General features: G+C 44.7%; 92 protein-coding genes and 2 riboswitches (2 of these 94 running past the window's edge). Of the genes, 15 read left to right on the forward strand and 77 right to left on the reverse strand.

The features are described 5' to 3' along the window. Positions 1-198, reverse strand: partial view of an orotidine-5'-phosphate decarboxylase gene (gene pyrF / locus INP51_RS08235; protein WP_193734408.1) — the 5' end (the start) only. It extends 735 nt beyond the left edge of the window; 198 of the gene's 933 nt are visible here — the first part of the coding sequence; it begins with the start codon at positions 196-198; the stop codon falls past the left edge of the window. Positions 199-220: 22 nt separating this feature from the next. Beyond that, entirely contained in the window at positions 221-1,525 is a 1,305-nt protein-coding gene (locus tag INP51_RS08240; RefSeq protein ID WP_193734409.1) for a dihydroorotase, read from the reverse strand. Between the two features lie 304 nt (positions 1,526-1,829). On the opposite strand from INP51_RS08240, the gene INP51_RS08245 reads away from it, so the two are divergent. Continuing rightward, entirely contained in the window at positions 1,830-2,027 is a 198-nt protein-coding gene (locus tag INP51_RS08245; protein ID WP_193734410.1) for a cold-shock protein, read from the forward strand. A gap of 51 nt (positions 2,028-2,078) precedes the next feature. Here the strand turns inward: INP51_RS08245 and INP51_RS08250 are convergent, their stop codons facing one another. After that, positions 2,079-2,321 carry a hypothetical protein gene (locus INP51_RS08250; protein WP_193734411.1) on the reverse strand — a complete coding sequence of 81 codons (243 nt, stop codon included), beginning with the start codon at positions 2,319-2,321 and terminating at the stop codon, positions 2,079-2,081. Between the two features lie 50 nt (positions 2,322-2,371). Further along, positions 2,372-3,211: a DegV family protein gene (locus tag INP51_RS08255; RefSeq protein WP_193734412.1), complete on the reverse strand. Its 840-nt coding sequence runs from the start codon at positions 3,209-3,211 to the stop codon at positions 2,372-2,374. A 254-nt stretch (positions 3,212-3,465) separates the two neighbouring features. Here INP51_RS08255 and INP51_RS08260 point away from each other — a divergent pair, with 254 nt between their 5' ends. Together INP51_RS08260 and INP51_RS08265 are read left to right on the forward strand one after the other, a co-directional pair. Then, positions 3,466-4,386: a magnesium transporter CorA family protein gene (locus INP51_RS08260; RefSeq protein ID WP_193734413.1), complete on the forward strand. Its 921-nt coding sequence runs from the start codon at positions 3,466-3,468 to the stop codon at positions 4,384-4,386. Between the two features lies 1 nt (position 4,387). Then, positions 4,388-4,891, forward strand: a complete 504-nt coding sequence (locus INP51_RS08265; protein ID WP_193734414.1) for a DUF5721 family protein — start codon at positions 4,388-4,390, stop codon at positions 4,889-4,891. 76 nt (positions 4,892-4,967) lie between these two features. On the opposite strand, the gene htpG is transcribed toward INP51_RS08265, so the two are convergent. From htpG to INP51_RS08285, 4 genes are all read right to left on the reverse strand, one after another. Continuing rightward, complete coding sequence (htpG, locus tag INP51_RS08270) at positions 4,968-7,079, reverse strand: molecular chaperone HtpG (RefSeq protein WP_193734415.1); 2,112 nt, start codon at positions 7,077-7,079, stop codon at positions 4,968-4,970. Positions 7,080-7,278: 199 nt separating this feature from the next. Next, a complete protein-coding gene (locus INP51_RS08275) occupies positions 7,279-8,646 on the reverse strand; it encodes an aldehyde dehydrogenase (RefSeq protein WP_193734416.1) in 1,368 nt (455 codons plus the stop codon). A 37-nt stretch (positions 8,647-8,683) separates the two neighbouring features. After that, positions 8,684-8,947, reverse strand: a complete 264-nt coding sequence (locus INP51_RS08280; protein WP_193734417.1) for a glyoxalase — start codon at positions 8,945-8,947, stop codon at positions 8,684-8,686. Between the two features lie 28 nt (positions 8,948-8,975). Beyond that, positions 8,976-9,629 (reverse strand): HAD family hydrolase, encoded by a 654-nt coding sequence (locus tag INP51_RS08285; protein ID WP_193734418.1) that lies wholly within the window; start codon positions 9,627-9,629, stop codon positions 8,976-8,978. 168 nt (positions 9,630-9,797) lie between these two features. Here INP51_RS08285 and INP51_RS08290 point away from each other — a divergent pair, with 168 nt between their 5' ends. After that, positions 9,798-10,613 carry a Cof-type HAD-IIB family hydrolase gene (locus tag INP51_RS08290; RefSeq protein WP_193734419.1) on the forward strand — a complete coding sequence of 272 codons (816 nt, stop codon included), beginning with the start codon at positions 9,798-9,800 and terminating at the stop codon, positions 10,611-10,613. Between the two features lie 354 nt (positions 10,614-10,967). After that, positions 10,968-11,417 (forward strand): hypothetical protein, encoded by a 450-nt coding sequence (locus INP51_RS08295; protein WP_193734420.1) that lies wholly within the window; start codon positions 10,968-10,970, stop codon positions 11,415-11,417. A gap of 69 nt (positions 11,418-11,486) precedes the next feature. Here INP51_RS08295 and INP51_RS08300 read toward each other — a convergent pair whose 3' ends face one another. After that, positions 11,487-13,157 carry a glutamine--tRNA ligase/YqeY domain fusion protein gene (locus tag INP51_RS08300; RefSeq protein WP_193734421.1) on the reverse strand — a complete coding sequence of 557 codons (1,671 nt, stop codon included), beginning with the start codon at positions 13,155-13,157 and terminating at the stop codon, positions 11,487-11,489. Between the two features lie 185 nt (positions 13,158-13,342). On the opposite strand from INP51_RS08300, the gene INP51_RS08305 reads away from it, so the two are divergent. After that, the gene (locus tag INP51_RS08305; protein WP_193734422.1) at positions 13,343-14,827 is read left to right on the forward strand and encodes a DEAD/DEAH box helicase; all 1,485 of its coding nucleotides are present in this window, start codon (positions 13,343-13,345) and stop codon (positions 14,825-14,827) included. Positions 14,828-14,929: 102 nt separating this feature from the next. Here INP51_RS08305 and INP51_RS08310 read toward each other — a convergent pair whose 3' ends face one another. From INP51_RS08310 to moaA, 14 genes are all read right to left on the reverse strand, one after another. Further along, on the reverse strand, positions 14,930-17,170 hold the full coding sequence (locus tag INP51_RS08310; protein ID WP_230406748.1) for a xanthine dehydrogenase family protein molybdopterin-binding subunit: 2,241 nt from the start codon (positions 17,168-17,170) through the stop codon (positions 14,930-14,932). After that, positions 17,148-17,630 carry a (2Fe-2S)-binding protein gene (locus INP51_RS08315; RefSeq protein WP_193734423.1) on the reverse strand — a complete coding sequence of 161 codons (483 nt, stop codon included), beginning with the start codon at positions 17,628-17,630 and terminating at the stop codon, positions 17,148-17,150. The genes INP51_RS08310 and INP51_RS08315 overlap by 23 nt, the downstream gene beginning before the upstream one ends. Then, positions 17,624-18,436, reverse strand: coding sequence for an FAD binding domain-containing protein (locus INP51_RS08320; RefSeq protein WP_193734424.1), 813 nt, complete (start codon positions 18,434-18,436; stop codon positions 17,624-17,626). The genes INP51_RS08315 and INP51_RS08320 overlap by 7 nt, the downstream gene beginning before the upstream one ends. Before the next feature lie 151 nt (positions 18,437-18,587). Then, on the reverse strand, positions 18,588-18,971 hold the full coding sequence (locus INP51_RS08325; protein WP_193734425.1) for a VOC family protein: 384 nt from the start codon (positions 18,969-18,971) through the stop codon (positions 18,588-18,590). A gap of 95 nt (positions 18,972-19,066) precedes the next feature. After that, positions 19,067-20,473 (reverse strand): alanine/glycine:cation symporter family protein, encoded by a 1,407-nt coding sequence (locus INP51_RS08330; RefSeq protein WP_193734426.1) that lies wholly within the window; start codon positions 20,471-20,473, stop codon positions 19,067-19,069. Positions 20,474-20,517: 44 nt separating this feature from the next. Further along, a complete protein-coding gene (add, locus tag INP51_RS08335) occupies positions 20,518-21,483 on the reverse strand; it encodes an adenosine deaminase (protein ID WP_193734427.1) in 966 nt (321 codons plus the stop codon). Continuing rightward, positions 21,480-22,313 (reverse strand): purine-nucleoside phosphorylase, encoded by an 834-nt coding sequence (locus tag INP51_RS08340; protein WP_193734428.1) that lies wholly within the window; start codon positions 22,311-22,313, stop codon positions 21,480-21,482. The genes add and INP51_RS08340 overlap by 4 nt, the downstream gene beginning before the upstream one ends. A gap of 23 nt (positions 22,314-22,336) precedes the next feature. Further along, a complete protein-coding gene (locus tag INP51_RS08345) occupies positions 22,337-23,530 on the reverse strand; it encodes a phosphopentomutase (RefSeq protein WP_193734429.1) in 1,194 nt (397 codons plus the stop codon). A 31-nt stretch (positions 23,531-23,561) separates the two neighbouring features. Beyond that, a complete protein-coding gene (locus INP51_RS08350; RefSeq protein ID WP_193734430.1) occupies positions 23,562-23,999 on the reverse strand; it encodes a cytidine deaminase in 438 nt (145 codons plus the stop codon). Beyond that, positions 23,996-24,790, reverse strand: a complete 795-nt coding sequence (gene udp / locus INP51_RS08355; protein ID WP_193734431.1) for a uridine phosphorylase — start codon at positions 24,788-24,790, stop codon at positions 23,996-23,998. The genes INP51_RS08350 and udp overlap by 4 nt, the downstream gene beginning before the upstream one ends. A 79-nt stretch (positions 24,791-24,869) precedes the next feature. Next, positions 24,870-25,622: a hypothetical protein gene (locus INP51_RS08360; protein WP_193734432.1), complete on the reverse strand. Its 753-nt coding sequence runs from the start codon at positions 25,620-25,622 to the stop codon at positions 24,870-24,872. Between the two features lie 15 nt (positions 25,623-25,637). Beyond that, entirely contained in the window at positions 25,638-26,624 is a 987-nt protein-coding gene (locus INP51_RS08365) for a diaminopimelate dehydrogenase (protein ID WP_193734433.1), read from the reverse strand. A 103-nt stretch (positions 26,625-26,727) separates the two neighbouring features. Beyond that, positions 26,728-27,234, reverse strand: coding sequence for a hypothetical protein (locus INP51_RS08370; RefSeq protein WP_193734434.1), 507 nt, complete (start codon positions 27,232-27,234; stop codon positions 26,728-26,730). Positions 27,235-27,363: 129 nt separating this feature from the next. Further along, entirely contained in the window at positions 27,364-28,314 is a 951-nt protein-coding gene (gene moaA, locus INP51_RS08375; RefSeq protein ID WP_193734435.1) for a GTP 3',8-cyclase MoaA, read from the reverse strand. A 218-nt stretch (positions 28,315-28,532) separates the two neighbouring features. Here moaA and larE point away from each other — a divergent pair, with 218 nt between their 5' ends. Then, the gene (gene larE, locus INP51_RS08380; RefSeq protein ID WP_193734436.1) at positions 28,533-29,276 is read left to right on the forward strand and encodes an ATP-dependent sacrificial sulfur transferase LarE; all 744 of its coding nucleotides are present in this window, start codon (positions 28,533-28,535) and stop codon (positions 29,274-29,276) included. Positions 29,277-29,301: 25 nt separating this feature from the next. Here the strand turns inward: larE and INP51_RS08385 are convergent, their stop codons facing one another. Together INP51_RS08385 and INP51_RS08390 are read right to left on the reverse strand one after the other, a co-directional pair. Next, entirely contained in the window at positions 29,302-29,646 is a 345-nt protein-coding gene (locus INP51_RS08385; protein ID WP_193734437.1) for a hydrogenase maturation nickel metallochaperone HypA, read from the reverse strand. A gap of 60 nt (positions 29,647-29,706) precedes the next feature. Beyond that, complete coding sequence (locus INP51_RS08390) at positions 29,707-32,418, reverse strand: FAD-dependent oxidoreductase (RefSeq protein WP_193734438.1); 2,712 nt, start codon at positions 32,416-32,418, stop codon at positions 29,707-29,709. 223 nt (positions 32,419-32,641) lie between these two features. Between INP51_RS08390 and INP51_RS08395 the strand changes: the two genes are divergently transcribed. Then, on the forward strand, positions 32,642-33,331 hold the full coding sequence (locus INP51_RS08395) for a FadR/GntR family transcriptional regulator (protein WP_193734439.1): 690 nt from the start codon (positions 32,642-32,644) through the stop codon (positions 33,329-33,331). 13 nt (positions 33,332-33,344) lie between these two features. Here INP51_RS08395 and INP51_RS08400 read toward each other — a convergent pair whose 3' ends face one another. The 20 genes from INP51_RS08400 to INP51_RS08495 all read right to left on the reverse strand — a co-directional run bounded on the left by INP51_RS08400 (position 33,345) and on the right by INP51_RS08495 (position 63,088). After that, a complete protein-coding gene (locus tag INP51_RS08400; protein ID WP_193734440.1) occupies positions 33,345-34,754 on the reverse strand; it encodes a sensor histidine kinase in 1,410 nt (469 codons plus the stop codon). Continuing rightward, the gene (locus tag INP51_RS08405; protein WP_193734441.1) at positions 34,744-35,445 is read right to left on the reverse strand and encodes a response regulator transcription factor; all 702 of its coding nucleotides are present in this window, start codon (positions 35,443-35,445) and stop codon (positions 34,744-34,746) included. The genes INP51_RS08400 and INP51_RS08405 overlap by 11 nt, the downstream gene beginning before the upstream one ends. Positions 35,446-35,509: 64 nt before the next feature. Next, complete coding sequence (locus tag INP51_RS08410) at positions 35,510-37,363, reverse strand: urease accessory protein UreH domain-containing protein (protein WP_193734442.1); 1,854 nt, start codon at positions 37,361-37,363, stop codon at positions 35,510-35,512. 140 nt (positions 37,364-37,503) lie between these two features. Then, entirely contained in the window at positions 37,504-39,891 is a 2,388-nt protein-coding gene (locus tag INP51_RS08415; protein ID WP_193737304.1) for a ribonucleoside triphosphate reductase, read from the reverse strand. 550 nt (positions 39,892-40,441) lie between these two features. Next, positions 40,442-41,251, reverse strand: coding sequence for an anaerobic ribonucleoside-triphosphate reductase activating protein (locus tag INP51_RS08420; RefSeq protein WP_329602292.1), 810 nt, complete (start codon positions 41,249-41,251; stop codon positions 40,442-40,444). Further along, positions 41,169-42,155, reverse strand: coding sequence for a TIM barrel protein (locus INP51_RS08425; RefSeq protein WP_193734444.1), 987 nt, complete (start codon positions 42,153-42,155; stop codon positions 41,169-41,171). Before INP51_RS08425 ends, INP51_RS08420 begins: the two co-directional genes overlap by 83 nt. 15 nt (positions 42,156-42,170) lie before the next feature. Next, the gene (gene srtB / locus INP51_RS08430; RefSeq protein ID WP_193734445.1) at positions 42,171-42,743 is read right to left on the reverse strand and encodes a class B sortase; all 573 of its coding nucleotides are present in this window, start codon (positions 42,741-42,743) and stop codon (positions 42,171-42,173) included. After that, positions 42,713-43,006: a hypothetical protein gene (locus INP51_RS08435; RefSeq protein WP_193734446.1), complete on the reverse strand. Its 294-nt coding sequence runs from the start codon at positions 43,004-43,006 to the stop codon at positions 42,713-42,715. Before INP51_RS08435 ends, srtB (INP51_RS08430) begins: the two co-directional genes overlap by 31 nt. A gap of 6 nt (positions 43,007-43,012) precedes the next feature. Beyond that, positions 43,013-43,885: an ECF transporter S component gene (locus tag INP51_RS08440; protein WP_193734447.1), complete on the reverse strand. Its 873-nt coding sequence runs from the start codon at positions 43,883-43,885 to the stop codon at positions 43,013-43,015. Next, positions 43,860-45,632 carry an ABC transporter ATP-binding protein gene (locus INP51_RS08445; RefSeq protein WP_331463420.1) on the reverse strand — a complete coding sequence of 591 codons (1,773 nt, stop codon included), beginning with the start codon at positions 45,630-45,632 and terminating at the stop codon, positions 43,860-43,862. Before INP51_RS08445 ends, INP51_RS08440 begins: the two co-directional genes overlap by 26 nt. Before the next feature lie 3 nt (positions 45,633-45,635). Beyond that, positions 45,636-46,601, reverse strand: a complete 966-nt coding sequence (locus INP51_RS08450; protein WP_193734448.1) for an energy-coupling factor transporter transmembrane component T — start codon at positions 46,599-46,601, stop codon at positions 45,636-45,638. A 2-nt stretch (positions 46,602-46,603) separates the two neighbouring features. Next, complete coding sequence (locus tag INP51_RS16130) at positions 46,604-47,803, reverse strand: DUF4430 domain-containing protein (protein WP_230406749.1); 1,200 nt, start codon at positions 47,801-47,803, stop codon at positions 46,604-46,606. A 31-nt stretch (positions 47,804-47,834) separates the two neighbouring features. Beyond that, the gene (locus tag INP51_RS08460; RefSeq protein WP_193734449.1) at positions 47,835-51,899 is read right to left on the reverse strand and encodes an Ig-like domain-containing protein; all 4,065 of its coding nucleotides are present in this window, start codon (positions 51,897-51,899) and stop codon (positions 47,835-47,837) included. Between the two features lie 16 nt (positions 51,900-51,915). Then, entirely contained in the window at positions 51,916-57,123 is a 5,208-nt protein-coding gene (locus INP51_RS08465; RefSeq protein ID WP_193734450.1) for a coiled-coil domain-containing protein, read from the reverse strand. A gap of 100 nt (positions 57,124-57,223) precedes the next feature. Beyond that, complete coding sequence (locus tag INP51_RS08470; RefSeq protein ID WP_193734451.1) at positions 57,224-57,829, reverse strand: hypothetical protein; 606 nt, start codon at positions 57,827-57,829, stop codon at positions 57,224-57,226. Between the two features lie 146 nt (positions 57,830-57,975). Continuing rightward, positions 57,976-58,161: riboswitch (cobalamin riboswitch) on the reverse strand. An 82-nt stretch (positions 58,162-58,243) separates the two neighbouring features. Beyond that, the gene (locus tag INP51_RS08475) at positions 58,244-59,083 is read right to left on the reverse strand and encodes a leucine-rich repeat domain-containing protein (RefSeq protein ID WP_193734452.1); all 840 of its coding nucleotides are present in this window, start codon (positions 59,081-59,083) and stop codon (positions 58,244-58,246) included. Positions 59,084-59,336: 253 nt separating this feature from the next. Further along, positions 59,337-59,544, reverse strand: a riboswitch (cobalamin riboswitch). Positions 59,545-59,742: 198 nt separating this feature from the next. Next, entirely contained in the window at positions 59,743-61,416 is a 1,674-nt protein-coding gene (locus INP51_RS08480) for an NlpC/P60 family protein (protein WP_193734453.1), read from the reverse strand. Between the two features lie 232 nt (positions 61,417-61,648). Then, positions 61,649-61,975 (reverse strand): bifunctional adenosylcobinamide kinase/adenosylcobinamide-phosphate guanylyltransferase, encoded by a 327-nt coding sequence (locus INP51_RS08485; protein ID WP_193734454.1) that lies wholly within the window; start codon positions 61,973-61,975, stop codon positions 61,649-61,651. Beyond that, a complete protein-coding gene (locus INP51_RS08490; protein WP_193734455.1) occupies positions 61,935-62,519 on the reverse strand; it encodes a bifunctional adenosylcobinamide kinase/adenosylcobinamide-phosphate guanylyltransferase in 585 nt (194 codons plus the stop codon). Before INP51_RS08490 ends, INP51_RS08485 begins: the two co-directional genes overlap by 41 nt. Beyond that, positions 62,516-63,088 carry a DUF2284 domain-containing protein gene (locus tag INP51_RS08495; protein ID WP_193734456.1) on the reverse strand — a complete coding sequence of 191 codons (573 nt, stop codon included), beginning with the start codon at positions 63,086-63,088 and terminating at the stop codon, positions 62,516-62,518. Before INP51_RS08495 ends, INP51_RS08490 begins: the two co-directional genes overlap by 4 nt. 144 nt (positions 63,089-63,232) lie before the next feature. On the opposite strand from INP51_RS08495, the gene INP51_RS08500 reads away from it, so the two are divergent. From INP51_RS08500 to INP51_RS08515, 4 genes are all read left to right on the forward strand, one after another. Further along, positions 63,233-63,466 (forward strand): type II toxin-antitoxin system Phd/YefM family antitoxin, encoded by a 234-nt coding sequence (locus INP51_RS08500; protein WP_193734457.1) that lies wholly within the window; start codon positions 63,233-63,235, stop codon positions 63,464-63,466. Continuing rightward, a complete protein-coding gene (locus INP51_RS08505; RefSeq protein ID WP_193734458.1) occupies positions 63,450-63,869 on the forward strand; it encodes a PIN domain-containing protein in 420 nt (139 codons plus the stop codon). Before INP51_RS08500 ends, INP51_RS08505 begins: the two co-directional genes overlap by 17 nt. An 86-nt stretch (positions 63,870-63,955) precedes the next feature. Continuing rightward, positions 63,956-64,138 (forward strand): ferredoxin, encoded by a 183-nt coding sequence (locus INP51_RS08510; protein WP_193734459.1) that lies wholly within the window; start codon positions 63,956-63,958, stop codon positions 64,136-64,138. 106 nt (positions 64,139-64,244) lie between these two features. Then, the gene (locus INP51_RS08515; RefSeq protein WP_193734460.1) at positions 64,245-65,570 is read left to right on the forward strand and encodes a glycoside hydrolase family 27 protein; all 1,326 of its coding nucleotides are present in this window, start codon (positions 64,245-64,247) and stop codon (positions 65,568-65,570) included. A gap of 89 nt (positions 65,571-65,659) precedes the next feature. Here the strand turns inward: INP51_RS08515 and INP51_RS08520 are convergent, their stop codons facing one another. From INP51_RS08520 to INP51_RS08590, 15 genes are all read right to left on the reverse strand, one after another. Next, positions 65,660-67,009 carry a uracil-xanthine permease family protein gene (locus INP51_RS08520; protein WP_193734461.1) on the reverse strand — a complete coding sequence of 450 codons (1,350 nt, stop codon included), beginning with the start codon at positions 67,007-67,009 and terminating at the stop codon, positions 65,660-65,662. 228 nt (positions 67,010-67,237) lie between these two features. After that, entirely contained in the window at positions 67,238-68,056 is an 819-nt protein-coding gene (locus INP51_RS08525; protein ID WP_193734462.1) for an FAD binding domain-containing protein, read from the reverse strand. Beyond that, a complete protein-coding gene (locus INP51_RS08530; RefSeq protein ID WP_193734463.1) occupies positions 68,050-68,517 on the reverse strand; it encodes a (2Fe-2S)-binding protein in 468 nt (155 codons plus the stop codon). Before INP51_RS08530 ends, INP51_RS08525 begins: the two co-directional genes overlap by 7 nt. Further along, the gene (locus INP51_RS08535) at positions 68,510-70,630 is read right to left on the reverse strand and encodes a xanthine dehydrogenase family protein molybdopterin-binding subunit (RefSeq protein WP_193734464.1); all 2,121 of its coding nucleotides are present in this window, start codon (positions 70,628-70,630) and stop codon (positions 68,510-68,512) included. The genes INP51_RS08530 and INP51_RS08535 overlap by 8 nt, the downstream gene beginning before the upstream one ends. Before the next feature lie 162 nt (positions 70,631-70,792). Further along, positions 70,793-71,719 carry an NTP transferase domain-containing protein gene (locus INP51_RS08540; RefSeq protein WP_193734465.1) on the reverse strand — a complete coding sequence of 309 codons (927 nt, stop codon included), beginning with the start codon at positions 71,717-71,719 and terminating at the stop codon, positions 70,793-70,795. Positions 71,720-71,793: 74 nt separating this feature from the next. Beyond that, positions 71,794-72,675, reverse strand: coding sequence for a DegV family protein (locus INP51_RS08545; protein ID WP_193734466.1), 882 nt, complete (start codon positions 72,673-72,675; stop codon positions 71,794-71,796). Between the two features lie 161 nt (positions 72,676-72,836). After that, complete coding sequence (locus INP51_RS08550) at positions 72,837-73,196, reverse strand: YccF domain-containing protein (protein ID WP_193734467.1); 360 nt, start codon at positions 73,194-73,196, stop codon at positions 72,837-72,839. 123 nt (positions 73,197-73,319) lie between these two features. Next, the gene (gene tsf / locus INP51_RS08555) at positions 73,320-74,252 is read right to left on the reverse strand and encodes a translation elongation factor Ts (protein ID WP_193734468.1); all 933 of its coding nucleotides are present in this window, start codon (positions 74,250-74,252) and stop codon (positions 73,320-73,322) included. A gap of 23 nt (positions 74,253-74,275) precedes the next feature. After that, positions 74,276-75,025 carry a 30S ribosomal protein S2 gene (gene rpsB / locus INP51_RS08560; protein WP_193734469.1) on the reverse strand — a complete coding sequence of 250 codons (750 nt, stop codon included), beginning with the start codon at positions 75,023-75,025 and terminating at the stop codon, positions 74,276-74,278. A gap of 174 nt (positions 75,026-75,199) precedes the next feature. Then, positions 75,200-76,825 carry an HAD hydrolase-like protein gene (locus tag INP51_RS16365; protein ID WP_193734470.1) on the reverse strand — a complete coding sequence of 542 codons (1,626 nt, stop codon included), beginning with the start codon at positions 76,823-76,825 and terminating at the stop codon, positions 75,200-75,202. 97 nt (positions 76,826-76,922) lie between these two features. Further along, complete coding sequence (locus INP51_RS08570) at positions 76,923-78,335, reverse strand: hypothetical protein (RefSeq protein ID WP_193734471.1); 1,413 nt, start codon at positions 78,333-78,335, stop codon at positions 76,923-76,925. Beyond that, the gene (locus INP51_RS08575; RefSeq protein WP_193734472.1) at positions 78,332-80,206 is read right to left on the reverse strand and encodes a serine/threonine protein kinase; all 1,875 of its coding nucleotides are present in this window, start codon (positions 80,204-80,206) and stop codon (positions 78,332-78,334) included. Before INP51_RS08575 ends, INP51_RS08570 begins: the two co-directional genes overlap by 4 nt. A 264-nt stretch (positions 80,207-80,470) precedes the next feature. Next, a complete protein-coding gene (gene argS, locus INP51_RS08580) occupies positions 80,471-82,237 on the reverse strand; it encodes an arginine--tRNA ligase (RefSeq protein ID WP_193734473.1) in 1,767 nt (588 codons plus the stop codon). Between the two features lie 101 nt (positions 82,238-82,338). Then, positions 82,339-82,782 carry a CBS domain-containing protein gene (locus tag INP51_RS08585; RefSeq protein ID WP_193734474.1) on the reverse strand — a complete coding sequence of 148 codons (444 nt, stop codon included), beginning with the start codon at positions 82,780-82,782 and terminating at the stop codon, positions 82,339-82,341. 123 nt (positions 82,783-82,905) lie between these two features. Next, positions 82,906-84,240, reverse strand: coding sequence for a replication-associated recombination protein A (locus INP51_RS08590; RefSeq protein WP_230406750.1), 1,335 nt, complete (start codon positions 84,238-84,240; stop codon positions 82,906-82,908). Between the two features lie 128 nt (positions 84,241-84,368). Here INP51_RS08590 and INP51_RS08595 point away from each other — a divergent pair, with 128 nt between their 5' ends. Next, on the forward strand, positions 84,369-84,539 hold the full coding sequence (locus INP51_RS08595; protein WP_193734475.1) for a hypothetical protein: 171 nt from the start codon (positions 84,369-84,371) through the stop codon (positions 84,537-84,539). 50 nt (positions 84,540-84,589) lie between these two features. Here INP51_RS08595 and INP51_RS08600 read toward each other — a convergent pair whose 3' ends face one another. From INP51_RS08600 to INP51_RS08615, 4 genes are all read right to left on the reverse strand, one after another. Next, complete coding sequence (locus INP51_RS08600; protein WP_193734476.1) at positions 84,590-86,293, reverse strand: ABC-ATPase domain-containing protein; 1,704 nt, start codon at positions 86,291-86,293, stop codon at positions 84,590-84,592. 77 nt (positions 86,294-86,370) lie between these two features. Continuing rightward, entirely contained in the window at positions 86,371-87,363 is a 993-nt protein-coding gene (locus INP51_RS08605) for a sigma-70 family RNA polymerase sigma factor (protein WP_230406751.1), read from the reverse strand. Between the two features lie 76 nt (positions 87,364-87,439). Continuing rightward, positions 87,440-87,964, reverse strand: a complete 525-nt coding sequence (locus INP51_RS08610; protein WP_193734478.1) for a CarD family transcriptional regulator — start codon at positions 87,962-87,964, stop codon at positions 87,440-87,442. 248 nt (positions 87,965-88,212) lie between these two features. Then, positions 88,213-90,756 carry a LuxR C-terminal-related transcriptional regulator gene (locus tag INP51_RS08615; protein WP_193734479.1) on the reverse strand — a complete coding sequence of 848 codons (2,544 nt, stop codon included), beginning with the start codon at positions 90,754-90,756 and terminating at the stop codon, positions 88,213-88,215. Positions 90,757-90,949: 193 nt separating this feature from the next. On the opposite strand from INP51_RS08615, the gene INP51_RS08620 reads away from it, so the two are divergent. Further along, positions 90,950-95,851 carry an InlB B-repeat-containing protein gene (locus tag INP51_RS08620; RefSeq protein WP_193734480.1) on the forward strand — a complete coding sequence of 1,634 codons (4,902 nt, stop codon included), beginning with the start codon at positions 90,950-90,952 and terminating at the stop codon, positions 95,849-95,851. Continuing rightward, the gene (locus INP51_RS08625) at positions 95,844-96,287 is read left to right on the forward strand and encodes a hypothetical protein (protein WP_193734481.1); all 444 of its coding nucleotides are present in this window, start codon (positions 95,844-95,846) and stop codon (positions 96,285-96,287) included. Before INP51_RS08620 ends, INP51_RS08625 begins: the two co-directional genes overlap by 8 nt. Before the next feature lie 93 nt (positions 96,288-96,380). Here the strand turns inward: INP51_RS08625 and INP51_RS08630 are convergent, their stop codons facing one another. The 13 genes from INP51_RS08630 to INP51_RS08690 all read right to left on the reverse strand — a co-directional run. Continuing rightward, positions 96,381-96,866 (reverse strand): VOC family protein, encoded by a 486-nt coding sequence (locus INP51_RS08630; protein WP_193734482.1) that lies wholly within the window; start codon positions 96,864-96,866, stop codon positions 96,381-96,383. Then, positions 96,857-97,330 (reverse strand): RrF2 family transcriptional regulator, encoded by a 474-nt coding sequence (locus INP51_RS08635; RefSeq protein WP_193734483.1) that lies wholly within the window; start codon positions 97,328-97,330, stop codon positions 96,857-96,859. The genes INP51_RS08630 and INP51_RS08635 overlap by 10 nt, the downstream gene beginning before the upstream one ends. Before the next feature lie 201 nt (positions 97,331-97,531). Then, on the reverse strand, positions 97,532-98,185 hold the full coding sequence (locus INP51_RS08640; RefSeq protein WP_193734484.1) for a Spy0128 family protein: 654 nt from the start codon (positions 98,183-98,185) through the stop codon (positions 97,532-97,534). A gap of 15 nt (positions 98,186-98,200) precedes the next feature. Further along, positions 98,201-99,196: a class B sortase gene (srtB, locus tag INP51_RS08645; RefSeq protein ID WP_193734485.1), complete on the reverse strand. Its 996-nt coding sequence runs from the start codon at positions 99,194-99,196 to the stop codon at positions 98,201-98,203. Positions 99,197-99,207: 11 nt separating this feature from the next. Beyond that, on the reverse strand, positions 99,208-100,506 hold the full coding sequence (locus tag INP51_RS08650) for a DUF7601 domain-containing protein (RefSeq protein WP_193734486.1): 1,299 nt from the start codon (positions 100,504-100,506) through the stop codon (positions 99,208-99,210). Positions 100,507-100,590: 84 nt separating this feature from the next. Next, on the reverse strand, positions 100,591-101,127 hold the full coding sequence (lepB, locus tag INP51_RS08655) for a signal peptidase I (protein ID WP_193734487.1): 537 nt from the start codon (positions 101,125-101,127) through the stop codon (positions 100,591-100,593). After that, positions 101,124-105,089, reverse strand: coding sequence for a DUF7601 domain-containing protein (locus INP51_RS08660; protein ID WP_193734488.1), 3,966 nt, complete (start codon positions 105,087-105,089; stop codon positions 101,124-101,126). Before INP51_RS08660 ends, lepB begins: the two co-directional genes overlap by 4 nt. Before the next feature lie 532 nt (positions 105,090-105,621). Next, on the reverse strand, positions 105,622-106,314 hold the full coding sequence (locus INP51_RS08665; protein ID WP_193734489.1) for a Spy0128 family protein: 693 nt from the start codon (positions 106,312-106,314) through the stop codon (positions 105,622-105,624). A gap of 69 nt (positions 106,315-106,383) precedes the next feature. After that, positions 106,384-107,673, reverse strand: coding sequence for a DUF7601 domain-containing protein (locus tag INP51_RS08670; RefSeq protein WP_193734490.1), 1,290 nt, complete (start codon positions 107,671-107,673; stop codon positions 106,384-106,386). Positions 107,674-107,762: 89 nt separating this feature from the next. Further along, entirely contained in the window at positions 107,763-112,505 is a 4,743-nt protein-coding gene (locus INP51_RS08675; RefSeq protein WP_193734491.1) for a DUF7601 domain-containing protein, read from the reverse strand. Positions 112,506-112,520: 15 nt separating this feature from the next. Beyond that, positions 112,521-112,940, reverse strand: a complete 420-nt coding sequence (locus INP51_RS08680) for an RrF2 family transcriptional regulator (protein ID WP_193734492.1) — start codon at positions 112,938-112,940, stop codon at positions 112,521-112,523. A gap of 205 nt (positions 112,941-113,145) precedes the next feature. Further along, positions 113,146-114,138 (reverse strand): hypothetical protein, encoded by a 993-nt coding sequence (locus INP51_RS08685; protein WP_193734493.1) that lies wholly within the window; start codon positions 114,136-114,138, stop codon positions 113,146-113,148. Positions 114,139-114,457: 319 nt separating this feature from the next. Further along, positions 114,458-115,343, reverse strand: the 3' portion of a protein-coding gene (locus INP51_RS08690) for a sensor histidine kinase (RefSeq protein WP_193734494.1). It continues 434 nt past the right edge of the window; the window shows 886 of its 1,320 coding nt (coding positions 435-1,320); its start codon lies beyond the right edge, outside the window — the gene reads right to left on this strand; its stop codon occupies positions 114,458-114,460.

Genomic DNA, 115,343 nt, shown 5'->3' on the forward strand with positions numbered 1-115,343 from the left:
GGGTATCAGATCATAAATCGCATCTATGATTTTTTTGTTATACTGCCAGATACCCTCTGCAGCACCTTCCAATGTCTTACCATATCTCGCATATGCTTTTGTCTTTATATGTTTTGGCACATACTCAAGCATCGGATCAAGTCCGACAACAATAGGTGCTTTTGTCTTCTTGATTTTCTCGATCAGTTGATCTATCATCTGTTTCTCCTTTATCGTATGTTTACTGTAAATCAGCATCGCTCTCTTCAGACTGACTGTAGACAACTTTCCCGTCACAAATCGTATAGGAAACTCTTCCAGTCACTTTTTTGCCATGAAAGGGTGTGTTCTTTCCCTTCGAGACAAAAGTCGATGTGTCTATCACGTATTCAGCCTCCGGGTCTATAATCGTAATGTCGGCGTCCATCCCCTCAGCAATGGATCCTTTTTTATCCTGTCTGATCACTCTTGCCGGTCGATAGCTCATCTTTTCCGCCATCTGCATCCATGTGATAACCCCTGGTTTCACAAGTTCTGTAATGGTAAGGGCAACACTGGTCTCCAAACCCACAATTCCAAACGGTGCATCTTCCATCCCTTGTTCTTTCTCTTCGGCACTGTGCGGGGCATGATCTGTACTGATAATATCAAATACATCTTCGTTCAGTCCCTTTCGCAGATATTCCAGGTCTTCTCTTGTTCGAAGCGGTGGATTCATCTTATAGTTTGTATCCCCCTCTTTCATATCATCACTGCTTAATGTAAAATGGTGCGGGCATACCTCTGCTGTAACCTGCATGCCTGCCTCCTTTGCGGCTTTTACCATATAGTAGCAGTTCTTTGTAGAGCAGTGGCACAAGTGGAGAGGTACACCGACTTCGTCTGCTAAGATAATATCTCTGGCTACAATTACATCCTCTACCGCATTCGTGATTCCCGGCAGATGCCAGGCTCTTGAAATCTCATCCTCATTCATACAGCCGCCCTGGACCAGATTTTTATCTTCACAGTGAGCGAATACCGGAAGATGGCACTGTCTGGCTAAAATCATCGCATCTTTATAAACGCGCGTATTCATCACTGATTTCCCATCTTCAGTAATTGCGGCTATCCCAGCTTTTGCCATTCCTCTGATATCAGCGGGCTCCTCTCCTTTCATCCCCTTAGTGACACATCCTGTCTGCAGAACATGAACAGGAGACAACTTTTTGGCCTTTACCGTTACATAATTCACCCTGTCAGAAGAATCAATGGGCGGTTTTGTGTTCGGCATGGCGACAATTGTGGTAAAACCACCCTTTGCGGCAGCACGCGAACCTGTCGCGATATCTTCTTTATAAGTAAATCCCGGATCTCTGAGATGTACATGCAGATCAATCAGTCCGGGCATCACAAGGTGTCCGGAAGCATCAATTACACGATCCACATCTATCTTAAGGTCCTTTCCGATTTTCATCACTTTATTATTCTCTATAAATACATCACAGATGTCATCAAGTTTCGTCGCAGGATCAATAACCCGCCCATCTTTAATCAACAGACTCATAGCGATCTTCTACCCCTTTTCGACCAGAAATTTCATTTCTTGTTTCACTAAAGAGTATACAAGAAAAATTAAGACAATTCAATCTTTTTCCTTGACTTTTCTTCATCTTGAGATTATAATGAATTTTAGCAAACGGAATTGTGGATATATATCAGTCACTAGTTATTAGAGATTATATTAGGATTCACGAATATAGTCTGTAATAGCTAGTGAATTTTTATATTATGGGATTTCAAAAAAGTTTCCCGTTTCAAAAAGTCGCTTGCTTTACTATTTATTTTTTTAATGTTATGGAGGTAACAACATGAACGGAACAGTAAAATGGTTCAACGCAGAAAAAGGCTATGGTTTTATCACTGGAGAAGACGGCTCAGATGTATTCGTACACTTCTCAGCTATCCAGGGTGACGGATTCAAATCCCTCGAAGAAGGCCAGGCCGTAACTTACGATTTGGTTGAAGGCAACCGTGGCATGCAAGCGGCTAACGTAGAAAAATGCTAATCTGATTGCAATCAAAAAAGAGCAGATGCGAAAGCATCTGTTCTTTTTTGATTAGTTAATTCCATTCAGGTAATCCGAAACTGCGGTCATGTCCATCTCCGTTGTTGTCGTAGCGGATGCACTTCCGGCTTCCACATTCTTATACACGGCAACGCTGAACCAAACAACCAATGCCGCAAGCACAACAGCTGCTGCTCCATATCCAAGACGGTGAATCCATCTCTCTTTCTGTATCGTCTTTACACGGTTGTTTTTTACCTGTTGGTCTGCTTTTGTTTTTTTCTGGCTCATCATGTAATCTCCTTTTTTACAACTTTTTTCAGTATACTACATGTCAGAAAAATTTACAATACTACTATGACGCCTCCGTCATTTGCATACATAGTACTTACCCCTCCTGTATCAAGGATGTAAGAATCTTTTACCTTTATTCTTTTCTTAATCGCATCAAGCACCATCTGGGCCCTCTCGGGACAATTACAGTGTGAAATCGCAAGTGTTCGCTGTTCACTGTCAACTGCTCTTTCCACAATCAGATCAACCATCTTCACCAGTGCCTTATTAATCCCTCTGGCCTGATCAAACTGACAGATCTCCCCTTCCGGTGTAGCTCCGCAGATTGGCTTAATCTTAAGAGCCGATGCAAAAAAAGCTTTGAAGTTGCTGAGACGGCCGTTTTTTCTGAGTGTTTCCAGATTTTCAACAACAAAATACGTATTCTGGCTGTGAATATATCTTTCAACCTCTTCTACAACCTTCTGAAAGGGCATATCCTGCTCTTCACATTCTATAATCTTTTGTGCAATTAATGTCTGACCAACAGAAGCTGATCTGGAATTAAAGACATGTATCTTTATGTCCGGAACATGATCCAATGCCATGGACTGACCTAAAACTGCACTGTTATAAGATCCGCTGAGCTCTGCCGAAAGCGTAACTGCATAATGATGAGTTTCTCCTGTCATATAACTGTCATAATAAAATTTTGGCGAAGGGCAGGAAGACTTCGGACATTCCGGTGTTGCTGCAACTTTCTCCAGAAAATAATTCTGGTCGAAAGTATCGTCATCTATGAATGTCTCTCCTCCAACTTCAAGAGTTAAGGGTGCTGATATGACTCTTTGGTCTTTTTTCATCCGGGGTGTAAGCTCCCCACAGCTATCTATTACTATATTAAAGCTCATGTAGTTGCCTCCATTTATCATTGCTCTGTAATGTAGTTTTCATAACCACATGTTAGATATACTATAACATATATTTCTGCGATTTGCAAAGCCTTTTTTACCCGTAATTCCCTTGCGAAATATCAAAATAAAAGGTATACTAACAGTCAGTATCAGCAAAGTGTGGGAAGCCACAGGCAAACCAGTGCTCTTTTTCATGCTTGCATGAAAAAGGCATAATTCCTACGAACAAACATGAGAAAGGATTCACTCTTATGCGTTACATTATCAATAAAGAACTTCAGGCGGTATCCGATGACACGATTACTGACCCGCAAGACGAAATTCTTGAAATACTAGACGAAAATCAGGCAAGAATCAACAGCAAGAATCTATGCTATCAAAGGGAACTTCTTCGTACTTTGGACGAGACCATCTCCTATTGTAAGATAGAGATGCTGCCCAAAGCTGTAATTGGAACTTTGCTGATTCCAGATAAACAGACCCCTCACACATCTACGATATCTGTGCAGTTTTATTATGAACAAAAGCATCTTATTATCATAGATGATGCAAAGCATCTGTCGGATACGAAAGCACTTCTTCTCGACAAATCCTTTGCCTCAATTGACGACAGTTATCGCTTTTTCTTTGAGTTTCTGGAGTCATTGATCGATGGAGATACCGTTTTTCTTCAAAACTATGAGAGACGGCTTGCGACCATGGAAGAATCTATGTCAGATATCCTTCCGAAAGAGCTGAGCATGGATGTCACGAAAGACCGCCGTGAACTCCTTTTGTATCACTCTTATTACCAGCAGCTGATGGACATGTTTGAAATTCTCTCAGAAAATATCACCCACTTTTTTCCGGATGAATATTCTTCACAATTTCAACGCCTTCTTGGCAGAGTAGACCGACTCTATGACAACACGCAGATGCTTCGTGAATATGCTCATCAGATTAGAGAGATGCAGCAGTCCCGGATTGATCTGCACCAGAATGATACGATGAGGATTCTGACTGTAGTCACCACAATTTTCTTCCCTCTTTCTCTGATCACCGGATGGTATGGTATGAATTTTAACAACATGCCTGAACTTTCTCACCCATTTGGCTATTTTATTCTGATTATCATCTGTGCAGTAATCGTTATCGGAGAAATTATATACTTTAAAAAGAAAGGATGGCTGTAACATGATCGCACTTACCGTAAGAAGCCTGAAGGCTTTTATGAATAGTCTCCTGATTGCTGATACCTTCGACTGTTTTCAGGTTTCGGAGGCGACAATCACCACCTTTACCACCTTCTCCATAGACGGGATACTTCACCCTGACTTTTATGGATCAGATAGATCTGAAGAAATACAAACATCTGGAAGGATTCAGGTCCTCTGGAAAGAAATCAAACCCTATTGCTTCTCTGTCATAAAGGGAAAGCATACCCCCCTCTCCTTCAAATTCGTTCTTCAGCTTCCAAAGAAAGAGACTTTAGATCTGATTGAAAAAAGCGGTCTTCCTATCAAAGGGGATGACCTCTTCGGACTCTATGTAAATTGTCAGTATAATGGTGATACACTGACACTCACCACCGGCACTTCTCTTCGTGTATTTACACTGGACAAATCTTTAGATCATGCCTGGGATCAGAAACTTAAAAGTTTTCTGAGCAGTCAGAATATCGAAGTATGCGAAAATTAAATCAAAGCAGCTTTCACCGCATAAAAAAGACCGGAATCTCTTTTGAGAATTCCGGTCTTTTGACCCTGGTATCATATCACTTTGTAAGCACCATCATAATTTCGTTGCTGCGATTGATAAATTTTGTCATCTGCTCCGGTGCCAGTGGCTTATTTCCAAGGCATGCAAGATCATAAAGCTGTTCACAGATCATACCTGCATGTTCTCCGTCAGCATGTTCGAACAGATATTTTACAAGTGGATGATTCGCATTTAATACAAGATTTTCTGTTCCGCCAAACATCGACGGGTCGCTTCCTGCCATGCCATACATCTTCATCATGTCCTGCATACGACGAGTTTCTTCTGATATAGTAAGCATAGAAGAGATGTTCTGATTTTTCAGATTTTCTACCTTTATTTCAAGATTGGACTTATTCAATGTTTTCTTAAACAAATCACCCAATGCAGTTGTCTCTTCAGAAAGATCCACTGAATTATCTTTCAGATCTTCCGTCAAATCGGCATCAATTCTCTGGAATTTCACTTCTTCATTGATACGTTCAACATGAGAAATGAATGAAGAATCAATATTATGTTTCAGAATCACCGCATCTTTGTTCTCTTCACGGAACATGTTGATGTACTGGCTTTGTTGTGTCTCATCAGTGACATAATAAATGGTCGTCTTATCAGGCTCTTTTTCTTCTTTATTTTCTTCAGAATCTTTATTTTCTTCGGAATCTCCCTTTTCTGAAGGTTCTTTTAATTTTTCATCGGAAGAGCTCTCTGTCTTGACTGTTTCCTCATCGGTTTCTTGCGGTTTTTTGTTCTCTGTTAGGCAGTCTGTAAGAGTCAGATATTTGCCATCTATGTTCTTGTAGAGAATATAGTCCATCATCTTACCGGAGAATTTCTCATCCTTGATACATCCGAACTTAATAAAAGGGCTGATGTCATCCCAGTATTTTTCATAGTTATCACGATCTGTTTTACACATACCGCTTAACTTGTCCGCAACCTTCTTAGAGATATAGTCTGCGATTTTCTTTACGAATCCATCATTTTGCAGAGCACTCCTTGACACATTCAGCGGGAAGTCAGGGCAGTCGATCACGCCTTTTAACAGCATCAGATACTCTGGAATCACTTCTTTGATATTGTCTGCAATAAACACCTGATTGTTGTATAATTTGATCGTTCCTTCTATCGAATCATACTCTGTATTAATTCTCGGGAAATATAAGATCCCTTTCATATTAAACGGATAATCCATATTCAGATGAATCCAAAACAGCGGTTCACGGTAATCGTTGAAGACCTTGCGGTAGAATTCTTTATAATCTTCATCGGTGCAGTCATTCGGATGTTTTGTCCAAAGAGGATGGATATCACTAATCGACACCGGACGCTTATTGATTTTTACTGTTTCTTTTGCAGGAGATACTTCGACAACTTCCTTCTCTCCATCTTCATTTTCACGTTCTTCGGTCTTAGCATCCTCGTGAATGTGCTCAACGACAACATCGTCTTCCCGTAAATCACTCTCATCAATAGTCTCATATTCCTGAGGGGCATCTGCCTTAGAAAGAAAGATCTCAACTGGCATAAATGAACAGTATTTTTCCAAAACTTCACGCATACGGTATTCGTTGGCAAATTCAAGACAGTCTTCGTTCAGAAACAATGTGATTTCTGTTCCGACAGTTTCTTTTGTGCCGTCTTTCATATCATACTCCGTGCTGCCGTCACACTCCCAGTGTACAGGAGCACTGTCAGGCTGGCAGGAAAGTGTGTCGATATGAACATCATCAGCCACCATAAACGCTGAATAAAATCCCATGCCAAAGTGGCCGATAATCTGATCTTTATCCGTCTTATCTTTATATTTTTCCAGAAACTCAGTTGCACCGGAAAAAGCGATCTGAGTGATATACTCTTCCACTTCCTGTGCGGTCATTCCTATACCATTGTCGATAAACTTTAAGGTTTTATCTTCTGGGTTTACAATGACATCAATCTTTGGCTTATAATCCTCGGGAAACTGATAATCACCAATCACTTCCAGTTTTTTTAACTTTGTAATTGCATCACAGCCATTCGATACCATCTCACGCACAAAAATATCGTGATCAGAATACATCCATTTTTTAATAATCGGGAAAATATTATCGCTGTTAATCGAAAGATTTCCATGTTTTTCTGCCATGGCTTTACACTCCTTTTTCTCTTATTCCTTTTTTCGGATTTCAAAAGTCATGGCAAATCCCGCGACAGGAAATGTCAGACCTACAACCCTGATATCTTATATATTAGTCCTTTCTACTGTAAAAGTCAATAGAAAATTAGCACTCAATTTAATCGAGTGCTAATAATAACCGATGCCCGGACGGCATAAAAATGTCTTTTTACCTTAGCATCATCCGAATCAGCTTTTCTTTTCTCTTTCCGTAAGGCGGATAGCGCAGAGGAATATCAATCCGCGAGGAGCTCTTCACAATACTCTTACTATGGGTAAATGTTTCATAGGATTTCTTTCCATGATAACTGCCCATACCACTGGATCCGACCCCACCAAAGCCCATGCGGGAAGTGGCAAGATGAATAATTGTGTCATTGATACATCCTCCCCCGAATGAAAGATTCATAATCTCTTGTTCAACCTTTGGATTTTTTGTAAAAAGGTATAGTGCCAAGGGCTTTTCCCTTTTTGAGATAAAAGCATCTGCGTCACTTATAGTTTTATATGTCAAGACAGGAATAAGGGGTCCGAAGATCTCCTCTTGCATCACAGGCTCACTCTCATTCACCGGATACAAGATGGTCGGTTCAATCTTAAGAGTGTCCCTGCTATAATTCCCGCCGAAGAATACTTCGCCGTGATTTAGCAGACCGAGTAGTCTTTCAAAATGCTTTTCATTAATAATTCTGGGGTAATCTGAATTTTCAAATATATTTCCATACATCTTTTTTGTCCAGTGTATCAAATGTTCAAGAAATTTATCAATTACAGATTCCTGTACCAGACAATAATCCGGAGCGACACATGTCTGTCCGGAATTTAGGAACTTGCCGAATACAACTCGTTTTGCCGCCAGATTCAGGTCCGCAGATTCCTCTATAATACAGGGACTTTTCCCCCCAAGTTCCAGAGAAACCGGGGTCAGATGTTCGGAGGCTTTTTCCATTACAATCTTTCCTACAGCAACACTCCCGGTAAAAAATATATAGTCGAACCGCTGATTTAAAAGTTCCGTGTTCTCATCGCGTCCGCCTTCCACGACGGCTGCGTACTTTTGGGGAAAAATTTCAGAAATCAGACGGCAGATAACGCTTGAAGTATGACTGGCATATGCAGACGGTTTGACAATACAGCAGTTTCCCGCGGCAATAGCACCAATCAAAGGTTCCATGCTAAGCATAAAAGGATAGTTCCATGGTGATAGAATAAGAACAAGTCCATAAGGTTCTGTTCTCACAAAACTTCTGGCAGGAAACTGTGCCGGCGAGCTTAACACCGTTTTGTCCCTATCCCAGAAAGGAAGGTGTTTCCTGACATATGACAGTTCTGAGTAAACCATACCAATTTCAGCCATATAAGATTCACAGTTCGATTTTTTGAGATCCTTTCTCAGTGCCTCTTGTATCAGCCTTTCATTTCTTTTGATTGCCTTTTGCAGGCATGTCAATGCCTTCAGGCGGAAATCAAGAGATTTTGTCCCTCCAAAATTGTAAAATTTTCTCTGTTCTTCAACAAGCTCCCTAATCTCCTGCATATTGCACGCTCCTTTATTTTGATCCGGTTCTTAACGCTTATCCCTCAACGATAAGATATTTTCCGCTCGGCAGAGCAAACACCTCGGACGCCTCTTCCAGATCTGCATCCTCCATACCATCGACATCCATACCGCTCTCCTTTAGATAAGATCGAACATCGTCGATTGTATCAATAACTGCTGCCATACAATCTTCGAGGAAAGCCTCCGCTTCCTCCGGATTTTCTGCCACATTCTCATTAAAAAGTTGTCCCTGATTTTTTAAAAAAATATCCAGACACTCATCGCTGTATTCATTCATTTTCATTTCTCCTTCATATTACATCTATCTATTCAAGCAGTTTTAAAATCTGCAGAGGACTGTCGATAATCGCATCTGCATGATTATCTTCGAGCTCTTTTCTGGGGCGAAATCCCCAGGTGACTCCGACTGTGAACATTTTAGCAGCTTTGCCGGTTTTCATGTCAGTATTTGTATCCCCAAAATACAGTACTTCATTCCTGTTAACACCAAATCTCTTTGCAATTGTAAGTGCTCCCGTCGGATCCGGCTTTTTAGGCACCTCATCCGACTGCCCCTGAATCCAGTCGAATGTATCTTTACCAAAAATACTTGTCACTACAAAGATAGCTGCCTCATGAGGCTTGTTGGAGAGAACCGCCATCATAATTCCCCTTTCCTTTAGCTCTCTCAGCAAGCCAGGAATCTCAGGGTATGGTGTTACATGATACAATGCATGACTGTCAAAGTAATCTCTCGTTATGGGAATTCCCTCGTTCAGATGCAGACATTTCTCATCACCTGCCGCAATAAGAGCCCTTTTCAATGCCAGATCGATACCATCACCGGCATAAAAATTATATTCTTCAACCGGTCGCGGGGCAAAGCCAAGGCATTTAAGGGTGTGATTTACTCCATGTGCAATCGATTCAACTGTATCAGCCAAAGTACCGTCCAAATCAAATATACAAGCTTTTATCATCAAAAATCCTTTCTAAAAAAGCTAAAAGTAAGAGCCCATACTGGAACTTTCTGCTTTTCTCTCAGTATATCACGTGGTGGTTTATGGTTGCAAGATAGGATTTTTTCAATTATACTTGTCCTTGCAGCTGTATTAACAAGGATACTTGAAAAATGATAAGGAGTTTTCATGGAACCAAAAATTCTTTTTACTGATTTGGATGATACTTTATTGAATTCGGATAAAATTGTCACAAAAGATAATATAGAAGCAATGAATCAGATGCTGAATGCAGGGCACAAACTGGTACTGAACACAGGACGTCCTCTGCTCGCCTGCAAAAATGTAGAAAATCAGCTGGACCTGAAAAGAAAAGGATGTTTTATATCGGCTTTTAATGGCGGACAAATCTATGACTGTTATACAAGAAAGACGCTTTACAAACGCACGATCCCTATCGAATACACAAGACACATCTTTCATGAGACAGGAAAAGCTGGGATCTACTGCCAGACCTACTCAAACGAAGGTGTTCTTGCAAGAGAAATGACTCCGGAACTATCTCATTATGTCAGCGAGACACATACGCCCTATAAAATCATTCAAGATCTTCCAGATTGTCTTGAGGAAGAACCTGTAAAAATTTTGGCCGTACATATGTCGGATGACCGCAGTGTACTCGACAGTTATCGTAAAGCTTTAAGTGGATGGGCCGCAGATAAAATCTCCACCTTCTATTCAGATTCCTGGTATCTGGAACACGTACCTTACGGAATCTCCAAAGGTTCTGCTGTTTCATTTCTCTGTAGACATCTGAATATTCCAACGTCTTTGACTGTCGCTGTTGGAGACGAGGAAAATGATATCGCTATGATCAAAACAGCACATGTAGGGGCAGCCATGTCTAATGCGACATCGCAGGTCAAGTCCTGCTCGAATTATATTACAAAAAATGACTGCAATCACAGCGGAGTTGCCGAGATTATAGATCGCTTTATATTATGATGATACCAGGGTCAAAAGGTCCTGCGTTTCATGCTTGCATGAAAAAGCATGACCTTGGGACCCGAACAAACATGAGAAAGCAACCCGATTAGGGTGTATTTCGAATGTTTGTAGGGTGCTGAACATCCAGTGGATGTTCGTTTAGCACCGACCGGAGCGGAGCGAAGATACGTGAGCACAAAGTGCGAAGTAATCCGTGTATCATAGGGGGTCAAAAGGTCCTGCGTTTCATACTCATATAAAGAAAATTGGTAATTTTGCTTTCTTTTTCTTAAAAACAGTGTATACTATGAAAGTATGGTGATCTATTTATACACTTAAGACCTTTTTTATTGGAAAGGAGAAATATTCTTTATGTCAAAAAAAGTTGGAAAAGCTATTGCCGGAATCGCCTGTGCCGGCGTTGCTGCCGGTGCAGTGCTGGCATATCTGAAATCTTTGAAAGACAGTGAATCCTCCGAGGTCAATGATTTTGATGATTTCTCGGATGAGTTTGAAACACATGAACGTAATTACACTACTATTCCTAAGGATGTGGAACAAGCTGCCAAATCCGTAAAGAAAAAAGCAAAAAACGTTGCAGAAGATATAAAATCTGCAGCAAAGGATATATCTGAGGATATAAATCCAAAGGATCCTTCCGACCATATGAAGGATGCAGCTTGTAACATCAAAGATGCGGCGGGACATGTGAAACAGGCAGCACAAAATACAGCTGACAAAGTAAAGGAAGAGACCGAAGAGGCTGTTAAAAAAGCAGAAGATATTTCAGAAGATATTTTCAAAACAGATAAAACAGAATAATACAGTCGGTAAAACGGCATAAAAATAGCAGCTGCTATTAGGCTCATTCTAATTCAGCTGCTATTCTTATTATTCTTTTTTAGGAATTTTAAAAGAACTCTTTAATGATACAATGCGATTAAACACCAGTGCTCCTGGTCTCGAGTCATGCGAATCTACACAAAAAAATCCATTGCGTACAAACTGAAACTTATCATAAGGTTTTGCATTTAAAAATCCGGCTTCCAGCCTACAGTCATCTATTGTTGTAAGGGAATCCGGATTCAGGTTCAGTGAACCATCTTCATTATAGACACCCTTGTCCTCATCAATAATGTTCTCATACAGACGGCACTGTGCCAGGACTGCCGTTTCTGCCTCTACCCACTGAATAGTACCTTTAACTTTTCGTCCGTCAGGAGAGTTACCACCTCTGGACTTTGGATCATACGTACAGTGAATCTCCGTGATGATTCCGTCCTCATCCTTTTTTAAACCTGTACATGTTACGAAGTAAGCATTCATCAGTCTTACTTCATTTCCGGGGTACATGCGGAAGTATTTTTTCGGTGGTTCCTCCATGAAGTCATCTCTTTCAATATATAGCTCTCGTCCGAATATAACTTTTCTGCTGCCGAGATTGGGATTCTCCATGTTGTTAGGCACTTCCAGCTCTTCTTTTTTATCCTTTGGATAATTATCAATTACAAGTTTTACCGGATGCAAAACTCCCATCATCCTTGGTGCCTTTTTCTTCAGATCCTCACGGATACAATAATCAAGCATCGCATAATCGACAGAACTGTTCGCCTTGGACACTCCGACAAGCTCGACAAACATGCGGATGGATTCCGGTGTGAAGCCACGTCTTTTGAGTGCCGCGATGGTAACCAGCCGGGGATCATCCCAGCCGTCCACGATGCCTTCTTCCACCAGTTTTTTAATGTAACGCTTTCCGGTTACTACATTGGTCAGATAAAGTTTTGCAAATTCAATCTGGCGAGGAGGCATCTGATATTCTACCTCCCGGACCACCCAGTTATACAGCGGGCGGTGATCCTCGAACTCCAGCGTACAACAGGAATGTGTAATCCCTTCAATTGCATCTTCAATCGGATGAGCAAAATCATACATCGGATAGATGCACCATTTGTCTTTTGTATTGTGATGTGTCATATGTGCGACCCGGTAAATCACTGGATCCCTCATATTGATATTCGGAGATGCCATATCAATCTTTGCACGCAATACCTTGCTTCCATCCGGATACTTTCCGTCTTTCATATCCTCAAAGAGTTTCAGATTCTCATCAATACTCCGGTTCCTGTATGGACTTTCCTTCCCGGGTTCCTTTAACGTCCCCCGATACTGCCTGATCTCTTCTGCGGATAAATCACAGACAAAAGCCTTTCCCTTCTTAATCAGTTTCAGAGCCGCCTCATACATCTGATCAAAATAGTCCGATGCGAAATACAGGTGATCTTTCCAATCAGCTCCCAGCCACTTGATATCCTCTTTGATTGATTCGACATACTCTGATTTTTCTTTCATCGGATTTGTATCATCAAAACGGAGATGGAACTCTCCGTGATATTCCTGTGCCAGACCATAATTTAAAAGAATTGATTTCGCATGGCCTATGTGCAGATATCCATTGGGCTCCGGTGGAAACCTCGTACATACATGATCATATACTCCATCGGCAAGGTCCTGATCTATGGCCTGCTCTATAAAATTTCTGGATGTAACTTCTTTTTCCATCGAATTTCTCCTCCTAAATGATTATCTGTAGTGTATAAAATCATACCACAAAAAAATACATTTTCAAAGGTTTTTCAAAAAAACATTACAAAATCAAAAACAATTCAACTGGGACTGTTATTTTACTCTGAGGTGTGCTACACTATAAAAATGTGCGTTTATTTTATAAGAAAGTTAGGTATAATATGAATTTTAGTGAATTAAATCTTAGTAATGAAATCCTCAGAGCCGTCCAGGAGATGGGTTATGAGGATGCCACAGATATACAGATCGGTTCCATCCCCTCCATTCTTGAAGGCAAGGATGTAACCGGCCGCTCCAATACAGGAACCGGTAAGACAGCTGCTTTCGGTCTGCCGCTTGTTCAGCGTGCTGCAGATAATCCAGACCGATCCAGTGTGCTGATTTTGGCACCCACCAGGGAGCTGGCTCTTCAGATCACCGGGGAGATGAGGAAATACTCAAAATATATTCCAAATATCAGTGTCGCATGTATCTACGGTGGTCAGCCTATGAATGGACAGATTCATGCACTGAAGAAGGCACGTATCGTAGTCGGAACTCCTGGCCGTATCATGGATCACATGCGCAGAAAAACCTTGAAACTAGATCATCTGAAAACAATCGTACTGGATGAGGCCGACGAAATGCTCAATATGGGGTTCATCGATGATATCAGAACAATACTTCAAAGTACACCCGATGACCGTCAGACTATACTTTTCAGCGCCACGATTTCTCCGGAGATTTTAAAGATTACAAAAGAATTCCAGACGGATCCGTCATTTGTAAAAACTGATAAAGGTCAAAAAACAACGACAAAGATTCATCAAAGCTTCTATTATGTCCCCAAAGACCAAAAAGAAGATGCATTAAAGCTTCTGATTGAATATTCCAAGCCAAAGAAAGCTCTGGTCTTCTGTAATACTAAGCGTATGGTAGATGATCTTGCAGATTCCCTAAGTGAAAGCGGATATCATGCGATCGGTCTGCATGGCGATTTAAAACAAAATCAGAGAAATGCAGTGATGCGTGATTTTAAATCTGGACGCTCCAGAATTCTGGTTGCCACAGATGTCGCTGCCAGAGGAATCGACGTTGACAATGTGGAGGCAGTATTTAATTATGATGTCCCACAGGAACTCGAATATTATATCCATCGGATCGGACGGACGGGGCGTGCCGGACATGAGGGTGCAAGCTATACTCTCGTCTCCGGAAGAATGCAGCTGAACCAGCTTCATATGGTTGAACGATATATCGGTGAAACCATTGAAGAAAGGAAAATCCCCGGGAAAGAGAGTATCCAAAAAAATCAGAGTACCATCTTTGAAGATACCTTAAAGAATGCAGTTGATTCAGGTGTCGATCCAAAATGGCAGGAATTTGTAGAATCTCTGACACAGAAGGGATATTCTGCCGTTGATATCGCTGCAGTCCTCTGCGAAAAAGCACAGAAGAAAAACAAAAGACTCTCCTCCATACATGATATCGAATATCGTCCTGCTCCAAAAAACAGCCGCGGCTACGAAAAAGGCGGCAGTCATAATCGTGGCAGGGGAAACAACCATACCGGACGTTCCTATAAAGGTCATGGCAGTAAAAGCCGTGGCGGAAAAAACTACAGCCGATCAAATAAAAAATATCAAAAAGTAACAGTTACCGATTAAGTGTGTGCAAAAGTTTAGTATCATAAAACAAGACGGGAAACCAGCCAACATATCAACTGCGGCTGATTTCCTGTCTTATTTTAATAATGCTTCCGCTCTATGTCACTCTTCTTCGTCAAGACCCATCGCGATCATCTCCGGTGTGATCGGAAGTTCGCGGAATCTAAGACCTGTGGCATGATACACCGCGTCCGCTATTGCGGGTCCCGGTGTGTTGATTACAATCTCACCGATAGATTTTGCTCCATAGGGACCTGAGTTTTCATAACTGCTTTCAAATTCCACATGGATATCTCCAATATCTTGTCTGGTCGGAATCTTATACTGCATAAATGAATTATTTCTTAGTTTTCCCTTGTCTGTATACTGGATATTCTCATATAACGCCATACCGATTCCCTGTACCAGACCGCCCTCAACTTGAACACGTGCCAGATTGGGATTCACTGTAGTCCCACAGTCCACAACCGCAGCATAATCTATTAATTCAACCTGGCCTGTCTCTTTATCAACTTCTACTTCTGCCGCCCCTGCCATAAACGGAGGGGGAGAAACAGGAGAAGTATGCATCGAAGTGACTTCAAGAGAAATATCATTGCCTGCCATTGATTGATTTCCTATCTCTTTTAATGACAGCCCGGGATATTTTTTTGAATATTCAGCAATCCGCTTCTTTAATTCCCGGCATGCTTTCACAACTGCCTGACCTGTAATGTAAGTAGTGGAAGACGCATACGACCCGCTGTCATAAGGGGATGCATCCGTATCCACGCCGAATACAGTCACGTCATCGAGCGAACAGCCAAGTTCCTCCGCAGCAATCTGTGACAGTATTGTGTCACAGCCGGTTCCCATATCGGATGCACCGATAGATAAGGTATAGAATCCATCATCATTCAATTTGACCGTGGCACTACCCACATCCACATTCGAGATTCCGGATCCCTGCATAGCTATCGCCAGACCGACTCCCCGTACCTTTCCATTTCCCATATCTTTTGAAGGATATTTTTCGTCCCATCCGATCATCTCTTTCACTCGATCCAGACAACGGTCCAACGCACAACTCGTGTTCTTTTCTCCATAATAAGCAGGCATAATCTGCCCTTCCTGCACCATATTGATTCTCCGCAACACGAAAGGATCCATATGCATGTTATCCGCCAGCTCATTAACTGCAGATTCCACCGCAAAGAAGCCTTGAGTAGCTCCATAACCCCGGTATGCTCCCGCAGACATCTGATTCGTATAGACAACATCATAGGCGAATCGAAATGCTTTTGCCTTTCCGTACAACGGGATTGACTTATGTCCCGATAGGCCAACTGTAGTAGGTCCATGTTCTCCGAATGCACCGGTATTGGAGAGAGAATAGACATCAATCGCCTGGATAATTCCCGTTCGGTCTGCACCGATTTTCACCTTCACCTCCATTTCGTGGCGCGGTGAAGAGGCAATCTGGGATTCATATCGACTGAATATAATCTTTGCAGCTTTTCCTGTTTTCATGGTTACTATCGCCGGATAGATTTCAGAAACAGCCGTCTGCTTTGCGCCAAAACCACCGCCGATTCTGGGCTTGCAGACGCGAATCCGAGACTTTTTAATATCAAGCGCATTCGCAAGAATTCTTCTCACATGGAAGGGAATCTGTGTGGAACTTGTCACAATAAGACGCCCATAAGGATCAAGTTTGGTATAAGTTCGAAAAGTCTCCATCATAGCCTGCTGACAGGCTTTTGTGTGATAGGTTCTTTCTACAACATAATCACATGAGTCTAATATGGAATCTACATCACCCTCTGCTTCCATCCCACTAGCACACAAGTTCCGCTTGTTATCCGCACCTACAGGGCATAAAGATATCCAGTTTTCCTCAGGATGAACTATAACCGGATTATCTTTCGCCGTTCTGAAATCAAGTACAGGTTCTAAGATTTCATAGTCAACTTTGATTCTTTTCATCGCCTGATCCACTGCCTTTTTCGTCTCACCCGCAACGATCGCCACAACATCACCGACAAAGCGCAGTTCCTTATCGAGAATCAGTCTATCATACGGACTCGGTTCCGGATAGGTTTGTCCGGCAAGTGTAAAGCGTTTCTGCGGAACATCCTTATATGTCAGAACACATTCGATGCCTGCAACCTGAAGTGCTCTACTGGTGTCAATGGATCTAATCCGTGCATGAGCATGGGGGCTGTGCAAAAGTTTTACAGTCAGACAATGATTTTGCACAACATCATCCATAAAAACAGGCTGACCCGTTACCAACGCCATGGCATCTTTTTTTCTCACTGAATGATTGACTACGCTATAATCATGCTGATTCTTCTGCTGCATGACGTCCCTCCTTTTTTGACTTTATATAATTCCTGATGCTTCGCATCTGTCCCACGAATCCAGAGCATCTGCACAAATTTCCCGCAAGATATTCTTTTATCTCATCATCTGTGGGATCATCAAGTTCTTTCATCATGGCAAGAATATTCATGATAAATCCTGGATTACAGTAACCACACTGATCCGCGCCCTGATCTGCCAGAAATTCTCCGAATTCTCTGGCCTCATCCTGAAGTCCTTCAAGAGTCACGACATGTTTTCCCTCTACCCTTGCGGCCAAGGTTGAACAGGAAAGAACTGGCTCTCCCTCTAGCATGACCGTACAAAGTCCGCAGTTGGCTGTATCACACCCGTATTTGACGCTTTTACAGCCCTGCTCTCTTACAAAATCAAGAAGCAGGGTATCAGATTTAATATGTGCCCTGACTGCCTTCCCATTCAACCACATCTTAATCAACATATTCCTGCCTCCTTAGGATCTAATATATGTAAACTGGCCCTCTTTGTCAGAACATATGCGAGATGGCGCCGATATTCTGCGGAGCCGCGCATATTTGAAGAAGTCAGCACTTCTCTTTTTACCTGCCCTGCCAGTGCCTGAGCATACACTTCAGCCTCAGAATCTATCAGTTTTTGCACGTTCTCATCCGCACGGATAATCATCGCCTTTTGAGGTCTGGCTCCGATTACAACTCTCTGCTCATCTTTATAAAACGATATGGCACAGGCCAACACCGGAAAATCTGTCCTGGTATTGCGGCTGCTCATATAAGCGGTTTTAAGCGGAGTTTTCTTAATAATTATATTTACAATGATGTCATTGTCATAGGGCATATTCGCATATGTCTCAAGTGGCACAATTCCCCCTCTATATAACTGTACACTGGTATCCAGGGCAAGCAGCATGGTAAGAACATCCGAAAAACCAAAACGACCATAGACGCTTCCGCCTACAGTCGCTGTATTCCGAAATTGTATACCAACAATACTGCGAAGACTTTCCCTGATCGCTCCGCATGTATACTGATTCAATGATTTGTTTGTTTCCAGTTCCCGAAGAGGGGTCATGGCACCTATGACGAAAGAATCCTCCCGTTCATCTATCTCTCGGGAGATTACGTCCGAGAGATCAATGGCACACTGCACGGTGTTAGAACTCATTTTCATCCAGAGCATTCCACCCAAAATCCTGTTACTGCGTTTCTGGTTCAGCTGATAAGCCTGTTCCAGACTTTCCGCCCTCACATACTTTTTAATCGTTATCAATTCGCTCGCTCCTTTACCTCGATAGCGCTGTAACGCAACAGCAGTTATAAACCATCTTAAATGATACTTAAAAAAGTCAGAATATGCAATACCCAAATTGAACAAAAGAAAAAACAGGCCGAGCAATATAAACTCAACCTGTCACACACACTTAACTGTTTTCTTCTAAAAGCCCGGGCAATATCTCCAGCCAGTAACCATTCGGATCTTCGATAAAGTAAATTCCCATCTTAGGATTCTCAAAGCAGATACACCCCATCTCTTTGTGAAGTTCATGTGCCTTATCGAAATCATCTACCCGAAAAGCAAGATGAAAATCATTCTCGCCCAGATCGTAAGGTTTATCCCTGTCCCTGTTCCATGTCAGTTCCAGTTCAAAATCCGAAGCATCATTTCCCATATAGACAATGATAAAAGAGCCGTCCTCTGCCGGATGTCTGCGTTTTTCTTTCAGTCCCAGTGCTTTTTCGAAAAATGCCATGGTTTTATCAAGATCATAGACATTATAATTCTCGTGAATCATTTTAAATTTCATCGTGTACCTCCCATAACCGTCTGGTATTGTTCTGCGGACTGCTCTGCAGCCTTACTGTAAGTATATTTTATAACGCTTTGAAAAGCAAGTGAAAATCAAAGATTGTCTGATGTCATTTTATGTATCTTCTTCTGATAACGAAAGACCTCATCACAGGCGGTCTTTGATAACACAAGAACACAGATGAGATTTGGAACAGCCATCAGTGCATTCATGATATCTGAAAAATCCCAGACAACATCCAGTGTACAAACTGCACCCACAAAGGTTGTAAGGGCATACAAGAAGCGGTATATAATACAGTAATCGGGCTTTTTAACAAGAAATTCGAAGGCCTTTTCTCCCTGATATTCCCACCCGATAATCGTCGCAAATGCAAACAAAACGATTCCAATGCTCACAAGAGTTCCGCCCCATCTTCCAAAAGTCGTTGAAAAAGCTGCAATTGTGAGGGCTGCTCCTGTGACCGGGATACCATTTTGATCTGCAATTCCAATAACTCCGGATGCTGCAAGTGCAAGCCCTGTGACCAGGCAGATGACAACCGTGTCAAAAAAGACTCCTGTCATGCTCACATACCCCTGTCTTACCGGATCATCGGTATTCGCAGCGGCCGCACTGATTCCGGCAGCTCCAAGACCGGCTTCGTTCGAAAAGACACCCCGTGATACCCCCCAGCGAAGTGACTGCTGCATAGATGCCACAATTGTTCCACCGGCTCCTCCGGCAATCGCTTTTGGGGAAAATGCCATCTTAATAATCTGAATGATCCCTGCAGGAAGATTTCTGATATTGACAAGTATCACCAAAATTGCACCTGCCATGTAGAACACAGCCATGCAGGGTACTACAATCTGGGTGATTTTGGAAATACTTTTAATTCCTCCTAATATTACCAGTATCGTCAGTATCGTCACGACCAGTCCGCTTAAAGATTCGGATATTCCAAAGGTTTCCTCAAGTGCCAGAGAGATTGAATTCGACTGAGTCATATTTCCCATGCCAAAAGATGCAAGCACGGCAAATAACGCAAATAAAATGCCCAGAATTTTTCCTGCTCTCCTAAAAGGAAAAGCAGTACAAAGTGTGTACATCGGTCCTCCTGAAATCTCACCTTTTTCATTGACGGTTCTATATTTCACGGAGAGGAGACTTTCTGCAAGTTTCGTCGACAGGCCGATTAATGCCGATATCATCATCCACACCAGCGCCCCGGGTCCTCCGAGGACCATAGCAGTGGCCACCCCCACGATATTTCCTGTGCCAATCGTGGCGGCAAGTTCCGTCATCAGAGAAGAAAAGGAGGAAATATCTCCTTCCTTTTGTTCAGTCTCTTTCTCTTTAAAACTCATCACGCTTTTCAGTGCATATCCCAGGTTTCGTATTGGCAAAAAGCGCATTCTGACCATCAGATAGATTCCCGTCCCAAGCATCAGAATCAGCATGGGCGGTCCCCATACCAGATCATCGATTCGTCGAAGTAACGCGGCAGCCTGCTCCATAATTCCCCCTAAGTTAATATCCTCTTATATGATATACAGGCTTATCACAATATATGATTTAATCTTTCTTTGACTTCATCCGGGGCAAATGCCACTTTCACTGCATTCTTCTGCATCTCAACAATCTCTTCATCGGTGATACCACAGAATTGCTGAACAAAATCGATTTCTCTTCCAATTGTCGTATTGCTGACGGTGCGATTATCTGTATTAAGCGTCACCAGAAGTCCCTGATCTATAAATTCGCGGATAGGATAGTCTTCCTTTCTTCGAACAGCCTTTGTCTGAAGATTGCTGATGGGACACATCTCAATTCCTGTGCCTAGTTCTTTTAAGACCGCAATATCCACCGGATGACCACGAAGCGCAATCCCATGTCCAATTCTGGCAGCACCACACTGTACGGCTTCCATGATGTTTTCCAGACTGTTACACTCCCCGGCATGGATGGTAAATGGCATTCCCATCTTTTGAACTTCACCAAACAAAGAAGTAAACTCCCGCATCGGATAAGTGGCTTCATCTCCGGCAAGATCAGCTGCGCAGACTCCTTCGCCCAAAAACTCTCTCGCTGTTTTGATCATACGAAGATTCTGGCTGTCACTATGATGACGCATGGCACATACGATCAGGCCGTATTCGATGTGAAACTCTTTTCTGCCTCGATCAAGGCCTCTCAAAACAGCTTCAATCACCTGCCGGCAACCTACACTCCTGTTCACCGACTGCATGGGGGCCATCCTTACCTCCACATAGATAATGTCATCCATCGACATCTGTCTCATAAAATCATATCCGGCTTCATAAAGTCCCTCTTCTGTCTGAAGAGCCTGCAGGGGAAGATCAAACTTTTCGAGATACTCCGCCAGACTCCTGCAGTCGTCATCTGCCATCAGATCCTGGTCAGAAACTTTTCTCCCGAGAAGTGTTTCGATGCACCCTCTGCTAAGTGACCCGTCAAGATGACAGTGCAATTCAATTTTCGGCAGCCGTTTTATTCTTTCATTCATACACAGCCTCCGATCAATTCAATGGTTTCTGTGACAAGTGTCTGAAAGTCATGGCTTACACGGTCGGCAGTCTCCTGCACTTCTTTATGATTCAGACGCTGATCAGTGATTCCCGCAGCCATGTTTGTGATACAGGATATCCCGCAGACTTTCATGCCCATATGATTGGCAGCTATCGCCTCGCAGACAGTGCTCATACCTGCCGCATCAATTCCTAAACGGCCATACATCTTTATCTCCGACGGTGTTTCATAGGCCGGACCGCGGGACTGCACATAAACACCCTGCCTGATGGGAACACCTGTGTCTTCAGATGCTTTAAGAATGAGATTTCTAAGGTTTTTATCATAGATCTCACTCATATCCGGAAACCTTGGACCGAGCTCTTCCAGATTCGACCCTGTCAGTGGATTCGGTATAAAGGAGGAAATATGGTCCGTGATCATCATAAGATCTCCCGGAGACATACTTTTATTAATTCCGCCGGCCGCATTCGTCAATATAAGAACCCTGGCCCCCAGCATCCCCATAAGTCTGATGGGAAGAACGACATCGCTCATCTCATATCCCTCGTAATAATGAACTCTGCCCTGCATGATAACGACGGGGACACCCCTCACGGTTCCGAACAAAAATCTGCCCTGATGTCCGGGAACGGTTGATATCGGGAATCCTTCTATCTCAGAATAGGAAAGAGTCTGTTCTATCTTCATCTCAGATGCATAATCTCCAAGTCCTGATCCAAGGACCAGTGCCACCTCAGGTTTAAATTTTACTTTCTTTTGGACCACCCGGACACAGTCCTTTAATTTTTCATATACAAGATTCAATCGAACTTCACCTCTCTTTCTCCTTACTTCAGCCTTTCCAGCATGGATGAGCCAATGGTTCCTTCCGGCATCTTTACTTCGAAGTTGTCTGTAATTGTGGCACCGATATCCGCGAACGTGTCTGATTCCGGAAGCCTGCCATAATCTTTCATCGATTTTGAATAAGCCAGAAACGGCACCTTCTCCCTTGTGTGATCCGTTCCCTTATAGGTTGGATCGTTGCCATGGTCTGCAGTGATTATTAACAGATCATCCTCACATAATTCGCCTAGAAGAATACCCAGTTTTTCATCAAAGCGCTCAATTTCCTGCGCATAACCGATGGGGTCTCTGCGGTGTCCCCAAAGAGCATCAAAATCCACCAGATTGACGAAACACAGTCCTGTAAAATCTTCATGCTTTGCGATATCTATGGTCTGTTCCATCCCATATACTGAGCTTTTGGATTTTAAAGCCTTTGTAATTCCCTCACCGACGAAGATATCATTGATTTTGCCGATCGAGATCACATCGAAGTCAGCGTCTTTTAAGGCATTCAATGCTGTTTTTCCAAAAGGTTTTACCGCATAATCATGGCGGTTGCTGGTTCTCTTGAACTCGCCCTTTTTCTTTCCCACATAGGGTCTTGCAATTACCCGTCCGACTTTCCATTCATCTCTCATGGTGAGTTTTCGGGCAATTTCACAGCAGCGATATAATTCTTTCAGATCAAAAGTCTCTTCATTTCCGCAAATCTGAAGAACAGAATCCGCCGATGTATAGACGATCATGTGACCGGTTGCGATCTCTTCCTCGCCGAGTTCATCCAGAATCTCGGTTCCGCTTGCACTTTTATTTCCAATCACTTTATGCCCTGTCTGTTTCTCCAATTCCCGGATCAGTTCCTCTGGAAATCCGTGCTCGGTAAATGTGATAAATGGCTTCTCTGTCTTAAGTCCCATCATCTCCCAGTGTCCGGTCATCGTATCTTTTCCGTTGCTGGCCTCATTCAGTTTCGTGTAATAACCAAGCGGATGCTCAACAGGTTTCACCTGCACAAGGGGATGCATATTGGCAATTCCCATATTCCGAAGATTCGGAATGTGAAATTCCTTTACACTTTCAGAGATATGTCCGATGGTATCCGCACCTGCATCGCCAAAATCAGCAGAATCTTTTGCCTCTCCGGCACCCATGGAATCTACTACAATTAAAAATATTCTCTTATATTTTTTCATATTATTCCTTTCTTTCCCTTCAGGATTGCATTTACTCTATGCAGCCTGCTCCAAATCCCATCGGAAGCATCTCTTTTAAGGTAAATATCTGATACTGATCTATATCGGCTGCCAGAATAATCTGAAATTCTTCCGGTTTACAAAATTCCATCATCACCTGCCGGCATACACCGCAAGGCGGAGTATACGCAGTCGGCTCTTTGGATCTCCCTCCTATGATACAGATTGCTGTAAAATCTGTCACACCTTCACTTACTGCTTTAAAAAAAGCGGTTCTCTCCGCACAATTCGTAGGCGTATAAGCAGCATTCTCAATATTACAGCCCTGATAGATTTTTTGATTTTTGGCAAGTAGTGCCACTCCCACCTTAAAATCAGAGTATGGGGCATACGCAAAATTTCTGGCCTCTATCGCATTCTTAATGAGTTCCTCGATCCTCAAAGAGGACAGTTTGTACGTTTCTGTCATATCTCACCGATCTCCAATCTTCGATCTTCTTTTATAAGATTCCGTATGGCTTCGACAGCTACACGGATTGCCGCGTCGGCATCGTGTACGATGGGATTGTCGAGATGTGCCTTCTCCCTCTCCTGATTTGCAAGAACCAGGAAAACCGATCCCGCACGTACTTTCAGGTAGCTGGCTACGACGAAAAGTGCAGCAGATTCCATCTCTGAGGCCTTGCATCCAAGTTTCATCCATGCTTCCCATTTGTTCAAAAGTTCATATCCCACCGGTTTTGTCTTTGGCGAGTGCTGACCGTAGAAGGAATCCTTGCACTGAACGACCCCTACATGACAATGCGTCCTGAGATCTTTTGCGGCTGCAGCAAGAGCCGTCGTCACATCAAAATCGGGAACAGCCGGGAATTCAATTGGAGCATACTCTCTGCTTGTACCTTCCATTCGAATGGCGCCATTTGCAATTACAAGATCACCGCTCTTGACATCGAGATCCATCCCTCCGCAGGTACCGATACGAATAAAGGTATCGGCACCTGACATCACAAGCTCTTCCATGGCAATTGCCGCAGAAGGTCCGCCAATACCCGTGGAGGTCACAGAGACCATCTCCCCATCTAGTGTCCCTGTGTAAGTGACGAACTCCCTGCTGTCCGCGACAAGAACCGCATTTTCAAGATATTTTGCAATTTTGACACACCGTTTCGGGTCTCCAGGCATAATCACGTATCTTCCGACATCGCCCTTTCCCACCTGAAGATGGTACAACTTTCCTTCCTTTTCCGAATAATTAACCATAGGACCTCTCCTTTCTGAAATTACAAAAAATCTGCAGCCCAAAAGATAAGACTACAGATTTCAAATTGCAATATGCGATCTATCTTACCGGAGGCTCTCCTTTGATAGATCTCACCTCAGCCATCAAACGCTTCGTATCTTCCGGCTCTCCTTTAGCTGCAAGGACAATAGAGCCCTCGGAACCATCTGTGCCGCCTGCTGCAATACACATGCAGCGGACGTCATACAAAGTCTCAAGTGCAGTGATTTCAGTTACTATAGTCGCTCCCATAACGGGAAGCAGTCCGACCTGTTCGCCAATCGAATCTTCGGCATGTTGACCGGCAGTAAATTCTACAGCAGCTCGTACATCAGGAACCAGTTTTTCAAGTCCAATCGGAACGATTAACTCAACGCCTCGCTGCATAACAGGGCCAAAGGCTGCCCCTATCGTACCTCCCATATCATTTCCCGCCAGTATTGCGGCCAGCCCGGTATGATCGATAGCATTCCCGCCTTTGATGAAAATATCCCCGGATACAAGCTTGGGAAGATATTCTTTCCAGTGATTCTGCTCGGGCTCCTTTTTTCCCTTCTTTATCACATAAGGAAATATTCTCGAAGCCTCATCGCTGGAGGAAAGTTTCCCATCGCGGATCATTCCCAGAGTATAGACACTTTTCTTTGGAAATGAGCTTCCCAGCAGCTCTTCGGCGATAAAGGCATTCGTCGTACCGCCTGCGAGTATAATCGTGTTGTTTTTCAACGCATGCTGAACCGATGGAAGTGCCTTTACTCCCCTTGCAATCAGCCTTTTTGACTCACTCGGTGTGAGTGTCACTTCAACTGTCATGGTTTTTGTCCCTCCTTACAAAAGCTGTTTTCTAATCTCCTCAGGTGATTTTGCAGATAACAGTGCAGGTGCAATATCGAATACAGTTCTGGCACCAGACTCACCTTTTTTCGCCAGACGGTAAGCCGCCCTTGCATAGCAGACCAGGATACTCGATGTGAATTCCGGATTTGATTCCAGCTTTAAGGAATATTCCATCATCTCTTTATGGTTATCCTTTCCGGTTTCCCCGCTTCGGATGACAAATCCGCCATGCGGCATCTTGCTGTGCTTCTCTTTTAACTCTTCTTCCGTGATAAACTGAACCGTAGTGTCATATTCTGCAAAATAATTTGGCATGTTCTTGATCGTATCTTCAATCTCTTTTAAATCAGCGCCTTCTTCTGCTGCGACAAAACACTCACGCCGATGCATCTGTCTTGCCGTAAATTTCGGACCACTTCCGCTTCTCACTTCCTCTACTGCCTCGTCCACCGGTACGGTGTATTGAATTGCATTTTTTACGTGTGGAATTCTCCGGATTGCATCCGAATGGCCCTGACTTACGCCCTTACCCCAGAAGGTATACGTGTCTCCCTGCGGAAGAAATGAATCACCAAAAAGTCGATTTAAAGAGAACATTCCGGGATCCCAGCCAACGGAGATGATTCCGATATGGTTTCCCCCCTTTGCAGCCTCATCCATATGATTGTAATATTCCGGAATCTTTGCATGCGTATCGAAACTGTCTATGGTATTAAAATATTTGACAATATCCGGTCCCATCTTCGGAAGATCCGTCGCAGAACCTCCGCAGACGATCATGACATCAATGTCATCTTTCTTCAGATGCAGATCATTCATTGAAAGTACAGAAACACCCTCGCTTACTGTGGAAACCGTCTTTGGGTCTCGCCGTGTAAAAACTGCCACAAGCTCCATATCCGCATTTCTCTCTATCGCCTGTTCTACACCTCTGCCTATATTTCCGTATCCAGCGATACCTATTCTGATTTTTTCCATAACTGTTTATTCCTTTCGTTTCCTGTCACGTGCGATAGTTTCATCTATTGTAACTATAGTCAATTATATCGGATTTTCAGGAAAACCGCAATACCGGTATGGCTCAGCGATAGGACTGATATCCATGTTTTAGGATTTTTCTCAGATCTTTTTTGGACATTGTATCCACTCTTTTTTGAAAAGCAGAGTAATTCGTCTCTTTTGCTTCCATGTCATTGATAATTTTGGAGATAATTTCCTTCTGATTCATATGATGTTTCTCAAAGATATTTCTTGAATAGACGTTGTCTGCATGATAGCCTCTTTTCTCGAGGTCTGCATTCACAGCCACCAGTGATTCCAGCTCCCGGACACCGCCGGTTACCGCGATAAAGATATAATTGCTTTTATTCATCACCATTCTTGGAATAACATTTCTCAAACTGGGATAATTCTTTTCCTTTTCACTTTCAAAAATAAAACCAACATTCGGATTGCTTTCATAGATAAAGGTCTGCTGCTGAAAGTCCGATGCTTTTTGTATTGAGATGTTTTCGTGTTCAGCAAGCTTTTCTGCCAGCGCTGTACAGGCAGGCCTTGCGTCTTCATAATATATCGTACAACCTTCCATAATCATTTCTCCTAATCCATCTGTATTTATTGATCATATCTATCTATAATTATAGTCTTTTTCTGGTCAAAGTCAATAAAAGATGGCTGAGGTACTATGATACACCTCAACCATCTTTCTTCTGAAGGGTCAGCCTCCGATTGCATTCATATCTCTGGCGGAATCTGAGCGGCTTTCATAAGACAATGTCTTATGGCGGGCAGGTTTGTTGTACATAGCCTGACGCAGTGCTTCTTTTAGTTCTTCCCCATGAAGTCCCCTGACTAGGATCTCCTCTTTTGAATGAAGACAAGGTTTCAGATGGCCGTCAGCTGTCAGCCGAATGCGGTTACATTCAGTGCAGAAGTGATTACTCAAGGGGGAAATCAGTCCAATCTTTCCTTTCGCCCCCCAAAGAGAATACACTCTTGCGACACCGTCTTCTCGGTGAACGGACTTAAGATCCGGGAGATAATCTGATACGATACTGTCTGACACATATGCTTCTTTACCAAAGGGATGCGTATGTCCGATCGGCATCAACTCGATAAACCGAAGTTCCAGATCATATTTTCTAGTCAGGTCCGCAAGTGCTGGTATCTCGTCGACATTAAATCCGCCCACTAACACGGTATTAATTTTAATCTTCATTCCACACTCAGCTGCCGCCCGAATGCCATCTAAAGTATCCTGAAGATGACCGCCTCTTGTGATATATCTGAATTTTTCTTCATTCAACGTATCAAGGCTGATATTTACACGCTTTAGGCCTGCCTCTTTCAAGTCCATTGCAATTGGTGCCAGAAGGGAAGCATTTGTCGTGATTGCAAGGTCTTCCACACCGGGCAGACTGCCAAGTGCACGGATCAGTGATACAACATTCTTTCTGATTAGCGGTTCGCCACCCGTAACCCGGATCTTTCGGATGCCAAGTTCGGTCGCGGCTTTCGCAATTTCTATAATTTCCTCATGGGATAGTATATCCTCGTGGGTAAGTTTGCAGACTCCCTCCTTTGGCATGCAATACATACATCGGTAGTTGCATAAATCAGCGATTGAAATTCTGAGATAATCTATCGTTCGTCCAAATTGGTCTTTCAATGGTATTCCTTTCCCGCATGCAAAAACATGCAAATGGATTTCGTAAAACTCAAACTAATTATACCATTTCGGAACAGTTTTGCAATGTCATCCATCTATCACTCAAGTTATGTCTTTGTTTCATTCCGTATGAATATCTCTTTTTGGTTGACAGGATGTTCCCGTAATTTTATACTGTATTATATCAAAAATATATAGCACACACAAGGAGATATCAGATGACATTACAGGAATTTTTTAAGGAGAACCCCAAAGTTGCGATTGCATTTTCAGGGGGGGTGGACTCCTCTTATCTTTTATATGCAGCGCAGACATCTGGTGCGGACACAAAAGCCTATTTCGTAAAAGGGGCATTCCAGCCTCAGTTTGAACTTGACGATGCCAAAAGACTGGCAAAGGAGATTGGTGTTCCCATGACTATACTCCCGGTCGATGTCCTGGCAAATGACACGGTAACCGCCAATCCGTCAAATCGCTGTTACTACTGCAAACAGACAGTCTTTGGTCTGATTCAGGAAACGGCGGCAAAAGACGGTTTTCATACCCTGCTAGATGGGACAAATGCCTCAGATGACGCTGCCGATCGCCCTGGAATGAAAGCTTTAGAGGAACTGCAGGTACGTTCACCCTTGAGGGAGGCAGGGCTTACGAAGGATGAGATTCGACGGCTCTCAAAAGAGGCAGGCCTTTTCACCTGGGACAAACCAAGCTATGCCTGTCTTGCGACCAGAATTCCAACCGGTCAAAAAATCACAAAAGAAGAACTGGATCGTGTCTCTCACAGTGAAACCTTCCTGATGCAGCTAGGTTTTTGCAATTTCCGCGTGCGTACAGTTGGAAATGACGCCAAGATACAGGTAACAAAAGATCAGCTGGATTTGCTGCTAAAACACAGAGAACAGATCCTAAAGGAACTGCAGCCACTGTATGACAATATTCTGTTGGATCTGGTCACGCGCTAGACATTCCATTCACAGTCCTGTCATTTCAGCAAGCCTCAATTTCTTTGATACTGAATTCATTTCCGGTTAAGAGATAGGTCTGATCACCTCCACAGTAAGGACAGATTTTTTTATATTCCAACGTGGAATAAGTTTTTTCGCATTCCTCACAATACGTCACTGCCCCAACTGGTTCTATCTTTAACTCCGCCTTTCTTAAAAGTTCGGACTTCTCCCGGAAATATCGCCAGCAATCTGTCAGATAAGAGGGTATGACCCCGCTCACCTCACCGATCTGCAGCGTAACAGACGCTATCTTCGAAATCTTCTCTTCTCTGGACAAATCGTCCAGGATTCTGCCCACGTGAATCACTAGTCCTAACTCATGCATAAACACACCTCTTATCTCTTTCGATATTCAATATATCGCTGCGCTGCTCTGCCCGGCCGATCAGGATGTCTCTTTCCTCTTGTTTCGGATAATCCTAATCTGCCGTTTCATCGCATAGGGCAGAACTTCTTTGATTTTATCCTCACTTCGCGCCATATGGCTGGCATCAGGTATCTCACGATTTAAGTGTATTGCGTCGAATTCGCACTTTGTCGTGCAGACACCGCAGCCAATACAGCGGTTCGGATCCACAACCGAGGCTCCGCATCCCAGACAACGGCTAGTCTCAGCCTTCAATTGCTCTTCCGTAAATGGCACACGTGTGTCGTCAAATGTTGATTTCGGATCAATACCGGCTCTGTATGTCACATTCTGACGCGGCGGTTTGTCATAACTTTCTTTCGGTATCTGCAGATTCTCCTTATCCAGTTCCCGGAACTCTCTGCGGTTTCGTCCGATGGTAAGACTCTGCCCCTCATGGACAAACCTGTGGATGGAAATTGCTCCTTCTTTTCCGGCTGCTATCGCATCAATGGCAAATTTGGGACCCGTATATACGTCCCCACCGACAAATACATCTGGCTGATTTGTCTGATAGGTAAGCGGATCAGCCACCGCACCATCTCCTCTGCCGAATTCTACAGCACTGCCATCCATAAGACCTCCCCACTGGATGCTCTGTCCGATGCTCATCAGTATATTTTCACATTCTACTGTGATCAGGTCATTTTCATCGTATTTTGGATCAAAATGTCCCTTTTCATCAAATACAGAAATGCACTTTTTCAAGATGATTCCTTTTACTGTTCCTTCTTCTATGAGAACCTCTTTTGGACCCCATCCATTGTGAATAGCCACTCCCTCTTTCATAGCCTCTTCTTGTTCTTCTTTTGCCGCAGGCATGATATCGCGGCCTTCCAAACAGTACAGAGAAACAGCAAAAGATCCCGCGCGTACGGCACTTCTCGCAACGTCGATGGCCACATTACCACCTCCGATGACAACCGTACGGCCATCAAGCTTTGTACTCTCATCCTGATTTACCTGGTGTAAGAAATCAACACCAGTCCATACACCTTTGGCATCTTCACCACTCACATTCGCATATCTCCCGCCCTGACATCCGATTGCAGCATAGAATGCCTGATAGCCGTCAGCGCGAAGATTGTCAAGTGTGATATCTTTTCCAATTTCAACACCACATTCAAATCTGACACCCATTGCCCGCAGCACGTCAATCTCTGCAGCCAGGACATCCTTTTCCAGACGAAATCTCGGAATCCCATATTCCAGCATACCGCCCGGCTTTTTATTTTTCTCGAATACAGTCACGGGATAGCCTTTCTGTGCAAGATAAAATGCACAACTCATTCCAGCGGGGCCCGCCCCGATCACTGCGATTTTCTCCGTGAATGGCTTTCCCGTTTGATTGATCATCGGCGGTATATATCGGGTTTTTGAGTTTAGTTCCTGCATGGCGATAAACTTTTTAATTTCATCGATTGACACGGCCTGATCGACGGTTCCACGCGTACAGGCATCCTCACATCTGTGGTTGCAGATACTTCCACATACTGCCGGAAATGGATTTTCCTTTTTAATCAGTTTCAGAGCATCCAGATAGCGTCCCTCCGATGCCATCTTGATATACCCCTGAACTGCAATATGGGCCGGGCAGTTTGCCTTACAAGGAGAAGTTCCCGTATCATAGCAATTCATCTGATTGTCATCCCGGTAACTGTCATTCCATTTCTCTGGTCCCCACTTTACCGCATCCGGAAGTTCCTGCCTCGGATATTCTACCGCACCGTCTTTGCTACAAAGCTTTTGTCCAAGCTTTACAGCACCGGCCGGACAGTATTCTACACACTGACCACAGGCAACGCAATTTTCGGGATCCACTTTCGCTATGTATGCAGAACGTGAAAGATTCGGCGTGTTGAAGAGCTGTGAGGTGCGCAGCCCATAACAGGAACAGACGCAGCAGTTACAAATGGCAAAGATCTTATCCTCCCCGTCAATATTCGTGATCTGATGGACAAGTCCGTTGTCTTCTGCACGTTGTAAGATTTCCATCACCTCATCACGGTCAATGTAACGTCCTTTTCCGGTCTCGACAAGATATTCTGCCATATCACCCAGACCAATACACATATCTTCTTCAAGATGGCCACATCCCTCTCCCATGATCCTTCTTGATCTTCTGCAGGAACAGTCACCGACGGCATACTGGCCGTTATATTTATCCAGCCAGTGAGAGATATGTTCAATACTCACAGACTCCTGTGCGGATGGAATTGCCTTTTCTACCGGAATCACATGCATCCCGACCCCCGCACCCCCGGGAGGAACCATCGGTGCCACTTTCACAAGCGGCAGCAGTGACATGTCATAGAAGAATTTTGCAACCTCGGGATGCTTTTCTGTCTGTTCCCGGTTCATATTCATAAACTCTGCACTTCCGGGGACAAACATCGGCAGCACATACTGTTTATGATGATCTTCATTTTCACGATTGAATTCCAAAACACCGATCACACACATCTCATGCAAAACTTCTTTCGTATGCCGGAGATCTATCTTATTTTTCTTAGCGATTTGCTCTGCCGTCATGGGTTTTCTGACTTTCATGGACAGAGCAATCCCCGCCATCTCATCCGTAAGAACCGACGCCAGCCCCCAATACTCCGGATCATCGACAGTCACCTTATGCCCGATCCGGTTAGTGACCTTTTGACCCAGCTTCAGGATCAATTTTCTTTCCTTATCCATATGCGAACCTCCTTCATAGATCAAGAACGACATCTGGTCATACCAGTGTCTGTTATCTATTTAACATTATATCATTATGCATATATAACGTCAATCATTCGAAAGTTCTTTATATGTTTTAACAAGTAATTTCAAGAAATTGATCTTGAATTTTTGTAGCTTTTATTATAAAATAGATTTGTGGTATCTGGTATAGCCAGGACCATAAAGGAGAAAAATATTTATGGATTTTACAAGAATTGTCGCACCTTCAATGAAAGATTTATTCGTTCAGCAGCTGGAGGAAAAAATTTTATCCGGGGAGTTAAAGATCGGAAGCAAACTGCCGCCTGAGAGAGAATTATCTGAAAAGATGAAAGTCAGCCGTGCGGTTGTAAATAATGGCTTGAATGAGTTAAAGCAAAAAGGTTTTTTGGAAATACATCCTCGTCAGGGTACTTTCATTGCTGATTATAGTAAGAATGGAAATTTGCAGACTTTAATTGCGTTATTGGAATATCGTGGGAACCGCCTGGAACATTCCGAAATTCGGGCAATAATCGAAGTGCGAACTGCTCTGGAACAACTTTCCGCTGAACTTGTCATCGAATACGCCTCTGATAGCGAGATTTATGATCTCGAACAGACGGCGAAAACGATGGTTCACACCGATTCCAATCGGGAAGCATCTGAGATTGCTTTTAAATATCATCACCAGCTTGCTTATCTTAGCCAAAATACCGTTCTGACCTTGATTTATTCGTCTTTCCAGGATATTGTGACTAGCCTTTGGGAAAGATACTGCGATCTTTACGGCAGTGCACCGCTGCTTGCGAACATCATGAAACTTCAGGGCTACTTAAAAAGAAGAGATAAGGACGGGGCTTGTGCATGGATACGCCAATATTTGGGCGTGGCAATGGAGTGCCTGTGAACCCTTGTTTTTTCTATCTCTGTGGTATTTCAACCGTAAAGCAGCTCCCCTTTGCCTCCTCACGTTCTGCTTTTATCGTCCCGCCATGTGCCGTCACAATTGATTTTGTGATCGCCAGGCCGATTCCTGCACCTCCGGTTTTCCGGTTTCTGGATTTATCTGTGCGGTAAAAGCGATCAAAAATCAGATCCAGTTCATCTTCCTCAATGCCAATTCCATTATCCCTGACTTTTATAAATGCGTGATCTCCCTGACTGTATACAAAAATTTCGACCATCCCTGTTCCATCGTTTGGGGGCGTATATTTTACAGCATTTGACAGCAGATTTGTCACTACCTGAGCCATCCTCTCACGGTCAGCACAGACAATCGCAGGAGATCCGGAGGCCTGAATCTTGATCCCCTGTTTTTTTGCCTGTGCCTCCCATGAAGGAACGATGCTCTCCACCAGTTCCCACAGATCTACAGATTCAAGGCTCAACTGTCTGTTACTGCTTTCGCTCTTCTCGAGAAGTTCCAGATCCTTTACGATAGATCCGAGACGTTCCACCTCCTCGTGGCAGCTCTTCAGTCTCTCCTCGGTCGGTTCCCAGATCCCACTTGTCATGGCCTCCAGATGTGTCCCGAGGGATGTCAGAGGCGTGCGAAGCTCATGTGCGATGTCCGAGGTCAGCTGACGTCTGGAGCGTTCCTGATCATAGAGTGCCGAAGAGAGACGGTTCACGGCATTTATCAACTCATATAGTTCCCTCGTATCTGTCTCGGATTCTATGACAATTCCATACTCTCCGCCGGCGATTCTCCCTGCCGCTTTTGAGGCTTTTGATATCGGACTTACAATACGACGGGCAAGCAACAGGCCTGTCACAATGGATACCGCAAATGCCACAAGACTGATCAATAATACGACAATATTTAAAGCGCGTATAAAATGGAAATCACTCTCACTGAAGAAATATGGCCCATAAGATTTAATAGATACGTACCCGACCCTCGACCCATTATATACAAGATCGTAATGATGAGTTGTAAAATCGCCGAACGTTTTTGCCTTATTCATACGAGTCGAGATATCTCTCATAACCTGTGAACAGAGCGCCATATCGTGATTCTCTGCATCCCAGATCACTTTTCCCTCATTATCGTACAGTTTGAGAATATAACCGTCATAAAGAGAATACATGCCGACCGCATGAATATACTCCTGATTCCATGTCTTTGTAATCACATCCCACTGACCGGATAGATCGGAGACGATATTTTCACTTCTTGCTTTCTCCTGATCTTGAATATAAGATGCAAACTGTCTACTTATAACAAAATTTGCCAGAATTCCGGTCAGTCCGATCACAAGTAGGAGGACTGTAAGTATAGTAAGAGACAACTGTGCACTCAAGCCTCTTTTTTTTGGTTTACTTTGCATCGTTTCCTCCAAACTTATATCCAAGACGATGAACAGTGCGTATATACACAGGATTCTTCGGGTCATCTTCAATCTTCTGTCTGAGATTCTTGATGTGACTGTCGACCGCACGGTCATACCCGTCAAAATCATCTCCGAGGGCCAGATTGATCAGCTCCGAGCGTGTAAATACTTTCCCTGCGTATTTCACAAACGTTGCAAGAAGTTTCATCTCTGTCGCAGTCAGCATCACCTCTTTGTCTTTTTTTCGCACAATCCCCTGATCAAAATCGACAAACAGATCTCCCTCCCCAAACGAGTTTCGTGTTGTCAGAGGAATGAGATCATCCCCGGAACGCCGAAGAAGAGCCGCCGACCGCGCCGACAGCTCCTTCAAACTAAAAGGTTTCGTGATATAATCGTCTGCTCCCATGTCAAAGCCGTGCAAAAGATCATCCTCTCTGACTTTTGCGGTCAACATGATAATCGGAACACGTGAATGCTGCCTGATCCTACGGCAGACCTCTTCGCCTGAGATGTCAGGGAGCATGAGATCCAGAATAATCAAAGAAAGATTTTCTCTCTCACTGATCTCAAGAGCCGTGCGGCCATTCCCGGCCTGAAAGGTCTTGAACCCTTTGCTTTCATACAAAGCGTGCAACACTTCCATTATCTTGGGCTCATCATCCACAAGCAGTATATTTTTCATCATGAAACCTCCCATGAAAAATCATATTTTAAATATCATACGTCCCCATTGCGGCTCCTGTCAAGGTTTACTGACAGCAAGAGGCCGGTGCAAACCAGGAATCTGGGTAGATCTGTGTTTCGTACTGTGAGACTTCCTCTTTTATGGCCGCAGCGTCAAAGTTATTGATGTCATCCACAACTTTTACGTAGCCATATGAAGTATTGTCACCGTTTGAGAATTCAAAATCTTCATCCGGATAAAGTCCCAGTGTGTTTGTTCCCTTAGACAGTCCGCCCTTTGTGTTATAGACAGGGACAATTATCGCTGCATTCGCCTCTTTATCCGACTGATTCTCAATCTCCCACTCCACCTGTATATCTTTTTGGACAACAATCACGGCAGGTGTAAAACCATCGTCTGTAAGAGATATGGATACCTTCTGTGTCTTTGATCCCTTTCCATCATCACTTAGCTGCGCAGCGGACAGGTTATCCGTCAAAATTTTGACCTTTGCCGGCTTTGGAGCCTGATCAGCTGCATTCCCGCCATCATCAGAGGCTTCTGGAATCTCGGTTCCCGGCTCCACTACTGTGATGGTACTTCTCACCATCCCCATCCAGCAGCTGTACTGAAACTCACCCGTTCTATCCGGCGTGAATTCGATGATATTTTCGCCGTCCTTAAACTGATACTGGATATCATATTCCGGAACATTCATCGATCGATTGCAGCCATTGATACTGCCTTTCGGAGCGTCGATCACCCATCTTACTGGAGTCCCTTTTGTGACCGTAATCGCCGGATATGTACGCGGCAGAAGTGTCGACTTTACAACTTGCTGTCCGTCTTCGATCTTCACCGGTGTCTCCGTACTTTTTTTATTGTCAGCGGCTCTGGCGGTGATCTGAGGGATCGATATCCCGGCCAGCGTCCAGCCCTGTGAAAACATGGACAGCCCAAGTACCGCCACGAGCACCGCACCTGCCGTCATGACTTTTTTGGTAAACTTTTTGCTGAGCACGGTGGAAAGAGCCCCGAGACCAAACATCAGCGGCACCGTCCCAAGGCTGAACAAAAACATGGAATATGCACCTGCGAATGGACTTCCTGTAGACAGTGCGTAGATCTGCATAGACTGCAGGGGGCCGCATGGCATCAAACCATTCAAGAGCCCTACAATCAGAGGACTGCTGCTTCTCGCCTTTTTCCTGTTGACCCGACGGGCAAGTGCACGCGGCATCCGAGGTGTCAGGCGTCTAAGTCCCGGGAAAATTCCGAGCATATTGATGCCCATGACAATCATAAATACTCCGGCAATCAGTTTCAACGCCCCCTGAGCGGCGACAGAAAAGCTGATCACAGATCCCAGGCCTCCGACAACAAATCCGACAACCGTATAGGATATCACCCTGCCGAAATTATACAAAAAAGTCGGCCGCAGTGAAGAAAAACGATTCCCATCTTTTGTATTATCGCCCTGTGAGATACACTGGGAGAGATTGATTCCTCCACACATTGCGACGCAGTGAACCGACGTGACAAGTCCGATGATAAATAGCATACCATATCCCATATTCGTCTCGGCCAGCCGGCCAGGAACCAGAATGTTTAAGATTCCCGTCCGTTCCAGCAATACGTACAGTGCTGTGATAATGACAAGCAGTCCCACCGTACGTTCACTGTTAAATTTTGCAGTTTTTTCTTTCTGGATTTCATTTTCCCTTATCACAGAATAACCGATGTCTTCAATAATCTTGTCAATTTCACCCTCAGAGATCTGCTTTGCATCGTAGTCTATTTCAGCCGTCCCCTTGCTGTAACTTACAACCGCTTTTGTAATTCCCTTTGTCTCGTTCAGCGCCGTCTCGATCCGGTTCTGACAACTGATGCAAGTCATGCCGCCAATCTTAAGTCTCATATGTCTGATGTCCTGATCCATGTCCACACTCCTTATGAATTTCTTCTATAGATATCAATATACCTCAAAAATATGTAGAAGTTGTGGAGAAGGAAAAAAAGTCCATGCCGAAAGGATACAAATCCCCATAGGCATGGACTTTTTTGATTCCGAAACCGGTATTACATGTTTTCCTCTGTAAATGCTCGGATCACGGAGGAATTCACATACAGATCGCGTTTGTCTTCGGACTGTACCACAAGTGTTGGGGCACTTTGTACACCATATTCTACAGCCAGATCCATATGATCTTCCACCTGTACTGTCTGATAAGGGATCTGTGCCTCATCGAGATATTTCTTCGCGGCCTTGCAGTTCGGACACGTCTTCGTCGTAAAAAGGAGGAACTTCTTCGAAGATTCGTCATCTTTGTCTTTCACTGCTGTGGCAGTTTGTACAGTCTGAGCTTTCGCTCCTTCCTTCGGCTCTTTCGTCAAGGCAACTTCGGAATTGTATAACCTTCTGTCCTTAAATTCCTGCGTCTTTCCGGCATTCCAATTCGAAACCGGTCGGTAATACCCTGTGATCCTGCTGTAAACTTCCGTATGTTCGCCGCATTTATCACATACATACTTCTCGCCACTGATATATCCGTGGTTCTTACATACAGAATAGGTCGGAGAAAGTGTATAGTATGGCAATTTATAGTTTTCAGCAATCTTTTTCACCAGCGCAGCTGCCGACTTCCAGCTCGGAAGCTTCTCACCGAGAAAGGCATGGAACACTGTTCCGGAGGTATAAAGCGTCTGCAGATCATCCTGCTGGCCAAGTGCCTCAAACACATCATCCGTGAATCCGACCGGCAGATGGGAGGAATTTGTATAATAGGGTGTCTCTCCCGGTTTACCCGCAGTGATGATATCCGGATACGTCGCAACATCATGTTTCGCAAGACGATACGTCGTACTCTCTGCCGGGGTGGCCTCGAGATTGTACAGGTCTCCATACTCCTCCTGATAATCAGACAGGCGGGTGCGCATATGATTTAGTACATCTTTAGCAAACTGATGAGCCTTCGGTTTCGATATGTCCTCACGAATCCACTTTGCATTCAACATTGCCTCATTCATACCGATGAGACCGATTGTAGAGAAATGGTTCTCAAAAGTTCCAAGATAGCGTTTCGTGTAAGGATATAATCCCTCATTCAAAAGCTTTGTGATCACATCCCTTTTGACCTTCAAGCTTCTGGCTGCGATATCCATCATCTTATCCAGACGTTCATAGAATTCATCCTCATCTTTTGAGAGGTATGCAATCCTCGGAAGGTTGACTGTGACAACCCCGACAGATCCAGTACTCTCACCGCTTCCGAAGAAACCGCCCGATTTCTTGCGCAGTTCACGCAGATCGAGACGCAGACGACAGCACATACTGCGGACATCGCTCGGCTCCATATCACTGTTGATATAGTTCGAGAAATAAGGCGTTCCATATTTCGAAGTCATTTCAAATAAGAGACGATTATTCTCATTGTCGCTCCAGTCAAAATCTTTCGTGATCGAGTAAGTTGGAATCGGATACTGAAATCCGCGTCCATTGGCGTCTCCGCCGATCATAATCTCGATGAATGCTTTATTCACCATATCCATCTCTCTTTGACAATCTTTATAGCGGAAATCCATCTCTTCTCCGCCGACAATTGCCGGTAATTCCGCCAGATCATTCGGTACTACCCAGTCAAGCGTAATGTTGGAGAACGGAGCCTGTGTACCCCAGCGCGACGGGGTATTCACACCATAGATAAAACTCTCAATACACTTTTTAACCTGCTCATAGGAGAGCGTGTCTACCTTTACAAATGGCGCAAGATAGGTGTCAAAAGATGAGAAAGCCTGTGCTCCTGCCCATTCATTCTGCATAATTCCAAGGAAGTTTACCATCTGATTGCAAAGTGTCGCCAGATGCTTTGCCGGAGAAGAGGTGATCTTTCCCGGGATTCCGCCCAGACCTTCTTGAATCAGCTGTTTTAAGCTCCAGCCGGCACAGTACCCGGTCAGCATGGACAGATCGTGAATATGGATATCGGCATTTCTGTGTGCATCGGCAACCTCAGAGTCATAGATCTCACTGAGCCAGTAATTTGCCGTGATCGTGCCGGAATTGCTCAAAATCAATCCGCCGACAGAATAAGTGACCGTCGAATTCTCCTTCACCCTCCAGTTGGTTACTTTCAGATACTTATCTACCGTCTCCTTGAAATCGAGAATCGTGGATTCCATATTTCTCATCTTCTCATGCTGTTTTCGATAAAGGATGAATGCCTTCGCGACATCGGCATATCCACTTTCACTTAAGACCGTCTCCACACTGTCCTGAATATCCTCAACCGCGATATGCCCGTCTGTGATCTTCGATTCAAAATCAGCTGTCACACGCAATGCCAGCAGTTCAATCGTCTGTGGGTTGTACTGTTTATTTTTCGACTCAAATGCTTTTGTGATCGCTCGCGTAATTTTATCCAGATCGAAATCTGCCCTTGTTCCATCTCGTTTTACTACATCATACATCTCACTCATCACTCCTATGTTTTATAAAGTTTAAAAATCATCCCTCCGCTTATGATATTTAGTATATCATAGCCGAAGGGATGATTCAATAGCATTTTTCAATATATGGTGTATTTTAAAAGTACAGTATACAATATGTAGTATGATACAAGGGTCAAAAGGTCCTGCGTTTCATGCTTGCATGAAAAAGCATGACCTTGGGACCCGAACAAACATGAGAATGCAGCCCGACAGGGCGGAATTCGAATGTTTGTAAGATTACGGAAGCACAAAGTGCGGAGTAATCTGTGTATCATATAGGTGCAGAAAGTCACAAGGAAACCAGTGCTCTTTTCATGTTTACATGAAAAGGCATAGGACCTTGGGACCCGAACAAACATGAGAATGCAGCCCGACAGGGCGGAATTCGAATGTTTGTAAGATTACGGAAGCACAAAGTGCGGAGTAATCTGTGTATCATATAGGTGCGGAAAGTCACAAGGAAACCAGTGCTCTTTTCATGTTTACATGAAAAGGCATAGGACCTTGGGACCCGAACAAACATGAAGTTTCAAATTCCCCGCAGTTCCACCGATGGAATCACCGGCTGTATCTTCTCCAGGAATCCCTGCATTTCTTCCTCCATATAGCTGTGAAGTCCGTCTTTTAGCACGTCGCCGGAATCCTTAAAGCTCTGAAGATAATAATGCTTTGTGCCCTGAATCCAATTTGCAAGTTCGACCAGATCTTTATCTGTATGAAACTCCTTCACCACTGTAGTTCTAAACTCATAGGGGACCGCATCGGTGAGCAGAAAATTAATGCTCTCCCGGATCGGCATCACGTCAAAAGGTTCTATCCCCACGGTTTTTCCATATTTCGCGGGAGAATTCTTTACATCCATGGCTACGTAATCGACAAGGCCATCGTTTACTATATTTTTAAGTCTTTCGGGATAGCTTCCATTCGTATCCAGTTTGACCAAAAATCCCAGAGATTTTATCTCTCGCATGAAATCTTCAAGACCCGGCTGAAGAAGAGGCTCTCCCCCGGTGATGCACACGCCATCCAAAAGCCCCTTTCGGGTTCTCAAAAATTTCAGAACATCTTCTTTTGGAATGAGATTGTTTTCAGGACCATGTGCCAGTATCGAAGAGTTGTGGCAGAACGGGCAGCGATAATCGCACCCAATCGTAAAGATGGTACAGCACATCTTTTCCGGATAATCCAGCAGAGAAAGTTTTTGAATTCCTCCGATCAGCATAAATTCTCCTCCTGTCTGTTCTCTTGAAAGTCTCTCATCCTTGAAACCGGCAAAATGCCGCCCACTGTTCCCGCAGATATTGCTCATGTTCCGCACGGCTTTTTGTGATAAACTCAAAGGTAAGGTATTTCGGATTGATCTTTTCAACCATGCTTATCACTTTGTCATCTGTAAAAGGTTTATGCTGATCCAGACTAAAAACATAGGGATACACCTGAGCATAGCGCTCCCAGTAATCCTTTTTCAGCATAATATCACCGCGATTGATCTGTTTTTGAAGTAAACGCGCCACATCTCCTGTCAGAGACTGCTGCAGATGAATGCCCCAGATCTTATCTATGATATTCTGATACTGATCCAGCACCTGAAGGATATAATCCACACCCTCGGACTGTGCCCTTAGATCCAGGTTGGTGTGCAGCAGATGACCGGTGTCCAGCATGATTCCTGTCTTATCATAACGTATATTCGTGAGTAATTCTTCTGTGATTTCCGGCTTGGTAAGGGTAAGCCCCGCCCACCAGAGATTCTCCATCAGAAAATCAAAGGTATACTCTCTGTTCCGTAAAATTTCATTGATGAGATCTGAGGCCGCACTTATCACTTCATGATCTGTATAACAAAACCTCCGGGTAAAGGATTCTCTGACCTTCACTTCACTCACATGAAACACCACATACTTTACACCCAACGTCTCGGCAAAGTCAAGTTCTTTTTGAAAGTGTCTAATCAGAGTTTCCGGCGTTGTCCCTCCGTAAACCTGTTCCACTGTCTTCATACTACCGAATTCATCCAGCAGGGCTTTTTGATTGCCAAGCCATAGATCCATCCAACACTCAAACGAAGACAGATGAATTCCCTGCACCATATCCATCGGAATCTGATCCTCCGGATAATACGGAAATCTCATATATTCCAGACCGTCAAGATGGTTGTCCCTGCAGAATCTGCGGATGTCTTCTTTCCCGTGATAGCGCTTCATATCATCGAGCGTGTTATTAAAGTTTGTTGTTATAATCATTAGAGTTTTCTCTTTTCATTTTACCAGCACTCCATGCACAACAAGGCGCAAAGATGAATTGCTGGTACAGGTTGACAAGGAGACAATTTTGTCTGTGTCCTTTACTTCGACATCAAGCTTTTCTTCTGATTGTATTGTAACATCTTTTATGAATTTTTGAAATGCCTGTTTATTTTCAAATTCAATTTGAAACGCAATATCTTTCTTATCAGCATTGGCATCGTGATAAGAAAAAATCTGGTATTTCTTCCATTCCTCTTCTGTATAGATCCAAAAGTACGGATTATCCTTTACTGTATCTTCCTTGCGGATTTCTTTGATTCTGCCAAACATGGAACCATTTTTCATGTTATGCCCAAATATGTAAGTATTATCATCCATAAAATCCGGATTTCCGTAACAGTCCAAAAAGACACTACCGGCTGCATTCTTGTCGCCAGAAAAAGTGTGTTTTATGTAAAATGTATTATCCTTATCCTGCATAATGGGATAATTAATTCCCAAAACCGGATAATAGATCCATCCCTTTGTATCCGGATTTTCCTTTTGAAGACTTTTTAAGTCAATTTCTGGAAGCGTATCATCCAATCCTTGTAAACCCAGCTTATCGGCACCGGCCTTTTTTTCACTCTCTCATACTCCTGTCCGGATTTTTGATATTGATGCTGAATCGAAAAAAAGCTGAAGGTACTATAGGCGATAATGCAGATGGCCGCTGCAATAATCATATTCAAAAGCCTTTTTTTCATATTCTTCTTGGGATCTATATTCTGTATTTTAATTTTTTTCGAATTCTCAAGCGTGTCCTTATGATCTGCTGCATCTATGTTTTGAACTTCTTTTTCATCCATTGTGGTCTACTCCTGAATCATTCCATACTTTACTTTTATACGTTCGAGTTTCTCAATCATCGGTTTGCTCGCCAAAAACAAGAAAATAACAGTTGCCGAGGCATGTACAAGATCCACCGGCAATCCTGACATATAGATTGCCAAAAGATTTTTCTTTGTAATCGCATAAGACATCATCACCAGTGAAGCCGGATTCATCAGCCCACCGTAGATAAAGAGAGTGGCTAAAAACCCATAGATACACAGAGATATCTTTCTCGCCTGCAGCCATCCCTTCTGAAAGAATATGCCTGCCAAAAATCCTATGATCCCCATTGCAAACATCTGCCAGGGTGTCCATGGTCCTTGACCAAACAACATATTCGAGGCAAGCATAGAAACTGCCCCTACCAAAAATCCGGATTCCGCTCCAAAACTGACGCCAGAAATAATCGCAATTGCGGCCACCGGTTTAAAACTCGGAACCATAAAGAACGCAGCCCTTCCAGCTACTGCAATTGCAACCAGTACTGCAATTGTCATCAACTCTTTTGCCTGCGGTTTTCTGCCCTCAAAAACCATAAAGAACGGAATGATACAATAGAGTGCTATCGCCAGACTGATTACCAGATATTTTCTGTCATTAAAGAAACGAATACCAATCCAAATCGTCAGCGGAATCCCTAGTAATATCAGAAAAATAGAGACAATCGTTCTCGGGGAGAGCTTTCCCTTATTCTTTGCAACAGTCAATATTTCTTGGGATTCTAAGAAACTTTCCGCTTTCGGTATTTCTGATTTTTCATCTTCCTTCCAGAAATCCAGATCCATATTGAGCGGTTCTTCTTTTGCATCAAGAAATACATTGAGAAAATCATCCAACTTCTGTTTTTCCAGCATCCGAAGAGTCCTCCATTTCCTTACGCTTTTCTTTGATTGCGCTGACAACATCATCGACCGTCACTGCCTCTGGAAAATATTGCCTCGCCATACGGTTTGCAGCTGTTGTGTAGAAACTATTTCCCGAAAAAAACTCTTTCGCATCTTTACAGGTAACAACATCTCCCTGAAAAAACAAACCCACACGATCCGCGTACTGTGCGCAAAACTCAACATCATGACTGATCATCAATACTGTAACTTTGTGTTTCGTAAGTGTCTTTAAGATATCCCCCAACTCTTTTTTATAATGATTATCAATGCCCTTTGTCGGTTCATCCATCAGTAGAATTCGGGGGCGCAGGAGAAGAATTTTAGCAAGTGCCAGTCTCTGCTGTTCGCCGCCGCTTAGATCATACGGATGACGGTTGAGAAGATCTTCAAGCTTAGTCAGGGAGACAATCCCCCTAATGGCATCCTCTTTTTTCATGTCAATGGAATATGCTTTACTTTTATTTTCCCTTTTCCCGTCGATCATCTCATAGAGATCTTCAAGGACTGTTTTCTTCAAAAACAAGCTCTGTGGATTCTGAGGCATAACGCCTAAAAAACCATGATAGAGTTCATCATCACTATATTTCTCGATGTCTCTGCCCTCCAACCAGATCTTGCCTCGGTAAGGGCTGCGAATTCTGGCAATCAGACTCATCGTTGTGCTCTTCCCAGTTCCATTTCCGCCTACCAGAGCAAATATCTCACCCTTTTTTATGTCCATGGATAATCCTTTCACCACATCCGGCAATGCCTTCTCATATCGAAACCAGACATCCTTGAGACGAATCTCTGGTACTTCTTTTTTTCTTAAGTGTTCCTTTTTTCTTTCTTTATCAGATGTTTGGTCTTCTCCTTTTTTTTCTTTCGTGCGATATCTCGTGCATTCTCCCAATTCCTTTTGAAGCCAGTGACGTCCCTGACTTACCGTCAGAGGACATTCGAACTTACTGGAAGCACCGGCATATATCTGCATCGGTGTTGGCATTGCCAGAAACATGTCATGTTTCATTCCCTTCAGCGATTTCCCTATTTTACCTGGTGATCCATGGGCGATGATTCTTCCTTCATCCATAACGTAAACCGAATCAGCCCATGGAATTACATCCTCCAGCCGATGTTCCGTCAGGATAACCGTCGTACCGATATCGCGATTGATTTTGCGAACAGTCTCAAGAAAATCGGAAGCCGCAATCGGATCAAGCTGAGAGGTGGGTTCGTCTAGAATTAACAGATTCGGATGCATCGCCATCACGGACGCGAGGTTCAGAAGCTGTTTTTGTCCGCCGGAGAGTTCCGATACATTTCTCAAAAACCAATCCTGAATTCCAAAGTAAGACGCCATCTCGGCGACGCGTAATCGGATCGTAGAGGTATCACACCCCAGACTCTCCATCCCAAATGCAAGTTCATGCCACACTTTGTCCGTCACAATCTGATTGTCCGGATTTTGAAGAACGTATCCAATCTGCGCACTTTGTGTGCGTTGATCGACCTTGTTCAGTTCTTTGCCCATGTACAAAATGCTTCCTTTTTTCACCCCCTGCGGTGCCAGAACTGTTTTTAGCTGCCTTAAAAGTGTACTCTTTCCACAGCCGCTTTTTCCACAGAGTACAGTAAAACTGCCTTCTTCTACTTCCATATTGATGTCCACCAATACAGCATGTTCTGCTTTTGGATACTGAAAACCGAAATCTTTCATCCTGATACAATTCAATATTTAGCCCTCCTGTCTTAGGTCTGTCAGATACCACGGAAGATTTCGCATTTGATTCGCTTTTCTCTCGAGATTTTTAAACTTTCTATTCTCATAGAGATTCAATGCCGCAGGAAAAAAGCAAAATAAAGCCCAAGATAAATCACAGATCAGATTGAATCCCTTTAATGGAATCCCCCCCATCTTAATTATAGGATTATACTGTGCAAATGCAGCACCATGAGCAAACCCGGCACCGCATATCCCCATCAGTCCCAGAAGTACTGCCGTAATCAATTTATCTCGGTTATCAAAGCGAAAAATTGAAAATGCAGTCCTCCCCTTTAAGCCATATCCGCGGGCTCTCATAGAATCCGAGGTTTCTATGGCATTCTCGAGTGCCCATGTGACCAATATAGATAATATCTTAATACCGTATTTTATCTTCTGAAGCAAATTTCCATTACTCATATCACGGCCAACTGCTTTCTGTCCGTTTCGAATCACCTTAAGTTGTGCTCCAAATCTTGGCACAAAGCGAAAGACCATGGAAAGAATCAAGGAAAGGGCAGGAATAATTCTTCCAAATAGATAAACAAATTTATCTGTAGTCATCACCTCGTTGTAACAGGTAAACCATAAAATAGCAATAAAGAGCATAGAAGAAAGCACCACTCCATATACCGTTGCCTCCAGTGTCACCGGTCCTGTTTTCAAATAAAACAAAGTTGTCACTCCGTAATGATTAAATGCGGGGTTGATAAATGCCACGATAATCATTGCCGGAAGCGTAAACAGAAGATTAAATTTGAAGACATTCCCTGCTCCTTTTAGATAAACGGCATAACTGAAGGCTCCCAAAAACGAAATTCCCAGTAAAATGGGATGACTGATAAACATGGATACCAAAATCACAGTCATAAAATAGAAAAAATTAATAGCGGGATGGCATTGCGCAAAGGCATCCATTCTTTTCACTTGTTGATTCATGATCAATCTCCCATATACTCATCTCCGACGTCCCGTCCGAGATCACAGGTATATCTCCACTCGATATTATCTCCGTCACTTACCTCATACTTGGAACACCCATAATTGGGATACCAGCCGTTCACACGATACATCCAGCCGGAGAGCTCTCCGCAGTCAAATTCATAGAGCTGATTGATTCCTCTCACATAATAAGAACTGTAAGCCGGGGTATAGGTTGCATCCATATGAATTCCGGTTTCACGGCAGACACGATAAAGGACATCGTAGACGGTTTCCCCCGGATCATATTCCACAGTTGTGCTTCCCATAATCCAACCGTCGGATGGTACGAAACTGCTCTTTGACTGTTTCAAATTTCCCCAGTTATTCAAAATCGTGGAACATTCTATCGAGATGGTACAGGTATGTTCAGGCATTTCTGTATTTTCTTCTTCCCCGTTCGATGCCTGTTGATTCTCTTCTGGAGAAGAGATTGCGTTCCTATCTGTCTGGCTGTCCTCCTCTGATGCACTTTTCTTATTGGACGAAGTACTGTTTTTATCGGTATCTTTTTCCTCTGTCTCAAGCTTTGTCTTTCCTCCAACCAGATAGTAAGTATCTCCCATCTCTGTAACCGGAAAGCTTAGCCGCGTAACTTCTTTTTCGTCGTTTGTTTCTGAATCCAGAGAAACATCACACATCTTTTCGGGGCCTTGATCCGTCATCTTGCATAAGATCACAGAGTCCGCATCCCACTTTTCTGTAAGCAAAAGTGTCAAGTTTACCGGAGCCGCCAGATTTCCTTTATTCAACGTCAGCCCCAGCCCAACCGTTGCATTGTTAGCGGCTTTTTTTATTTCCTCCACCCTTTCATCGGGAAACTGAACCTTCAGATTCTGTTCGATGGGATTTTGAATCTTCTTGCCATCGTATGTCCATGTATAGGTAATTCCTGTATCCTGATCGGTTGAAAAAAATTCATAACTTCCTTCTTTTCCGGCAATTGTCTCCATCTGTGCCTTTTTGACAATACCGCCTTCTGGAAGTTCGTTCTTTTTCTTCAGACTTTCTACAGGATTTTTTGAACTCTTGGACTTAACCGTCTCCTCTTTCTCCAATTTCGGAATCTCACTACTATTGGTTGTCGGGCCACAACCAGCACTCAATAGCAATATGCAGACAAGACAAGCCGCAAAATATCTGCCCATTTTCCCTTTCATAGGTTTCCTCCTAACCGTCCTTTAAGAATTCTTAAATCCTTTTTTTGAAATATATACATACACCTACTACCGTACAGCCACAAACTAGACACAGTACATATGGGATTTGAGCTTTTGAAAATATGCGCTTATCGTCCCTGAGGACTGCATTTGTCGCTGCCGGAACATTTTCTTTCCCTTTGGTATCCTTCTCTTTTGCAAGCACTTTCGTTTTCGGTTTATAGTCGGAGCCATCAAAACTCCATGGTTTTTTTTCATCCGCTTTCTTTTTGGCAGTTTTCTCTTGTTCATTCTTTTTTGCCGCTGCCGGCTTTTTGACAGCATTTCCGTCTGTCGTGCGAGAACTTGCAGTGGATGGTGACTGGGATTTGCTTCCGGAAGTGTCACCGGATGCATTACGTCCACCTCCTTGCACTATATCCATAGTCATTTCTGCCTGTTCCAAGCCTGTACCGCTTCCGTCACCGGTTCCGCCCGGCTTCACCGCCAAATCCGACATGTCATAGAGTGCTGTTTTTCCGTCCAATAGCCTTTGGTAGGCCACCAGAGAATAAAAACCCTGACCGGTAGCAAGACCATCTACTTCTCCTGCAGCAGCTCCGCCGTTATTGCCACTTCCTGCTTTTACATGCATGAATCCGCTTCCGCCAATATGGTATGAAATCAAGTTTTGTACCGTCCATGCGCCATTTTTGACAAATCTGGTATCTTTTTTGGGATCAATTCCAAGCGATGTAAGAGCAGTAATGACCTGTGCCGTCGACTCCGAAGTTTCCACGCCCATCGTGATGTATCCGCCGGTTTTCGTCTGCATACTGCCCAGACAATCCAACGCTTGATTTACTGCTTTTGTCACATCTTCATAACCGGATTTGTTATAAAACGGAGATAAGGACTGCAGCGCCATTCCGGTCATATCGGAATCTGCTTTTCTGCCGGATAAGGCCCATCCTCCATCCTTCAACTGCCTGCCCAGAATAAAATCCAACAACTTCTTTTCCGTTGTCTGCTCGGCAACACCAGATATCTGTGGAATCTGATAGTCCGGGTATGATTTCAGTGCAATCAGTGCCCATATTGGACCGTTCAACCCTTGATTCTTGACTTGTTCAAAATCAGCCAGTGGTTTGAACAGATTATACCCTGCGACATTTCTTGCATCTTTTCCGATAGCAGTAACCGCAAGGATGACTTTCGAATATTCTGTATACGCCGATTCACTGAGAACACCATTTTTCTGTTTCAGATAATTGGCAAGATGATTATAATAAACCGAAAAATACGTGTCGTTCAAATCCATTCCATTCCTTGCCTGGGAAATCACATACCATTCACTGCCCAATGTCGGGCTTTGATCCGTCGATTTGGCATAGGCTGCGGTCTCTTTGATAACTTCTTTGATCGATTTTGACAGAGAATTTGCCGTGGTAACGACAGTCACTTTCGTCTTTGCCTTAATCTTTGCCTGACCTTTTACAGATGCCGTAACCACAGCCGTTCCGGCTTTTTTTCCCGTCACATTTCCCTTTCCGTCTACCGATACGATTGATGCATCCGAACTCTCCCACACATATTCCACCTTGCTCGTGGCATCGTCAGGGATTTTTTTCGGTGCAAGCGCAAGGGTACTTCCCTTGGTCACCTTGCACATATTTTTCATGTCCAGACCAGTGATCGGGATTGGAACATCGGCAATCACAAACAATCCGCTTTTATTTGTCTTGACCAGCGCCGTACCAAGGCCAAGATCCATCTGCGGTTTTAATTTTTTTAATCCATTCCCACTGTAATAAAATACCTGTGGATTTTCCATCTTGGCAAGGTCTTTGCAGGAAAACGTAAGCGCGATATTTCTCTCCTGCTTGTAGCAGCTTTGATCCCGAATGTCGGTATAAGAGATCTCCCATGCTTCTGAGGGGGCCTTGGCGTTTGTGTATTTCTTTTTCAGCGCCTTTTCTACCTCTGTAAGATTCTCCGGTTCCCTGGCATGTGTCTGTATATACCAATAGCTGTCTGCCGAGACTCCACTCTTGGCATGAATCCCAGTTCCAATCCATGTTTTTATCTGCTCCATCTGCCCTGTTGTCTCTTCACTGACTGCCAGGGAATCCTTTAATTCATCGTAAGCCGCAACTGCCTGTAAAAAGGTCTGGATCTGCAGACTCTCCGGGCGAACCGAAGCCGAGATATCTATGGCATTGACTGCCTCTGTAATCAGAAACGGCAGTGTATCCAGTGCATCCATCAACCTTTGTACAAGCCCCTGGCTTAGTTGTTCTTTTTGTATCTCATCGAGTGACTCGTACTTCTCAAACGGAGCGATAACCGCCGCTGTGTCCTGTAAAGTGACTGGATTTGGAATTGACGCCAAAAGCTCCTTCGTCTCCTTTACTTCTGTCACCATCTCCTCCATGCGGCTTCTGGCTTTTTCCAATCTTTTCTTGTATGCTGCGTCCACAAGGATTTTCTCTTCCGTTTTGAGTGCATCATAGGCATCTGCCGCATCTTCGACCGCCTTTCGGTCGGTCATGGACAATGCAGATAAGGAGGGAAGCTTTTCAATCAGACTCGCCACACGGTTCACATTTTCATATTTCTTTGTCAGTGTCTGTATGACCGAGAGACAGCGGGAAAGCTTCTGCTCCAACACCTTCGAATTATCCAGATAGCTTTTGGAGGTATCACTTAAAGACTCCCAGGAATCCTGTGCGGTCCAGACCTCAGCGACATCTTCGATGGTAAGTGTACCAGCTTTCGGGAGGGCTTCAATTAATGCCTGTGCCTGAAGTGCAAGCTCCTTTGCATCCCCAACCGTGACTTGGCAGGCCGCCTGGATATCTGTACCATTCTGCTGTGCGGTAACGGCCACTGTCCCTTGCGAAACCGCAGTTACAACTCCGTCCCCGGAAACCTCTGCAATGGATGAATCTGAGCTGCCCCATGTAATCTGTAAAGGCTCAGTAGCATTCTCCGGCGTTCCGGATGCCTCCAGCCGGTACGTATCACCGGCTTCCATGGAAAGTGCTGTCTTATTCAAGCGAATTGATGTATACGGTCTTTGGATAACGGTCACGGCACAAGACTCACGAATCCCATTCTGTGTCATCGCAGTGATCATTGCCGTTCCTGCTTTATGTGGGGTAATTCTTCCTTTCTGAGTTACGCTGGCAACCTCAACGTCGGATGAATCCCAGGATATGCCCGGAAAAGAAGTATTCTTTGGATACACTTTCGCATCAAGAGCAGTCACCGGATCGTTTTCATAGAGTGTCAGACTGCTGTCCGAAAGCAGGATGGACTCCGGCCATACCACTGCCTGATCCGGCAGGGCACTGCAGGCCTGATCCACCTCCTTTTGTGTTGCATTCAACTTCTGCGCAGTCTCTACCGCATGGTCATAGGCATTCTGATCCTGCTCCGTCGAAAGCCAGCTGTCCATCGCCTGATTGATATAAGCCAACCTCGTGAACAGTTCTGATTTATCGGCTCTGTCATAGACATTCCCGCCGGGACTCTCCCCACTGACATCCAGACCGGTTCCATAGAGTGTAAACTGAATCCGTAAGACATCTTTATTCTTAAGCGTATAGCTTTCCATACTCGTTCCCGGAAAGTCATTGTTTACAGAGTACATCCATCCGGAAGTCTCTGTCCCTGCATCTGCGGAGGCATAGGAAAACTCATTTAGATCCGGTGCATATTTATTCGTCAGAGTATCCGTCAAATTTTTATTGTCCTTATCTGCCATCTCCTTGATAAGATCTGGTATCTGCAAATCTCCCCCGGCATCGCCTCTGGTAATTCCTGAAAGATACCAGCCATAACTCGTGTTCGTGTTCACGATCAAAGGATAACCTTTCTGTTCCATATACCGGGTAAGGAGACTGCTCACAGTCTCTTCTCCCAGAAGCGGGACCACTTCCGGTTCTGTAATCCACCCTTTTCCCAGAGTGAATTTTTCCACGGATACGATAACGGAAGAGCTTTCTCCCTGTGCCTTGGCAGGAACTGTATCGTATATTCCTCCTCCAAAGCACAGAAGAAATGTCAGAAGAAATGCCAGAATTTTCTTCATTCTCATCTTATCTTTTCTCATAGATTTCCCTCATTTCTCAGTTGTACTGCTCCCTTTTTCTTTTCAGGCAGAGCAGCAGGACTCCTGTGCTGGCAAGTAACAGAATACCCATGGTCTTTGCCTGCCCTTCAAGCTCATCTCCGGTCTTTGGAACCCCTGTCTTGCCTCCGGCTGTGATTTTGTTGCCGCTGCTTCCTGTATTTTTGCTCCCTGTCTGCCCGGTATTCCCAGTCTTTGAAGTCCCAGGATTCGTCTTGCTGTCTGAACCATTATTATTGTTATTATTATTCTCGTCCTCATACTCGGAGCCTGTGTTCTCTTCGATGACACCGGCTGCAAAAGAAGACAGGCTTTGCGTCGTAAATGTAAGATCGCCTTCTTGTACTTCTCCTTGCAGAAACTCCACAGTTCCATCTGTTTTCAAGTGGGCAATCACCGCTGTCTTCTCAGACAGGTCTTCTTCGGTATGTACCGTAAGCCTCATCCCCCCTGCTGGCATGAAATCCTCACGGATTCCATCCTCCAAGATCCGATAGGCCGTCACGTCGAAGGCGTTTAAAAGTAAGGCCTTCTTTTCGCTGTCCAATTCCTCGCGCAGGCGTGTATAGCTGTCCTCGGACTGAGCAATGCGTGTAATCTTGATTACGACGTCCCAGGGAATGGTACCCTTGTAGGTGACCAGTTCGTTCTTTTCGCTTTCTGCTGTCTTTGCCGCAGAGATGTCCTCTTTCATCGTGTCCATGGACTTCACCAGGCTTTCCGGAATCTGTGCCTTCTGGGAAGGTGTCAGTGTGTCGTAAGCACTCTCGGCCTTTTTCAGTGACAGGACGGTATCCTCTGCTAAGAGGTCATTGGTCTCGTCCACGGCATCCTTAATCTGTGTGATCACCGCCTGGGCTGCATTTTGCCCTTCCTGGAAATCTGCCAGTTTCCTCTTGCTATCTTCCCAGCGGTCGGTATAGACGACAAAGCTTTTCGCCTGTCCGCTTAAGGCATCGTACTGCTTTTGGATCTCTTCCAGAGCTGTAGTGACTGCCTTGACATTCCCCAAGTTGACTTCATCGGGCAGATCTTCGATCCGGTTATCCACTTTAGCTGCAGCTTCCAGATCACTGTTCAGGGTGGACAACTGATTTTCAACTGTCTCCATCTTATCCTGCAGACGGGTTCCATCCTCCCAGGCGATACTGTTCAGATAAGTCTTTGCCTCCTCATTTGCCTGGTATCTGGTGAGCAGGTCTCCCGCAAGTCCCATATTGTATTTTGTGACCGGGAGTTCAAAGGATGCAATTTCTTCCACCAACGGTGCCAGCACCTCTTCGATATAACCGTTATATTGCTCTGCGATTTGCTTCAAGTCCATAAGCTTCCGGTATTCTGCAGGATTTTCATTGGCAAATACTTTTTGCAAGGCTTCATCCATAGACTGATACCGGCTCACAGCCGCTGCAATTTCCTGAAGGATTTTCTCTGTTATCTCCATATCAGAGCCGTCTTCCTTATGTCCTTCCAGAGTTCCAGGATCAGGCAGCTTCCTGGTCAGTTCCAGCAGATCCTCCTGCTTCAAGGCTGTCAGTTTCGCTTCCGCCCCTGTCAGGACGGTGTAATTAGTTACCCTCGCCTTTAATACCTCCGTAGAAAGGCTCTCATATAAACCTCTGACACTTTTTACAAATGCATCATCCTCCAGGGTAAGTTCCTCAAGTGCCGGAATATCCGCGATGTTCGCAATCACTTCCCGGACCGCCTCGGCATCGCTTTGCTGCCCTTTGATTGTCTCATAATCGTCCAGCAGCTTATCGCGCTGATCAAAATCCAGCAGTTCCCGCTGTTCTTCTGTGAGCAGCATATATTCCTGATACGCCTTCTTTACCGCGTCCCCATCTGTCTCGTAGGAAAGATCTTTCGAATCCGGCAGGGCCTCGATCAGTTCCGATACAGTCTTAACAGCTTTCAGATTCCGAATTTTCTTCTCGGCAGTAATCAAATCGGAAGAATTGGATATCTGCGCTTTTAAATCTGTATCCAATACATCATACGAAGCTCTGGCCGCACTGACAGCATCTGCATCCTCAAGGGTAAGAGCCTCCAGTTGGGGAAGGCTTGCAATCGCTGCAATCACTCCATATACCTGGTTTGCTTTCTGCAGTTTATCGTATGCCGCTGATACAGATTCGTCTTTTCGAATCTCATCATCCATTCTGCCATATACATCATACGCATCCTGTATCGCTGTGCCGCTGTTCTCCTGAACTGTTCCAATGCTCTCCACGGCATCCGTAAACGCTTCAACCAGGTCAATGTATTGTAAGGCATAATCCAGTTTATAGGCATGTTTTACATAATGTTGAAGCATTGCGGTTCCTTCATCGCCATTGGATGAATATTCGGAAAGATTGTCATATGCTTTCTTTGCAGTCAGAATCTTGTCTTTATCCTTATAGGCAACGGATAGATCTTTTATCTGATCCGCCACATCCTCTACCGCTGCTTTCTGCTCTTCTGATCCCATAAACGTATCATATTTCCATTCTGAATCTGCAATCCCCACAAGATCGTTCAATTCAAAATACGCCTTGCCCATGCCGGCTGCCGTCCCGTTGTTTGCATCGTACAGCGTCTGTAAAGCTCTAGAAGCATTATCAATTTTCCCCTGAAGCACCTTATCGGTCTGAATGCTCTTAGACCTGTCCAACAAAACCTCAACCTTTTCCAGTGTCAGCATATTATCCGGAAATACGCAAGACTGGTTGATAATTCCGGACAAGGCAATCACTACCTGTGCTGGCATGGTACCAACACTCTCTTTTGTAGGTTTACCATTTTCATCAAAGCAAGATGCATAATATTCTATTGGTGTTCTGCCCTGGCAACGCCAATCACTCTCCTGAAGATTAATTCCCGCTGCTGTCAGCCCCATGATTACACATGACTGGGTCGCTGAATTACTATTATAATACCAGAAGTTTTCAAAAGCTCCCGGAATCGCCGGCCCCCGCTTCGGATCGCCAAGTCCCTGGGTGTTTTTAAAATCTTCAATTGCAATGGCACTTTTTTCTTCCACGCCAGGCGTATCCATATGATTCTGGATTGCAGCAACTGCCCATCCACGCATATCCAAATCAAAGCTCTTGGCAACTGCCTGCCCTGCCACAATCTGTACTAATTTTTTATCCTCAATTCCCACCGCATCCAATGCATACAATGCATAGATGTTACAGGCATACGGTCCATAATTTCCACTATCATCTCTGCAGCTTTGTAAAAGCTCCACAAAGTTAACACCACCATAATCAAAGGGATTCTCCCCCAGCATCACCAACTCCAGAATAATCCCTGCATAGTCTGTTGCCTGTGTGCGCTTTTGATCCAGCACGTTATAAACATTATAACCATCCAGGTTCTCTCCCGCTGCCTTCATTGCAAAAATTGTCCAATAAGTTCCGCCAGCCTTCTTTTCTCCCAGATTTTGCTTATAGAATTCCATAACGCTTTTCAGATATGGTTTTGCAATGCTGATTGCTTCTGAATGATCTGATGTATTTTCCCTCTTTAAAGCAACACTATAGGTATTGACTGTTTCATCGACTCCCGTCACCCGAAAAACAATCTGATGCTGTGTCCTGGGATCTAACGTCACTGTATGTTCTGCATTCTGTAATACGGCATCGCCGAACTCATCTGCGCGGTTCGCCTTGATTTCGAGACTATCAGAGCAATCATATTTTAGCTTTACCGGCTTATCCATATCATCCGGTATCAGATAATATTCCTTCTGACCTTTTGTATAACTTGATGTCATCCTGCCGTTTTCTATAACTTCAAGTGCGTTGAGTGACACATCTGAAACCGTCCAATTAATTGGAATACTGGTCATCACCGCATCCCCTTCTTCTGGTATAACGTTGATGTTAACCGCTGTGTCTCTTTCATGGTTATACTTCACCAGAAATCCGCCGTCAACTTCTGTGCTGTTTGGTATCTCAATCTTTGAATCCGAATTTTTCGCCTCTGCCATGATAAATACATAAGGAGAGACTGACGCTAATTCAACCTTAGTCTCAGAGGTAAGAGGCTCCTTCTTCGTATTCAAAGCCTCACGGAACATACCTTTTGCCGTTTTCGCATCAGTTGCTGCCCGATATATCTGTACCGATGCAAGGTCTGTCTCCGTTGCCGGCAATCTGGTATAAGTATTCTCTCCTTCACGGTAGAGAAGCAGAACAGATGAGCCATACCTCGAAATATCCCTAATTGTCATGGTTTCTTTTGCCTGATGCCCTATAAAAATTATATTATACCCCTGTTGCAGCACAATTTCTCCAGAACTCCCATCTCCAGAGAAATCCTTCAGCTCGCCACCATTTACACTATAACAATAGTTGTTTTGATAATAAAAATAATCCGGCTTCTCAGTCCTGGGCTTTTCATAATACGCATCGCTTGTACTGAGGTTTTCCCTTGAAAGCTTCAGTCTGACAGACGGAATTTTGTCCGGAATAATGGCTTTCTCAGGCCATCCACAGAATCCCCATGTAACAGACGTGTTATACCAGTCTGTTATGCCTTTAGCATACTGATATGTTTCATCCAATTCTTTGTAATCTTTATCCAATAGCCTAATTTCATCTGGCATATTTGCATAGGGTACACTGGATTTGGTTTTAGCTCTAAGACTCAGAATCACATAATAATCTTTGATCTGTTCGCCATCCGTAACCGTCAACCGATAGCAACCGCTTCCAAGGGGAAGGTACATCATAGCTTTGCCATCTCCTGCCGGCGGAATCATTTCCAGTGTATGGAACGGACGTTTTCCTTCCACATCCTCTGGTTCAATTCTTTTTCCGACCATCGCTCCATTTTCTATCGGCCTGTATCCATAGTCATACTCAACCGCCGTATTTCTCCCCCTCTCATTAGCTGGATCAGCAATATCTGTAACCGTTAATTCAGCGCTGGAAGAACTTAACACACCGGTGAATCTTACACCGTTAGTACCCTGATTCGGCATACATATATAAAAAAGATTATCCGCAATCTGCTCCGCCGAATACATATTCAGATTCTGATCGAATACATTTGACCAACTCCCCATACCAACGGATAATTCTTCAATATCTGTTGAAGTGCCCTTTACTCCGGCCTGCTCCGGGGCAGCACTCACCGTCTGAGCCGGGACAAGGGAAGACGCAATTAAAATAAGTGCGCATAAATACGCCACAATTTGTCTGATTTTTTTCATATCTCTTCTCCTTTAAAATCGGAGAGACGATTAAACGCCTCTCCGATGTGTTTCTTATAAAATATTAAACTTTAGCAATGCAGTGATTCTCAGGTAGTGTTTATGAGTTGGGATATGTATAAGAAACTTGCTTATATTCAAATACAACCTCACTCACCGTACTCAAGTCAATATTGCTTGCATATAATGAGCTCTCATTACCATCAACATCTAAAATCCAGGTATCACCTGTATAAGTCGTCGTGCCATCACCATTGTCCACAAAGCTTTCGTTAGCTGTTGTAACCCAATCAAAGTACAAGAAGTATATTCCGGGATTCCCAACATATGGATGTAAATCCCAGTCATAGCTTATAGCATACGATGTGGATGAACCACCGGGAGTATAGGTTGCGAGAGTCAAAGCATTCAAACTATTTTCCATTGCGTATGCCTTAATCAAGGCATCTGCCACTGTCGGAACCTTGACCCCCTCTGTGTCATAATCCGTGTATGGTGTTGTGGTGTAATAGTGTCCGTCAGTTCCTACTTCAGCCTGAATAGCGCTGATTGATACCGTTTGTTCAGCTACTGTACTACCTTTGTTTATAATGGTTACATCCACCGTACCACTGGGTGCCGCGAACACACTCATGCTCATGGAGAATACCATCACCATTGCCAGAACAACTCCAACCATCCTCTTAACTAAATTCTTTAACCTCATTGTTACTCCTTTCTCCGCTTTTCCAAGCGGGTTAAGTATTACTAACGTAAAAGTTCCTATCATACTGGGACGGCGCCTGTCCCACTATAATCGATAATACTTATCGGAGTGTACAAAAAATACACCTCCATTCTGCCTATGGACGTAGCATCTGGGAATTTTGTGTTCGTATTCTGACTTGGGTTCCTCCTACTCAAAAGCACCTTCCCGGATATCCTCCAGTGGCATCTTGCTTTCTTTCGTCCCCCATACAGCAGGGATAACTGTTCCGGATTCTCACCGGATTCCTTTAAACAGAGCGTATGCTCTGACCACAAAAATTTCTCAATATTCAGTTTTCTTTTATAACTATAGTATAATCTTATATATCTGGTTTGTCAATATTTAACATATTATTTCTTTCCCTCCTCTCTTCTATAGGTATTCTACCTGAAATCCGGATTTCCGGCAATAACCGTCTACTTTTCCACCCTTCCTGCAACGGATTCTGGCTGCCTTATTGATGACCCAAGGTCCAATTTCTACCGGATCTCCTGGAATCTCCAGAACTTTCAGCCGGTTACAACCGTGGAACGCCCACTTTTCAATCACTTTTACATGGTCAGGAATCTGCACGTATTCCAGCTGGTTGCATTTTAAGAATGCGCTGTCCCCAATCCTTACCAACCCCTCCGGCAGTATCAGCTCTTTTAATGCCGTCTGATAGAACGCTTCCATGCCAATCTCTTTCAGACCGGTCGGAAACTTCATCTCCTCTAGTGCCGTACATTTGTAAAATGCCCGCCGTTCGATTCTTGTAATCCCATCTGGAAGGACTATGGAATTCAGATGGGAACAGCCTGCGAAGGTCTCCGTCTTAATCTCCTGATAGAGACTTCCCCGCTCAAATTGAACCTGCTCCAGACGCCGGCACTGTGCAAATGCCCGTTTGCCTATGAAATTGGCTGTTCCGGGAATGTGCACCTGGCTAAGTCTGGTACAGTTGGAAAACGCTTCCTTCCTGACGAACACGATTCCCTGCATCTCCACATTCCGAAGTGCCGTGTTTTCAAAGCTTTGGGCACCCACCTCTTTCACATGTTCGGGCAAAATGACCCGCCGTAATTTGTTGTTATTTTGAAAAGCTCCCTCACCAATCGCACGACAATTCGGATCTGCCGTCCATTCTTTTTGTTTTTCGATTGCTTTTCCCTGTGCTTTTGTAAACGTATACCCGGATTCCGCCTTCCTCCAAACGGAAACCCTTTCACCCAATATATCACCTCCCACAGTAACACAAGTATATGTACACCCCAGAGGGGCTTTATTATATGGAAAACCAGATTTCCAATATAATAAAAAGATGCAGCATCACACTGCACCTCAGCTTTCAATCACAAGAAAATAGAGCTATCTTAACGATTACCTTCGCTGCCGCAGTATGCGCATGATAAATAGGAAATTTCTCTTTATAAAAAGGGTACAAAAAGAACGACAATTTCCCACTCCATTTATCATTGCGTGTAATAATTGGCAACAGCTTTAAGCAGGTCTCCTGGCTTACGCAATCCCATCTCTCCCCTTCTCATACAATTTTAAAATGTGTACAATGGTATATGGAGAAATTACGCGCATACAGTAGCACGACTGCCAAGGATTCTAACCTTGTTCCCTCTTGGCCTGACGCCTGTACCCAATCGCACATAGCACCAGGAACTTAAGACCGGTAATTGTTTGTTATTATTTTAGTCTAGCACAGCATACGGAAGTATACAAGTAATAATACAAATTTTGTTATTTTCAACGATTATTTCACTTTATATTCGTCAGAATTTCACAGAATAGCAACACTTGAATTTCTTTCGAACACAGAAAAATCCCTGCTAAAGATCAGCTGTCAAAATTTCTGATCCCTAGCAGGGTATTGCACTGATTTACATCATATTGTCTGGAACATAGACATCCGCATACTGAACACCGAATTGTTTTGCCTCTTCATGACTGTTCATATAAATATCAATATGTCCGTATGGTGTTCCTCTATCCTCCACGGTAAACACCTGTCCGCCAATATTCAATTTTGTTCCGAAACCAATCCCTCCGACAGCGACAGTTCGTCCCTGTACCGGCATCCTGCCGCTGGCAGTCGGTCCCTTCGACCACTTTCCGCAGCAAATTGGGCAGCTGCAGTATGCAGTGAGTTTAAACCTGCCGAGATATATTCCGGACGGTTTTGCTCGTCCCTGATTCAGCAGTTGGAATATGGGATTGACTCCCATCGCGTTTTGATCCTCGATCACACGAACGGCCCAGGGAACCTTTGCATAGTCCACATTGGAGATCACAATGCCGGTCTTCGTACTCTGAGCATTGATCGCTTTCCCGTCTCCCATGTAGATCATGACATGGTAGATGGTTCCATTGGGTCTCGCATAGAAGATCAAGTCTCCGGGTTTTGCCTCCGCAGCCGGAATTCTGGTTCCCGCATATGCCTGCTCTCTTGATGTACGCGGCAGGGAATAGCCAAAGCGTTTAAATACCTGCATCACATAACCGGAACAGTCGGCGCCGTCTGTCAGACTCACACCACCCCAGACATAGGGATGTCCCAGAAACTGCTGTGAAAATTTCAGAAGCGATGACCGAACCTCACTTCCGGCTTCTACTTCTCTCACCGTATAGGGAGAATAGCGATAAGCTTTGTTCTCATATTCGGCAATCATACATTCCGCCAGAGAGAATTTGTTCTCACCGAGTGCATCCACCTGCATATGAGCATCTTCGTCCATCATCAGGTACTCGCGCAGAATGAATCCCCGTACTTCACCAGACTCCACATAGACCCAAGGCTGGTCTTTGTCGGCTATGACAAAGCACATTCCGCCGCGATTCAATCTTCCGACTACGCGAGAGGAGATATTCTTCTCCTCATGGATATTGACAAACGTTTCCACCTTGGCCAGTGCGTAGTCCTTGTCGATCGTCTGAAAAAAGGAGGCATCTGCATAATCTCCCCAGTTAAAGGAGATCGGTGTATGGTCAGCATAAATTCCGGGAATATAATTCGTTGACGGGGATATTCCTGGATCATCTGCCCCGGAATTCGTCTCCGGAACAGGTGCTGCCGGTTTTTGTAGTGGTGTCGGATCTGGCGTCGGTGCCGGGCTTTCTGAATTCACTCCAGGGGTCGGTTCCGGATCTTGATTTTCAGGATCGGTCGGTTCTGTCTCTGACCCTGTTCCCGGAGTTGGCGTTGGCGTCGGGTTTGCCGGATCTGTTCCCGGATCTGTGTCAGGTGCCGGATCTGTTCCCGGATCCGGTGGCAGCGCAGGATCCGGTGTCGTCTCCTCCGGAAGATTCGGATCGGTCTCAGAACCCGAATCAGGTGCCGGGTTCTCCGGTGTCGTTCCCGGATCCGATATCGGAGTGTTCGTATCTTCCGGAACTGATGCGGTATCTTCCGGTGACACTGTCACATCCGCATCACCCGGCTGTACGGATGCTCGAAACGAACCTGCATCCGTTCCGGCAGGAGAAACAGATGTCGGCGAATCAAAAGCCGCACCCATCGCAGATAAAGGCTGTGCAAAAAAAAGCGATGTACTCAATACACAGGACACAGTTAAAATTCTTTTTTTTGAAGTCTTACAGGGATCTTTCGTTTGATTAGGTATCAAATTTGTAATTTTCATAATAGTAACCTTGGTTCCTTCGTATGTAACTCGTTGTAATTCAGTAATCGAAATCATTCCATCTATTTCCAAGTATCATCTCGATTTTAACACAATGTCCGCCAGAATACAAACTATATTATGGATTTTGTCACTTCAGACAAATATCTTACTTGATTTTCGTCGGAATACCGCAGAACATTCGGGTCACTTCGTCAGATTCTTCTGCAAGAATGTTCAGACAATATCCAATTGCTTCCCTCCATTTTCTCATCAGTGGATCAACCGGTACAACGCCGCAGGATATGTCATCGCAAACAATGACTTTGTCCCGATAATCCTCCCTGTGATCTTGAATATACTTTACGGGGTCTTCTCCTGCTTTTATCAGCTCCAGTATATAGACATGAAACTCATCCAGAACTCTGTCTTTATTATAATGCTTTAATGCATATTCATACTTTCCCTGATATGCTCCGCCAAAAATCAGAACCAATATTCTCTCCTCCCTTGTGAACGCAAAATTTTCCATAAGCAGCCTCTATCACAATATCACAATATTTTGCACAAACACGGTCGATGGCACCAAGGCTTTTACAGTACTCTCTTGTCGTTTCATCACAAAAAGCTACATCTGCGTAAATGTAATCGGATACAAAAACAATATTTTCAAGATCAGATATCAGAATCTTCAGCTCATCGGCTACTTTCTCACCCGCATCTTCCCTGCACCCGCCATCCCGACTGAACATCTCATTTGCAAGAAGTGCCGTCGTGCTGTCTATGAGAAACGTACCTGATCGGTCACAGGAATTCAATATTTGAATGATATCCCTTTCCTGCTCGACTGTGACAAATCCCATACCCTGACGGTTATGGCGGTGGCGTCGGATCCTTTGTAAATCTTCATCGTCACCGGCTCTCATAGTGGCTACATAGTAGAGAGCTCTCTTTTGATCGGCTCCCGCCATGGCGGAGGCCATTTTTAAAGCATATGTTGACTTTCCGTTTTTGCATCCGCCTGATATGAATATTTTCATCTGATTTCTCCAGATTTGTCTTTTTTATCAAACACGTAAATACTAAAATAATAAACCTCATTCCCGCTCCACTGGATCTCCATATTACAACTCTCGGCCAGTTTTCCGACATCGATACAGTATGCAGACAGACAGGAAAAGCGCATGCTTTCCTTGACGCAGGGTTTCCCGGAAGGCATCATACATTCTTCACAAAAGTTACAGGGTCCGCACATGATCGGGAATCCGTCCATATCCATACCATCTGTTTTCAGTTCTTTCATCGCCTGGAGTGTCATCTGTGTATGCTTTCTCTTTAGTTTCTTCATCTCGGCATTGTCAAACGCGTCCTTAACTGGTGTTTTCGACTGAAATACAATACAGCGGCGATACGCAAGAACACGCTGCTTCATCTCCTTGGGTGTTCCGCTATAGGGCGGACAAGCATAATTTTTGTTATAGTTTCCGCATGCATTCTCCTCACAGAACTTGCGATACTCCGGCACAAAGACCAGATCATCCGTCGAGATCTCGGCTGCCTTTTCAAATCCTTCATGCTTCACTATATGTTCTAATGTTTTTTGATCCATAACAATCATCCTCTCAAAAAAATCACATCACAGATATCATAATCTTTTTCTCGATTAAAATCAACTCTGCCGTAAAAAAGGATTGACTAATTAGCTAATATTATATATAATATTATTAGCTAATATCTGTTGGAGGTGATTAATGTGACTGTTGCAACAGCAACTGAAGTTCAGAATAATTTTGGACGATATTTGCAAAAAGTACAAGATGGCGATGAAGTTGTGGTATTGAAAAACGGGAAACAGGTGGCTCGTTTAATTTCTTATCAGAAAAGTGTTTCATTTCTTACAGATTCACTTACTGGTATTTTGAAACATGATTACGATGATAAAGAAATGACAGCGGAGCGTATGAAAAAGTATGGTGATCTTGATTGATACAAATATAATACTTGATGTTTTATGTCAACGCAATGACTTCTATAAGGATTCAGCAAATATTTTCAGGTTGTGTGAAATCAAAAAACTTTACGGAGTTGTATCAACTTTATCATTTGCTAATATTTCATACATTATGCGAAAAGAATATGCTGCATCGAAAATTGGTGAGATTCTAGAAAGACTCTCGTTTATTTTTGATATTTCAGATCTCACAGTTGAAGATCTTAAGAGAGCAGCCGCTTTGAACTTTAAAGACTATGAAGACGCTATCCAATGCGCCTGTGCTCTCCGTTCTAAAGCCGATTATATTATAAGCAGGAATACAAAAGATTTTACCTTAAGCAAAATACCTGCCATAACACCAAAAGAATTTCTGGAAATCTTTAATTATAATTTTTAAAATTTTTTGAGTTTTTCTTGTATAAAATTGCCCAGATTTTGGAAACATGTTATAATAGTGGCATCAAATCTAAGGAGGTATCCTTCATGAAAGCAACAATTGAAGATGGATGTATCGGATGCGGGCAGTGTGCAGATACATGTCCGGAAGTTTTTCGCATGGGTGATGACGATCTGGCAGAGGTTTATGCAGATGTGACACCTGACAACGAGGAAAGCGCAAAGGAAGCTGCTGATGGCTGTCCTGTGGAAGTAATCATTGTAGAGTAATGCTGTATCAATATCAAAAGTTCCATGCTGACATAATGACGGACCTGCTTATGTACCGTAATTCATCGGCATGGAATTTTTCTTTTTTAAGAGAAAGGAACTTCTCATGAATAAAAATGATTTCGCACCGGCTCCTCCTATGGGTTGGAATAGTTACGATTATTATGATACCACGGTAAACGAAGAACAAGTGAGGGCGAATGCCGATTATATGGCGAAGAATCTCAAAGAATTCGGATGGGAGTATATCATAGTCGATATTCAGTGGTACGCACACCACACGGGTTCCAGACGGGAGCAATTTCAATACATTCCCTTTTCCAAACTCGAGATGGACGAATATTCACGTCTCCAGCCCGACCCGGTACGTTTTCCCAGTTCCGCCGGCGGAGCAGGGTTTGCCCCTTTAGCGGCTTATATACATAGTCTTGGATTGAAATTCGGTATTCACATTATGCGCGGGATTCCGCGTGCCGCCGCACACGCACACAGCAAGATACTTGGCACGGATGTGGCTGCAGATGAAGTTGCCGATCCATCTTCTATCTGTGGATGGAATCCGGATATGTATGGAGTAAGAAATACATCGGCCGGCCAGGCTTACTACGATTCTATCCTGAAATTGTACGCCTCGTGGGGTGTCGATTTTATCAAATGTGATGATATCTGCAATACGAATCTCTATACAGAACACCCCTATTCAGCACGCCATGAAATTGAGATGATCTCCACAGCCATCACTCGCTTAGGAAGACCAATTGTCTTGTCCTTATCACCCGGACCTGCTCTGATCGACAAGGCCTGGCACTATGGGAGATATGCTAATATGTGGCGTATCACAGACGACTTCTGGGATGACTGGGATCTGTTAAAAAACATGTTCTGCCGCTGTGAGCTGTGGCAGAAACATGTATCGAGGGGCTGCTACCCGGATCTTGACATGCTGCCTCTTGGCCGCCTTGGAAAAGGCTTCGGCAAAGAACGCCAGACCAATTTTACCTGCCAGGAACAGCGCACAATGATGACTTTGTGGTGTCTCTTTGGATCACCCCTTATGCTCGGTGCAGAACTGACCCTGTTGGATGAGTGGACCTTGTCTCTCCTCACCAACAAAGAGATTCTGTCTCTGGCAACACCAGACTGCAGACCTTGGCAAATACATCGCGATGAAACCCAAGCCATATGGACAGGATGCAATGAGACCGACGGTTCTTTTTATGTTGCTCTCTTTAATCTCAGTGACAAAGAAAAAGAAATCTCTGTTTCACTGGAAGAACTCTTCTTTTGCCCTTATGTTCGAAATCCGAACATTAAGGGACAAGACGTGATTCAGCTGCGTGATCTGTGGAAAGATGAAATTTCCATGTTCACAGGCAGCACCATCAGCCAGTCAGTGAAGCCGCATGACTGTGTCATCTACAAGATCGGCTAATAAAGACAGCGTTGCCGCAACTGTTCGTCTGTCACATACAAATTATCCGGCTCCTAATATTAGAAGCCGGATAAAATATCTCTTTATCTCTACTCGATTTCCGGTGCGTCCGGATCGTCTTTTAAGATAAGACTTAAGATCAGGGCGACGATTGTACCTGCGGAGATTCCAGATCCGAACAGGCTGCTTAAAATTCCGGGAAGTTTTGCAACTACTTCCGGACGGAATGTAACACCTAAGCCGATGCCGATTGAACTTGCCATAATCAAAAGATTCCGGTTTGTAAATTTCACCTTTGACAGTGTTTTGATTCCGGAGATTGCAACGGTACCGAACATTAGAATTCCGGCTCCTCCAAGAACGCAGGAAGGCATGATAGATACTACCGTCGATACCTTCGGAAAGAGACTGATCAGGATAAGCAGTACTCCTGCTACGATTGCAACGTGCTGTGATGCACATTTTGTAAGAGGGATCAGGCCTACGTTCTGACCGAATGTCTGTGCAGGGCCGGATCCGACGAACGGACAGACAAAAGAGCTGACGGAATCAGCCCGTACCCCTGCTACAACCTCATCTCTGCTTAACTTTTTGCCTGTCACTTCACCAAGCGTTTCCATAACACCTACGGTTTCAATGACAGTCACCAGATATCCGGCGATAAACGGTACGACAAACTTTGGGTTAAAATCAATTCCAAAACGTGCAATCTCAGGCATCTGGAACCATTCTGCATTACCGATCTGTGAGAAATCTACGAAACCAAACGGAATACTGATTATGTATCCTACGATGATTCCGATCATAACAGCTGCGGAATTCCAGATTCCCTTTGCATATCTGTTCAAAAGGAGGATAACGACGAATACGATCACCGCAATCAGTATGTATCTCGCATCTCCATAATTGGGATTATCTGAACCTCCTCCGATCCAGTCGAAAGCGATCGGCATCATGGACATTCCCATGAGTGTGATAACTGTACCGGTTACAACCGGTGTGAATATCTTCATCAACGGTTTGACAAAAAAGCTCAGGATAAATTCCAGAATAGCACCCAAAATAGATGCTCCGAAATATCCGGCCATTCCGCCTCCCATCGTGTTGATAATTGTGTTTGCTGGCGGAACAAACCCAAAGTCTGTTCCCATGACGGTCGGAAGTCCTACACCAACCCGAAACTTTTTCGGTCCAAATCCTTTTGTCTGGATAATTGATGCAATTCCGGAAGCCAGCAGCGATGCCGATACCAGATATGCCGTATCCACAACATTAAGTTTTGCAAGACCAGCGATGACCAGGGGTACTGCTACAATTCCACTGAATGCAGTCAGAATGTTCTGGAGCCCCAGCAGGATGGATGTGCCAAGATTTGGCTTGTCTTCCACCTGGTATACCAACGTTGAAGTGTTGTTTGTTTGTGCCTCATTCTTTTCCATATTGTGTGTTTTCACCTCTCTGTATTGTTTAACATTCTATTTAAAAGCAGTCTCCCGCGTATCGAGAGACAAAGAAAGCCTCCCGATACACGTTAAGTAGCCGCTGAATTTTATAAATGATTATTGAGAGTTTACGCATTATACCACAAACATATAGGATATCAGATTCAGGAATACGGGCACTTTGTGCCATATAATCCACGGTATCCTATATCTTTTCTTAAATCTTTAAATTCCGTTTGTCTCCAGAAAGTCCTGCAGCAGATTCTGGCACACAGATTTCCTATATTCGGCTGAAACTCTTCCACGAATGGGAACAATCGCCTCATCATAAGCTGCCAGGTACTTCTCTTTGATGCCTTTTGCCTCGTCGATGGTTTTTCCAATCATCATCTGATCAATGTCAGGTCTTCTTACAACTACATCGCTGACCGCTCCGAATGCCGTGGCACAGTTTTTGATTCTGCCATCTTCTGTATCCAAAATCCCCGCAAAAGACACTCTTGAGATCGCAAGTGCATTTCTGGCACCGATTTTCTTATAATAATAGTTGTCGATCCCGTTCTTTGGAACGAGGATCTCAACGAGCAATTCATCCTCACGAATCGCGAGTTTCTTTCTTCCCAGATAAAACTCTTTGATCGGGATAAAACGTTCTCCGCTCATGCTTTGAAGATGTAAGAGCGAATCTGTCACGAAGAAGATCAAAACGCTGTCTCCCTTCGGTGAACCGTTGCAGACATTTCCACCTACAGTTCCAAGGTTTCGAATTGCCGGCGCGGCAAGCTCTATGACGGCATCCTTTAAAATCTGAGGAATCAGCTTGTGATGGAGTACTTCCGAGTAGGTCGAACAGGCTCCGATTCGAATATATTCCTCATCCTCCGTGATCTGTTTTAATTCCGCTATCTTGTTCAAAAACAGATAGGAGGCCTGATCGTCCGCTTCGATCATCAGATCTGTGCCTCCGGCATAGGGAGTCACCGGCTTTGTATTTTTGATTTTTAGTGCCTCATCCAGAGATGTTGTAAAATAACTGTTTACCATAATCCCTTCCCCTCCTTTGCCGCAATCTGGATTGCTTTTACAATCGCGTTATATCCCGTACATCTGCACAAGTTCCCGGATATTGCTCTGCGAATCTCCTCCTCGTCGGGATTGGGGTTCTCTGCAAGCAGACACTCTGAGGCCAGCATCATGCCTGGAATGCAAAAACCGCACTGCACTGCACTTACATCCGCATATGCTTTCGAGAGCATTTCGAATCTTTCGGTCTTACTGTATCCTTCAATTGTCAGTACTGTACTCCCCTCGATACTTCCCATTGCAACCATGCAGGAGTTGACCAGACGATTATCGAGGATCACGGAGCATGCTCCGCACTCGCCTTCTTTACATCCGCATTTTGCTCCGGTGAGACGAAATTCATTGCGCAGGACATCCAAAAGCCGTTCATTTGGGTTTGCATTGCTGGTAACTTCTTCGCCGTTTAGTATGAATTTAATCATGTTTCTTCACCTCCTGCAAATGCTTCATGATATCTTCCGCAGTATAAGGGATATGGTCTATATTGGTCGAAAGTGCCTGCTCAAGGGCGTCAATATATGCCGGTGCCGGCCCTACGTTCGGAAGCTCGCCCGCGCCTTTTGCGCCAAATGGTCCCTCATCGTAAGGAACGCTCACAAAATCTGTGACCATGTTTTCGACATCCATTGATGTCGGAATGATGTAATCGCTGAAGCTATTGTTGCGGATTCTTCCCTGCTCGTTGTATCCGATCTGCTCCATGGAAGCATATCCGATGGACTGAAGGAATCCGCCCTCCATCTGGCCATGAAGGATATTCAGATCAAGAGGTGTTCCCACATCGTAGACGCCCCACGCTTTGAGCACTTTTGTCTGTGCCGTCAGTGTATCCACTTCCAGTTCGATGACATTGACAGACCAGGAATAGGTCGGATAAGCATCTCCGGTGAAGGTGTTTGTGTCAAACTGAATCATAAAATCCGGATGCACATAATGTTCCGTGATCAGCTGCTCTTCTCCTGGTTTCCACTGCTTTTTTAGTCTTTCTGCCGCTCGTTTGATCAGTTCACCGACCACCATGATGGAGCGGCTGGCAACGGTAGGACCGGAGTCAGGCACTCGATCGGTATCCGGATTTTTTATAATGATACGATCCATGGGAATATCTAAAGCATTCGCAACAATTTTGGAAAATGTTGTCTTTGCGCCCTGTCCCATATCGGTTGTACTTGTGAGAATCTCAACCGTATCATCTGCATTTTTTCGAAGCTTTGCAACACCTTTAATCAGATCCCTCTCACCGTTTCCGGTAAATCCGCAGCCGTGATATACCGTCGAGATTCCGATCCCTCTTCTGTATCTTCCTGTCTGATTCTTATAAAGTTCACGTTTTCTTCTAAAATCAGAAAGCTCATCGGCCCGCTTTACCATCTCCGGAAGCGGCACATGAAAATGATACAGACCATTTGTCGAGGTCCTATCGCCTTGTTTTGCAAAGTGTTCCTCTTTAAACGCCAGCGGCTCCATACCATATTTTTTCGCTATGTGATCCATCAGCATTTCTGCTGTAAAAAAAGTCTGCGGGCCGCCGAATCCGCGGAACGCACCGTTTGGGACCGTGTTGGTCTTCATCCCATCTCCGGTCACATGCAGATTCTCAACATTATATACTCCACAGGCACCGATCAGCCCACGCTGCAAAACAACATCGGTCAGTGTCGTGTATGCACCCGCATCATAGATGACATTGATGTCCATACCGGTGATCTTTTTATCTTTTAAAGCCACTTTATAAGTGACGTAGGCCGGATGACGCTTCGAGGTAAACTCAATATCCTCTCTTCTGCCAAAGACACATTTCACCGGCTTTTGCACTTTATTCGCCGCAACAGCAACCTGGCAGGCAAGAATCGAAGGATAGTCCTCTTTTCCGCCGAATCCGCCGCCTGTGACATCCTGTACAACCCTGAGATGATCTCTGTCACAGCCGACTGCCTTAGCGACTGCTGTGATCACATAATACGGACACTGCATCGAACCTCGGATGACAAGCTTTCCGTTCTCTGGATAGGAGATGATCCCATTCGTCTCCAGATATGCCTGCTCTTGCTGGCCGGTATGAAATTTCTCGGTATATATCTCATCTGCTTCCTCAAAAGCCTTTTTCAGGTCACCCTTTTCAAAATCATGATGAAAAAATGATGTTTTCGATTGCATGACATCGAAGACAGGCTCCAGTTCGTCATAATCCACCACTGTCTCATCAATGATATGGTCAATCCCCTTCTTGTCGGGACCTACGATCATCGAGATGACATCTCCGATATACTCGACGGTATCCACCGGAAAAACTGGCATATCTTCCAGAACAACATGAATCTTGTTTTCACCTGGAACATCATCTTTATCAACAACGAAGTATCCCTCTGGTAATTTGGGATATGTTATTTTTATGATGCGGGCTCTCGCTTTCGTCGACCGAAGCATTTTTCCATAAAGCATACCGTCCATCACAAGATCATCAACGTACATTGCCTCGCCGCTGATCTTATCGTCGTGGTCTCTTTTTTTTACGGAATGACTGATTGTTTCCATCCCACATGCCTCCTTTTATATTAATTCTGTAACATTGTATAAAAGTTCCCTTTCCGCTATCCGCTTATCTGGAACTCTTCTTATAGTTATAGTATAGAATGAGGCATCATGTTCGTCAAATTCTTTTACAAAAGAACTTGCTCATGGCACTTTTTATGGCATTTAAAACAATCGTTTATACTCTTCTTCCGTATATCTTCGTACATTATTTTCGAATTCAATATATCTTTCCAAAAATTCTTCACCTTTTTTGGTCAAATATGTATTTCCTCCTCTATGGCCTCCGTGGATTCTCTCCACAACAGCATATCCGAGCTCATCCTCCAGTTTATTCAACATCGTCCATGCTTTGCTGTAAGACACAGCCATACGGCTGCATGCTTCCCGGACAGAGTGCGTCTCCTGAATCTGCACCAGCAGAAGTCTGCTGCGCGCGTCAAAAAACATCGACTCCCGCTCAAGATTGATGCGCAGAAATGGATGTGCAATCTGTTTGTTATATTCCGGAACCAGCTGCTCGAGTCTCTTTATGTCATCGGTCGTATGAATAACCCCTTCGTCTTCGACCTCCATAAATGTCCTTACATCTGAGAAATTGTCGATTGCCCCTTTTAATCCGCCCGGACCCTCGTAATTTATGATATCAGGAAGAATCCGACGATCAAGCAGAACCGGGCGCCCGGTATGTCCATGATACGAGGGCACAATCAACGATTTATCAAGCTGAACCATCTTTTGTATTGTATCCGGTGTCACCATCGGAACATTTACCGGAGTATAAACAATCTTGTCACACCGGTCTTTCATATACTTCAATCCCATTTTCACAGAGTCAAACTTCTTTGTATTTTCGTAATCTTCATTGCGGATAAATATCACTCCATAGTCGGATAGTTGATGTTCGATATCCTCCGCATGATACCCCACGACAACCACAATCGGAAAAAGCCCTGCAATCTGAAAAGTCAGAACTTCCCTTCTGATAACCGTGATTGATCCAATCTTATAAAGCGGATCCAGTTTGCTTTTTTTTGGAAACTGTCCCGCAGCAACGATGAGTCCGCCTGTTTTTCTAACAATATCACCCATAATCTTTTACCTTCTACTACCCTATCCATTCTTCCTAAAGCGTTATCCTATCCTGATTGATCCTCCGGACAGGTTTAGATCGCACCTAGCAGCATATAATGCTCCGACGGTTCACGAAAGAAAAACACTCCGAGTCCTCCCATTCCAAGATGTGCACCCAATACTCCTCCAATTTCTGTAATCGTTGTCGTACATTCCGGAAGTATCTCTATGATCTGTCTGGATACATTGTCCGCCAGCGGCTTGTTTCCGGTATGTGCGATTGCAATCATCTGTCTTTGGAAGTCTTCTGTCCTTCGGCACACTTCCTTTATAACAGTCTGTACTGCCTTCTTCTCTCCACGCACCATTCCCTCTACAGTCATTTTACCGTCTTTTACATCCAGCCATGGACGAATGTTCAGGACACTGCCTGCCCAGCCAAGTGGTTTGCTGATTCTGCCGCCTTTGACCATCCACTTCAAATCCGCAACCGTAAACAAATGTTCCACATGATCGATCATGAAGTTAATTTCTTTGACTATCACCTCTATGTCCATCCCTTTTTCAGACATCAAAAGAGCCTGCAGTACAATCAGTCCTGTCGCACAGGATCCGCCTCTGGAGTCCACAATCTCCATCTGTCTCTCTGGATATTTCTCTTTTAATTCATCCGCAACCACATGGGCAAGTGAAAAACATCCTGACATCTCGCCGGAAAAGGAAATATAGATAAAATTCTCCCCATTCTGGCAACACTTTTCAAATTCCTCTTTCATCACTTCATATGGGATCTGAGCTGTCTTTGGAAGAACATCCTTACGCATCAGTGCATACACCTGTTCGATTCCAATATCTATGCCGTCCAGATAGTCCCTCCCCTCTGCCGATATCACAAGCGGCAGGGTAATCAACTTATGTCCCTCTAAGAGTTCTTTATTAATATCACACGTACTGTCTGCAATAATCTGAGTCATAGCATCACCGATTCCTTTGTCTTTCTTCTCTTCTCATATTTTTAAGTATAACATAAATCTTCATGTTTAACACATCCGAACAAAATAAAGACCCCATGAATGATTGTCATGAGGTCTTTATCGGCCCGGTGGTTCGCCAGCGTTATCTGACGCAGAGCATCTTATATCACGGCTGCCCCAAAAGGCATCAGGGCAAGTTTTGCCAATTTGAAGTGCTGTCGCCCAAAGGGGATTCCGACAATGGTAACACAGAGTATCACTCCGGTAGCCAAGTGTTCTAAAGCAAGTGGTATCCCGGACAAGATAATCCAGAAAATATTCATCACCAGTGAGGCGGCTCCTCCGCCATAGACAATCTCTTTTCCAAAAGGAAAGAAACTTAAACCTGCCAGTTTAAAACACTGTTTTCCAATCGGAATCCCTACAATGGTAATACACCATAAAACGCCGGCAGCGCACCAGCTAAGGCCGCTTGTGAATCCGCCGAATACAAACCATAAAAGATTTCCTAGGCATCCCATAGATACAAACCTCCCTTCAAAATGTGAAAATCAACAAAAGCTCTGAGAATTCCTGTGTAAAAACCCCCGGATTTCTCATAATATGAGACTTTCCGGGGATTCTGATTGATTATTTACTTTCTATTATTTATTCATCTGAGCAGCTACTTCAGCGGCGAAGTCTTCTTGTTTCTTTTCGATTCCCTCACCGGTCATATAGCGGACAAAGCCTTTGATTTCTATCTTGGCATTGTTTGCTTTCGCAACTTCTGCAACGTATTTTCCAACGGTCTGTTTTCCGTCTTCAGCTTTTACATATACTTGATCGACTAGGCAGATTTCCTTAAGTTCTTTCTTGATACGACCTGTAACGATACCGCTTATCATCTTATCATTCGCATCCGGCTTTTCATTCTTAGCCTGAACTGTCAGAATTTCCTTTTCATGTTCCAGGTAGTCCTGATCCACTTCACTTTCATTCGTAAAGCGAGGATTTAAAGCCGCTACCTGCATGGCAATATTCTTTGCCATCTCTTTGATGTCATCATTTACAACATCGGTCTCTACGTCAATAAGGACACCAATCTTTCCACCCATATGCGTATAGGAAGCGATCAATCCATTCTCCTCAGATACCTGAACAAAACGGCGAATATTCATGTTCTCACCAATTGTTGCAATCTTGTGAGCCAGTTCTTCTGCAACTGATTCACTGATATCGAATTTCCAGGGCTCTGCAAGAAAGGCATCAATATCAGCAGCCTTTGTATCCATCGCCTGTTCTGCTACCTGTGCAACATAATTCTGGAATTTTTCATTCTTGGCAACAAAATCAGTCTCCGCATTAACTTCAACGGCAACAGCCTTTTTCTCATCGTCAGAAACCATGACTTTGACAAGTCCTTCTGCTGCAACTCTGCCGGCCTTTTTCTGAGCAGTGGCCAGTCCCTTTTCTCTCAAAAACTCAACTGCTTTATCCATGTCACCGTCTGTGGATGTAAGAGCTTTCTTACAGTCCATCATGCCGGCACCGGTCATCTCTCGTAATTCTTTTACCATCTTTGCTGTAACAGCCATGAAAAAGTCCCTCCGTAATTTGATTATTTCTCTGCAGCTTCGTCTGTTTCCTCAACAGTTTCGGCTTCGTCTGATCCCTCAGATTCTGTCTGACCCTGTCGGGCCTCGATTACAGCATCAGCCATCTTAGAGGTGAGAAGTTTCACCGCGCGGATAGCATCATCATTACCCGGGATTACATAATCCAATTCTTCCGGATCACAGTTTGTATCACAAATTCCGATTAACGGGATTCCCAATGTATGAGCCTCCTGCACACAGATTCTTTCTTTCTTGGGATCTACAATAAAAATCACATCCGGCAGTCTCTTCATATCTTTGATTCCGCCAAGATTCTTCTGCAGTTTATCTAATTCTTTCTTCAAATTTATAACTTCTTTTTTAGGAAGAACATCGAATGTTCCGTCTTCTTCCATTGTCTCGATCTCTTTTAATCTTTCAATTCTGCTCTGGATCGTCTTGAAGTTGGTCATCATACCACCAAGCCATCTTTGATTTACATAAAACATTCCGCAGCGTTCAGCCTCAGACTGAATTGCATCCTGTGCCTGTTTTTTTGTTCCTACAAATAAAACTGTGCCGCCGTCTGCTACGGTATCCATAACTGTCTTGTAAGCATCATCAACCATACCTACTGATTTCTGCAGATCGATAATATAGATGCCATTACGCTCTGTGTAAATGTATGGAGCCATCTTAGGGTTCCATCTTCTTGTCTGATGTCCGAAATGAACACCTGCCTCCAATAACTGTTTCATTGAAAGAATACTCATAATATTTGTCTCCTTTTGGTTAATATCTTCCGCATGTTTAATATCCTCAGAACCCACTATAGCAGATGGGCACCATCCTCGGAATCCGCATACGTGTTTTATCGCAACGCTAATAGTATATCATACAGAATTTACATTTTCAAGAACAATTTTCAGGGTTATTTTGAAGTATCTCTATCCAACATGAGATTTCTCAGATCTTTCTGACAGATCGGGTTGATAAAAAAACAGATAATAACAGCCTGCCGCTGCCAGCAGTATCACAATAACAGTCAGCAGCGGTTCACCAAACCTCACTCTCTTGATCAGTGCGTCTACCATACGCTCATAAAAGATACTGAATATATTGATCGCCATATGTGCTATGACAGGTGCTGCAAGAGTCCCTGTTTTTTCATAGAGCACGGCGAATAGAATTCCAAGACCTGTCGCATATAAAAACTGTACCATATTTCCATGATATATGCCAAACAAGGCTGCAGAGATCCCAACTGCCCATCCGGTGTCGAAATACGTTTTGGCCCTCTGATAGATCAATCCGCGAAAAACCAGTTCCTCGCCCAAAGAGGCCAGGATACCAATACAGATCACCAGCAAAACCCAGTTTTGATTTTCATAGGAATGATCAGCAATCTCTGTATAACGTTCGAATATTTTGCGGATACCTGAGGCATCAATCAATCTCGTGCAGACTAATCCCAATCCGATGGAAGCTGCCATGCACGCAGCCGCCATCATCGGATTCCATCTTTTTACCTTAATATGAAACTTCTCTTTTTCAACAATATAAGAACTTCTCAGCAAAAAGATAACCAGGAGAGCGGTAATCGCAGATAAAATACTGCTAAGCCAGGGAAATCTTGTAATTACCTCCATATAACCCTGACCGTTTCCGTCGTAAAACAATCCCGCGATTGTCACTCCCAAAGTACTGATCACCAACATACAGACAAAGTGAACAACCATGGGAGATAAAATATCCCAGATCATCCTCTGCCAGGAGACCTTTCCTCTGGTCTTGCGGGCTTTCTGCTGCTTCCTGTGATTCTCGGGATGGGATTTGTAAAAGGATGTCTTTTCAGTTTCCTCTTCATCCTTCTTTGCCAGTACTTTCAAGTCCTCTACCGTATCTGCAACAAAGACTGCCCCGGCATTTTGAAGTTCCTCTTTGCTTCCATACCCATAGGCCACTCCCACACACAACAGGCCGCATGCTCTGGCTCCCTCTACATCATAGGAACGATCGCCTACCATAAGAACCCTTTCCCTGCTTTTGGAAATTTTAAGTCTTTTTAATACTTCTTCGATTACATCTTCTTTGGCTGTTCTGCTGCCATCCAACTCACTGCCGACAACAACGTCAAAGTATTTTCTCAGATCAAAGTGTCTTAGAACTTCCTCTACGAAAACACCAGGCTTTGACGAAGCCACTGCAAGCGTTTTTCCCTGTTGTTTTAAAAATGAAAGCAGCTCCGGAATGTTCTTATATACCTCATTCTCATATATTCCAATTGTGCTGTAACGCTCCCTGTACTGCTCTATAGCCTGATCAGCCTCTTCGCTGGTAAACCCGGCAAACTCCATAAATTCTTCATGAAGCGGCGGCCCCACAAAGCATCGGAGCCTATCGGCATCTTTCTCCGGTTTTCCCATGTAGTTCAATGCATACTGAACACACTTTATGATCCCCGGACCTGAATCTGTCAATGTTCCATCAAGATCAAATAATATTACGTCTGACATATTCTTTCGTATCCCCTTATCAATTCTTCTCACATAACCTTTTGACACTTTCATCATGATCATTAGTATAGCACAGATTCACACCTAAGTTCAATAAAAGCGTTCCTTTTTACAGCAGCGGATCCCTCAAAATCTGCCCCAGAGTACCAGCACTTTATATTGATGAACCAAGAATTCTTGCAATCATTTTTACCACATTGCGAAGCAGAAACGTCAGACTTTCGACGATATTTTGATTTTCTTTAACGCCCTGATGGATTTCAGCTTTTTTATCCTGCTTCTTCTCACTGGAAATCATAAATTCCCATGGGGACATAACCGAAATATTCCCCGCCTGATCCTTTACTGCTACGATAATCTGATTTTTTCCGTACTTCAGATTATCTTCTGAGATGAGAAGTTCATCTCCCTTTTCTTCGTAAGAACACTCTTTTCCATTGACCATACAGGTAATTACCTGTGTTGCGTCAACATTCTGCAGATGGATAACAGGCGAAAAAGATTGATCCAGCTTTACATTCGCTTTTTCCTGATCATAGGTAAATGTGGTTCCTCTGCGATTCACAGAGAATGCAACCGCTTCCTCGTAAGGAGAATCCGTTCTTTTGTTTTTCAACTTAAGGATATACTGATCGTCTTTATCAATATCTGGTATGGAATAACGCACTTTTCCATTCTCTTTATGGACCTGAACTGACTTCGGTATCACACCTTGAGATTTACTCTCAAGAATAATTTCAAGCTGTTCATCGTCTAAAATCGGGTTCTCTATGATAACCTCTGGTTTCACCTGCTTTGGATTCGAGGAGAGGTTTCTGATATTCTTGAAGAATACTTTGCGTGCGGGAAACACAGGCTGCTGCAACTTCCCGTTCTTATTCTCCTTCTCTTGTTCTTTTACGATTTTTTCTTTTTTGAATTGTTGTTTCTGCTCATCGTTTAATTTTGTCTCTGCTCTTTGCTTTTGCTCTTCTCTTTGCTTTTGTTCTTTCTCCTTTCTTTCGTCTTGGTTGTCCCTGATTTTTTTCTCTTCTTGTTCTTTCAAAACCATGTGATCTTCTTGCTCTGGTTTTCTGCTCGAAGTCTTTTCCGCCTGATCCTCTTCTTTCAAATCTACTTCCGTCTTTTTCTCCTGTTTTTTCCCCGATTCCTCCTCATCTATAAATTTTGCTTCATCCATAGTCTTAGCTTCTTCCGTAGTTTCTGTTTCTTTCGTAGTCTCTGTTTCTTCCACAAGTTCTGATTCTTCTATGGTTTCTTGTCCACCTATATCTTGTGGTTCACCTATAATTTCTGGTTCATCTGTAACTTCTGCTTGTTTCGCGTTATCACATGATACCGCTTCAACAGGAGTTTCAACTTGATCGGTTTGCTGATCCTCATCTTTTCTTTTCAAAATATCTTCCTGAATCTCCTCCCCATTCACAAAATCATCTGCTGGTTTCTGATCTTCCTGCGCCGCCTGTATAATTGAGTCTGTATCTGTCGGTTCCTCTTCTGCCATTGTACTTAGAGGATGTGATACCAACACCGCTGTCAGCAGGCAACATACTATCTTGTAATTCATGATAAAACCTCCAATCGTTCTTTAAGGATCTGATAATTCCTGTTCTCATCGGCACCGGGAATGGATGCCGCCTGTTGTATCATTTCACGGGCACGGTCGGGTTGCCGGGTTTCTATAAGAAATTCTGTATAGGAACAGATTCCTTCCATATGATGTGGATATTGCTGACAAAAATTCTCATAACATTTTTGCGCTTCTTCTATATTTCCCTGAAAATTTCTTGCTGTGGCTTCTCTTAGCAGAATTCTCTGTTTTAATTCCCTGCGATCTGCAATTTTTAGCAGCTGCTTGCCGTAATAGATGCTTTTTTCAAGATATGTATCTTCTTGTAACAAACTATCTGGATTCGAGAACCCCTGGTCCATATTCTCCTTTAGTATCCCAGTCATATAACAGGCAGATGCGAGACTTTCCAGAGTTTCCTGTCTCATTCTCATATCTTCCCGCAGAAGCATAGCCGTATCGTATGCTTTCTCGTAACAAGAGATCCCTTCCTGATATGGATTGATATTCTCATTTTTTAAAAAGGAGGCCTCGGACAAATAGGTACTCCCGCAAACCAGATATAATTCACAAATATAATCCAGATCCTGTCGATGAAGCATTCGTTCTCCATATTGTTTAAAATATTCAAGAGATTCCTGAATCTTCTTCCAGTCGATATCCGTTCCAAACTGTTCCAGACTTTTCGAAAGCTCTCCTAACTTTTTCCATCCATCCGGATCTTTCTCCTTTTTGGCAACATCATCAAATATTTTCGCTGCCATATTATAATCTTTGTTAAACTTCGGATCTAAAGAATTACCGCAAAAATACAAAAAACCAAGTTCTTTCTTTACCTCTGTGTGATTCTTGGTTTCCTTCGGATAAGATACCCACATCGACAAGATCCAGTCGACAGCTGGCTGCGTCTGTCCATTTTCTTCGGAAAACTCAAGAAGCTTTAAGTAGCTCTCCTGCTTATCGGGGCAAAGCCTGGATGCCTTCTTATAGATCCCGACAGTCTTGTCGAGGGAAACGGCCGAATCCTCTTGTTCTGCCTGTGATGCCTCGTTTATCAGCTGATAATATCGCTGCTGTTCAGATTCTGTGAGCAACGCAAAGCTGATACCAGCGGCCAAAAGTACCGATAATGCCCCTAGAATCCATGTTGTCACTTTCTGATTCTGACGTTTATTCTCATAGATTTTCTCCAGTATGATACGAACCTCGCGGGCAGACTGGAATCGTCTGCTTTTCTTATGCCGCGTCGATTTACGCAGCATGCGTCTGAACGCAGCAGAACCTTTTCCTCCTGACACTAATTGTAAAGTCCTTCCAAGTCCGAACAAATCTGTCGTCTGATCGCAGATACCGCCGTACTGCTCCGGTGCTGCATAGCCCCTTGTTCCCCCTTTTGGATTTTCCCCGGGAGAATCGAGTTTCATCCAAGAGGCCAGACCAAAGTCAACTAACTTAATCTGTCCTTCAGGGGTAAGCAAGATATTATCCGGTTTCATGTCCTGGTAAAGCACAGGCGGTTCCTTGCTATGCAGATATTCCAGCGTCTTTGCCAGTTCTATCCCTATTTCCAGATTCTCTTTTTGACTAAATTTCCGTCCGGATCGCAAGATATCCCCAAGACTTCTCCCTCTGAGGTAATCCATGACCAGATAGACACCATCTTCTTCTCTAATCAGATCCACGACTCTGGGAAGGGTTGGATAGTCCAGTTCTTTCATCATAGCTGCTTCATGGATACCGTCGTCGTCCCTGTTTAACAGACGCTTAATCGCCCACTCTTTTCCCAGATTGAGATCCACAGCGAGACAGACTTCTCCGAATCCGCCTTTCCCTATGATTTCTATTAATAGATATTTGTTTCCAATCACTCTTTTATATCCTGCAATTGAAATCACCTCCGCATAAAAAAGCAAAAAAAGGTTTGACAGAAAGTTCTTAATAATTTAATGAAATTGCGGGTGAAACACCCCTGGAAAATCAAACAAAGACCCCGGAAAGATTATTCCGCGAAAGAATCTTTATATAGATATAGTCTATCATTTTTGTGGCGAAATAGCAATTATTTTTTTCTACAAATAGTTGTTACATAACAATGAACAGGAGGAACATCAAGTGCGATGTTCCTCCTGTTTTTACATCTTATCCGGTGCTGAAAATCCGAGCATATCGATGCTGGTCTCAAGAATTTCACGTACAAGGTCCAACAGAGCAATCCAAGACTGTTTTTGTCTCTCGTCTTTTTCGCTTAAGATTTTTGTCTCATGATAAAAATGATTAAAAGAATTTGACAGTTCATAGATGTAAGAGCATATCTTATGTGGTGCTCTTTCTTCATATGCCTGTTCTACAATTCCATTAAATTTCGATGTCTCCAACATCAAATCTTTTTCACTCTCACCTGCAGCCGGAAGGATGGTTCCCTTTTCGATGGTTTTGCCTTCCTCTTCATAGCGGTTTAAAATCGATTTGATTCTCACAATCGTGTATAAGATATAGGGACCGGTGTTCCCCTCAAATGAGGTAAAGCGATCGACGTCAAACACGTAGTCTTTGGCAGCCACATTTGACAGATCTCCGTATTTGATTGCGGAAAGTCCGACAATCCTGGCAGTTTTTCTTGCATCATCAGCCTTCACGCTGCGGTTATCCACGATCTTCTTATACATCTCTTCATCGATGTCTCGAATCAGGCTTTCCAGACGCATGACACCACCCTCGCGGGTTTTAAAAGGTTTTCCGTCTTTTCCATTCATCGTTCCGAATCCCTGGAAAGTCAGTTTTGTATCTTCATCCACCAGTTTCGTCTTTTTCGCACAACGGAATACCTGTGTGAAATAGAGTTCCTGTCTCTTGTCAACCACGTAGACGATCTCATCCGGATGAAACAGCTTCATTCTCTCGACGATCGTGGCCAGATCCGTGGTATTATAAAGAGATGCTCCATCTGATTTTAAGATCATACAAGGCGGAATCTCTTTTGTATCTGTATCTTCTTTGACATCTACCACCAGTGCTCCCTGATCCAGATGGGCATAACCGTTATCTTTTAAGTATTTCACCATATCCGGAATATAAGGCTGTGCATCGGATTCTTTTTTCCAGAGGTCAAACTCAACATCCAATTTCTTATAATTTCGCTTCAGGTCTGTCACGGAAACAGTCAGAATATGATTCCAGAGAGCCATATACCCTTTGTTTCCCTGCTGAAGCTGATGCGTCGCCTCCATGGCCTTTTCCTTAAATTGGTCATCATCTTTCGACTTCGCGCTGGCTGCCGGATAAATCTGCTCCAATTCATTGATGGTAAATGGTGCCTCGTTCGGATATTCATCTGTATATTCCGGATCGAAATACACCAAATCCGGCTGACGTTCCCGAAGTTCAGCGATAATCAGTCCCATCTGAAGACCCCAGTCACCCAGATGCACGTCCCCGATCACTTTGTTACCCATATATCTGCCGATGCGTTTTAAGCTCTCACCGATAATCGCCGAGCGAAGATGCCCGACGTGAAGGGGTTTTGCCACATTCGGTCCGCCGTAATCGATAATAATTGTTTTCGGCTCTTTCACCTTCTCAATTGACAAATCCTTGTCGTTTTGAATCTGGTTGAGGTAATCTGAAAGAAATCTGCCGTTTATCTTTATATTGATAAATCCCGGCTTTACGACCTCCACCTTTTCCAGAAGCGCGGACCCTGCAAGTTTTGCTGCCACGTCATCCGCAATCAAAAAGGGTGCCTTTTTATATGTTTTTGCAGCCGCCAATGCTCCATTACACTGATATTCACATAGATCCGGCCGATTTGACAAGCCAACGATGCCATACGATGCATCATAGCCAGCCATTTCAAACGACTGCTGAATTTCATCTGTTATTAAATCTACAAGTTTTTTCATAAAAATGTCCACCTCATGTATAATCTGTCACCAAATAATGATAGCATGGACAGTTAGACATTACAATTACTTTTTCTATTATTTATCCTCTTAAAACAGGATCAGGCGCCTATCGTCTGTTTACTCCTGTGCTCTATGTCTTTGAGTCCTGATTTCTCATAGCAATATTGAATGATGTCTTTTCTTCTGATAATGCCGATAAAAACACCCTCGTCATCCACCACCGGAACAAAATTCTGTCTCATGGATACGGTGACCAAATCTTCTATATTACAGTTGATGTTCACGGGTTCATTGTGCCAACGGCGTTTTACGTCGACAATCGGTATATCTTCCGCATCATGAAAATTCAAATCGCATCTTTCTTTGACGCAGCGTAGAATATCACCTTCTGTAATAGTTCCAATATAAAAGCCCTGTCTGCTAAGCAGTGGAATCGCTGTATATTTATGATGTTCCATCTTCTCGATCGCCTGTCTTAAAGTAAAATCTTCCGTAATAAATGCGACCTCGCTTTTTGGTGTGATAAAAAATAAAATATTCATATATCTGCTCCTATCCCCATCTCTAATAATCTTATGAGTTTTCACTCATTCTCATTATAACGGATTTCACGCAGAAAGTGTTGAAAAATCAGTGAACTTTTCATTAAGTTTTAATAAGCTGATCTAATCTGCCTTCGGTCTGGTGGTCTCTTCTTTCCACTTACGGATGGCTTCCAGTTTCCCTGAGATCTCTTCTTCCTGCCCCTCACAGGTCGGATGATAATACCTCCGTCCGGCAAGTGCATCCGGCAGGCACTGCATCCTGGCAACTTTTTCCTTCAGATTATGGGCATACTGATAGCCTTCTCCATAATGCAGATCCTTCATCAGGCTTGTCGGCGCATTCCGTATCGCTAAGGGCACCGGTTCATCGGGGCAATGTTTCACGTCACTTTTACATTCTTCACAGGCGAGATACAAAGCATTCGACTTCGGTGCCATGGACAGATAAACCACTGCCTCTGCCAGGTTTACATTGCATTCCGGCATTCCGATAAAGTGAGATGCCTGATAAGCCGCAACGGCCACTTGAAGTGCCGCAGGATCGGCAGTTCCGACATCCTCACTTGCAAAGCGAATCAGCCTTCTGGCAATATAAAGAGGATCCTCTCCGCCTTCAAGCATTCGCGTCATCCAATAAAGAGCGGCGTCCGGATCACTGTTTCGCATGGACTTGTGCAGCGCCGATATGATATTATAGTGTTCCTCTCCTTTTTTATCATACAACAGCGACTTTCTGGTAATACATTGTTCCAGTGCTTCATCCGTCACGGTAATCTGCTTCTCATCGATCTCTCCATTGAGCACTGCCATCTCGAACGTATTCAGAGCCGTTCTGGCATCACCATTTGCAAACTGTGCAATCGCCCGAAGCTGTCTCTCACTGATTCCGATTTTTTGATTTCCGTATCCTTTGGGGCTGGTAAGTGCATGATGAAGTAACTCAAGCAGATCGTCTTCTTCGAGCATCTTCAGGACAAACACCTTACACCTTGACAGCAGCGCGGCATTGATCTCAAAAGAAGGATTCTCGGTTGTCGCTCCAATTAAAACAATGCTGCCCTTTTCCACGTATGGCAGAAAAGCATCCTGCTGTGCTTTATTAAATCTGTGAATCTCATCGATAAACAACAGTGTTTTCCGCCCCATACGCCTGCTGGTCTCAGCCTGCGCCATCACCTCCCGAATCTCACGGATTCCAGAAGTGACAGCACTAAAATCTGTAAAATCAGCCTGCGTTTGTGTGGCTATAATTCTTGCCAGCGTTGTTTTACCAACACCCGGAGGACCCCAGAAAATCATTGATGAAATCTGATCTTGTTCTATCAAATTTCTCAGCATCTTCCCCTTGCCGAGCAAATGTTTCTGCCCGACAAAAGACTCCAGAGATTCCGGACGCAGTCTTGTCGCTAGGGGAGAAAAATCCTCCCGATTGTCAAATAAAGACATCTGTTCCACAGCAAAGCCCTCCTTTGGTCATTTTGACTCCAACATCATTGCACATAGTTGACACGGATAATCTTGTGATATCCCGGACAGACTATGGATGTACCTTTTAACAAATATCTGGAAAGGTGGTTGTATCAATGAAAAAGGATTTTATCGGTGATCCTCCCAGACATAAAAACTCATATGGAGATGGGGATATCCCTGAAATTGATTTGCCCCAAAAAAGTAAACACGGAATGGAAGTTCCAAATGTTGAACCTCTTCCGGAATCAGAACGTCCCCGAAGAGACGGCCCGGGCGGTAATTAAACAGTGGCAGCCGGGTTTTACTCAAGACTGACAGAGTAAAACCCGGCTGATTACATATTCAATGAGCGATATCGATTCAGGCACGCAAATATCTCCTGTTTTCGTGGTCTGGCAAGATCTGATGGGATATTGTGTCCCTCACAGATCGCAGCAAACCCTCTCTGGTCAATAGAAGCATCCAGAATCTCCACTACCTCACGCATAGATTTCTTTCCATCAAACAGATGAAGGTTTGCAAATTGTATCATATAGCCCAGAGTAAGCAGCTGTTCTCCATCAATCAGCTGCTCCACAGATCGCAGATCCACGGTGTCATGATTGATGGAAACCAAATCCCGTCCCATAGTCTTTATCTTAATTCTATTGTTATTTTTGAATGAACGATCTTCCTTAACCTTTCTTTCAAATACAGGATATTGATATTTGGGTGCCGCGTCATGAACTGCGTAAAATTTATCTGCTTCTGATTTGGCAAACTCTGTGATTTCCCGCGGCACATAGTGATCCATCTGAATGATACAGTCCGCCGCCTGAAAATAAGATCCCGAACTTCCGGCTACAATAATCGACGATATGCCGTGTTTTTCATACAGACTGCGTATTCTGTCAATCAATGGAGTGATGGGTTCAGACTCACGGTGCACTACTTTTTTCATCAGTTCATCCCGAATCATAAAGTTCGTAGCACTGGTATCTTCATCCATCAGCAAAAGTCCTGCACCGGCTTCCATGCTTTCGATCACGTTCGCCGCCTGTGAGGTACTTCCGCTGGCATCTTCTGTATAAAATGATGTGGTGTCTTTTTTATTCGGAAGATCATTGATAAACATAGAAATATCAACGTTTTTAACGCTGCGTCCATCTTCAGAACGGATCTTCATCGCCGTTTGATCGGTAATCACATATTCTCTTTTGTCCCCTGCGATATGATTGTAAACACCAAGTTCAAGAGCTTTCAGCAGCGTTGATTTTCCATGATATCCGCCGCCGACAATCAGGTTAATTCCCTTTTTCAGCCCCATCCCCTTGATTGTTCCGTGATTTGGAAGCTGCAAAGTGACTTCCATAGACTTCGGTGACTGAAATTCCACAGCATGTTTCATGGGTTTTTGCGATATTCCCGATGCACGCGGAAGAATAGAGCCACAAGCGACAAAAGCCACCAGGCCAAGCTTTGGCAGCTGGTCGCGGATATACTGCTGATCCTCTGCAAGTTTCGCCGTATCATCCAGCATGTCCGGATCTAAAGACTGGTAAAAGCATGTTTTTTTGACACAAATCGGGAGATATTCAAAGAATATCTTCTGAAGTTCCCGGGCATTGATTTTCCTGCCATTTGCCGGAAATCCAACCTCCATTCTAAGCACCAGATCACCATTTTTTTCATCCAAGGCACAGCCGCTTCGCTCCAAAATCTCCTGCCCGCACCTGCTCACCGACAGTAATCCACTTTTCCCCGATCCCTTTGCCTTGAAACTAAAGGGTTCAATTTGTGTAAAAAACAGTCGTAAAAGGTGATCCTGCAGCGCAATTCTTTTCACTTTTCTGTCATATAATCTAGTCGGAAATGCCGCTTCCCCTCCCCTGATATGAATACTGATCTTAGAAGGTGATGCAAAGGGATCTCCTTGTACATGGTCAACACACAGCATGTATTGATCAAACTGATACGAGCCTTTAAGCTCTTTGTATGCAGGATACCCACAGTGATCTATCTTATTTAGTAAATTTTTCAAATCTGTCTGATTCTTCATATGTAACATCCTCGTGTAACAGTAATCCAGACTGTACCGCAAGCCTTACAGCGGCTTATCGGTGCAGTCCTGATACTTTAAGCTTCAAGATAAGATTTTAAATTCTTTATATCTTTTCGGTGTTTTAATCTGTGCAAAGCTTTCACTTCAATCTGGCGAATCCGCTCTCTCGTCACGTGATATTCTTCTCCCACCTGTTCCAATGTCCAGATCCGTCCGTCCACAAAGCCAAAACGCAGCCTGATAATTCGCTGTTCCCGTTCACTTAATCCTGAAAGGAGCTGATCCAGTTCATCTCCCAACATCACATGTTCAACACTCGTAAACTGATCGGAAATATTGTCATCTGCGACAAAGTCCTGAAGTTTACAGTCATCATCATCACCCACCGGGGTATCAAGAGAAATCGTATCACCATATAATTTCACGATATCCCTGACTCGATCCTCCGGCATATCCATAATGTCCGCCAGTTCATCGACCGTCGGTTCACGCCCCATATCAGTGAGAAACTTTCTTGACGCCTTATTAACCTTCGACATCTGTTCTTTCATATGCACCGGGATTCTTATCGTCCTCGACTGATCGGCAATTGCTCTGGTTACCGCCTGCCTGATCCACCACATGGCATAAGTACTGAACTTATATCCCTTGGAGTAATCGTACTTTTCGACAGCCCTCATCAGACCGATGTTCCCTTCCTGAATCAAATCGAGAAACCCCATATTACTTCCACGCACATGCTTTTTTGCAACATTTACAACGAGTCTCAGGTTCGAATTAATCATCCTCTCCCGGGCGGAGTCGTCACCGGACTCTATCCGCTTTGCAAGAATTATCTCTTCTTCCCTGGTCAGCAAGGGGATGTTTCCAATCTCAATCAGATATGCCTTTACCGAATCATCCAAAGGGAGCGCTGAATCGTCCAGATCATCTTCTTCAGGCAAATTTTCTTCTGATAATACGCTTTCCTCACTGATCTCTTCGTCTGTCTTCTTTGTCTTTTGCTCTTGTGTGCTCATCCCCCGACTTTCCAACTGGGTGCGAAGTGTATCTTGTTCCTTAATCACAGTCATTTCCCTCTAATTCTTTCGCTATCCATATCTTTGTCTTTTGTGCAGATACTTATTCCTGTTTGATTATCAGTCAGGCGAATGCCTCATCCTCGATTAAGGCATCAACTTTTTCGCTGATAAAACTCTCCACCTTTTCTTTTGGCATCCTAAGGGGTATCGATAATTCTCCGTAAAGATTCTCCTCCGCTGCCTGCAGGTACTTTTCGTCACTTGTGATCTCTTTCTTTCCCTGTGCAATTCTGTTTTTTTTCTTCAGATAAAGTGTATTAATTATTTTAACCCACTCTTTGCAGTCACAGGTTTTTAAAGCTTCTTTAAAGATCATATCTCTGCGTTTATTGTCCGGTTCCTCATAGATTCCAATCTCTGCAATGTTTTCTATTAACTTCCATGCTTCCTCCCTGGAAAGCACCGGACGCATAATCATCTTTTCATTGTCCGTCGGGGTATAAACTGCACTGCAGCCTGAATAGACTGGCGTCAAGGTATAGAATATCCTGTCTTTTGAGACACCGGGAATCTTCATCGGGCCAATCTCCTCAACCTGACATACACCGTTGCTTCCACATATAATATATTCTCCTACTTTAAACATTTTATTCACTCCTATCACAAACTCAGTCATAAGGTTCCAATTACCAGCCGCTATCGCCTGACCCCTTGAATATGCGCAAAAGCTGACCATATCAAAGGCCAGCCCTCATGCATCAGTTTCTTATATCTTGTAATCCATCAAATGATGAAAACATCAAAAGGTATTTTCACCCGCCTTTCGTCTCTTATATCTATTGTAACACAAATTCAACAAAATTTCAAAGATTTTGGAAAATTATTTTTTACCGGTTATAAAAGATTTCGCTTAGCTGCGATTCTGACGGCGTCCATACTATTATTGACACCCAGTTTGTTATATATATTATTGATTACGCCTTTCACTGTGTTCGCGGACAGCCCAAGAGCATCTGCCATCTCATCACGTGTAAGACCCTGACAAAGAGACAAGAGAACATCCGTCTCCCTCTGGCTCAAAGCCGGAAGATGACCATGCAGATTCTGACTTGCTGAAAAGTCTGCGGAAAGGCTGGAAACCCTTTTGGCATATGTGGTCGATTTTGTCTGAATATTTTTCAGCCATTCTGCGGGAATATCGGTATAGGGAGACACATGGCTGATCAAAGTCCTAATATACTTTCCATTCTCCACAAAAGGCATGATAATTTCGTTTGGTCTTGCGAGTACGTATGCCTCCTGCAGCATCTGCGCAGACTCCTCATACTCTTTGATCTGACTTAACGCGATAGCTCTTAATACCTTCATCTCAATTCGTCCAAACAGATAATTCTCAAAGGCAAACCCCTCTGATTGTCCGCCCAAAAGAGATAAAAGCTCATAGATTTTATTCTCATGGAGCAGACATCTGGCACGTACCAGTTTATCAGCAGCAAAAGTTATAGGTGTCAATACCTCACTGCTTTGCTCTTCGTCTTTGATCCAGTCTGAAACAAGGCCGGTATATCCCAGTTGTGTATAAAACCATCCTGACGTAATATCGCAGATCGCATAATCCTGTTTCGTATTCGAAGCCTGTGCCAGCTGCCGCTGTTGTTTCAGCGAATGCACAGCATCTGTATACTTTCCGGAAGATACACTGATCCTTGTAAGCAAGAACAAGGCATTGATCTCTATGCAGGTATTCGTGGCGTCATGTGCCTCGCGCATCGCCTGCCGGACACATCTTTCAGCTTCTTTCATGTCCTTTCGAAAATAAGAAAACTCTGCCTTTGCCAGTGAAACATATCCCTCAAAGGTCCCCGGCAGGAACCTGGCCGTAATCGGAGCAATCTGAGAGACTGCAGCGATGTACCGATCAATTTGCCCTTTTTGATGACTGCTGACGCTGCACACATAACTGGCAACGGATACATAGGGTCTGTGGATGAGTTTACTTTTGCCCGGTATATATTCAGATACCTTTTTAAAAGCATCTACAAAATCATAGGTGCTCGTCTGATTGGAACTGATCAGTCTTTCAAATGCAATATGCAGATAGATCTCTCCTAAGGCCGTCGTTCTCTCCTTTGTCCGTGGAAGTGTTTCCAGTTCCTGCTGCAGTTCTAAAAGGTCCTTGTGTACTCCCTCCATTCGGAAATTATTCATGCGAAATTTAATATGTAGAAAACGAAGAATCGGGTATTTCGCCAAGAGTTTTTTGGGCATACGTTCAATGATACCAAGCAGATAGTCAATCGTCTGTGCAGGATACGCCTTGTTGAATGTCAAAAGAATTCCGACCATTTTGTCATAGCGTCCGATCTTTTCATAGTAGGTGATAGCATCAATGCGATACCCTTTCTCTTCATACCACTTGGCAGCGTGAAACAAGATGCGATCTTTGTCGGCTTTCGAAAGGGAACTTTGCTGATTTTTCAGAAAATCAAGAAAAATAGGATGAATGCGGAGTGCATTTGTAAACTTATCCAGAGTAACAAGGGAACCGATATTCAGCGCCTGATCCACAAGCTTTGGATGTTCTCCCGCCAAAACGCGGGCAAGTTCTATGGGTGTACTTTCCAATAAGGAAAGACGGATCATCAGACTTTTAAGTTCATCCGAAAGAGCCTGAAACACCTCACTCTCAAGCAGCCCAAAAATATCAAGTTTTACGGCAGCATACGGATTTTCCTGATAAAGTCTGTTTTTTTCCAGCGAAAGACAAACCAGCTGCGTGGCAAAGATCCACCCCCCAGTATACTGATAAAGTTCGGATTTGGCCTGATCAAGCAGGAGAATCCCCTGTTTTTCAAAATAATCGGAAGTCTCCTCCAAAGTCATCCGAAAAGATTCATCATCGATGCGATACAACAAATTTTTTGAAAGCAGTGACATTGTATGAAAAGCAGGTTCTTTTCGGGAAATCACAATAATACAAAGCATCGGGATCTGCGCGAGAATTAATTTTTCAAAAAAATTGATGGCAGTCTGGTTGGTTATGTTGTGAAAATCGTCCAGCACAAGATAGTATCTGTTCTTTTCGTCTAACTCTTTACTCAGTATTCTGACAAAGTGATCAAACGCATAGTCTGAATCCGGAATCTCCATATCCTCACTGATTCCCACACCCTGAAATCGAAGCGTATTACATAAGTGCTCCCATATCCTGGTGTCCAGGTTATCCAACTGTGTCAGGGACACCCAGAACGTGTACGGTGCCTGATCCGATAAAAAAGCCGACACCGCAGTCGTTTTGCCAAACCCCGGACCGGCAACAATCGACACAGCATACTTCTGTGAAGCCTCAGTCAAAATCGATTGCAAATGAGGACGCTGTAAAATCTCGGTTTCATGGTGCAAAGAAAGCTGCAAATCCTCATCGTTCTTAAGTAGCATAAACATAACCTCCCTGATTTCAGGTTCTTCCTTTCCTTTTATTTATATGATAAAGCATTACAGTCGCATTGTCCACAAGTTATGCGGAAAAAAAGAATCCCTTCGGGTGTATTTTGCGATTTTTTTACATGAGATAATTCAAATGAAGATACAGACATGTTAACACGCAATAATTAGATATGAGGTGAGGATTATGAAAAAATTCAGATTGAAACAATTGCTTGCTATACTTCTCGTGGTGGCCATGGTTTCGGTAAATGAACTTACCTTCGCAGCCACTGCCTCTGCCCTTCCGGCAGAGCAGTCACAAGCCACGCAGGAGGAATCTGCCGACAGCGAACAGGCGCCGGCAAAAAACTCGAAAACTGAAAACTCAGAAGAAGATCCGCCGCCAAACAAGGAAAACCCGGATACTTCGAAAGAAAAGCCAGATGTTTCAAAAGAAAAGCCAGATACTTCAAAGGAGAATCCAGACACTCCAAAAGAAGATGCATCGGCGTCCAAAGAGGACTCTTCTGCAAAAAAAGACACACCTTCCGAAAAGAAAGAGAATTCGGAAGGAAAAAAAGAAGATTCCTCAGCGATCACTCAGAATCAGGAAGTTAAAAACAGCGAAGAGGATCTTCTCAGAGATGAGGGGGATACAGGTGAGCCTTCCGTCACTTATACAGGTACCTATACAATTACCATCAACTACATATATAGGGACAACAAGAAAATGGCCGCACGGCCCTACATAGAATCTGTCCCCGCAGGGGAGGCACTAAGCAAGTCGGTCAAAAGTCCAGACGTCATGGGCTACCAGCCGCTTATTGCAGATCAGGAGATCAACACCGCAGCAATGGATCAGGATATGACATACGATGTATATTATGTTCCAAAAACAAACACTCCCTACACAATAAACCATTACCAGGAAAACATTGACCGAGATGGTTACACCCTGACAGGGGTTGGACATCTCTCCGGCACGACGAATGCGACAGTCACTGCATCCCCCCAGCCTTACACTGGCTTTACGCCGCCCGACGTCATGCCTTCCGCCACCATCCATCCCGATGGATCGACGACACTTGATGTATATTACACCCGCAATCAGTACACGATGTATTTTGAAACGGGTGAAGGCGGCAGTTATATTGAGCCCGTCACCGCTGCCTTTGATCAGCCGCTTGTGCCGCCGTCTGACCCTATACGCCCAGGATATAAATTTGCCGGATGGGGTTCTCATGGTTTTCCTTCCAGAATGCCAATCGGCGACATTATGATGACGGCAGAATGGGAAGTAGAGGGGATGGTTTCCTATACACTTGTATACTGGTTGGAGAGCATCGAAGGAAACGGAACGTACGACTATGTCGGGGCCGTTCAAGAACAGGCTCCTGCTGACAGCAGCCCTGAGATTTTGCAAAATGCACCTTCCAGCATCGGCTTTCCCATCGACCGGGAACATATCGAATTCAACGAGACCAAAACTGCTGCGGAAAAGCCGGATAAAGTAAACGGCACCGGAAGTACCATCGTCAATGTGTACTATGATCGAAAAGCCTATTCGATATCCTTTGGCTTCGACGATACAAGATATACGCTCAAAAAGGGTGACACCGTATACGAGACAAGTCCCTATGTGCTTACCGCGAAATTTGGTGCAAACATCGCTGATCAGTGGCCGGTTGATCCTCCAAAGCTGCGCCCCGGCAAGAGTGGCGAAGGTGCGTTTACCGGATGGGCGGAGAAGAATAAGTTATCCTTCTCCTCACTGCAGCATTATCTGGATCAAAATCTTGTAAACAATCAAAACTTAGAGGCCAAATGGAGTTATCAAACCAAAAACGTAAACGTCACCTATCTCTTCGAGGATCTGACAGGCCAAGGTGAAACACCGAATTATGAGCAGCTGATTAACTTAGATAGGATGACCATACAGTGGAATGCAAAATCCTTTATCGGCTTTACACCGATCAATAATAGCGTTTATATTACCGATAATAATAGCGCTGTATTCCACTACAAACGAAACATCTATCAGATCACCTTTTACAGCAGCGGCACCATAGACAAGAATATATCGGGCATTAAATATGAGACGCCGATTTCAGATCTGGAGTACACTCCCCCCACACCAGCGGCACTCCCCGGTTATACTTTTGGCGGCTGGTACACATCCCCGCAGACCTTCGACGGGTCCGAGTACGATTTCAGTGGAAAAACAATGCCGGCAAAAAACCTGATTTTACATGCAAAATGGGTAAAACCGACCTATACGGTGACCTTCCACCCAAATAACGGATCCGCTGACTTTACACAGCGCGTGCTTCTCCAGAAGAATGCATCCGAACCCGAACATCCCACCCGCCCCGGTTATCGGTTCGAAGGCTGGTACAAAACCGGTTCTTCCTTCCGTTACGTCTTCCCCCCCGTAACCGGAGATACTACACTGAACGCCCGCTGGATTCCCATCGAAAATGTCGGTTATGATGTAATCTATAAGATCGGCACGCCTGAAAACAGTATGGAACACAGCCGTGCTTCTTACACCGGAAAAACCGTGGGCACCAAGGTAACCGCCTCCGCAATTGCCATTCCCGGTCTGCTGCCGGATGCCGCAAACAAGACGCTTACGCTTACGGCAGGCGAAAACCTGATCATCTTCTACTATGCACCTTTTAGCAATATGACCTACACGGTAAAATATCTGGAGAACGGTACAAAAGCTCAGCTGCTTCCGGATAAACAGGTGACTACGATGGCCTCGGAAATCACAGAAAACTACGTCCATATAGCCGGCTACTATCCGGACCGATATCAGCAGATATTACAGCTCTCGCCGAATCAAAAAGAGAATGTGCTGATATTTACCTACACAAAGAATTCAGACGCCTCCTATAAGGTGGAACACTATCTGGAGCAGACAGACGGCACCTATCATCACACATCTTCCCATACAGACATCTTGACAGCACCTGTCGGAAGTGTCCAAAGTGCCGAACCCAAAACTTTCGAGAACTACCACTACAACGCCAAGATCAGTCATCACCGGGATGTCGTGCTGCCGAATAATGAAACCATACTCCGGCTTTACTACTCGCTCACCCGCTATACAGTAAAGTATATAGCAGATCAGCATGGATCTCTGCAGGGAGAAGACACTTTCCACGACATCCGGCATGGCGCACCTTATAAGACAGGCGCACCCACACCTGTTCCGAAACCCGCAGCGGGATATCGCTTTACCGGATGGGAGCCCTCACTGCCTGCTCCCACTACCCCTGTCACTGCCAATGCCGTCTATACGGCAAAGTTCGCCCTGGATCCCACACAGTGGTCAACCGTCTCCTATCATCCAAATGGGGGAACGGGAACGATGGAGGACAATACAGTATTGACCGGCTCCGGCTATAAGATACGCCCGAATTCCTATACCCGGGCAAATCACCAGTTTGTCGGATGGAACACTTCACCGGATGCAGACGGCACCGGTTATGCCGAAGATGATCGAATCACGGTAACCGGCGATATCACTCTCTACGCCGAGTGGGTACCGGATACCCAGTACGCAGTCACCTATATCGCCAATGGCGGAACGGGTCATATGTCGGATCCTCATGGCTTCTATTATAGAGATGATCCGGTACATGTGCTTCCTAACAGCTACACAAGAGCGGGCTATCGTTTCACAAAATGGGCCACGCATGCAGACGGCAGCGGCAATAGTTACAACCCCGCGGATACCTTCCGCATCAGGGAAAACACAGCACTGTATGCACAGTGGGAGAAAGATCCCGCCCAGTGGGTAACCATTCGTTTTGACAAGAATCACCCACAGGCCGCCGGTTTTATGGAATCCAGCGAAGTTCTGGCAGAAGAGCCCTTTGCCATCCCGGCAAATCGTTTCGAACTGGATCATCACGATTTTCGCGGATGGAGCAGCCAAAGAGACGGCAGGGGAAAATCTTTTGATGAGGAAGATGAATTTACACCGATAGATAAATTCCCCTCACAGAGAACAATCACCCTCTATGCAAAGTGGAAAGAGCACAAAACCTACACCGTGACCTATCACTCCAATAACCCGTCGGATCAGACGGTAAAAGATAACGCTTCCTACTATGAGGGCAGCAAGGTCGTCCTGCGCCCCTCCAATACCTTTGACTATCCGCACCACACCTTCATGTACTGGACACGATCCTTGTTTGGCGATGACGCCTATATGGCAGGAGAAAGCTTTACCATAGATCGAAATATGGACTTCTACGCACATTGGGAAAAAGATCCGGAATTCCACGTTGAATACAAAGATACGTATTCCCAAAAAAGCTGGAACGATCCAAAGACCTACCGCATCAACCCGACGGGTTCCGATCCGGTAACGGTTAAAAACAGTATGTTTCAGCGCGACGGATACGATTTCGCCGGATGGGACGTCGAGTTCAAGAATGCGCCTGGCGTGCGCCATGCCTCCCAGCCGGGCAATGTCTTAAAGGATGTCACTTCGGATACAACGCTTTACGCACAGTGGAACCCGCATATCTACCAGATCACATATGATCTGCAGGGCGGGCAGGTACACGGCACGAATCCATCCGAATATGATATTGAAACACCTACCTTCTCACTGATCAACCCAGAGAGGCCGGGATACACCTTCCTCGGCTGGTCGGGAACGGATATTGATAACACAAAGCCCTCCGATTCCGTCACTATCCAAAAAGGCAGTACCGGAGACCGACAGTACCAGGCGCACTGGGAAGAGCTGCCGACCGATCCGCCCACTGAGTCAGAGGAAGATCCTAAGCCAAAGCCGCCCGCTAAATCGCTTCCGAAGGCACCTGCAAATCCCAAAGACAAGACACCACCCGCACCCGCGACACCGGCCGGACCGGTACGCAAGACACAGGCGAAACCCACACGAAAGTCCACTCCCGGCACGCCGGCCAAAAAGGAGATTCCAAAGACAGGCGACAACACCCCAATCACTTTCTGGATTGCACTTGCAGTCACATCCAGTGTGCTGATTCTTGGTTTAAGCCTTAGACGCAAAAAAGGATCACCCGATACGATTCCATCAAAAGAAAGCGAGGATCCGCATGAATAGAGAAACAACAAGAATGAAACTGCAGGAGGCACTCATCACGGGGAATCAGGCTCTTCAAACCCTCTATGCAGCCAGGAAGAACATCAGTGAGATCTGCGGCAGACAATCTTTTTATAAATCCGGAGGGGGATTATTCAAAACTCTGGTAAACCACTCCAGGATACACCAAACGATTCACTTAATAGAAGATGCAAAAAAGGATCTTTACATCTTTCAGATGAATCTAAAAGAGGCAAAACAAGATCTGGAATTACGGGTCGAGACTGACTGCTTTCTTTCCTTCACCAACTTCTTCTTTGACGGTGATGTGGCAGACTATCTGGTACCACGCGAGATATTGAATACACTTGATCAGATAGATGATGCTATCTGGCATGTGGAACAGATACTCGACCATACGAAGCACAAGATGAACAGCCAGAAAACATTCGCCTGAGAAACCATACGAGAAAGAAGCATCCACCCTGAAATCACGAAATAGATTTCAGGGTGGATGCTTGTCTTTTTAAACTCAAAACTAGTACGAAAATCAAAAACAATAAGCAGGATGACATTCCCTTTCCAGTTCCTGTGTTCGGATCAGCCAGCGGATCTGGAACTTGTCTTCCAATATCCCGTAATACATGCCCTCGTCTGGCTGTTCGCAGGCAACCTCAACCTCTCCATCCTGACTCAATAAATCAGAGATCCTTTTTACCCTGCTGTAATCTTTATATGCTACACTTAAAGAGGTACTGTTCCCCCGAATAAATCCGAATGCATCTGGAATATCATAGAATTCAACTGATGTCCCCGCAATATTCAAAGAAGTCCGCATCACACGGGATTTCATCGAATCCGGTATCTGCATTTTGGAAGGAATCAGATGCTCCCCTTCCTCATAAGTCAGAAAATAAGGGATCGGCTGTTCGAACACTTGTGCATAAAAGGTTACCGCTTCCCGACAGTTTCCGTCGAAATTAACTGATATGTTTAATGACATGATATTCATCCGAAAGATGCCGCTTATTGGCACGTCTCTCTTTCTCCTTCCTCCTGATTACAAATTTTCAGATACTTTTTTTTCATGACAGACGAATCCGGGTCTATAATATCCTGAATCGTGACAGATGAAAAACAGTTTTCGAAGTAGTCCTGAAAGAAATCATACATCTTGTGAACCGGACAATAGTCTACCGCGTTACGGCTGCAATACTGATCTTCCTCCAGACAACGGTTCATCTTAATACTGTCTTCTGTCACGTCCATGATATCCAAAAGCGATATGTTTTGGGGATTACAGATCAGATAATAGCCTCCATTTGGCCCATACGTCGATGATACCCATCCCTTTTGTCTCAGAACTTTCACAATCACCGTCAGATAGGTCTCTGCGATTCCGAGATTCGTACACATCTCTTTTCTCGAAACACAGGATTTATTCTCTGCGAGGTAAAGCAAAACTCGTATCGCGTAATCTGTTTGTGTTTTTAACTGCATCTTTTCTCTTCCCTTCATTCTCTTATATCGTTTCTAATGGTATACTCCTACCATTACAATGAAGAAAAATACATTCGTACTCTCCCAGAACCGTCATGTATAATTCTTTCCCTATTCTTTGGGATTATAACAGATTATCAAGAGTTACAGGTCCCTGATGTAATGAAAAGCATGAATTTCGGAATGAATGTTCTTCTGGATTCAGTTTTTTTCTTTTCTATGTCTTTGTTGTCTCAGACAGAGCGCACAGATGAATGCCACGAAAGCAGCCGCCCCCATCGCAATCAACAGGAGGGCAGCCTTCGTATCATCACCGGTTTTTGGAGTCTTGATCCCCTTGCCGGCGTTTCCTTTCTCTTTTCCTCCATTGCCCTTGCCGGCAGAAGAAGCCTTGTTATGAAACAGCATCTTCTGTGTTTTGAAACCGTTCGATTTTCGTATCACGGTATTCGCATGCATTTCGTCATCAATATAGATGGTGATTCGATACATTTCCATGTCATACACATAACTCTTTTCTTTTTGGTCTGTCACCTGGACAAGCTCATACGAATATGTTCCAGGCTGTGTAAATTCGAGCGGACCTATCGTCTCACTGTCCGTACCCTTCATGGAAAAGGTATATGTATCGCCAAAGCTGCCGGCCGGCAGTACCGCATCCGGTGTCGCTGCTGTGATTCGGTAAGTAAAAGTGCCGGAAGCAGATGTACCGTCCTCTGTGGTTATATTCTGTGAAACATTCAGTGTGACCGAAACGTTTGAGGGCGCTGCGGAGACGGTCTGTGAAAAGAACGCCGTAACCGGCAGCAAAAAAGCACAGAAGCGCAGCACCCATTTCCTGATTTTTTTTGTCATGAATTTCATCCTTATTCACTCCTTACCACTGTCTGTGCTATCCTCTTTGTCGGCAAGACGGCTGTGTTTTCGATATCTGCGAAGAACAGCCGATACTAGAAGAATCAAAATCGCGATAACCAATACCCAGGCCCATACAGGGATCTGCGACAGAATTCTCTTCCAGCGGGGAACCGTTTCCTGTGTGTCAGTACTGTCCGCCCCGTCAGTCCGAAAGATATCATCGTACACCGTATCGGTAATCTTACCGACAAGAATATCGCGGCCGTTGGTGCTTTCCATCGAGCAAGTACTGAGCAGCACGATATGGTCGTCAATCGTCACGGTGGCATCCCGGGTGAAAGCCGCCTGACTCAGCAAATTGTCCAGATACTGCTGCTGTGCCTCCTGCCCTTTCATGGCCGCTGTAAAGACCGACTTATCATAGGCATCTACGTGTAAAAAAGCAAAGAAAACAATTCCATGATCTTTGCCGTCATAATAAAGGCTGCCGTACTCTCTGGCATCAAAATATTGTTTGTCTGCAAAAAGCCCGAGTTCCCCAAACATCGCCTGTTTCTCCATGTGATGTCCATAGAGAATCGAATTGAAATCGGAAAAATCTCTTTGATTGTCAGAATCAAGAAAGATACTGCCCGAGAGCGAATACTCTCCTTGTGCGTTGGTATTGACATATTTCATATTATCCAGCCCCTGCGTGATCGGATAGTCTATGTGAGTGCCATACACGCTCAGCCAGCCAAACACCTCAGGGTTGATCGCCTGAAGCTCAGCGAAGGATTTCGTATCCTCTCCCTCGACGGGCTTATATCTCTCGTAACGCGCAGCGTCCGCCGCGCCGTAGAGCTGTTTGGAATCCCACAGGGCATAACCGCTAAAAGCCACGAGCAGCAAGAGAAAAAGTAAGACGGAAAAATTTACAGCAGCGTTTGCCACACGAATTGCTTTTCTTCCTATTTTTTCCGGGGTCATGCCCATAGGATCTCCTTTCTCATGTTGTCGTATTATCATTGCCTGAGAAATTAATTCTCAGCGGAATTCTTTTTGCGGAACCGAATCACAACGTATCCTCCCAGTGCCACAGCCGCCAGAACAATCATCATGAGAAACGGCATATCGTTCGCCTGAATACCGGTCGGCGTGATGGCAGTGGTCTCATCATACGTATTGGTAAATGCCGCTGAGTTCGTGGCTGTACCGAGGGTCCGTATTTGCGTGTTAGCTGCAGTTGCTAATGTTCCGGACACAGAGCCAGAAACACCATTTGTAAGCAGTTCAATATTGGCCACATAGTGAGCAACTCCATCCTCTTCTGCTACATATTTTGAACCGACACCCATACCGGTAAATGCTACAGACTGGTTGTGTTTTAGTCTGATCTTCATAGGGTTAGTATCGTTCGGATCCACTCGGATGTATTCACCATTGGTATCCGCAGGTGTCGAATAATTCTCCGGGTTGTTGTTCGGATCCCATGGGATCACGGTTTTTGTACCGTTGGAATCCTCTTCAATCAAGTATGCATTATATCTCGTTGATGATGTTTCTGTACCTGCAGCCGTTGGTGTAATGGTGAAGGGGAAGTACTGTCCTTTGTCTCCATGTGCGGTGTCCGCCACCTTTTTGCTGACCGTCAAAGATGCATTCAACAACGGATCTGTGCCGCCTGCCATCTGGGAAAAGATGTTGGTGAACTTAAATTGGTTTGTGCCAAGACCCGGTGTAACAACGATCTTTCCCTCTGTTCCAGTGGTTCCCGGTGTCCGCACACCGATGCTCTCGATTACGAATCCGGTGTAGGTATCGTTGTTCTTCACATATGCCGTTACTTCATATTCTGTTTCGTCATCAGTCATAGTCTCTCCGGCTGCAGCATTCGTATAACCGGAAGGTCTTACTTCTTTTACCGTATAGGTGTAAGCACCTGGAGCCGGCCATGTAACGTTGTCAAAGATCTTATTTGTGGATTCTTTTCTGTAAACATCCAGATTTTCAGTAGATGCTGAATTATACTTATCTGTGCTGTTAACGGTGATGGAAGTATTCGTAACCGTAGGCATCGGACTCGTATCGTTTACAACCGTCGGTGCGGCAGCTTGCCCATTGAAATCTTTTGCTGTAAATTGAAATTGAAAGGTGAACCCGGTGCTGGGGATGGACAGTGTATTGTCCATCTGCACTTCTTTTAAGATTTTGACATTATCGCCATCCGTCGCCGGCGGTGTGGGGGGTCCCGCAAATGCGGTAACCACAGTTCCCAGACTCAGTACTGCTGCCATGGTAAGCGAAAGTAATGCTTTGAACGTATTTTTTTTCTTCATAATGATCGCTCCTTATATGTTTTATTTTTGTTGTTTTCTATATGAGCATGGTGAGAAGTTTCATCTTGCAAACCTCATTCCATGTTATATGTTTCGTCTCCGGAAGATGGAAATCACCTTCCCCCGGGTTTCTTTTGCCTCGACCGGACCATATACCCGGCTGTCTGTGGCATTCTCCCTGGCATCGCCCAAGACAAACACCTGCCCTTCTTTCAGGGTCAGGGGAAAGTCCACGTCAGTCTCGTACCGATGTGTCGGCTCATGAATGGAGGCTTCCTGCTGCCGCGCACCATTGATATAAAGACCATCCTCCCTGATGTCCACGGTATCGCCTGCTGTGCCGACCACACGCCGCACCTCGGGGCTGCCCTGATAGTCCAACATGAGCGTATCGCCAAAGACGTAATGTTTATCCAGCCGATAGTAGATGACCAGATCACCGTCTTTAACGGCCGGATCCATGGCCGGATCCCGATTCCTGTGCAGACCGTATACAAACGTAAAGAGTAGGACAACTGCCAGTATTACGACTGCGATTTTCGCCAGAAGCAGGAGAAATTCGCGGAGCAGAGAAGGCTGCTGTACGGTCATTTCTTTTTTACCTGTATTACTGTCATTCATATCTTCTTGTTCCTCCTTCGGTTTCTTAGATAGCCACCCCCTGCCATACACAGGGCGGCTCCTGCAAGAATGAAGATGGATCGTGTCGTATCTCCATCCGAGATCCCTGTGGCCGTAACACTGCCATGTGTGTTCGTAAAATCAACACGGCGGTTTGTGTCTGTCATCGTAAGCCAGCCGCTATCCGTGCCATCTTCGGTGTTTCCACCGTCTATCTTATAAGTCGTAGAATAACCGGTATTCGTAATATTCTCTTCCGCGACACGTACTTTGCTGTTTTCCAGTATGCCGTCTATCATGATCGTCTGCCCGTGGCGAAGCTTCAAGGTAGCCTGCCCCGCTTCATCCAGCGTCATTGTTTGGCTTTGCGGAGGCACTGCGCCAGATCCTGTGATGACTCCGCCCGTATACGAGAAACTTCCCGAAAGCGGTGCGCCGCTTTCATCTTGCAGCGTGACCTTGAAATCAAAAAGCTTGTTTCGGTCACCGTATTCGCCCTCCACTGTCTTTGATATGGTGACCTTCGTCACCGCCAGATCACGCCACTTGGCATACAGATTTTTCGTGCCGCTAAAGGTAATCTGTGCTCCGGGCATATAAGAGTTTCCAGTTCCATCCGGATATTCGGTCCATCGCTCGAACACCTTTCCCGGCAAAGCGCTAAAGCTGGCTTCGTCATCCCCTGTGCCAATCGCTGCCGCATTTACCACTGCCGTACCACTTGAGATATCGGTCATCTGGAAATGCTTTTGTGTACCGACACCGCCGTTGTTCGCATGATAGATTACAGCGTAGTTCGGATTATGATAGTTGATGTTGTCATTGTCTAACAGCAATCCGTCGAATGGATTGCTGAGGCGTTCCGTAAACTCCTGATAATTTCCGGGAGGAGCCTGCGAGCCAAATCTTGCCGTATTGTTCTCGACTTTGGCAGAATCCGTAATCGTAATGTTTTTATAATAGGAAGCTGCCGGTGTAATCGGGTTGGTGTAACGATAGTTCATCGTATAGATGCCGCCCCCGTCGGAAGTCGCCGTATTCTGAGATATGACGCCGCCGCTCATCGAAAGTGTACCTGCATAATTTCCCTGTACCTGAACGAACACACCTGCACCGTTCTTCGCCTGATTCTTGTATATGCTGCCGCCGCTCATCGAAAATGTGCTCCTCGCATCCACATAGACGCCGCCCCCATTGTTTCCGGAAGCTACGGCATTCTCAAAAATTTCACCGTCCTTCATGACAAAAGATGCACGATCCCAGACACAGACGCCGCCCCCAAAATTATCCACTGTATTTTTGGATATCACACCGCCTTCCATCCGAAAGGACGCCGTTCCACCCACGATGACGCCGCCGGCTCCAAAAGGTGCCTTGTTCTCGGAGATGGTTCCGCCGTTCAATACAAAAGTGCCACTTTCCTTCACATTGACACCGCCGCCGCTGTACATATTCGTCTTGTTGTTCGATATACTGCCGCCGTTCATGGTAAAGCTTCCATTCTCACGCACGGAAACGCCGCCGCCATCCCCTTTCGCAGCTACATTCTCGACGATATCTCCGCCGTTCATGGTGAAACTTCCAAAACCATTCACATTGACACCGCCGCCGTATGTTGAATTGATACACTTTGTGATCTTTGCACCGTCTTCCATCACCAAGGTTCCGCCTGCAGCCTGCACGCCTCCATTGGAACGATCTACTCCGATATCCGTAAGTCCCTTGCCCGAAAGGACAATATTTTTCAGACGCAGAGTCCCCAAAACCTGGAAGTGTATATAGCCGGTATCCTGTGTATTAATCCCCTGCCTATCCTGTGTGATCGTGCGGCGTGTATCGTCGGATGTGAGTGTAATCTCTTTGTCAGACGGAATGGTGACTGTACTTCCCATCATGGGATCATCCGCCGTCGCCTTGATCGTACAGGGTTCCGTCGTCAGGCAGGCCGTCACCGCACTCGACAACTGATCGTAAGAACCAATGATTTCCCCGCTGCCGTCTTTCGACACCACATACCGGTTTACCCCCCACTGGGCATAGAGTGTCAGGTTATCCAAAAAGCGCACGCGCTGTCCGGCCGTATAGGTGACACCGTCGCTGTCAGGACTTGTATTCCATCCGAGGAACTTCTCCTGGCCCGGCTCGACTGCACCGGCCGCATCAAAGCCCGCCTGCTGCTGGGTAAATAAGTAGTTATAGCCTGAACTGCCAATCGGTACTCCCGTCGCCTGATAGGTATCCGGCGTCCCGGTGTTGTTATTCACCTTATAGATCACCGTGTAATACGGGTTCCTGTAATTGATGTTGTCGTTGTCAAGCAGCAATCCGTCAAAGACATTCGCCGCACGTCTTGTAAATTCCAGATAGTTAGAAGGCGGAAGAAATCTCCCTCCATTTGCCGTGTTCTCACGCACCGCTGCACTGCCGGCAATCTGGATATTCGCATAGCTGTTCGATGCAGCCGGGTTTGCGTAGCTGGAAGCTGCACTGTAGATCCCGCCTCCGTCCGTCACGGCTGTATTCCCGGTTATTGCACCGCCACTCATGGTAAAAACTGCATTTACACCTGTGAAAACCCCTCCGCCAACATTTGCCCGATTACCGGAGATTGTGCCGTCTGTCATGTTGAGCGAAGCATTCACAAGCTGATAGATGCCGCCCCCATTGGATGCAGATTGATTCGCCGAGATGACACCGCCATTCATAGTCATAGACGCGTTCATCATCAGATAGACGCCGCCTCCATTCACCGTCGTTTCGTTACCGGAGATTTCACCGCCGTTTAGAATAAAGGTTCCTCCTCCGCTCACAAGGATAGCGCCTCCATTCGCCTGTGTAGTATAGCATCTGGTGAGTTTCGCACCGTCCTCCATCACAAGTTTTCCGCCGCTGTTCACCTGTACGCCGCCGTTGATTCGGTCCCCGTTAGCTCTTTCTTCGCGTCCGGACAAGACGATATTCCTCAGCGTCAGAGAACCACTCACCAAAAAGTGCCGGCCATATTCGGAACCAACCGTCTGTGTGAGGGTTCGTGTTGTGCCATCCGACGTCAGCGTGATCTCTTTTCCGGCCGGTATGCTGATCGCAGAACCCAGCGCACTGTCATCCATCGAGGTCACAATGGTATATGGGCCATCTGTTTGGCAAGCTGCCACGGCATCCTTCAGTTCTGTGTACATTCCCACCAGTTGATTTCCTGTATCCCGATAGACTTTATATGAGCCCGCTCGTATCACGATATCCTGTAACACCCGGATCCCTGCATTCAGATCCGAAACCTGTGTATGCGTATCCAGGGCAACCGGTTCGGAAAAAACCGTCGCGTGATCCTCGCTGAACTTTGCAAATCGATTGTCCGCCGTCATCCCTGCCAGCGGCAGGAGGTATTCGACATCGTCTTTTATGCGGGAAGATATGCCCACCACATACGTGCCGGGGTCTATACCCTCGAATATGTACTTTCCCTCACCATCTGTCTTTACCGTTTTAAAAGGAGAATGCTTGTCGTCTGCCCGATAGAGAGAGACCTCATAATCGGCAAGTGCCTGTTCCTTTTCCTGACGGATGCCGTCACCGGATAAGATCTGATTCCCCTTATCCTCCCAGGTATCCAGCCAGAGCAAACCGCTGATCCTGTTATTGTTGTCTGTTTTTACCGGCTGATCCTTTTTTTGATCCTCTTTCTTGTCTGATTCAGATTCTGTGACCGTCTTTTCGGGCTCTTTTTCTGATTCACCCGATTCTGACTGCTTTGCATCCTCCGGCGAAACAGTTACATCCACGCCTTGTTCCTCTTCTGCGTATACCGAGGATGTATAGAAAGAATTCGAAAGAACAGACGTCACCAGTACAACGATCAGTAAAGTCATACCCAGGAATCTATTCTGAAATCCATGGATCCGAACAAACGGATTCTTATGTAATTTTTTCAGCCCCGGCTGCCCAGAGTGCTTTCTATTCAACCGATCACCTCCGATTCGGCAGTTACCGCAAATTTGAGCAATCTGCTGCCAAAGTTTTTCTATCTAAACCCCTGACAGCGATTGGTGTTAATCGTTTTTTATCTGTTATTTTTTAATTTAACTATTTTAGTATATTTTAAATGAAAAAGAGTCAAAAAAACTCCTCCATGTAACGAAACAGACTTTTCATGTATCGAAATTGAAAAATTGCATCAAAATATGGGTCAAATATGAAACAAGCGTCCTTTTTGACCCTATGGATGCCCATAATTCTGGCATTCATTATACCTGAAAAAAGATCCGAAGTTTGATCTTGGGTGTGAAAAGCTGTCCGCGAGGGAGGAAGAGCCAGAGATGGTGACAAATATGCCCCTGTACCTTGCAGCGAAGACGAGAAATCTGCTCTGATACACAGATTGTTACGCAGCCCTAATCGGGCTGCTTTCTCCTGTTTGTTCGAATCCAAAGGTCCTGCTTTTTCATGCTCGCATGAAAGGCAGGACCTTTGGATTGTAGTATCAAACTATTTCTTTTATATTTCCCTCGATATCACGTGGAGTTCTTCCCTCTGCTTCCTCTTTATCAGAAAAGCTGCAAAACAAAGAGCCGTAAAAGCGGAACCTGTCATCGTCATAATCCATGATGCAAGATTCGTATCATCCCCGGTCTTTGCCGTGCCTGTTCCGGAAGTTCCTGTCTTTTTTACTGGGGGATCCACCTTAACAGACGGATCACTGGGGCGAAGCGAAAATCGGTTTTGAAAATGAATCTGTGACGTTTTTTTTCCGCTGGATTTGCGAACCACAATGTTCGTATGCAGACCGGCGTCGACATAGACGGTAACACGATACACTTGCTCATCATAGACGCAGCCTTCCTGCCTTTGGTCTGTCATCTGGGCAATTTCATAGGAATAGGTGCCGGCCTGTGAAAACTCGATGGGGCCTGCAAAAACCGTATCATTTCCACGGATGGAAAATCTATAGACACCCTCTGTACTGCCTGCCGGCATCGGCGCACCCGGCGTTATTGCGTTCATCCGGTACGTAAACGTGTCGGATACGGGCACGCCCTCTTCCACCGTAAACTCCTGTGCAGCCTCCAAAGTGACCTCTCCTGCCACAGGCGCTGCAGAGGCAGGCAGTGCCGAAAAGGCCGCGACAGGCAAAACCAAAAGGCAGAACAGCAGCGCCTGTTTTCCTATGTTTTTTATCATAACTTTCATAACTTCTCTCTCCTTACTGATCCTTCGGATGCGTGTCCTGCCTTACACTGCGGTGAAATACCGGTTCAATCAGTTTTTTGCGGAAGTCTTTTTCCGGAAACGAATCACTGTATATCCTCCCAGTGCAGCAACAGCCAGTACAATCATCGAGAGGAATGGCATATCGTTCGACTGGATCCCGGTTGGGGTGACAGCGGTATCCTCATCATACATATTGGTAAATGCCGCCGAGTTCGTATCAGCGCCAAGGGCTTGTGTCCCTGTATCATTTGCAGTGTTTACTGCTCCTTGAATAAGGGTGGAAGTCCCGCCGTTTACAACCAGATCAATGTCCGCTATATAGTGAGCAACAGCATCCTCTGTCGCCTTATACTGTGCACCGACGGCCATGTTCATAAATGCCACAGACTGTCCATGTTTCAGGTTGATCTTCAACGTACTGCCGGCCGACACTTTGATGTAATCGCCATTGCTGTCGCTGTCTGTGGCATAAGTTTCACCACTTACTTCGTTTTGACTTGCCATGGGAATTACAGTGCCATTATCAATCAGATATGCTTTGTAAATAGTTGTCCCTGCTGTCTCTGTTCCTGCAGCCGTCGTATCGATGAAGAATGGGAAATACTGTCCCAGATCACTATGATCCGTTGCTTCCACTACTTTGCTTACAGTAAGGGATGCATCTTCTGTCGGATCGGTACCGCCGCCTCCGGCTGTCTCGGAATAAACATTGACGAATTTAAACTGGTTTGTGTCAGGATCCGGCGTCACAGAGACCTTTCCGCCGTCTTCTGTGTTCTCCGTATCTACTACACCGATATTCTCGATCACATAGCCGCCGGCTCCGTCATTTTTGACATATGCCGTCACTTCATATTCTGTGGTGTCGTCCGTCATCGTCTTGCCGGTTGTGGGGTTGGAATATCCGGAAGTTCTCTCTTTTACCGTATAGGTGTACGTTCCGGGAGCATTCCATGTCACACCGTTAAAGATTTTATTTGCCGCCTGTTTCTTGTAGACACTAATTCCGCCGGTGGATGCGTTATTATCCTTATCTGCCTCTTGTAATGTGATGGAGGTATCGGTCACACCCGGCATCGCGGAGCCGTTTACAATCGGGGCTGTCGGTGTTACAGCAGTTGTGTCATTGAATTTCTTTGGTGTAACTGAAAAATTGAATGTGTAGCCGCCGGAGGGAATCGACAAGGTATCGTCCATCTCCAGTTCTTTTAGAATATAAGCTCCGTCACCGCTTATCGCTGCAGGCGGATCCGCATATGCGGTTGTCGCTGCGCCCACAGTCAGCACAGCTGTCATTGCCAGTGAAAGCAATGCTTTCAATCTCTTGTTTCTCTTCATAATTTTTTCTCTCCTTATGTACTTGGATTTTTATATATAACACGGGAACGGGTTTGCCGCTCCCGCGGTTATACCTCTGTTGGTTTTATTCAGGACTCTTTTTGGCGTTTACGTCTTGCCCTGCGGCTTATGAGATACCATGCACCTGCAAGAGACAGAACCGCCGTGGTAATCCGCAGGGTTGTCGATGTCATGCCTCCGGTAATTCCGGCGGCAACCACCTCCCCATGCGTATTCACAAATGCAGCCGTGCGGTTGGTGCCATTCATCGCAATCAGGTTCGTATCGGTACCGTTCTGTGCGGTGCCGCTGTCAATCTGATATGTCGTGCTGTAACCGGAGACAGCTGTCTCCGCAATCTGTACCTTGCCGTTCGTCGGAATCCCGGAAACTGTGACGGTCTGCCCGTGCTTGAGTTTAAAGTCCGCACTGCCTGTGGCATCAAGCGTCAGGGTTCCGTCTTCCAAAGCCTCTGCACCGGAGCCGGGAAGTGTGCCGCCGGTATAGGAAAGACTGGTGCCCGAAGCCAGCGGGGTTCCGCTTGTATCCTGTACGGTAATTGTGAAATCGAACTTTTTGTTCCGGTCACCATAGTCGCCTGCGACGGTTTTGGAGATCGTGACATCCACAAACGGCATCCACTTGGCGTATAATATTTTATTACCAGAAAGCGTAATGGCATCACCCGGTCGATATGATGCACCTGTTCCATCCGCATTTTCTGTCCAGCCGGCGAAGGACATGCCAGCCGGCGCGGTAAAGTTCGCCTCATCCGTGCCCGATCCAATATTCACCGCCTGTACGGTGGTCGTTCCACTGGAAACACCAGTGGATTGGTAATATCTTTGTGTACCATCTCCGCCGTTGTTCGCATCATATGCAATGGAATAGTAGGGATTTCGATAATTAATATTATTATTATCCAGCAGCATGCCGTCAAAAGAATTTGCCGCACGAACATCGAAATCCGAATAGTTGACGGGTGGGGCAAAGAAACCATCCAATGCTGTATTCTCGCTTACTTCCGCAGAATTAGAAATAGAGATGTTGCTATATTTACTTACATCAGCAGGGTTACCATAGCTGTAATCAGGTGTATAGACACCACCGCCATCGGATGATGCGGTATTGTCGGAAATTCTCCCTCCAAGCATGCTGAATTCAGCTCCAGTATCCACATAGACACCACCACCATAACCTGTGGAATCACCTGGACCATATCTTTTTGCCACATTTCCCGAGATTTCTCCATCATACATTGTGAAACTACAGCCAGATGCAACATAGGCTCCTCCGCCTTTTCCAAAGACTCCGCCTGCAGTATTATCAAGAATTTTGCTGTCAGATCCACGCATAATAAAGGTACTTCCATGAGATAAATAAACTCCTCCACCGAAACTTCTGTTGGCCAAGTCGTCACCTTCTCCAGCGTTATTATCCGAAATCTTTCCACCATTCATGATAAAGGTTGATCCGCTCGAATAAACACCAGCACCAAGGATATTTCCTGTATGCATCCCTCCTGCGTTTCCTGAGATTTCTCCACCATTCATAGTAAATGTGGTACTATATAAGCCAACCCCCACTCCGCCAGCATCACTTCCAGCATTATTGCAATAGAATATATTATCTGATATTTTTCCACCATTCATAGTAAAAGAAGCATGAGTCCACACACCGACCATTGATCCTAAAGCGTTATCAGTTCTATTGTTGGAAATTTCACCGCCATTCATGATAAACGTGCACGGGTTTTCTATTTGGACTACACTGCCGTTAGCTACATAACACCCTGTGATCTTAGCACCATTTTCCATTGTCACCGAAGATGATTCTCTTATTCCCCGAATACCACCATTCCTTTTTACGGTGTAATTGGCACTAGTGAGGCCAATCCCTGAAAGAATAATATCTTTAAGTGTCAAAGAGCCATAAATTTCTAAATGGAATGCTTCGAGGCCCCCAACCAACTGTTGTGTAATCGTGCGGATGGTGCTTGGATTATCAGAAGTGAGAGTAATTCGTTTATTCTCCGATACTAAGACCCGATTACCCATTGCGGGATCATCCGCTATAGCGGTTATGGTGCAATCCACATTTTCTAAGCATGCATTTGCCGCATCCTCTAAGACATCGTAGGTGCCAATGGCTGCGTCAGTGTCATCACGGTCAACCAGATACCTTTGCAGGGTATAGAAAATGATGTACCTTGTGTAATCTCCATCGCATTCTGCATTGATAGTTCCATCTAAATCGACGGAAACGGTATCAGATACAGTAACAAGCGACTGTCCGCTTATCGTCTGTGCCGGAGCATACTTTACATACTCGTTCTTAGCCGACAGAGTGATGGCATCAAAGCCTTGACTTGGTGCGCTAAGCGGGGTCGTTCCGTCTAAATCATAGGGAATCCCGTACTGTCCGGGAATGGTCTCATCCACATACAACGTATCTGCAGGGCTGACACCATTGTTGATGCCGCTCACTGTACAGGTGATTTCCTTATATAAGTTATCCACTGTAATGGAGGATACATTGGTATAGGTAAGATTGGTTGCCGGATCACGGACCGTTCCCTGGAACCAGTACGTTGCATTTTTGTCCACCTGCAGTGGAAAGGTCGCGGTAATATGATCGTTACTGCTTGCACCTATTGTGCCTTTGTTATTCGCTGATACCGTACTACTTGCATAGGCGGTATCAAACGCATTGCCGGCACTGTAATCCGTGGTATTACTGATGGGCACCCGGAACCACTGGACATTCTGAATCGTTGTACCAGTAATACTCAATTCGTTCTTTACCGTCGCTGTAAGGTCTACATGACCGGGAGTTGTGTCGGTATAATAAACCTTGCTGTCATCCGGGTTTGCCGTTGCACTGACTTTGACCTCCCGCACATGCAGGTCAACCGTAATGGGTGTACTGGCATAGTCTGTGTAATACGCACCGTTTACTTCCTCATTGAAGATCTTCAGGGTATAATCGCCTATAGGCAGGTCACTTTTACTCGGCAGGGTAAAGGTTGCTGTACCACTTGCATTGCCGCTTTGGCAATTTACCGGGCGGCCATAGAATAGGATATCCGGATTGGCATTATTCCGGCAGATCATCACGGACACGCTTCTGCCTGTACCAGTCTGCGCGCCACTATAAGAAAAGGACACATCTCCGTCCGGATGGGAGGTAATGTCGGTGAGGCTTGGATCCACGGTCATGCCCAGGCGGCCGCTTTGGGTACCGCCAACACTGTTGCCAGAATAGGTCTTACTCTTATCATCCTCCATCGTAAGCTTCACTGCCTCATTCGCACCGGGCGTTACTGCCTTGACTAAGTTTTTCGTTCCGGGTGAGGCCGACTTCATGTCAGAGGCGCCGCCGGTGGCGGCAACAGATGAGAAGAGGGCAGAGGACAGATCGAAATAAAAAGCGGGCCGCACAGAAAACGTATTAGCTACGCCGCCGCCGTTGTAGACCCCCGACCCGGCCGGCGTGCCGACCAAACCGAAATTTACACTGAGTGAATTGGGGGAGCGCAGCCAAACATACGTGGCGTCGCCACGTATGCCATTACCAACTGTACCAGAACCCATATTGTAGTATTCATAGGCAGATAAAGGCCAGAAATTCTGGTTTGTTGGATTTACATAACCATAATAAACAGTACTTGGATAAGACTGTAAATCCATGGACGAACGGGGTACAACATAGGTCCTCTCTTTTGGAGTAAGAATGCTAGTGTTCTGATAGGCATTCGACATTGCCGTCTGCAGCGTACTGTTATTATAGTTATTATTACCTGCTGCACCGGTATAGGGATTAAATATGCTCGTGCCAAAGGTATTGCCAGTGTTTCTGTCTGAAAACATTGTCACAGTACCTGCACTCGGTGACCGGAGTGAGGCAGGGGTTCCCCCGCTGCTGTCCCCGATGACCCACCATACTTTTCCGCCAAATCCAATCTTCGTCTCGTTGCGTACATACAGATTGCTCTTAGACGGCTGGATTCCCACGGATGCCGCCATGATCCCCGGAGGTGTGCGCAGGCCCGCATTGATATCTGCGACAACTGTATCTTCTTCCAGGGAAATATCTTCCGAATACACGGTGGTATAGTCCTCATTAAAATCAGCAAACTGATTGTCTTCTGTAATCCCGGCAACAGGCAGGAGATATTCGGTATTGCCTTTTATACAGGTAGAAATCCCCACCACATAGCTGCCGGGTTCGAGATGTTCAAATATGTATTTACCTTCGCTGTCCGTCTGAACGGTTTCCACAGCTGTAGTCTTATCCTCTGCTTTGTATAAACTGACTTCATAGGCTGCAAGGGGCTGTTCGCCCTCCTGCCGGATGCCGTCACCGGGAAGTACACCACTGTTTTTATCCTCCAGTACATCCAGCCAGAGCATACCGCTGATGCTGTTTGCATCTGTAGTCTCTCTTGGCTCAGCCGCTTTCGGTTCTTTTTTAGGTTTTTCCTTGGCTTTCTCTTTCAATTTCGCCTTAGAATTTCCCTCATTTTCGGCTTTGCCGTTCGCATTCTTCTTGTCTTCTTGCTTTTCTTTTTCGGGCTTCACCGTTTCCGGTTTCGATTCCGGTTCTTTTTCCGGTTTCTGTGTTTCGCCTTCCGTTCCTTTCTCCTCTTGGCTTTGTGTCGCGTCCTGTTCGGTCACAACATCGTCTTGCTGCGGTTCATCCGCAGATACCGTAAGCGTATTCGCGGGAAAGGAGCCTGTGAGGATGGCAAACACCAGAACAAGGCAGAGCAGCCGATGTAAGCCCCTCCCTGTTCCTCTTTTATGTTTTTCTTTTTCATATGGTATTTTCATCTTGAATATGTTCTCCTATCCGGTTCTTCTTTTGTTTCTGGCGAGAAGTGTTGCCAGTGTCTCTGATTTCAGCTTAATTTCCAGACTGTGCTGTACCTCACAGAACAAGGAGTGTACGGCACAGGAGGTCGTGGCACTCCTGCCGCAATATTCGCTATGTTCCAGACAGCGATTGATCTTCGTTGTCCCCTCGAATGCCTCCATGACATCATAAACTGTGATATCCTCCGGTGCACGCGCCAGAATATAGCCGCCTTTTGAACCGCTGACCGTATGGGCAAATTGATAATCTTTTAATTTTCTGCCGACCTGCAGGACGTATTTTGCGGGCATATCCAATCTCTGAGACAATTCAGTCGATGAGACAACGCGCTGCTGTTCCGCCAGTTCGACCAGTATGCGCAGAGCGTAGTCGGTCGTCATTTGAAGCTGCAAGAACATGCCTCCTTTCTGAAACGCATATTTGTTCCTGTTTATCTATCATTTTACAAAAAAATCTGTTCCATTCCCGCACAAGATGTGAACAACACGATTTTCGATGTAAACAGCAAAAAAAGAGAAGTACTGCTTTTTTATTTTGCAGTACTTCTCTTTTCCCCGATCACCAGCCAGCGCCGCCGGCGTTTTTTTCTAAAACTATTTAATTTTCCTTTGGCATATCAATATACCGACTCCACTCTTCTTTTGGAATAGCTAAAAGCTCAAGGGCCTCTTCCGGCGACATGCCAAGTTTTTGTTGGATCTCCTTAACCGAGTGTATGATCGTTACTCGGCGCCCTTTTTCAATTCCTTCTTGACGCCCTTTTTCTATTCCTTTTTCGATTCCTTTTTGCTCCACGCCTTCACTGAGATTACACATATCCGACACCTCTCTTTCCAGTTGTCCTGTCATTTCGATGTTAAAATCATGCTCCAGAATCCTTTTCTTCTCATCCGGCTTTCTCTCTGACGACAGGAGTACTTCAAGCATTCTCACGATGCCCTCATAGTATTGATCTTCCTCGCTTCCAAGGCACACGAGAACTGCCGTCATCAGATCGTAATTCTCTCTTTTCTCCGCTTCGGCAGCTCCCCAAAGATGGTTCTCCTCCATCGAATAGGTCGTAATTGAATTTCTCCTGCTTTTAGGCGGATTCGGGCAAATCCAGATGGAATATACCTTTTTAATCTCTCCGTAATGCGATCCGCTAAATTCCGTCCCATATTGGGAAGAAATCATCCGGCTGCAATAATATATTCCCCGCTTTATAATAGGATATCCCGGATAGAAGTTGTTTTGTGCCTCGATGTTGACGATCAGGCTGATTCGTTCTTCTGATACCGGTACGATCGCCAAAAAGCGAATATCATATGTAACCGTTCCTTCGTTTATGCTGGAGTCTTCTGTGGACAGGCCGCGGATCTGTTCCGCACCGTGGCTGACTTCATCCGGGTGCACAGCGGTTTTTGAAATGACGGGATCGTCTTCTATGTACCTGTTGGCAATTTCCTTTATCGTGTAATTCTCATATTCCTGTATGCATTCTTTCAGAATACAGGCAAGAATCATTTTGTTTGCAAGCAGACACTTGCAGGAAGCATCATAGGCTGCCCTTTGTCCCGCAGCATCGAGTTTTTTATAGAAAGTGTTCATCTGATTCCTCCTTATAAGTTCTCAATGCTTTCCTCCCTTGCCGGCTAATTCTATTGTATCAGATCGCTCCAAATCCTGCCACTATTTTCTCCTCTTCTTTGTCAGAAATTTATCCCTCCTCACCGCACGATAAAAAAGAAGTACTGTTTTTTTATTTTTGCAGTACTTCTCTTTTCCCCGATCACCAGCCAGCGCCGCCGGCGTTTTTTTCTAAAACTATTTAATTTTCCTTTGGTATATCAATATACCGACTCCACTCTTCTTTTGGAATAGCTAAAAGCTCAAGGGCCTCTTCCGGCGACATGCCAAATATCACAGCTCACAAGCAGCGCGGAATTAGAACTCTGGTCTTGAATGTGTTTTGTGCCACATCAAAATGAGTCATCAGAATTCCGCCCTTGCTTTCCACAATCTCCTGCACGATGGTAAGACCCAGACCGTGGTTTTCCCTTTGAATTTTACGGCTTTTGAGACGGCCGTGCTCGACTAGAACGGTTCCGTCAAAAGCATTCGTCACGTCAATCACCGCCCATCCATTGATATTTCGGCTCATCACTTTGATAAAACGCTGATCTTCCGGCACTTTTTTGCAGGCTTCTACAGCATTGTTCGTCACATTTGTCAGAATACGCAGTTCTTCCAGTGTCGTAAGTTTTGTAAAGCGGGGTACCGCCACTTCACAACAAAGGCGGATTTTGTGTTTTGTACAGTTAAACTCCAGATCCTGTAAGACTGCATTAAGGGTCGTATTGTCCGAATATTCCTTCTGCACAGCCCGAAACTCCTGCAGGCTTTCATCTGTATCATGAATCAGAGACAACGCCTCCTCCTTTTGTTCCCCTTCAATCATCACTTTCAGTGTTCGCATAACTGAGAGATAATCGTGCTTTAATTTGCGAAAGTTCTCTGTGCTTTTATGATAAGAGTTATAGTAGCGAAGCTGAACCGAGAGCTGTTCTTCCATAAACTGATTGCTGAGCTGATACCGCAAAAGCCGTGCCTCTTTTATGGAATGATAAATTGAAAATATGAGCATGAACAGGATGAATCCGCAGCCTGCCAGTGTAATCCCGGCAAACCACCTTGCGTCAGGATGATAGTGCCGCCCCTGATTTAAGAGAAGTAAACTCGGAATGGCAGCCAGTTCATATGCGATAACATTCTTCACGGAACTGGGTTCTCTTAAGAATATAAGAAGTTCCTGA

Source organism: Blautia liquoris, assembly GCF_015159595.1.
In the GTDB taxonomy this organism is placed as follows: Bacteria; Bacillota; Clostridia; order Lachnospirales; family Lachnospiraceae; genus Novisyntrophococcus; species Novisyntrophococcus liquoris.

Coding starts and splice junctions, on each gene's coding strand:
- INP51_RS08240 (WP_193734409.1), bottom strand. CDS start 1,525: ATGAGTCTGTTGATTAAAGATGGGCGGGTTATTGATCCTGCGACGAAA.
- INP51_RS08245 (WP_193734410.1), top strand. CDS start 1,830: ATGAACGGAACAGTAAAATGGTTCAACGCAGAAAAAGGCTATGGTTTT.
- INP51_RS08250 (WP_193734411.1), bottom strand. CDS start 2,321: ATGATGAGCCAGAAAAAAACAAAAGCAGACCAACAGGTAAAAAACAAC.
- INP51_RS08255 (WP_193734412.1), bottom strand. CDS start 3,211: ATGAGCTTTAATATAGTAATAGATAGCTGTGGGGAGCTTACACCCCGG.
- INP51_RS08260 (WP_193734413.1), top strand. CDS start 3,466: ATGCGTTACATTATCAATAAAGAACTTCAGGCGGTATCCGATGACACG.
- INP51_RS08265 (WP_193734414.1), top strand. CDS start 4,388: ATGATCGCACTTACCGTAAGAAGCCTGAAGGCTTTTATGAATAGTCTC.
- htpG (WP_193734415.1), bottom strand. CDS start 7,079: ATGGCAGAAAAACATGGAAATCTTTCGATTAACAGCGATAATATTTTC.
- INP51_RS08275 (WP_193734416.1), bottom strand. CDS start 8,646: ATGCAGGAGATTAGGGAGCTTGTTGAAGAACAGAGAAAATTTTACAAT.
- INP51_RS08280 (WP_193734417.1), bottom strand. CDS start 8,947: ATGAATGAATACAGCGATGAGTGTCTGGATATTTTTTTAAAAAATCAG.
- INP51_RS08285 (WP_193734418.1), bottom strand. CDS start 9,629: ATGATAAAAGCTTGTATATTTGATTTGGACGGTACTTTGGCTGATACA.
- INP51_RS08290 (WP_193734419.1), top strand. CDS start 9,798: ATGGAACCAAAAATTCTTTTTACTGATTTGGATGATACTTTATTGAAT.
- INP51_RS08295 (WP_193734420.1), top strand. CDS start 10,968: ATGTCAAAAAAAGTTGGAAAAGCTATTGCCGGAATCGCCTGTGCCGGC.
- INP51_RS08300 (WP_193734421.1), bottom strand. CDS start 13,157: ATGGAAAAAGAAGTTACATCCAGAAATTTTATAGAGCAGGCCATAGAT.
- INP51_RS08305 (WP_193734422.1), top strand. CDS start 13,343: ATGAATTTTAGTGAATTAAATCTTAGTAATGAAATCCTCAGAGCCGTC.
- INP51_RS08310 (WP_230406748.1), bottom strand. CDS start 17,170: ATGCAGCAGAAGAATCAGCATGATTATAGCGTAGTCAATCATTCAGTG.
- INP51_RS08315 (WP_193734423.1), bottom strand. CDS start 17,630: ATGTTGATTAAGATGTGGTTGAATGGGAAGGCAGTCAGGGCACATATT.
- INP51_RS08325 (WP_193734425.1), bottom strand. CDS start 18,971: ATGAAATTTAAAATGATTCACGAGAATTATAATGTCTATGATCTTGAT.
- INP51_RS08330 (WP_193734426.1), bottom strand. CDS start 20,473: ATGGAGCAGGCTGCCGCGTTACTTCGACGAATCGATGATCTGGTATGG.
- add (WP_193734427.1), bottom strand. CDS start 21,483: ATGAATGAAAGAATAAAACGGCTGCCGAAAATTGAATTGCACTGTCAT.
- INP51_RS08345 (WP_193734429.1), bottom strand. CDS start 23,530: ATGAAAAAATATAAGAGAATATTTTTAATTGTAGTAGATTCCATGGGT.
- INP51_RS08350 (WP_193734430.1), bottom strand. CDS start 23,999: ATGACAGAAACGTACAAACTGTCCTCTTTGAGGATCGAGGAACTCATT.
- udp (WP_193734431.1), bottom strand. CDS start 24,790: ATGGTTAATTATTCGGAAAAGGAAGGAAAGTTGTACCATCTTCAGGTG.
- INP51_RS08360 (WP_193734432.1), bottom strand. CDS start 25,622: ATGACAGTTGAAGTGACACTCACACCGAGTGAGTCAAAAAGGCTGATT.
- INP51_RS08365 (WP_193734433.1), bottom strand. CDS start 26,624: ATGGAAAAAATCAGAATAGGTATCGCTGGATACGGAAATATAGGCAGA.
- INP51_RS08370 (WP_193734434.1), bottom strand. CDS start 27,234: ATGGAAGGTTGTACGATATATTATGAAGACGCAAGGCCTGCCTGTACA.
- larE (WP_193734436.1), top strand. CDS start 28,533: ATGACATTACAGGAATTTTTTAAGGAGAACCCCAAAGTTGCGATTGCA.
- INP51_RS08385 (WP_193734437.1), bottom strand. CDS start 29,646: ATGCATGAGTTAGGACTAGTGATTCACGTGGGCAGAATCCTGGACGAT.
- INP51_RS08390 (WP_193734438.1), bottom strand. CDS start 32,418: ATGGATAAGGAAAGAAAATTGATCCTGAAGCTGGGTCAAAAGGTCACT.
- INP51_RS08395 (WP_193734439.1), top strand. CDS start 32,642: ATGGATTTTACAAGAATTGTCGCACCTTCAATGAAAGATTTATTCGTT.
- INP51_RS08400 (WP_193734440.1), bottom strand. CDS start 34,754: ATGCAAAGTAAACCAAAAAAAAGAGGCTTGAGTGCACAGTTGTCTCTT.
- INP51_RS08405 (WP_193734441.1), bottom strand. CDS start 35,445: ATGATGAAAAATATACTGCTTGTGGATGATGAGCCCAAGATAATGGAA.
- INP51_RS08410 (WP_193734442.1), bottom strand. CDS start 37,363: ATGGATCAGGACATCAGACATATGAGACTTAAGATTGGCGGCATGACT.
- INP51_RS08415 (WP_193737304.1), bottom strand. CDS start 39,891: ATGTATGATGTAGTAAAACGAGATGGAACAAGGGCAGATTTCGATCTG.
- INP51_RS08425 (WP_193734444.1), bottom strand. CDS start 42,155: ATGATTATAACAACAAACTTTAATAACACGCTCGATGATATGAAGCGC.
- INP51_RS08435 (WP_193734446.1), bottom strand. CDS start 43,006: ATGGATGAAAAAGAAGTTCAAAACATAGATGCAGCAGATCATAAGGAC.
- INP51_RS08440 (WP_193734447.1), bottom strand. CDS start 43,885: ATGCTGGAAAAACAGAAGTTGGATGATTTTCTCAATGTATTTCTTGAT.
- INP51_RS08450 (WP_193734448.1), bottom strand. CDS start 46,601: ATGAATCAACAAGTGAAAAGAATGGATGCCTTTGCGCAATGCCATCCC.
- INP51_RS16130 (WP_230406749.1), bottom strand. CDS start 47,803: ATGAAAGGGAAAATGGGCAGATATTTTGCGGCTTGTCTTGTCTGCATA.
- INP51_RS08460 (WP_193734449.1), bottom strand. CDS start 51,899: ATGAGAAAAGATAAGATGAGAATGAAGAAAATTCTGGCATTTCTTCTG.
- INP51_RS08465 (WP_193734450.1), bottom strand. CDS start 57,123: ATGAAAAAAATCAGACAAATTGTGGCGTATTTATGCGCACTTATTTTA.
- INP51_RS08470 (WP_193734451.1), bottom strand. CDS start 57,829: ATGAGGTTAAAGAATTTAGTTAAGAGGATGGTTGGAGTTGTTCTGGCA.
- INP51_RS08490 (WP_193734455.1), bottom strand. CDS start 62,519: ATGAAAATATTCATATCAGGCGGATGCAAAAACGGAAAGTCAACATAT.
- INP51_RS08495 (WP_193734456.1), bottom strand. CDS start 63,088: ATGGATCAAAAAACATTAGAACATATAGTGAAGCATGAAGGATTTGAA.
- INP51_RS08505 (WP_193734458.1), top strand. CDS start 63,450: ATGGTGATCTTGATTGATACAAATATAATACTTGATGTTTTATGTCAA.
- INP51_RS08510 (WP_193734459.1), top strand. CDS start 63,956: ATGAAAGCAACAATTGAAGATGGATGTATCGGATGCGGGCAGTGTGCA.
- INP51_RS08515 (WP_193734460.1), top strand. CDS start 64,245: ATGAATAAAAATGATTTCGCACCGGCTCCTCCTATGGGTTGGAATAGT.
- INP51_RS08520 (WP_193734461.1), bottom strand. CDS start 67,009: ATGGAAAAGAATGAGGCACAAACAAACAACACTTCAACGTTGGTATAC.
- INP51_RS08525 (WP_193734462.1), bottom strand. CDS start 68,056: ATGGTAAACAGTTATTTTACAACATCTCTGGATGAGGCACTAAAAATC.
- INP51_RS08530 (WP_193734463.1), bottom strand. CDS start 68,517: ATGATTAAATTCATACTAAACGGCGAAGAAGTTACCAGCAATGCAAAC.
- INP51_RS08535 (WP_193734464.1), bottom strand. CDS start 70,630: ATGGAAACAATCAGTCATTCCGTAAAAAAAAGAGACCACGACGATAAG.
- INP51_RS08540 (WP_193734465.1), bottom strand. CDS start 71,719: ATGGGTGATATTGTTAGAAAAACAGGCGGACTCATCGTTGCTGCGGGA.
- INP51_RS08545 (WP_193734466.1), bottom strand. CDS start 72,675: ATGACTCAGATTATTGCAGACAGTACGTGTGATATTAATAAAGAACTC.
- INP51_RS08550 (WP_193734467.1), bottom strand. CDS start 73,196: ATGGGATGCCTAGGAAATCTTTTATGGTTTGTATTCGGCGGATTCACA.
- tsf (WP_193734468.1), bottom strand. CDS start 74,252: ATGGCTGTTACAGCAAAGATGGTAAAAGAATTACGAGAGATGACCGGT.
- rpsB (WP_193734469.1), bottom strand. CDS start 75,025: ATGAGTATTCTTTCAATGAAACAGTTATTGGAGGCAGGTGTTCATTTC.
- INP51_RS16365 (WP_193734470.1), bottom strand. CDS start 76,825: ATGATGAAAGTGTCAAAAGGTTATGTGAGAAGAATTGATAAGGGGATA.
- INP51_RS08570 (WP_193734471.1), bottom strand. CDS start 78,335: ATGAATTACAAGATAGTATGTTGCCTGCTGACAGCGGTGTTGGTATCA.
- argS (WP_193734473.1), bottom strand. CDS start 82,237: ATGAAAAAACTTGTAGATTTAATAACAGATGAAATTCAGCAGTCGTTT.
- INP51_RS08585 (WP_193734474.1), bottom strand. CDS start 82,782: ATGAATATTTTATTTTTTATCACACCAAAAAGCGAGGTCGCATTTATT.
- INP51_RS08595 (WP_193734475.1), top strand. CDS start 84,369: ATGAAAAAGGATTTTATCGGTGATCCTCCCAGACATAAAAACTCATAT.
- INP51_RS08600 (WP_193734476.1), bottom strand. CDS start 86,293: ATGAAGAATCAGACAGATTTGAAAAATTTACTAAATAAGATAGATCAC.
- INP51_RS08610 (WP_193734478.1), bottom strand. CDS start 87,964: ATGTTTAAAGTAGGAGAATATATTATATGTGGAAGCAACGGTGTATGT.
- INP51_RS08615 (WP_193734479.1), bottom strand. CDS start 90,756: ATGCTACTTAAGAACGATGAGGATTTGCAGCTTTCTTTGCACCATGAA.
- INP51_RS08620 (WP_193734480.1), top strand. CDS start 90,950: ATGAAAAAATTCAGATTGAAACAATTGCTTGCTATACTTCTCGTGGTG.
- INP51_RS08625 (WP_193734481.1), top strand. CDS start 95,844: ATGAATAGAGAAACAACAAGAATGAAACTGCAGGAGGCACTCATCACG.
- INP51_RS08635 (WP_193734483.1), bottom strand. CDS start 97,330: ATGCAGTTAAAAACACAAACAGATTACGCGATACGAGTTTTGCTTTAC.
- INP51_RS08640 (WP_193734484.1), bottom strand. CDS start 98,185: ATGACAAAAAAAATCAGGAAATGGGTGCTGCGCTTCTGTGCTTTTTTG.
- srtB (WP_193734485.1), bottom strand. CDS start 99,196: ATGATAATACGACAACATGAGAAAGGAGATCCTATGGGCATGACCCCG.
- INP51_RS08650 (WP_193734486.1), bottom strand. CDS start 100,506: ATGAAGAAAAAAAATACGTTCAAAGCATTACTTTCGCTTACCATGGCA.
- lepB (WP_193734487.1), bottom strand. CDS start 101,127: ATGAATGACAGTAATACAGGTAAAAAAGAAATGACCGTACAGCAGCCT.
- INP51_RS08665 (WP_193734489.1), bottom strand. CDS start 106,314: ATGAAAGTTATGATAAAAAACATAGGAAAACAGGCGCTGCTGTTCTGC.
- INP51_RS08670 (WP_193734490.1), bottom strand. CDS start 107,673: ATGAAGAGAAACAAGAGATTGAAAGCATTGCTTTCACTGGCAATGACA.
- INP51_RS08675 (WP_193734491.1), bottom strand. CDS start 112,505: ATGAAAATACCATATGAAAAAGAAAAACATAAAAGAGGAACAGGGAGG.
- INP51_RS08685 (WP_193734493.1), bottom strand. CDS start 114,138: ATGAACACTTTCTATAAAAAACTCGATGCTGCGGGACAAAGGGCAGCC.